Below are 112,382 nucleotides of genomic sequence, written 5' to 3'. Positions count from 1 at the left end.
GCGCTCCATGGCGCCCGACGACGCTCGGCGAGACGCCGGCCGAGACGCACCAGTTCCTCACCGTTACCGATGCCGTCGATGGCGACGACGATGCGCGCCCGTACCGGCCACGGACCCGTGACTCCCTGGCTGCGCATGACCTCACGCACATCCCGGTCGATGCGCTCGGCTACGGTCTGTAAGGCCAGTTCGCGCAGTGCCGCCAGATTCGTCGGACTGAAGAAGCCATCGAGGGCCGCGCGGGCCTGCTCGGGGATGTAGACCTTGCCCTGCTTGAGCCGCTCGATCAGCTCGCGGGGCGTCAGATCCACCAGCACGACGTCGCGCGCCTCACTGAGCACGGTGTCCGGAACCGTCTCGCGCATGCGCACGCCGGTGATGCGTGCGACCACATCATTCAGACTCTCCAGGTGCTGGATATTGACCGTGGTCCAGACATCGATGCCGTGTTCCAGCAGTTCCTCGATATCCTGGTAACGACGCAGGTGGCGGGTACCCGGAATATTGCGATGGGCCAGTTCGTCGATCAGCACCACGGCCGGCGCACGTTTGAGAATGGCATCCAGGTTCAGCTCGCGGAACTGGGCGCCGCGATAGGCCATCTGCATCAGCGGAATGGACTCCAGCCCCTCGCACAGTGCCTCGGTTTCCTGCCGTCCGTGGCTCTCGATGATCCCGATGATGATATCGGCACCCTCGCGCCGTGCCTCGCGCGCCGCCTCCAGCATCTTGTAGGTCTTGCCGACGCCGGGAAAGGCGCCCAGGAAGATCTTGAGCGCCCCGTGCCGCTCGCGCTCGATGGCTGATAGCAGGGCCTGCGGATCCGGCCGGTCGTCCGCCGGCGCGTTCATGGCGTTACGCCGGCCTCTGAGCCGAGGGCGTCGAGTGCCAGATTCAACTGGAGCACATTGACGCGCGGCTGTCCCAGAACGCCCAGCACCGGGCGCTCCACCCGCGCCGCCACCAGGCCTGCGACCTCTGAACGCGGCCGTCCGCGCGCGGCGGCGACCCGATCGATCTGGATCTCGGCGGCAGCCGGGCTGATGTGCGGGTCGATGCCCGACCCGGAGGCGGCGACGAGATCGACAGGGATCGCCGTCGGTGCCACGCCGTTTGCGGCGGAAAAGGCGCTTGAGCTGACCGAGGCCCGTTCGCGCAGCGTCGGATTGCTCGGCGCCAGATTGGAGCCGGAGACGGCGAAGGGATCGTACCCGGCGACCGAGGGGCGGCCGTGGAAATAGCCCGGCGCACTGAACGGCTGCCCCACCAGCGCCGAGCCGATCATCTGGCCGTCGCGTTCGATGAGACTGCCGGTCGACTGAACATGGAACAGGGCGGCACCGATCGCCACGGTAAAGAGCGGGTACAGACCTCCACACAGGACCATCAGCACCAAGGCGCCGCGTAGCGCCTGGAGCCAGTGTGCGACAGGCGTCGCGGTGGATATCCGGGCAACGGATTGGGCGTGATTCATGACGACCTCCTACATCACCAAGCCAAGACCAAGATCGATGAGCTTGATCGCCGGGAACGGCAGCACCAGTCCGCCCAAACCGTAGATCAACAGGTTGCGGCGCAACAGCGCGTCGGCACTGACCGGGCGGAGGTGCACCCCGCGCAGGGCGAAGGGGATCAGCGCCGGGATCACCAGGGCATTGAAGATCACCGCCGCCAGCACCGCCGTGGCCGGACTGTTGAGCTGCATGATGTCGAGCGCCTGCATGGCCGGTACGCCGGCGACGAAAATGGCCGGGAGGATAGCGAAGTATTTGGCTACGTCATTGGCCAGTGAGAAGGTCGTCAGCGCACCGCGGGTGACCAGCAACTGCTTGCCGATCTCCACCACCTCCAGCAGCTTGGTCGGGTCGGAATCCAGGTCGACCATGTTGCCCGCCTCCTTGGCAGCCTGGGTGCCGGAGTTCATCGCCAGCCCCAGATCCGCCTGGGCCAGGGCGGGCGCGTCGTTGGTGCCGTCGCCCATCATGGCCACCAGGCGTCCCTGGGCCTGTTCGCGCCGGATGTACTCCAGCTTATCCTCCGGCGTGGCCTCGGCGATGTAGTCCGCCACGCCGGCCTCGGCGGCGATGGCCGCCGCAGTCAGCGGATTGTCGCCGGTGATCAGCACCGTGCGGATGCCCATGGCGTGCAGGCGCTGGAAGCGTTCCTTGATGCCGGTCTTGATGATATCGGACAGGGGCACGACGCCGAGCACCCGATCGTCCTGCGCGACCACCAGCGGCGTCGCGCCGCCACGCGCCACACGTTCCACCAGCGCAGTGGTCTCATCCGGGTAGGAGCCGCCATTCTCGGTGACGAAGCGGCGTATGGCATCCGGTGCGCCCTTGCGGATACGACGGCCGTCGGGCTGGTCGATGCCGGAGAGGCGGGTCTTGGCGGAAAATGCCAGGACGCGCGCCTCGGGGTCGGCCTCGGCCGTCGCCCCACGGCTCTTCGCCAGCGCAACGATGGATTTGCCCTCAGGCGTGGGATCCGCCAGTGACGAAAGCATAGCGGCCTCGCGCAGCTGCTCAGGAGCGATCCTGGTCAAGGGCAGGAAATCGCTGGCCTGGCGGTCGCCGTGAGTGATGGTGCCGGTCTTGTCCAGCAGCAGGGTGTCGATGTTGCCGGCCACCTCCACCGCCTTGCCCGACTTGGCCACCAGATTGGCCCGCATGGCGCGATCCATGCCGGCGATACCGATGGCCGGCAGCAGGCCGCCGATGGTGGTGGGGATCAGGCAGACCAGGAGCGCGACCAGTACAGGTACCGAGACTTCGGCGCCGACAAAGGCGGCGAAGGGCACTAGGGTCGCCACCACGATCAGGAACACCATGGTCAGTGCGGACAGCAGCACGGTGAGCGCGATCTCGTTGGGCGTCTTCTGCCGCTTGGCGCTCTCCACCAGCGCAATCATGCGATCCAGCAGCGACTGGCCAGACTCCACCGTCACCTCGACCAGGAGGCTGTCGGTCAGCAGCCTGGTGCCGGCGCTGACGCCGCTGTTGTCGGTACCGGCCTCGCGCAGCACCGGCGCCGATTCGCCGGTGACCGCCGACTCGTTGATACTGGCGGCGCCCTCGATGATCTCGCCGTCGGCGGGAATCAGCTCGCCCGCCAGGACGCGCACCCGGTCGCCGCGACGCAGGGCGGTGGCGGGCACCGATTCTTCATCGTCCCCCCGAACGCGCCGGGCCACGAGCTGTTTCCGTGTGGAGCGCAGGCTCTCGGCCTGCGCCCGGCCCTGCGCCTCCGCCAGTGCCTCGGCGGCGTTGGCAAAGAGCAGGGTGAACAGCAGCGTCAGAGTGATGGCGAGATCGAAGCCCCAGGGGCGACCAGCGATGATATCGGTGCCGGTCAGCCACAGGGTCACCAGGGTACCGACCCCGACCACGAACATCACCGGGTTGTGCGCCAGCCGGCGTGGGTGGAGCCGCCGCAGCGACTCACCCGCCAAGCGGGCCAGAGTGTGGGCATCCAGTAACTTCAATGCGTTGCGCTGACGTTTCATGATTCATTCTCCAAGGCATCAGTTCGCCAGTGACAGGAACTCGGCGACCGGGCCGAGGGCCAGAACCGGGAAGAAGCTGAGCAACGCGAACATCAGGATCACGCCCAGGGTCAGCACGGCGAAGGTGGGCGTTTCCACGGCCAGACTGCCCGAGGTCATGGGTGCAACGCGCTTGCCTGCCAGGTGGGCGGCCAGCGCCAGCGGTGCGAGGATCGGAATGAAGCGGCCCAGGATCAGCGCCACGGCACAACTGAGGTTCCACCACACCGTATCGTCACCCAGCCCCTCGAAGCCGGATCCGTTGTTGGCAAAGGCGGAGGTGTACTCATAGAGCACCTGACTCAGACCATGGAAGCCGGGGTTGGAGTTCTGCGCCAGACCCGGAATCGCCACCGCCGTAGCGGTCAGGCCGAGAATGAGCAATGGCTGGATCAGCAGCGCGATGCAGATCAGTTTGATCTCCCTGGCCTCCAGCGCGCGACCGTAGACTTCCGGTGAGCGGCCCACCATCAGGCTGCCGAGAAACACCGCGAGCAGCAGGAACAGCAGGAAGTTGATCAGCCCCACGCCGACCCCGCCGAAGGTGGCGTTGATGAACATATCCATCAGCGTCGTGGCACCGCCCAGTGGGTTGAAGGAGTCATGCATCCCGTTCACCGAGCCGTTGGAGGTCTGGGTGGTGAAGCTGCCCCAGAGCGCCGTGGCCGTGGCGCCGAAGCGCACCTCCTTGCCTTCCAGATTCGGGCCATCGGCCGCGAGGCCGGCAAAAGCGGCGTTGGGTTGGTTCTCCGACCAGATATTGATGCCCGTCAGGAGCGCCGACAGGGACAGCATCACACCCATCACCAGGATCGCCAATCGCCGCCGACCGGTCAGATAACCGGCCATGAACACCAGGGCCATCGGGATCAGCACGATGGCAATGGTCTCGACGAAGTTGGATACCGGCGTCGGGTTCTCCAGCGGCACGGAACTGTTGGGGCCGTACCAGCCACCGCCGTTGGTGCCCAGCTGTTTGATCGCGACCATGGGTGCTACCGGGCCGACCGGGATACGCTGCTCGGCAAGCCCCGTGCCGGTATCGAGCGGGGTGACGGTCCGCGCGCCCATGAAAGTGTTGGGCACCCCCTGCCAGGCGAGCAGCAGCGCGGTGATGAAGGCCACCGGCAGCATCACCCGGACAATGGCGCGGACCAGATCGGCGTGGAAGTTTCCGACCGATACGGCGCCTTCCGGGGTCGATGCGGTTGCATCGCGCTGCGTGAACGCCGTGCGCAGGATGGCGACCAGGGCCGCGATACCGGCCGCCGGTGTGATCACCTGCATACTGACGATGGCGACCAGATGCGCGAAATAGGACAGTTGCGCCTGACCCGAGTAGTGCTGCTGGTTGGTATTGGTGATGAACGACGCCGTGGTATGCAACGCCAGATCCCAAGACATTCCCTCGACGCCATCCGGGTTCGCCGGCAGCCACCCCTGCTGCACCAGGATCACGAGCGCGATCAACGCGATGATCAGGTGCAGCTTGAGCAGCGCCTTGCCGTATGCTTTCCAGCTCATCGGGGCAAGGGGATCGACGCCGATGGCACGGTAGATCACCCACTCGACAGGTCCGAATACCTGATCAAGCACGGTCGGTGTCGCCGAATAGATCGCCGCCAGGTAGCGCCCCAACGGCCAGGCCAGCAGCAATGCAGCGGCGTAGATGAGCAGCACTTCATTCATAGGAGATGCTCCCATTCAATGAACAGGAAACAGAGGCCGAACAGGGCAAGAAGGATGAGAGCGCTGACGATGCTCATGGCTAGAACCGCTCGGGCCGCAACAGGGCGACCGACAGATACACCAGCAACGCCAGCACGATGACGAGCAGGATGGAGTACACGATGACCTCACTCAGCATTGTTGACCAAGGCTGGACAGGTTAGCGAGCGCGGGCGTAACAGGGCTAGGCGCTGAGCGGAGACAGGCGTAACAAAGGCGTATTATTTTTGTGGCATTCAGCGATCGGTTGCTGGGTAGCCGCTACAAACCTCGGACATCCAGGCGCTCAAAGGCCATCGGGTCGACCGCTTCGACGAGTTCGCGCGGCATGATCGAGTAGCCGGGCAGGTGTGGATCGAGTGCCCGCTGGGTTGCGCAGGCTTGTAATACATAGCGCCGAACACCCTTGGTCGCCAGCCTCTGGCTCAGTGTTTGCAGGTAGTCGGGTGTCCAGTCAGGCATCAGGGTGGTGCGGACTTCCAGATTCACCCCAGCTTCCAGCAGCAAGGCCAAACTCGCCCAGGCATGCTCACCCGAATCGGGCAGGCCGGTGAGGGCCGCATAGTCCTCGGGCAGCGTCTTGATATCGAGTCCGACCCAATCGATCAGCGGAAGGAGCGGGCGCAGGCGTTCGGGATAGGCGCCGCTGGTGTGCAGACCGATTTTGTAGCCGAGTGCACGGGTTTCGCTGATGGCTGCACTGAGCGCAGATTGCGCGGTCGGCTCGCCGCCGCTGAAGACCACGGCATCGAGCAGTCCGACCCGCTGACGCAGAAAAGCGCGGATGTCCGCCCAGTCGATCAGCGATTCATTCACGCCTGAGTCCAGCAGATCGCCGTTTTGACAATAGCGACAGCGCCAGGGACAGCCCTGACAGAAGACCACCGCCGACAGCTCGCCGGGATAGTCGATGGTCGTCAGGCGCGTGAAGCCGCCGACCCTCAGCCGCTCGGCGGCTTGAGCATGGTCGGACGCGGCAAAGGGAGCGCTGTCAGGCATGGACGGAGGATTCAGCCGCCGCAAGAGCGGCTAGGAGATAGGCGCGGACTCAGGCCGCGACCCGCTGTTCCTGCCGGCTCAGCGAACCACGAGGCTGCTCGTTGAAATAGCAGCGTTCGGCATGCTCGGCCTGCTTGCCGGCATTGAAGGCCGTAACCGGACGATGGTAGCCCATGACGCGGGTCCAGACTTCGCAGGGGGTCCGTTCTTCGGTCTTGAGTTCGATAGTGTCGTTCATGTGCGCATTCTCCTTAACTTCGATGCGTCGGTGTTATTGCTCTCGCCGCGCGTGCGACGAGGTCGGGTCCGTGGCCGGTTCGACGCTACCGGGGCCGTCGAGTCCAGCCGCTCGGGTTCGGGTGTTCAGTGAATGGATTGACAGTCCGCGCCGGCGCACTGAGCCTTTTGCTTGCGCGCGATCAGCTCCTGGTCGCAGATCGGGCAGAACTGGTGCTCGCCGGCGATATAGCCATGCTTGGGGCAGATGGAGAACACCGGCGTGATCGTGATATAGGGCAGACGGAAGTTCTCCAGCGCACGGCGCACCAGACGCTTGCAGGCTTCGGTCGAGGAAATCTGCTCGCTCATGTACAGATGCAGCACCGTGCCGCCGGTGTACTTGCTTTGCAGCGTTTCCTGCATCGCCAGCGCCTCGAACGGGTCGTCGGTATAGCCGACCGGCAACTGCGAGCTGTTGGTGTAATAGGGCGTCTCCTCGGTGCCGGCCTGGAGGATGTCCGGGAAGCGCTTCTGGTCCTCGCGCGCAAAGCGGTAGGTCGTGCCCTCGGCCGGCGTGGCCTCCAGGTTGTACATATTGCCCGTCGCTTCCTGGAACTCGACCATGCGCGCCCGCACCCGATCGAGCAGCCGACAGGCCAACTCATGACCCTTGGGCGTGGTGATGTCCTCGGCGTCGCGGGTGAAGTTGCGGATCATCTCGTTGACGCCGTTCAGCCCGATGGTCGAGAAATGATTGCGCAGCGTGCCCAGATAGCGCTTGGTATAGGGGAAGAGTCCGGCGTCCATGTGGCGCTGGATGACCTTGCGTTTGATCTCCAGACTGTTGCGCGAGATGTCGAGCAGTTCGTCGAGCCGCGCCATCAGGCCTGCCTCGTCGCCGCGATGCGTATAGCCGAGCCGCGCGCAGTTGATCGTGACCACGCCCAGTGAGCCGGTCTGCTCCGCCGAACCGAACAGCCCGTTGCCGCGCTTGAGCAGCTCGCGCAGATCGAGCTGGAGCCGGCAGCACATGGAACGCACCATGTTGGGCGTCAGCTCTGAGTTGACGAAATTCTGGAAGTAGGGCAGGCCATACTTGGCCGTCATCTCGAACAACTGCTCGGCGTTCTCGCTCTCCCAGGGGAAATCCGGCGTGATGTTGTAGGTCGGGATCGGGAAGGTGAAGATCCGCCCCTTGGCATCGCCCTCGGTCATGACCTCGATATAGGCCCGATTGATCATGTCCATCTCGGCCTGGAGATCGCCATAGGTGAAGGGCTGCTCCACACCGCCGATCACCGGCACCTGCTCGCGCAGATCCTCCGGACAGACCCAGTCGAAGGTGAGATTAGTAAAGGGCGTTTGGGTGCCCCACCTTGACGGCACATTGAGGTTGTAGATCAGTTCCTGGATGTACTGCTTGACCTGCTTGTAGGGCAGGCCGTCGACGCGCACGAAGGGCGCCATGTAGGTATCGAAGCTGGAGAACGCCTGCGCGCCGGCCCACTCGTTCTGGAGCGTGCCGAGGAAGTTGACGATCTGACCGATCGCTGAGGACATGTGCTTGGGCGGTGCGGCCTCGACCTTGCCGGGCACGCCGTTGAGTCCCTCGTGCAGCAGGGTGCGCAACGACCAGCCGGCGCAGTAACCGGAAAGCATGTCCAGGTCATGGATGTGCAGATCGCCTTCGCGATGTGCGGCGCCGATCTCGGGCGGATAGACGTGATTGAGCCAGTAGTTGGCGATCATCTTGCCCGAGGTGTTGAGGATCAGCCCGCCGAGCGAGTAGCCCTGATTGGCATTGGCCGCCACGCGCCAGTCGGAGCGGTCCAGATATTCGTTGATCGAGCTGCCGACATCGACCAGGGTGCGGCTGTCGGTGCGCAGCTTGTTGTGCTGCTCGCGATAGACGATATAGGCACGCGCGGTCTCGAAGTGGTTGGCGGCGATCAGCGTCTGCTCGACGACATCCTGGATGCCCTCGATGTCGGGCAGACGGCCATCGCTGAAGCGGTGCGTCAGCACCTTGATCGCCTGCGCGGTCAGCAGACTGGCCTCGGCGGCGCCGAACTCGCCGCTGGCCTGACCGGCACGCCGGATCGCCGATTCGATCTTGCCGGCATCGAAACGCACCTCCTGCCCATCGCGCTTGACCACGCGGGTCGGGGGAGTGGGGGAGTGCGTTTGGTTGGCCATCGTGATCCTCGGTTCCTGGTACGGTTTGAGCAGAGATGTCGGCGCCTGTGACCGACTGAAATCGCGCTTTTCGTTCCAAATCAGTACCCTTGGCGAGCGGCTGGAACGCAAAGCGCCCGCAGGCGCGGGCACAATATGTAGTAGGCGGAGAGTATACCTCTAACCAGATGCTGTGGCTAGAGACAAATGCGCTTGACAAGAGCCATCGCCGGAAGGGGCGCGCGGAAGGTGCTGTATGGACGTCAGTTTTTGGCGAACGTCGACGGCAAGAAAATGGTTTCAGCGGAGATTCGGTGGCGGAGGCGGGAGGGCATAGGAGCGTGGCGAGGTCGTCGATCGGCCCCGCCACAGGAGAGCGGCGAACGCGGTCAGAACTCGACCGCCAGCTGCGCGGTGAAGGTGTCGCCCGACTTGCCGGTACCGCCGTCGCGCGTGTTGTAGTCACGATCATGCGCCCATTCGAGTCCGAGCGAGGTGCGATCGAAGATTTCGATCGACCAGCCGAGCAGCCAGCGCTCCTTGGGCAGTTCGAGCGCCAGCGCCTCGCGCGTGCCCTGATAGGCCACTGCCGCTACCGATTCGCGCCCCAACAGCGTGAAGCTGTAACCGGCCTCGAAGTTCCAGGCCGAAGGACGCGCTCCCTCGCCCTTGAACTCCAGGCTGATCGGGTCGAAGTCGTCGGCCGCCGACAGATATTCGCCGATGAGGCTGAAGGGGCCGAAGCTCGCGGCCGCGTTGAGAGTCCAGCCGGCGGTACGCTCGGTTGGATCGATGCTCAGGCTCGGATCGAGTTCGGCCGCACCGACCCGGATATCGTTGATGGTTTCATGCAGGCTGTCCGAGTCGCCGAGGTCGTTGATATAACCGGCGCCCACCGACCAGGCCCAGTCATCGCTGTCCTGCGCAAAGCCGAGATTGGCTCCCCAGCTCTCGATCCGATCCTTGCCCTTGACCTTGTTGTCGCCATTGAAGACATAGACGCTACCCGAGAAGCCGCTGTGCTCGAAGCCCAGTTGCAGCGCCGTCTCGCGCGCCTCGCCGATCTCCAGTGTCAGCGGGTCGGAGACCAGATTGGTCTCATAGACGCCGAAGGGCACATAGACCTGACCGGCGGTCAGGAACAGCGGCGAGACATCGGCATTGGCGAACGTCAGATAGGCGGTGTCGACCTCGAGATCGGTCTCGTCCTGCTCGTAGAGGAATGAGATCCCAGCCTCGACCCAGTCGTTGACCTGCGAGCGGATGCCCAGCTCAGCCGTGGCCAGCACGATGTCACTCTCGCTGCCGCCCTCATAGGGCGAGAGATAGCTGGCCTCGACCTCGATCAGACCAGCGATCTCGATGTTGCGATACCAAGCCGGTGCGGCGTCGTCTTTGGTGTGCGTGTCGTTGAGCGAGCCTTCCAGGCGATCGAGACGCTGTTCAAGGCGTTCGAGGCGCTTGGGTTCGCCCGACGGTTGGGTGTTCGATGAGCCGGTGGCCTGGGCGGCGCCGGCGGCGAGCATGAGTGCGATAGAGGCGGAGAGTGGTTGGATTCTCAAGGATCGTTGCTCCTGGTTAAGTCGATTTCAGTCACGCGGGCAAAGCGACGCCTTGACGCGCGAAACGCATCGGTCGTCAAAGCATGAAAATGCGAATTGTTGTTATTTATATAGCGAGCGATCGGGACTGTAAAGTCCGGTCGTCATTGGAGGGCGTCCGGCGCGTGACGTACCAGACGATCGGTGGCGGGCGCCGCCGGCAGGATCAGGGCAGCTGGCGAATAGCTTCGATGGCCGTTTCGTAGCGTTGGCGCAGTTCTTCGGGCCAAGTAGAGTCCTTGGCGCCCTGACAGCCGCCGGCTGCTTGCAGGCGCTCGACGAAGTCGCTTTCGAGTCGCGCCTGGACGCGGCGGTAGCTGCGCTCGGGGAAGAAGTCGTCCTGGACCGTGAGGACGGTCGTGCGCAGCTTGCCGACGATGAGCTTGTTGAGGTTCTCGGTTCGTCGACCCGAGCCGTCGCCCCGACAGCGGCTGTGATAGGCGTCGAGGTCGGCGGCGGCTGTGACGGCCTCGACCAGCAGCGTCTGGGTCTCGGCATCGAGTCCGGAGCGGGCCATGACCGCCGGCAGGACGAGTAGGCTGCCGATCAGCAGCAACCCGACGAAGTTCATCCGCCGGGGAGTGGGGCGAGCGTCCGGGAGGCTCGGCGGTTGGTTCGCCTGGACGATGGGAGAGAGGGTTCCGGATGTCTGGGTGTCGGCTTCGCGTCGCACGATGATCCTCAGCTAGCTGCGTCCGTATACGGGAATGGCCGCCCCGGTGATGCCGCGCGACAGATCCGAGGCCAGAAAAACGATGACGTCGGCCAGGGCGTCGAGTCCGACCCAGTTGGAGTGATCCTGGTCGGGCATGGCCGCGCGGTTCTGGGGCGTGTCCAGCGTGCCTGGCAGGACGCAGTTTACCCGGATTCCGCTCGACTTGAGTTCATCGGCGAGCGTTTCGGTCAGGGTGACGACGGCGGCCTTGGAGATGCAGTAAGGCCCCATGCGCCCGACGCCGTGCAGGGCCGCGCGCGCGGCGACGTTGACGATGACGCCCTGACCGGCCGCCAGCAGCTTCGGCACGACCGCGCGCGCGCCGTGGAAGGCGGTGCGGGCGTTGAGGTCGAGCATGGCGTTCCACTCGGCATCCGTCGTGTCCTGGATCGCCGGTCCCATGCTGAAGCCGCCGGCGATGTTGGCCAGACCATGGATGGCGCCGAAATGGCTCGCGACCTGCTCGACCATGGCCGCGACCTGCTCCGGGTCGAGCAGATCGACGCTCAGAGCCAGCGAGTCGGTACCGGCGGGCAGCATCGCTTGGGTGCGACGCAGCGCCTCCGGATCACGTCCGGTCAGGGCCAGACGTGCGCCCTGAGCCGCGAAGGCGCTTGCCGTGGCGGCCCCCAAGTTGCCCGAGGCGCCGGTGATGAGGATGGTCTTGCCGTTGAGATCGCGCATGTCGTCGAGTCCTGGTTTGAGGTTGCGGGAAATCCGCCGGATGGCCGGTCGGGTCGGCGCGCCGGCAGACGCTTGCCGAGTCATGCGAGTCGGGCCGCTTGTCTGTATGATTGGGAATCTGAGCATGGACGCGCACCCGGACCCAAGGCCATCGGGTCTGGTCATGCCCCCAACCGGGATATCGGGGCTTCTCGTCGCTAGATCCATCCATGGGGGTGAGGCCGTGTCGAACTGGAGGCCCGAAGGGCGGGTTGTCTCGCGGAGGAGCGGATGATCGAACTGTTCTTTCTGCTCCTGCCCGTGGCGGCGGCCTCGGGGTGGTGGCTGGCGCGCCGCGATCTGCGTCGCAAGATCGATGTCCTGCCGGCGGCGCATCCGGACTTTCTGCGCGGCCTGAATTATCTGCTCGAAGAGCAGCCGGACAAGGCCATCGATCTCTTTCTGCGCCTCACCGAGGTCGACAGCGAGACGGCCGAGACGCATCTGGCGCTCGGCAGTCTGTTCCGGCGTCGCGGCGAAGTCGATCGCGCCATTCGCATCCATCAGAATCTGATCGAACGGCGTCATCTCGGTCCGGAATTGCGCGGTTTTGCGCTCTTCGAACTCGGGCAGGACTACATGAGCGCCGGGCTGCTCGATCGGGCCGAGGCGCTGTTCGAGGAACTCGTCGGGCTGGGGTTGCACAGTGAGCGCGCGCTCCAGGCCCTGCGCGAGATCTATCAGCGCGAGCGCGACTGGAGCCGCTGTCTGGAGGTGGCCGCCCAGCTCGAGGCCCTGACCGGCCAGCGCCTCACGATCGAGATCGCGCACTATCATTGCGAGTTGGCCGAGGAGGCGCGGCGGCGACAGGATCCGGCGGGCGCACGCGCGCAGTTGAGTCGGGCGCGGGACATCGAGTCCGACTGTGTCCGCGCGACCATGCTGGAAGGCTTCATGGCGCTGGAGGAGGGCGATGTCGTGGGGGCGGCCGCGCTCTTCAAGCGCGTCGCCGAGCGCGGAGCGACCTACGCGCCCGAGATTCTGCCGGCCCTGATCGAGTCCATGGAGCGGCTGGGCGAGGACGTGATCGCGCAACTCGAGACACTGGCTGCCGGTCGAGCCGGTCCGCATCTGATGCTGGCGCTCGGTGAGCGTGTGGAGCGGGCGCACGGTTCCGAGGCGGCTCTGGATCTGCTGGCCGACTATCTGGCGCGCTGGGCCGATCTGGCGGTACTGGAGCGCTTCCTCGATCTGCGCGCGCGCGAGTCGAGCCCGGATGGACGTGCGCACCGCTATGCGCGGGTCGCGCTCGGCGTGGCGCGTCATCTGTTGCAGCGCCAGTCCGTCTATCAGTGCGAGCAGTGCGGGTTCCAGGCGCGCGCGCTGCACTGGCAGTGTCCGAGCTGCCGCAACTGGGGCACGGTCGTCGCCGTGCTGCCCGACCCCATCCAGGGCGAGGCGACACGTCCGCCGGTCTGAACCCCAACGGCCGGCTCCCGGCCACAACCCATTCACTCTAGAGACCATCGAAGATCCGTGACACACGTTAAACCCATCATCGTCGCCCTCGATTTCGCTGCTGAGGCGCCGGCCCTGGCACTGGCCGAACGGCTCGACCCGGCGCGCTGCCGGCTGAAGGTCGGCAAGGAACTCTTCACCCGGCTCGGACCGGCCTTCGTCGAACGGCTCCAGCGTCTGGGCTTCGAGATCTTTCTCGACCTCAAGTTCCACGACATCCCCAACACGGTCGCGGCCGCCTGCGCGGCGGCAGCGGATCTGGGGGTGTGGATGGTCAATGTCCATGTCTCGGGCGGACGCGCCATGATGGAGGCGGCGCGCGAACGTCTGAGCCGGTACGAGCGTCCACCGCTGCTGATCGGGGTGACGGTGCTGACCAGTCTCGACCGCGCCGATCTGGACGCCATCGGCTGTCCCGGCGAGCCGCGCGAGCGAGTGCTCGCTCTGGCGACCCTGGCGCATGAATCCGGGTTGGACGGCATCGTCTGCTCGCCGCTGGAGGCCTCGCCGGTACGCGCGGCGCTGGGTCGGGACTTCCGGCTGGTGACGCCCGGCGTGCGTCCGGCGGGCGCGGCGAGCGGCGACCAGAAGCGCGTCATGACCCCCGCCGAGGCCCTGGCCGCCGGCGCCGACTATCTGGTGATCGGGCGTCCCATCACACAGGCGCCCGATCCGCTATCCGTGATCGATGAGATCGATCGATCCTGCAAGCACATTTTGGAGAATTGATGCATGGCTAAGGTTCGCAAGGCGGTATTTCCAGTCGCCGGCATGGGCACACGCTTCCTGCCGGCGACCAAGGCCAGTCCCAAGGAAATGCTGCCCATCGTCGACAAACCCCTGATCCAGTACGCCGCCGAGGAGGCCGAGGCCGGCGGCGCGGATCAACTGGTCTTCATCACCGGGCGCAACAAGCGCTCGATCGAGGATCATTTCGACACCGCCTATGAGCTCGAATCCGAGCTGGAGCGTGCCGGCAAGGACAAGCTGCTCGACATCGTGCGCAATGTCCTGCCCGGATCGGCCTCCTGTATCTATGTACGTCAGGCCGTCGCGCTCGGGCTGGGTCATGCGGTGCTCTGCGCCAAGCCGGTGGTCGGTGACGAGCCGTTCGCGGTTCTACTGGCCGACGACCTCATCCGCTCCAGCGGCAAGGGCGTGGTCGAACAGATGGCCGAGGTCCACGCCCGCCACGGTTGCAGCGTGCTGAGCGTCCAGGAGGTGCCGCGCGAGGAGACCAACAAATACGGTATCGTCCAGGTCGAAACGGACGCCGACGGCACCATGCGCGTGGTCTCCATCGTCGAGAAGCCGAATCCGGCCGACGCGCCCTCCAATCTGGCCGTGGTCGGGCGCTATCTGCTCACGCCGCGCATCTTCGACAAGCTCGAACGCACCGGCAAGGGCGCCGGCGGCGAGATCCAGTTGACCGACGGCATCTCGGATCTGCTCCAGGACGAGCCCGTGATCGCCCATCCCTTCGAGGGCAAGCGCTACGACTGCGGCAGCAAGCTCGGCTATCTGGAGGCCACGGTGGAATACGCCCTGGCGCATCCCGAACTCGGCGAGCGCTTCTCGGGCTATCTGCGTGCCCTGAAGGCCGAACTGTCCTGACGCGCGCTCCAGGTCGCCGGGGTTCGGGTTCCATCCTCGCACTCCTGGCGGCCGGTGCAGCTTGGCCTACGATTTTTACTTTTCCGACCTCGGATCATCGCGAAATAGGATCAGGCCCCTCGATGTCGATCGATTCGCCCTGGTGTATTCCTGCCGGCACCGTCGAGCACTATCGGTCCAGCAAGGACGCGATGGCGGTCGCTGTCAGCCGGCGTATCGCCGCGCATCCGCGCCTAGACGAGTTCCTGGGCGGCAATCCGCTGCGACTCCTGGATACCAATCATCGCAACCATGCCGCCTTCATGGTCGAGGTTTTCATCACCAACGACTGCGGCCTGCTGGAGGATGCGCTGCCCTGGGTCTATTCGGCCTATCACAATCAGGGCGTCGCGTTCGACTACTTCGCCGCCGAACTGGAAGCCTGGATCGCGGTTATCGACGAGATGCTGCCGCACGAGGATGCGGCGGCCATCCGGCCGGTCTATCGCTGGATGCTCGATGCTCATCCGCGTTCTGTCCAGCGCGCGCTCCAGTACCAAGCCCGACGTCTGCCGGTGTCTGAGACCTGGCGGCACGATTACGACTTCATCCTGGAGCATCTCTTCCAGGGCGACTATCCGGTGGTCATCCGCCATTGTCGCGGCCTGATGCAACGCGGTCTGTCCTATGCGCAGGTGCTGCGCGAGATCTTCTATCCGGCCATGGTGGAAGTGGGCGCTCGCTGGGAGACCGGCGAGTTCTCGGTGGACATGGAGCACCAGACCACAGCCATGGTCTATGGCATCCTCTCGGCACTCTACTACGATCAACCCTTTCCGGCGCTGAACCGGGGACGCGCCCTGGTCGCGCCCGTCTCCAACGAGTTCCATGAGCTGGGCGCCTGGATGCTGACCACCACGCTCGAACTCGACGGCTGGGAGGTGACGCTGATGGGTTGTGACATCACGCCCGATTCACTGGTGGCCAGGGCGCTCGCCGAGCGCCCGAGGTTCATCGCGCTGTCGGTGACGCTCGTCAGCAACGTGCAGGAGGCCAGACACGCCGTGTCGGCCCTGCGCGCGGCCCTGGGGGCGGAGACGCCGCCGATCCTGGTCGGCGGCCAGGCTTTTCTGGCCGCTCCCTCGCTGGCGAAGACGGTGGGGGCGGATCTCTTTCTCGAAAGCGTCGAGGCGCTGATCGACTGGGCGCGTACACTGGAGATAGGCGGATGACCCTGGTATCCCAAGATCGTTCGTTGCACCCTGAACTGGCGGCAGCCCTGCACGGATATGTCATGGACTCCGGGCGTCTGGTCGTCGTGGAGGTGGGCCGGGATGGTGTGATCCTGGACGCCAACGTGGCCTTCAGGTCGAGGTTCGCCGGGTTCGCCAATGTGCGCGGCGAACCCCTGGCGCGTTTTCTCCGCAGTGGCGGCCAGCGACCGGACATCGAACCCGGTCTGCCCAATCGTCAGCCGGTAGCGCGGGTCTTCAAGACCATCATGGGCGGGGAGAGCTATCTGTTCCATGCCTATCCGCTGGGCGACAACGCGCTGCTCATCGGCGAGCGGGCCGGGGCCGACGACAACGACGTCATCGCGCGCATGGGCAACCTGACGCTGGAGATGTCGCGGCTGGTGCGCGATCTGCGCAAGGCCAATCACGATCTGGAGCAGGCCAATCGCCTGAACGAGCAACTGGCCCGCACCGATGCCCTGACCCAGTTGCCCAATCGGCGCTATTTCATGGAGCGTCTGAGTCAGGGCGTGGCCCAGGCCCAGACGCGCTCGCATCCGCTGTCGGTGCTCATGATGGACCTGGATCACTTCAAGCGCGTCAACGACACCTTCGGTCACGCGGCCGGCGACCGGGTGCTGATCGCCTTCGCCGAGCTGATGCGCGCCCAGGTGCGGGTCGCGGATCTGCCCGGTCGTCTGGGGGGCGAGGAGTTCGGACTCTACATGTTCGATGCCGAACTCGAGGTCGCCCTGGCGGTGGCCGAGCGTCTGCGCGCCCATGTCAATCTGATGCGCCCGCTCGAAGCGGACTACAGGCCAAGCGTCAGTATCGGCGTGGCGGCCCTGACGCCCGGCGAAGACATCGAGCAGTTGCTCAAGCGTGCCGACGATGGTCTCTATCGTGCCAAGGAGGGCGGGCGCAATCGGGTGATGGCGGCGGCCTGAGACCCGATCTCCGGTTCCGTTCGAAGTGAGACGCTCGAACGGGGCGGAACGCGCTCGATGCGCCAGATGGCCGCCGCACGTCGCCAGAACGCGCGCGGCGAGCCGGCGTCATCCAGCGGCTCCTGTCCGAGCAGACGCCAGGCCAGCCGCAGGGCAGGCAGCGGGTCATCATCATCGACGGGCGCGGCGGCCAGCGATTTGCTCAGCTTGCGTCCCCGGTCGTCGAGCGCCAGCGGGACATGGGCGTGACTGGGCGTGGACAGTCCCAGCGCCCGTTGCAGACCGATCTGGCGCGGTGTCGAGAGCAGCAGATCGGCGCCGCGCACCACATGGGTGACGCCCTGCCAGGCGTCATCGACCACCACGGCGAGCTGATAGGCATGGAGTCCGTCGGCGCGGCGCAGCACGAAATCCCCGATCGACTCGGCGACCGAATGACCCTGTCGGCCCTGGATGCGATCCTCGAAGTCGATGGGATCGGCGGCGGTACGCAGACGCAGACTGCGGGTGCGCCGTCCAGTCGGCAGACCGCTGCGGCAGGTGCCGGGATAGATCGGCCCTTCCAGTCCAGTTCGGGCGCGGGCGGCGATCTCGGCGCGACTGCATCCGCAGCCATAGACCAGACCGAGTGCGTCCAGGCGCGCGAGTGCCGCGTCATAGGCGTCGAGACGCGCGCTCTGGAAGACCACAGGCTCGTCCCACTCGAAGCCGAAGGCGTGCAGTGTGCGCCGGATGGCATCGGCGGCCCCGGCAACCTCGCGCGGGCGGTCCAGATCTTCGATACGCAACAGCCAGACGCCGTCGTGGGCGCGCGCGTCGGCATAGCTTGCGACAGCGGCAAGCAGTGAACCGAAATGGAGCGGGCCGGTCGGGGATGGGGCGAAGCGCCCCCGGTAGCCGGACGCGACCGACGGGGCTTCGCCGTTCATGCGGGATGACTCAGCCGCGCTGTTTCTCGCGGATCTCGTCGAGCGTCTTGCAGTCGATGCAGAGCGTGGCCGTGGGGCGGGCCTCCAGACGGCGGATGCCGATCTCCACGCCGCAGGCCTCGCAATAGCCGTAGTCGTGATCGTCGAGCCGGTCGAGTGCTTCGTCGATCTTCTTGATCAGCTTGCGCTCGCGGTCACGGGTGCGCAGTTCCAGGCTGAATTCGGATTCCTGGGTCGCGCGGTCGTTTGGATCGGGGAAGTTGGTTGCCTCGTCCTGCATGTGATGCACGGTGCGGTCGACTTCCTCCATCAGCGAGCGCTTCCAGTCGAGCAGGATCTCGCGGAAATGCGCTTCCTGATCGAGATTCATGTATTCCTCGTCGCTGCCGGCCTTGTACGGCTCGAAGGAATAGCCCTCGGCGTTGTGTTCGCGTGCTTCGGTCATCGTGTGCTCCTCCCATGGACCGCCTCGGCTCTCTGGCCTGGATGCGGCTTGGATTCAGTGGCTCCCAGCGGCTCGTCATCGACCTCCGCCGGCGGTCCGAGCCGAGAAAGCGTGCTTAAGTACCAGATCGCGAACCGGCGGGCAACTGATCTTCGCTGTTTCGCGTGCCGGAAGCGATGCGGGCACGCGCCGATTTGGGTAATCTTGCGCGTTCGGTTCATTCTGAGCGCTCACGACGAGCGGACTGGAGCAGACAGGCATGTATGGGTTCAAGGCTCTCATCTTCGACGTGGACGGGACCGTCGCCGACACCGAACGCGATGGCCATCGTCCCGCCTTCAATGCCGCGTTCGCGGCAGCCGGTCTGGATTGGCACTGGGATCCCGAACTCTATGGCGAGTTGCTGACGGTGGCCGGCGGCAAGGAGCGTATCCGCTATTTCATGCAGCGCGCCGGTATCGAGCCGGCTCCGGGTGTCGATCCGGATGAGTTCGTGGCGCGTCTGCATCGCGACAAGACCGCGCACTATCTGGCGCTGTTGCGTCAGGGGGCGATCCCGCTGCGGCCGGGGGTGTTGCGTCTGTGGCGTGAGGCGCGCGCGGCGGGCGTGCGGCTGGCGATCGCGACCACGACCACGCCCGAGAACGTCGTCGAGCTGCTGGAGAACGTCGGCGAGCCGGGGCTGTCGGGCTGGTTCGAGGTCATTGCCGCCGGCGACGTGGTGCCGAACAAGAAACCGGCGCCGGACATCTTCACCTACGCGCTGGAACGGCTCGATCTGAAGCCCGAGGACTGCGTGGCCGTCGAGGACTCGGACAATGGCGCGCGTGCGGCGTTCGATGCCGGGATTCGCGCCCTGGTGGTCACGGTCAACGCCTATACGGTCGATCAGGACTTCGGCGCGGCGGCGCTGGTGGTCGATCAGCTCGGCGAGCCGGATTCGCCGTCTCGGGTGCTGGCCGGTGATCTGGGCGATCGGTCGCTGGTGGATCTGATCGTGCTCGATCGGCTCCATCGCCGGGTCCACGGAGCCGGTTGATGGCGGGGCGTGCAATCGAAGATCGGTCGATGGCGGAGCGTCCGGCGAGCCGACTGGCCGAGCGTGCGTGTCGGGTCGAGCCCTTCCATGTGATGCGTCTGCTCGGGCGCGCCCGCGAGCTGGAAGCGGCGGGGCGCTCCATCGTGCATCTGGAGGTCGGTGAACCGGACTTTCCGACGCCTGAGCCGATCCTGGCCGCCGGTCGGGCAGCGCTCGATGCCGGTCTGACCCACTACACCCCGGCGGCCGGCTTGCCGGCCCTGCGTCAGGCGATAGCGGCGCACTATGCACAGCGCCATGGGGTCGAAGTCGAGCCGGCGCGCGTGCTGGTCACGCCCGGCGCCTCCGGGGCGCTGCAACTGGTGTTCTCGGTGCTCCTGGAGCCGGGCGACCGGGTCATCCTGGGCGATCCGTCCTATCCCTGTTATCGCCAGATGCTCGGACTCATGGGCGCCGAGCCGGTCGCGGTGCCGCTCGGCCCGGAGACCGGCTATCGGCTCACGCCCGAGCGGCTCGAAGCGGCCTGGATGCCCGGCACGCGCGCGGTGGTGGTGGCCTCGCCGGCCAATCCGACCGGCGCAGTCACGAGCCTGGACGAACTGCGCGCGCTCCAGGCCATCTGCCGGGCGCGCGGAGCGGCGCTCATCGTCGACGAGATCTATCGCGGTCTGACCTACGACGTGCCGGACACCACGGCGCTCGCGCTCGCCGGCGAGGATCTCTATGTCATCGACAGCTTCTCGAAATACTTCGGCATGACCGGCTGGCGGGTCGGCTGGGTGGTCGGGCCTGAAGACGCAGTCGCGGTGATGGACAGGTTGGCGCAGAACCTCTTCATCGCCGCCAACACACCGGCCCAGCACGCCGCGCTCGCCGCCTTCGCACCCGAGACGACCGCCGTCCTCGAACAGCGGCGCGCGATCTTCCAGCAGCGCCGCGATCGGTTGCTACCAGCGCTGCGCGCGCTGGGGTTCGGCCTTCCGGGCGCGCCGGACGGGGCCTTCTATCTCTATGCCCGGCTGCCCGAGTGGCTGGAGATGGACTCGATGGACTTCGCCACGCGCCTGCTGGAGGAGGCTGGCGTCGCCCTGACCCCAGGTCAGGACTTCGGCACGCATGCGTGCGACCGCCATGTCCGTCTGGCCTATACGCGCGACTTCGAGGTGCTCGACGAGGGCGCACGCCGTATCGGTGAATTTTTCGCCGACTCTGGGTCGACGAAGAAAAAGCCGCAGGTCTGATGGTTGCGGTTCTCCGAGGCGATGCGCGGATATTTGCGACAGCTCGGCGGACGCACGCTGTAGACGATACACTGGCTCAGTCCGCTGTCATCGAAGCGCAGGAAGGGGCAGGGATAATCGAGTTTGCAACATTCACCACACCGGTTGCAGGCGCCGCGCCGATTGGCGTCCACCGGTAGCATCGAAGTCAGAAATCGCTTGAGTTTGTCGAACATGCCAGTGTCTCTCCAATCGACGTCGTTTCGACCGCGTGACAGCGCTCAGCTTCAAGCCGCTGAGTTGCTGCTCGATCTGCATCATAGACTGCTCGACGAGACACGGCGCCGTCCACCGGCGGGCTGGCTCGGGCAGTTGCGGGCGGCGCTGTCCAAACCGGCGGTTCCGGTACGCGGACTCTATCTCTGGGGCGGGGTGGGGCGCGGCAAGACCTATCTGATGGACTGGTTCGCCGATGAGCTGGATCTGCCCGGCAAGCGGCGGCTGCACTTCCATCACTTCATGCGCGACATCCATGCCGCGCTCGCCGTGCTGCCCAAGCAGCCCGATCCGCTGGAAGTGGTCGCCGACCGGCTGTGCGCCGAGACGCGCGTGCTCTGTCTCGACGAATTCCTGGTCACGGACATCACCGACGCCATGATCCTGCACGGGTTGCTGCGGGCGCTGTTCGCGCGCGGCCTGACCCTGGTGACGACCGCCAATACCCAGCCGAGCGAACTCTATCGCAACGGACTGCAACGCCAGTCCTTTCTGCCGGCGATCACGCTCATCGAGCAGCACACGCAGGTCTTCGAACTCGACGGTGGAGTGGACTATCGGCTCCGGACCCTGACTCAGGGCGGACTGCTGTTCGAGTCGGGCGCGGCGGGTGAACGTCAGTTGGCGGACTATTTCGCGCGTCTGACCGGCGGGCATGTCGAGCCGGCGACGGCGATCGAGGTCAATGCTCGCTCGATTCCGGTCAAGGGCATCGGCATGGACGTGATCTGGTTCGATTTCGCGAGCCTGTGCGGCACGGCGCGCTCGGCCGCCGATTACATCGAGATCGCCAAGGAGTATCACACCCTGCTGCTCTCGGACGTGCCTCGGCTCGATGCGAGCCGGGAAGCCGCCGCGCGCCGCTTCCTGCACCTGATCGACGAACTCTACGATCAGCGGGTGAAGCTGGTGATGTCGACGGCGGCGCCGATCGATGGACTCTACGCGGGCGGTCTGACCGAGTTCGCCCACGAGCGCCTGATCAGTCGCCTGATCGAGATGCAGTCGCGCGACTATCTGGCGGCGTCGGCCGATCCGGGCTGAGTCGGTTCGAATGGAGCCGCGCGCGATCGCGATCAGCGCGCGCGGTAGACGATACGGCCCTTGGTCAGATCATAGGGCGTCAGCTCGACCGTGACCTTGTCGCCGGTGAGGATGCGGATATAGTGCTTGCGCATCTTGCCCGAGATGTGCGCGGTCACGGTGTGACCATTCTCGAGTTGGACACGGAACACGGTGTTCGGCAGGGTCTCGGTGACCGTGCCCTCCATCTGGATGACGTCGTCTTTTGACATAGTGAACTTGTTGTTTGGATTACGAAGGCGGTCCTTGAAACCGCCGGAGTTTAACACATCCGCCCCGAAAGGCATGAAGGGATGAGCGATCGAATGCCCCTGAGCGTCGAGGTACGATGTCAGACGCGGTCGTCGAACCCCAGGGCCTGCCCACGCTCGAAGCGTCGCCAGCGCTGGCCGTCCCAGGCCTCGATCGGGCGGAAGCGCTCCTTGTAGACCATCTTGCGTGATTCGGCGATCCAGTAGCCGAGATAGAGATAGGGCCGTCCGAGACGCCGGGCGGTCCGGATCTGGGCCAGCACGCCGAAGGTGCCGAGCGCGCGCTCGCCCAGCGCGGGATCGAAGAAGGTATAGACCGCCGACAATCCCTGTTCCAGCACATCGGTGACGGCCACCCCGACCAGTCGCCCGTCGAGCCTGAACTCGATGAAGCGCGTCGTCCCGCCCCAGGACTCGACCAGAAAGCGCCGATAGCTGTCCTCGGTCGCGTCCTCGGCCATGGCGCCGTCGGCGTGACGCGCGGTCAGATAGCGCCGGTAGAGGTCGAACTGTTCCTCGCGGAACGCCGCCGGGCCGTCGCTCAGGGTGATGTCCGGCGCATTGAGCCGCCAGTTGCGCCGCTGCGAGCGATTCGGCACGAACCCGGCGACCGGCAGACGCACCGGAACGCAGGCCGAACAGCCGCGACAGGCCGGACGGTAGACATGCGCGCCGCTGCGCCTGAACCCCTGGTCGATGAGCGTCTGATAGGTCGCCCCATCGATGCGCGCGTTCGGATCGACGAACAGCGTCCGCGCCTGGACGCCGTCGAGATAGGAGCAGTCATGCTCGCCGGTCAGATAGAGCGGCAGCGTGCGTCCGCGTCCGATGCCCAGCCCGTGCATCATCATCCGTCCCCGACGACCGGCACGACCCGGATCGCGCACGCCGGACGCTCCGTGCCGTCGTCCCAGCTCCGATCGTATCCGGGACGCGCGCCATGCCGGTCCAAAAGCGTCAGAAATTCGGCGCGCGGCACCTCGAACGCCCCCAGACTCAGCAGATGCCCGGTCGTCATCTGGCAGTCGATCACCCCGAACTCCCAGTCCCGAAGCTGTTCGCAGAGACGCGCCAGGGCGACCTTGGACGCATCGCTCGCCCGGCTGAACATGGATTCGCCGAAGAAGGTGCGCCCGATGGCTACGCCATAGAGTCCGCCGACCAGCTCGCCCGCGCGCCAGACCTCGACCGAATGGGCCAGACCCAGGTCATGGAGTTGCCGATAAGCCGCGATCATCTCCGGAACCAGCCAGGTGCCGCCATCGGCGTCGCGCGGCTCGGAGCACCCCCGGATGACCCCGGCGAAGTCACGATCCAGCGTGGTGACGAGATCCCCGCGCCGCAGCCGCTTGCGCAGACTGCGCGAGCCGTGGAAGCGCTCGGGGATCAGGATGGCGCGCGGATCGGGCGACCACCAGAGGATGGGGTCGCCCGCGCTGAACCAGGGAAAGATGCCGCGCCGATAGGCCTGGATCAGCCGCTCCGGACTCAGATCCCCGCCGACCGCCAGCAGTCCATTCGGCTCCCGCAGCGCCTGAGCCGGATCGGGAAAGGCCGTGCGATCGCGCGGATCGAGTAGGGCGATCATGGCGGCGCGTCAGGACTGCGCCTCCAGTGCGTCGAGATACTTCTCGGCATCGAGTGCGGCCATGCAGCCGGTGCCCGCCGAGGTGATGGCCTGACGGTAGACCTGATCCATCACATCGCCCGCCGCGAACACGCCGGGGACCGAGGTCGCGGTCGCATTGCCCTGGGTGCCGCTCTGGACCTTGATGTAGCCGTTCTCCATGTCGAGCTGGCCGGCGAAGATGGCGGTGTTGGGCGTGTGACCGATGGCGATGAAGACCCCTTGCAGGTCGATGTCCTGCGTCTCGCCGGTCTGGACGTGCTTGATGCGCATCCCGGTCACGCCGGTGGCGTCGCCCAGGATCTCGTCGAGCACATGATTCCAGGCGATACGGACGTTGCCCTTCTCGGCCTTCTCAAGCAGCTGCTGTTGCAGGATCTTCTCGGCCCGCAGGGCATCACGCCGATGGACCAGCGTCACCTCGGAGGCGATGTTGGACAGATAGAGCGCCTCCTCGACCGCCGTGTTGCCGCCGCCGATCACGGCGACCTTTTGGTTGCGATAGAAGAACCCGTCGCAGGTGGCACAGGCCGAGACCCCGCGCCCGCGGAAGGTCTGCTCCGAGGGCAGGCCCAGATACTGCGCGCTCGCCCCGGTGGCGATGATCAGCGCGTCACAGGTATAGGTCGCCGAGTCGCCGATCAGCCGGAACGGACGGCTGGACAGATCCGTGGTGTGGATGTGATCGAAGATGATCTCGGTCTCGAAGCGCTCGGCATGGCGGCGCATCCGTTCCATCAGCTCCGGACCCTGGACGCCGTCCGGGTCGCCGGCCCAGTTGTCGACCTCGGTGGTCGTCATCAGTTGACCGCCCTGTTCCAGGCCCGTGACCAGCACCGGCTTGAGGTTGGCGCGCGCGGCATAGACGGCGGCCGTGTAGCCGGCCGGTCCGGAACCGAGGATCAGGAGTCGGCAGTGTTTGGTTTCGCTCATCGATTTGATACTCCAGGGCGCCCGATCGGATCGGGGGCAGGGTTGCGCCGTCTATGGCCCGGAATTCGCAGGCCAGCGGGGCGCAACAGTGATGAAGGGCCATGTCGGATGGCGCCAATTTAAGGGTTGACCGACGGAGCGTAAAGCCCGAAGCGGACAGGTGCGCCGATGCCGTCCTCTCGCGTCCTCGGATCGCCCGAGGCGCCGGGCGGCGATTGACAGCCGCCGTCCAAGGGCGATACAACCGACAAAATTCCAGAGATTCCAGTGTTCTGGCACGCTAATCGAGAGTGATCTATGAAGATTCGAACGACCTCCACGCCGCTGTCCCGTTTGACATTCGTCCTCGTCGCGCTACTGGTGCTGACGACCCTGTCCGGCTGTGCGAGCCGTGGCCGCGACGACGGACTCAGCGCACGTCGTGCTGCTCTGGTCGACAAAAGTCTGGCGCAGATCGGAACGCCCTATCTCTACGGTGGCCAATCGCCCGCCGAGGGTTTCGATTGCAGCGGTCTGACGCATTACGCCCATCATCAGGCCGGACTCGCGATCCCGCGCACCGCCGCCGCCCAGCAACGCGCCGCCAAACCCGTACCCCGCAGCCGGCTGCAACCGGGTGACATGGTGTTCTTCAAGACCGGACCCAACGCCTATCACGTCGGCCTGATGATCGACAGGGAGCGCTTCGTCCATGCCTCGACCTCGCGTAGCCGGGTGCGCATCGACCACCTCGACACCCCCTACTGGAACAGACACTACATCGGCGCGGGAACCTATCTGCGTTGAGCGCGTCGAAAGGCGCGTCCATGAAGGCGCTGAACCGCTCCATTGACAAAGATCAGGGCAGATCCGGTACCGGGCGCGGACAATCGCGGCGCTCAAGGACACCGAGCCGCGCCATGGCCTGCAAATCCCTATCGTGGATACGGCTTAAACGGCTCGCCTTTTCGGGCCGCCTGTAGGAAAATGCCGACCGGCTTCCGGTACTGGACCGGGAGTGTCGGAATCACCACACCATATTCTGCTAGGAGTGACATTCATGTCCGATAAGCCAATCAGCAAGAGCCGTCGTGACGCTGTCAAAGTGATGCTGGGCACCGCCGCCGCCATCCCGATGATCAACCTGGTCGGTTTCGGCACCGCCCGTGCCTCCGCTCCCGCCAACGCCGTGGCCGCGGACGATGCGACCGCGATCGCCCTCAAGTACCACGCCAATGCCGCTGAGTCCGAGCGTGTCGCAGCCGCTCGTCCCGGTCTGCCCCCCGAGGAGCAGCACTGCGCCAACTGCCAGTTCATGCAGGCCGACGCCGCCGGTGCGACCGATGAGTGGAAGGGCTGCCAGCTCTTCCCCGGCAAGCTGATCAACGTCAACGGCTGGTGCGCTTCCTGGACCCTGAAGGCCGGCTGATCGCCGCTGCCTGTCCGGTTCGGATGGAACGGGGCCGCTGGCCCCGTTTTTCGTTCATAATCATGCAACGATCGTCGTTTCTCCAGGGTTGTTCGTCATGTCATCCGAAGGCTTCAGCGAGTTCGCCAAGGCCCGCCCCTACAAAGGTTTGATCGAGAGCGCAAGCAAGAGCGAGTCTGCGCCCGCACCTCGGATACGCTGGCGACTCGCGTTTCTGCGCGCCATCATCTGGAGTCTGATCGGGATGATCTATGCTCCCCTGTTCATCGGCTTGCTGTCACTGGCGCGTGGCGCCGAGCTGGGCGTTTTCTCCTATGTCCTGGCGGCTGCGCTGGCCGGCGGGGCTGGCGCGGTGCTCTATGGCGCCCGCGAGCTGGCGCTGATCAGCACCGTCATCGGTGCGGCGACGGGTGTGGCGTTGCTCATCCTGATGCCGGGGCAGGCCACTCTGACCAATGCGGTCGTGATCGCCTCGATCCTAGCGGCCACGATCGGTTTGACACTCTCTTTCCCGCGTCGCTGTACCAGACATGTTCCAGGCAAGCTCCTGGCCGGACTCCTGACCGGAGCCTTGGTCGGCGCCGTGCTGGCCATCGCCGAACCTCTGCATTCGGCGCCGTTTTCGACCTTTTCCACCGTGCTGTTCCTGGCCAGTGTGAACGGCATTCTCTATGCCGGCACCGTGCGCGGCTGGATCCGGCTGTCGCGCCGGATCGGGCTGGAATCGCGTCCCTGCGATCTGATCGAGGCCACGACCATGGCGATCCTGGCCGCCATCGCCGCCGGTAGCGTCTGGATGGTGGTCGCGCCGCTCATGGGGCTCGATCCGGGGTTCTGGCAACTGGCCAGTCTCTCCATGCACGATGCCATGGCGCCGGCCTTCATGGGCGGGCTGCTCGGCGGCGCCATGGCGGGGCTGCTGCTCGAACTCTTCCGCTTTCCCTGGGTCCATGACGTCTGAGATCCGCGTCCGCGAGTGGATCAAGATCGGGCCTCTTGTGGTAGGCTTTGCGGTCAGTCACCCGCCCTGGGCGGCCATCGATCCGTTTTGTTCAGATCCTCGTCAACCGCATGTCACGCAGTAAATCCAGCCGCCGCTGGCTCGATCGGCATCTCAACGACCCCTACGTCAAGCGCGTCCAGATCGACGGCTATCGTTCGCGTGCCGCCTATAAACTGCTGGAGATCCAGGAGAAAGACCCCATTCTCAAGCCTGGGATGCGGGTGGTCGATCTGGGCGCGGCGCCCGGTAGCTGGTCGCAGATCGCGCGCAACCTCGTCGGCCCCGAGGGCTGTGTGGTGGCCCTGGACATTCTGCCGATGGAGCCCCTGCCGGGCGTCGTCGTGCTCCAGGGTGATTTTCGCGAGGACGAGGTGCTGACGCGCTTGCGCGAGACGATCGGCGAGGCGCCGCTCGACGTGGTGCTCTCGGACATGGCCCCGAATATCACCGGAACCATGGTCGTGGATCAGACGCGCGCCATGTATCTGGTCGAACTGGCGCTGGAGCTGGCGCGCACGCATCTGAAGCCGGGCGGCACGCTTGTCACCAAGGTCTTCCAGGGTTCGGGCTTCGACGACTACATGCGCGAGCTGCGCTCGAGCTTCAAACAGGTGGTCACGCGCAAGCCCAATTCCTCGCGCTCGGAGAGTCGCGAGGTGTTTCTGGTCGCTCGGGGCTTTCGGCCCTAGAATCCGGGGATCGAGTCGTTTTTACAGCGTTTTACCTTCAGGGGTCGTGAGTCGTGAGTGACATGGCGAAAAATTTACTGCTCTGGGTGGTCATCGCCATCGTGCTGATGTCCGTGTTCAACAATTTCACCTCGACTCAATCGACGCTCCGGAATCTGGATTACTCGGATTTCATCGAGCAGGTCAAGCAGGGCGGGGTCAAGGAAGTCACCATCCGGGGTCGCCTGATCGAAGGCGTGACCGAGACCGGTCAGCGCTTCAGCACCTACAGTCCGGGTGACGACGGACTGGTCGGCGATCTGCTCAACAACAATGTCATCATCAAGGCCGCGCCGCCCGAGGGCCAATCGGTCCTGATGCAGATCCTCATCAACTGGTTCCCGCTCCTGATCCTGATCGCGCTCTGGATCTTCTTCATGCGCCAGATGCAGGGCGGTGTCGGCGGACGCGGCGCCATGTCGTTCGGCAAGAGCCGGGCGCGCATGCTGTCGGAGGATCAGGTCAAGGTCACGTTCCAGGACGTCGCCGGAGCCGAGGAGGCCAAGGAAGAGGTCGTCGAGATGGTCGATTTCCTCAAGGATCCGACCAAGTTCCAGAAGCTCGGCGGCAAGATCCCCAAGGGCGTACTCATGGTCGGCCCGCCCGGTACGGGCAAGACGCTGCTGGCGCGCGCCATCGCGGGCGAGGCCAAGGTGCCCTTCTTCACCATCTCCGGCTCGGACTTCGTCGAGATGTTCGTCGGCGTCGGCGCCTCGCGCGTGCGCGACATGTTCGAGCAGGCCAAGAAGCATGCGCCCTGCATCATCTTCATCGACGAGATCGACGCCGTTGGGCGTCATCGCGGCGCGGGTCTGGGCGGCGGGCACGACGAGCGTGAGCAGACGCTCAATCAGCTCCTGGTCGAGATGGACGGCTTCGAGGGCAACGAGGGCGTCATCGTCATCGCCGCCACCAACCGTCCCGACGTGCTCGATCCGGCACTGTTGCGTCCCGGCCGCTTCGACCGCCAGGTCGTGGTGCCGCTGCCCGACGTGCGCGGGCGCGAGCAGATTCTGAAAGTCCACATGCGCAAGATCCCGGCGGCCGAGAACGTCAAGGCGTCGATCCTGGCGCGCGGCACGCCCGGTTTTTCGGGCGCGGATCTGGCCAATCTGGTCAACGAAGCAGCGCTGTTCGCCGCGCGCGCCAACAAGAAGCTGGTCGAGATGAGCGACATGGAGAAGGCCAAGGACAAGATCCTGATGGGGGCCGAACGCCGCTCCATGGTCATGACCGAGGACGAGAAGCGCCTGACGGCCTATCACGAGTCCGGGCACGCCATCGTCGGGCGTCTGGTGCCGGATCACGACCCGGTGCACAAGGTCAGTATCATCCCGCGCGGTCGTGCGCTGGGCGTGACCCTGTTCCTGCCCGAGGACGACCGCTTCAGCTACAGCAAACAGCGTCTGGAGAGCAACATCTCCAGTCTGTTCGGCGGGCGCTGTGCCGAGGAGATCATCTTCGGCGAAGACAGCGTGACCACGGGCGCGCAGAACGACATCCATCGCGCCACCGAGATCGCGCGCAACATGGTGACCAAGTGGGGCCTGTCCGATCGTCTGGGTCCGCTGACCTATAGCGAAGAGGAACAGGAAGTCTTCCTCGGCCACTCGGTCACACAGCACAAGAGCGTCTCGGACGAGACCTCGCACCTGATCGACGAGGAAATCCGGCGCGTCATCGATCGCAACTATGAGCGCGCGCGTGATCTGCTCCAGGAACACCTCGACAAGCTGCACGCCATGGCCGCCGCGCTGATGAAATACGAGACCATCGACTCGGCTCAGATCGACGACATCATGGAAGGGCGTGAACCGCGACCGCCGCGCGACTGGGAGGACGACGAGCCGCGTCGTCCGGCCGCTTCGCATGGTCGGCGCCAGGACGACAGCGACGATGGTTTCGAGGCCGGCCAGGTCGGTCGTCCGGCGGGAGAGCACTGACCCATGCGGCGGTATTTCGGCACCGACGGCATCCGCGGCCGGGTCGGCGAAGGACACATCACGCCCGACTTCGTGCTCAAGCTTGGCTGGGCGGCCGGGCGCGTGCTGGGCAATGGCCGTGGCAAGATCCTGATCGGCAAGGACACCCGGATCTCGGGCTATATGTTCGAGTCGGCCCTGGAAGCCGGACTGGTGGCGGCTGGGGTCGACATCCGGCTGCTCGGCCCCATGACCACGCCGGGCGTGGCCTATCTGACGCGCACCTTTCGGGCCAGCGCCGGCATCGTCATCACCGCCTCGCACAATCCGTTCGACGACAACGGCATCAAGTTCTTCTCCGCCGAGGGCGACAAGCTGCCCGACGAGGTGGAGCTGGCCATCGAGGCCGAACTCGATCAGCCGCTCCGCACCGTCGAATCGAGCGCGCTCGGCAAGGTCAAACGCATCGACGACGCCAACGGACGCTATATCGAATTCTGCAAGAGCACCATCCCGGCGAGCATGAACTTCCGGGGGCTGAAGCTCGTGGTCGACTGCGCCAATGGCGCGACCTACAACACGGCGCCCTTCGTGTTCGAGGAACTCGGCGCCAACGTCGTGCGGCTCGGCACCGAACCGGACGGCTTCAACATCAACCACGGCGTCGGCTCGACTCAGCCGGGCGCGCTGCGCGAGGCCGTGGTGCGCGAGGGCGCGGATCTCGGTATCGCCTTCGACGGTGACGGCGACCGGGTGCTCATGGTCGACTCGCGCGGTAACCTGATCGATGGTGATCAGCTACTCTATCTGATCGCCAAATCACGTCTGCTCACCGGCGCCATGCGCGGCGAGGTGGTCGGTACGTTGATGAGCAATCTCGGCTTCGAGCACGCGCTCAAGCGACTCGGCATCGGCTTTGCGCGCACCAAGGTCGGGGACCGCTACATCATGGAGCGACTCAAGGCCAGCGACGGCATCCTCGGCGGCGAGCCGTCGGGGCACATCATCTGCCGCGACCGCACCACCACCGGCGACGGCATCGTCTCGGCACTCCAAGTGCTCGCGGCACTCGATCGGCTCGGCGCCCGGCTCGACGACCTCGGCGCCGAGGTCGATCTCTATCCGCAGGTGCTCATCAACGTGCGTCTCGACCAGCCGCGCGATGTGCTGAGCCTGCCCGAAGTCCAGGACGCCGTCGCCACGGCTGAGAACGAGCTGGCCGGGCGCGGACGGGTGCTGCTGCGTCCCTCGGGCACCGAACCCCTGGTGCGTGTCATGGTCGAGGGCAGCGACCGCTCGCAGGTCGAACAGCTCGCCGAACGGCTCGCCGGGGTCGTGCGCGCTCAACTCATCGCTTGATAGTGTTTCGGAACCATCGTGGCCATCGTCAGAAAAAGCGCTCTGGTGCCTTATTCGGCATCCCGCATGTTCGATCTCGTCTATGACGTCACCTCCTATCCGCAATTCCTGCCCTGGTGCGACAGCGCCAGCGTGATCTCCGAGACCGAAGACAAGATCTGCGGTCAGATCGGGGTGCATCGGATGGGGATTCGACAGACCTTCAGTACCTGCAACCGCTTCGAGCGCGATCGGCTGATGCACATCGATCTGCTCGACGGGCCGTTCCGCAAGCTGGTCGGCGCCTGGCGCTTCACCCCGCTGCGCGAGAATGCCTCCAAGGTCGAGCTGGAACTGGAGTTCGAGTTCTCGGGACGGTTGATCGACAAGGCGTTCGGCAGCGTCTTCAATCAGATCGCCAATACGCTGGTGGATGCCTTCTGCAAGCGCGCCGACGAGGTCTACGACCGTGACTGAGTATCTCCAGATCTCGGTGGCCTATGTCGGCACGGACGGGCAGGCGCTGCGGGCGCTGGAAGTGCGGACCGGGACCAGCGTTCGCGAAGCCATCGAGCAGTGCGGCCTGCTCGATCAGTTCCCGGAGATCGATCTCGACGCCAACAAGGTCGGTATCTTCGGTAAATTGGCGAAGCCGGATCAGGCGGTCGAGGAGGGCGATCGGATCGAAATCTATCGCCCCCTGATCGCCGATCCCAAGACGGCGCGCAAGCGGCGCGCGGCCTGAGCCCCCTCTCCCGCGAGGGGAGAGGGGCTGAAAGCGTGCCGGTCGTCCCAGTGACCTGGTCTTACTCGTCGGCGCTCGTCAGGACTCGGGTGAGGCGGCGGATGGCGCCGATGTAGTCGGCGGCCAAGGTGTCGATGACCTCCACCCGTCCGCCGATCTCCTGAGCGACCTGCTCGGCGGCCTTGGTCGACAGTTGGGGTTGGGCGAGGATGACCCGCACGTCTTCGCGTCGCGCCTGATCGATCAGGGCGGCCAGCCGTCGCGGTCCCGGCTCCTTGCCCTCGGCCTCAATGGGGATCTGGGTCAGGCCATAGGTATCGGCGAAATAGCCCCAGGACGGGTGGTAGACCATGAAGCGGCGGTGCTTCAGCCGGTCGAGCCGGGTACGGGTGTCGGCGTCCAGCGCCTTCAGCTCGGCGATGAAATCCGCCAGCCGCGCTTCATACTCGGCGGCCTGCTCCGGGTCGAGTTCGCTCAGCGTCCCGGCGATGCGTTCCGCCATCCCGATCACGAGCGGCGGGCTGGTCCAGATGTGCGGATCCTGCTCGCCGCCGGATTCATGGTGATGATCAGGCTCCGCTCCGTGCCCATGCTCATGAGCTTCGAGACGGCGCCGTGAGATCCCGTCGCTGAGATCCACCACACGGATCTCCGGATTCACGGCCCTGATCCGCTTCATCCAGGCGGTCTCCATCGGCAGTCCGATCCCGAAGTAGACATCGGCCTCGGCCAGCCGCGCGATCTGTCCAGGGGTGGGCTCATAGGCGTGCGGGTTAGATCCGGTGCCGACGAGCGCCTCGACTTGAACGCCGGCTCCCGCGATCCGCTCGACGAAGGTCTGCTGCGGCAGCACGGTGACGAAGACCTGGATTCGGTCCGCACCCAGCAGGGCGGCAGGCATACAGATGAGGGCGATGAACGATAGGAGGCGCGTTCGCATGGTTTCCTCGGAGCGGCTCAGATCGGGTTGGAGACGGACGCGGTCGCTCTACTTGGTCAGGATCAGCTTGTTGTTGCGCGTCATCCGTAAGACATAGCGACAATCACCGTGCTCGATCATCACGAATGGATCGTTGCCGAGCAGCGATCGGACGTCGATCGTGCGCGGTATCGGGGACAGTGCGCTCTTGTGGAGGTGCTCGGGACGGCGACTGGCGGCTGTTGTGGTCGTAGGCATCGTCAGACTCTCAGCTGGGTTGCGCGGTGATTGATGACGGAACAGTCGGATGGGTGGCAAATAGCAATCATTCGCGTTGAAGAGTAAGCGCTGAGTTCGAGCCTGTCAATTATCAATGCATGTCGTTCTCATCTTGGCTGATGCTCGGTTGCCAGCGACCAGCCATCGCGGCGGCGTGGGCTTCAGTCCTTAGGATCCAGTCCAATGGTTTTGAGGCCCTTGCGGATCACACCCTCGCGTGACTCGTAGTCGGGCACCTCGATCAGGAGCTGCTCGGGCGTGCGCGCGGCGGCGCGGGTCGGATCGGGCCGCAGATCGCCCTCGATACGCACCAGCTGATCGTCCTCGAAGTAGAGCGTCAGATCGCGCTGCTCCATCGGCTGATGGCCGCGCCTGATGGTATAGGTGTAATCCCAGCGATCGGTGTGGAAGAAGCTGACCAGCGGCGGCGTACCCAGCACGAAGTTGACCTGACGCTTGGTCATGCCGAGTTCGAGCGCGTCGACCATCTCCTCGGTGAGGATGTTGCCCTGCTGGACCGTCATCCTGTAGACGAAGGGCAGGTTCTCCAGGACCGAGGTCCGCGTCTCGTTCGGCCTGGTGTCACGCGCGCATCCCGTGATGGCGATCGAGACCATCATGGAGCCCAGTATTGGAAAACTGAAAATCTTTCGCATCTTGTCCTGATCACGACTTTGCGCTAAATCAGAGCATCATACCGTAGCGTCCTTCCCGGATCACAGGGGGCGCTGATCCAAGTGGCCGAGCGCGATCGTCCAGGTCGGTCGTGTCGGCCCGTGACCTGGAGAATTCAGTTGGAAAACGAGCAGATCAAACAGGCCGGACTCAAGGTGACGGCGCCGCGCGTCAAGATCCTGAGCATTCTCGAACGCAGCGGCAAGCGCCACATGAGCGCCGAAGACGTCTACAAGGAACTCCTGAGTCAGGACGAGGAGATCGGTCTGGCCACCGTCTATCGCGTGCTGACCCAGTTCGAAGGGGCAGGTCTCGTCTGTCGCCGTCATTTCGAGAGCGGGCAGTCGGTCTTCGAACTCAACAGCGGCGAGCACCACGATCATCTCGTCTGCATCAAGTGCGGCGCAGTCGTCGAATTCCTCGATCCCACGATCGAGACGCGCCAGAAACGCATCGCCGCCGAGCATCACTTCAAGATCGAAGACCACTCGCTCGTAGTCTACGGTCTCTGCCCGGAGTGTCAGGGTAAGCGCTGAATCTACCGGCTGACGTCCAGGTATTCACGCTCGATGGCCGTCTCCAACGCCTGGGTGCCCTTGACCAGTTCCTCGTAGACCAGACGCAGATCGGTGAGTCGTTCGATGTCGGACTCACTCGGCTGGCCGTCCGGGGCCTGGCGGGCGATGTCGTAGAGAGCCCGCAGGTAGCCGGCGCGGGCCTTGGCCACCATTTCGATCACAGGCGTCAGGTCGGAGAGTCTCAGCTCCTCGAACAAGGGGTTGATGGTCTGGCGGTTGATCTCACGAATCTCGGAGTCGATCGCGATGAGCAGGCGTCTGTTCTCGGTGGCCATCTTTTAAGAGTCCTCGATGATTTGGAAAGGAGTCCCGCTCGACCCTGAAACACCTGTGCCAAGGCGGCGCCATCCTCGTCGGCATACACCGCCTTAAGCATAGACCGAAGAGTTCTCAGTGAAACGTCGCTTGGTTCACGAAACATCCGTATGCCGTCGTCGTGATCGCAGCGGCTCGTCTTGGATAGCCGGTTCCCCTACAACAGTAGCGACGGAGTCACGTCGCTCGCATGGCTTGAGCGTCGGGAATTCGTCGCTCCCTAAGTGTTGCGTGCCGGTTTCACTGTGTCGTTCGCGCCAAATCCGCTTGATATCGATGGGGCCGCTGTTGGCATGGTATTCGCGTTGAGGTCATCAGGACAACGACCTTCAGGGGAACCGCCGTGAAATCCAGCAACCACATCGAAACCACGCCCCATGCCATCACGCACTCAGCGCTGTTGCCCGTCGTCCATGTCGAGTCTCCGGAGCGAGCCGGCTGGTATGAGCCGGGCGTCATGGCGATCCGGTTGCCGGCGCTGCCCCCTGAGCCGGAGACGACGGGTGCGGGACTCTATACCGATCTTCAGACCGCCCAGGCGCTAGCCGAGCAGATGCGTCAGCTCATCACCATCTATCGCTTGCTGTACGGCGAGTTCTATGCACGGCCGCAGCCGTGCAACTGAGAGGCCGATGATCAGGCCAGCAACGGCTCCAGTACGCGCCGAACCTCGCGAATTCGCGCTCCGGGTTCGGCCATGTCACGGAAGAATTTGAGCTTGTCGCCGCCTTCCAGCTTGTACTCCTTGGGCCGGCTCTGGATCAGACCGATGAGCCGGGTCGGATCGATTCTGGGCGACTCGGTGAAGAGCAGACGTCCGCTCGTCGGACCGGCTTCGATCTTGCGGATGCCCCAGGGCTGGACCAGGAGCTTCAATTCGGTGATCTCCAGCAGATTCCTGGCCGGTTCGGGCAGGAGTCCAAAACGGTCGATCATCTCCACCTGCAATTCGCGCAGTTCCTCGCGATCCCGTGCGCCGGCGATGCGTTTGTACAGCACCAGCCGCGCCTGGACATCCGGCAGATAGTCGCTCGGCAACAGCGCCGGAATCCCGAGATCGATCTCGGTGCCGTGGTCGAGCGGGCGATCCAGCTCCGGCGCGCGGCCCGATTTCAGCGCCTCGACCGCGCGTTCCAGCAGCTCCATGTAGAGCGTGAAGCCGACCTCGGTGATCTGGCCCGATTGCTCGTCACCCAGCAGCTCGCCTGCGCCGCGAATCTCCAGGTCATGGGTCGCGAGCGTGAAGCCCGCGCCCAGATCCTCCATCGACTCGATCGCCTCCAGCCGTTTCTTGGCATCCGCCGTCATGGCCTTGGTCGGCGGGGTGATGAGATAGGCGTAGGCGCGATGGTGCGAACGTCCGACCCGACCGCGCAACTGGTGCAGCTGGGCCAGACCCAGTTTGTCGGCGCGGTTGATGAGGATGGTGTTGGCCGAGGGCACGTCGATGCCGCTCTCGATGATCGTCGTGCACACCAGCAGGTTGGAACGCTGGTGATAGAAGTCGCGCATGATGCGCTCCAGCTCGCGTTCGCGCATCTGACCATGAGCGACCGCCACCCGCGCCTCCGGGATCAGGGCTTCGAGCTTCTGGGCTTGGTTTTCGATGGTCTCGACCTCGTTGTGCAGGAAGTAGACCTGACCGCCGCGTTTCAGTTCGCGCAGCACGGCTTCCTGGACCAGGGCATCGTTCCAGGGGCTGACGAAGGTCTTGATCGGATGACGCTCGACCGGCGGGGTGGCGATGATCGACAGATCGCGCAGACCCGACATGGCCATGTTGAGCGTGCGCGGAATCGGCGTGGCGGTGAGCGTCAGGACGTCGACCTCGCTGCGCAGATTCTTCAACTGTTCCTTGTGACGCACGCCGAAGCGGTGCTCCTCGTCGATGATGGCCAGACCCAGGTTTTTGAAGCGGATCGTCGGCTGGAGCAGCTTGTGGGTGCCGACCACGATGTCGACGGTGCCATCGGCCAGTCCGTCCAGGACCGCTTTCTGTTCCTTGGCGGTACGGAAGCGCGACAGGCTCTCGACGCGCACCGGCCAGTCGGCAAAGCGGTCGGAGAAGTTCTCGAAATGCTGTTGCGCCAGCAGGGTCGTCGGCACCAGCACCGCGACCTGCCGCCCGCCATGCACCGCCATGAAGGCCGCGCGCATGGCCACTTCGGTCTTGCCGAAGCCCACGTCGCCGCAGACCACGCGATCCATCGGCTTGGGGTCGGCCATGTCGACCAGCACCGACTCGATGGCGCGCTGCTGGTCCGGCGTCTCCTCGAACGGGAAGGCGGCGGCGAAGGCGGCATAGTCCTCGCCGCCCTCGGGGAAGGCGACACCCTGACGCGCGGCACGCCGGGCATGGATGTCCAGGAGTTCCGCCGCCACGTCGTGCGCCTTCTGCGCCGCCTTGCGCTTGATCCGTTCCCACTGATCGCCGCCGAGTCGGTGCAGCGGCGCGTTCTCGGGCGAGGCGCCGGTATAGCGCGAGATCAACTGCAAAGAACTGACCGGGACATAGATCCTGTCGCCGTTGGCATATTCGAGCGTCAGGAACTCGGTGATCAGACCGCCGACCTCCAGCGTCTGGAGTCCCAGATAGCGCCCGACGCCGTGTTCCTCGTGAACCACGGGCGCGCCCTCGGTCAGCTCGGTGAGGTTGCGGACGATGGCGTCGCTGTCGCGTTCGCGTTCGCGTCGACGCCGTTCCTGACGCACCCGCTCGCCATAGATCTGGCTTTCGGTGATGACGGCGAGCCGTGCGTCTTCCAGCAGCAGCCCCTGCTCGATGGGCGCGACCGTGAGGGCGAGCTTTGCGTCACCGTCGAGGAACGCCCGCCAGCCCGACACCGGACGGGCCTGGATGTCGAAGCCCTTGAGTTGCTCGGCCAGTAGTTCGCGCCGTCCGCTGCTCTCGGCGACGAAGAGCACGCGCCGCTCGCCGCCGGTGAGGAAGGCTTGCAGGGCCTGCGCCGGTTGCGCGGCGCGCGCCTGGATGGTCAGCGGGGGCAGGGGATGGGTGGCGAAGTTGCAGGCATCGGCATAGCCCTTGCGCCGCGCGTCGACCGCATCCGGCTGATGGAGCACGCCCGAGAGCCGGTTGAGCCGCCCGGCCAGTTCCTCGGGAGGCAGATAGAACTGGGAAGGCGGCAGCAGCGGACGTTCAGCGTCATGCCGTCGTTGTTCATAGCGCTGCTCGACGCCCTCGAAGAAGGTACGCGCCGTCTCGCGACACTCGATCGACTCGACGACCAACGTATCCTCGGGCAGATAATCGAAGAGCGTGGCCGTCTGCTCGAAGAACAGCGGCAGATAGTATTCCAGCCCGCCCGGCGCTTGGCCCTTGGAGACCTCGCGATAGATGAGACTGCGCTGCGGATCGCCGGCGATGGCGGCTCGATAACGCTGACGGAAACCGGCGATGGCCTCCTCGTCGAGCGGCAGTTCGCGCGCCGGCAGCAGCCGGATGTGGTCGAGCTTGTCCCTGGAGCGTTGTGTCTCGGGATCGAAAACGCGGATACTCTCGACTTCTTCATCGAACAGATCGATCCGCAAGGGAACCTGACTGCCCATCGGGAAGACATCCAGCAGCGAGCCGCGCACCGCATATTCGCCATGCCCGATGACCTGCGAGACGCACGAATAGCCGGCCCGCTCCAGCCGCCGGCGCGTGGCGTCGAGATCGAGCCGGTCGCCGACGGCGAGCACCAGCGAATGCCCGTCGACATAGTCGCGCGGCGGCAGACGCTGCATCAGGGTCGCGCCCGGGACGATCAGCACGCCGCGCTTCAGCGTCGGCAGGCGGTGCAGGGTCAGCAGCCGCTCCGAGATCAGCTCGGGCAGCGGCGAGAAGACGTCGTAGGGCAGGGTCTCCCAGTCGGGGAAATCGAGGATCGGCCGCTCACGCCCGTCCAGGAAGAATCCCAGTTCGGCGCGTCGGGTCGCGGCAGTCTGGACGGCATCGACCACCACCAGCACCAGTCCGGGATGCCGCTCGGCAGCCCCAGCGATGGCCAGGGCCGTGCCGGCGCCATGGAGCCCGCCCCAGAGCCGGCGCTCGCCCGGACGGCGCGGCAGCGGTGGGTCGAGCGGAGAATGCGATTCGGATGGAGATGGGGACGGCGGCGACATCGTGCGGCAAACGACCTCGGGTTATCAGAGTGGCAACAGGCCCGGCGAGCCGATTTTCCTGCCGGATTTTCGCACATGGACTGGCATTCGTCCGAGTCGCCGGTATATAAGGGCGAACCCTGACGGGCGTGAGTCTCCGTGATCGACGGTCGACAACCGTGGCGCAAATCTTCAGTATTACCCCTTTGACCGAGCGGCCGGCTCCGTCGAGCCGTCGGCGATCGGGCTACTCGCAATTTTCAAGGATCCAACGACATGGCTAAGACGATTCTAACCGTGGACGATTCGGCGTCCATTCGACAGATGGTCTCCTTCACGCTGAAGGAGGCGGGCTATACGGTCACTGAGGCGGTCGACGGACAGGACGGTCTGGACAAGGCACGCTCCGGCAAGTTCGATCTCATCTTCACCGACCAGAACATGCCGCGCATGGATGGACTGAGCCTCATCAAGCAGTTGCGCGCCCTGCCGACCTACAAGTCGGTGCCCATCCTGATGCTGACCACCGAGTCGAGCGACGCCATGAAGAGCCAGGGCCGAGCGGTTGGCGCGACCGGCTGGCTCGTCAAGCCCTTCGACCCGGCCAAGCTGCTGGAAGTCGTCCGCAAAGTGATCGGTTGAACGCGCCGCGCCAGAGCTGAGGGGGAAGGGCCATGAGCATCGACATGAGTCAGTTCTATCAGGTGTTCTTCGAGGAGGCCGGCGAGAACCTGACGGCGATGGAGAGCCTGTTGCTGGAGTTGGACGTTCAGGCGCCCGATCTGGAAACCCTCAACGCCATCTTCCGGGCCGCGCATTCGATCAAGGGCGGGGCCGGTACCTTCGGCTTTAGCGACATGGCCGAAGTGACCCATGTGCTGGAGACCCTGCTCGACCGGCTGCGCAAGCAGGAGCTGGACCCGACGGTCGAGATGGTCGATGCCTTTCTCCAGGCCGGCGATGTTCTCAAGTCCCAGCTCCAGGCCCATCAGGAGGGCGAGGAATACGAAGACGCGCGCGTGGCCGAGGTCTGCGAACATCTGGAACGACTGGCGCGTTCGGACGAAGGCGGCGGGGAGGCTCCGGTATCCTCGGCGGACCAAACTGAGTCTGAGACCAAGGACACGGCTACGCACTGGCGTCTCGCGTTCGCCCCGGCCGGTATCGGCCAGGGCACGCCGGGCGAGCGTCAGGCGCTGTTCGAGGCGCTGGGCGAGCTGGGGCGTATTCAGGATCTCGGCGATGGTGAGAGCGAGCGCTGTCTATGGCAGTTGACCTCCACGGCCGGACGCGGCGCGATCGAAGAGATCCTGGCCTTCGTCTGCGAGCCGGGGCAGGTCCAGATCGATACGGTCGAGACGCCTGAAGCGTCGGCTGAAACCGAGACGGAGACCGAAACCGCCTACGGTTTTTTCACCGATGCGCCCGGTCTGCAAGGCGAAGCCTCGCCTGATTCGGCCGCGTCCGCTCCCGAGCCGGATCAGGACGCACTGGGCTACGGCTTCTTCGAGGGCGCGCCCGGAACCGAACAAGGCACCGAAGAACGAGCGGAGGCTCCGGACGCGACCTCGACTCCGGATCAGCCCCAGGAAGCCGATTTCCAGGCCGAGGCCGAGATCCAGGAATCCGACGGCTACGGCTTCTTCCGCAACGCTCCCGGCAGCGAGGCGGCGCTCGACCAGGAACACAGGGGCTATGGACTCTTCGGCGGCAGTCCCGGCATGGAGCGGGTGGCCGCTGTGGCCCAGCAGGATCGACTCGACGACGAACTCGGGTTCGGACTCTTCAACCCCGCGCCCGGCTCGCCCGAGTCGCGAGCGGATGATGAAGCTTCAGCCGCGACCGGAGCCGCCGCCTCGACCAAGTCGGCCCCGACACGCGACGGTCGCGCCGCATCGGGCAATGCCCCCAAACGCCCAGCCACGACCGATTCGTCCATCCGCGTCAGCGTCGAGAAGGTCGACCAACTGATCAATCTGGTCGGCGAACTCGTCATCACCCATGCCATGCTCGCCGACTCGGCCGCTGGACTCGACCCGGTCGTCCATGAGCGCATCATGGGCGGGCTGTCGAACCTGGAGCGCAATTCGCGCGACCTGCAGGAAGCGGTGATGTCGATCCGCATGATGCCGATCAGCTTCGTCTTCAACCGCTTCCCGCGCGTGGTGCGCGACACGGCGGCCAGTCTCGGCAAGAAGGTCACGCTCAAGCTCGTCGGCGAGGACACCGAGCTCGACAAGGGTCTGATCGAGCGCATGGCCGATCCGCTCAACCATCTGGTGCGCAACAGCATCGATCATGGCATCGAACGCCCCGAGGCACGTCTGGCCGCCGGCAAGCCCGAGACCGGCGAGATCGTGCTACGCGCCAGCCATCGCGGCGGCAGCGTGGTGGTCGAGGTCAGCGACGACGGCGGCGGACTCAATCGCGAAAAGCTGCTGGCCAAGGCCGCCAAGCAGGGCATCCCGATGCCGGACAATCCGCCCGACAAGGACGTCTGGCAGCTCATCTTCCACGCCGGCTTCTCGACCGCCGAGCGCGTCACCGACATCTCGGGGCGCGGTGTCGGCATGGACGTGGTGCGCCGCAACATCGAGGACATGAACGGCCGGGTCGAGGTCGACTCGACCGCCGGACGCGGCACGCACATCACCATCCGCCTGCCGCTGACGCTCGCCATCCTCGACGGACTCTCGGTGCGCATGGGCGAGGAGATGTTCATCCTGCCGCTGACCGTGATCCAGGAATCGATCCAGCCGCGCGCCGAGCAATTCAAGACCGTCGTCGGCAAGGGGCGCGTGGCCCAGATCAACGACGAATACCTGCCGATGGTCAGCCTGCACGACGTCTTCAACAGCGGCCAGCCCGAGCCCGATCCGCTCGACGGCATCCTGGTCATCGTCGAGACCAACGAGGGACGCGCCGCCGTGCTGGTCGACGAGCTGGTCGCCCAGCACCAGGTCGTCATCAAGAGCCTGGAGACCAACTATCGCAAGGTGGAGGGCGTCTCGGGCGCCACCATCATGGGCGACGGGCGCGTGGCTCTGATCCTGGACGTCGATGCCCTGGTGCGGCTCAGCCGCCGGGGCGGCTAGCCAAGACCGAACACTCAAACGAGACAAGGGGAGACCGAGATCATGAACGACGAGCGCCGGGAGGGCAGCGCGGTCGCGACCGACAGCGCGCGCGAGTATCTGACCTTCACCCTGGGCGAGGAGGAGTACGGCATCGATATCCTCAAGGTCCAGGAGATCCGCGGCTATGACGCCGTGACCAAGATCGCCAACTCGCCCGACTTCATCAAGGGCGTGATCAACATGCGCGGCATCATCGTGCCCATCATCGACATGCGTCTGAAGTTCCACCTCGGGCAGGTCGAGTACAACGAGTTCACGGTGGTCATCATCCTCAACATCAGCGGGCGCATCATGGGCGTGGTCGTCGACGGCGTCTCGGACGTCATCGCCCTGCGCGGCGATCAGGTCCGGCCCGCACCCGAGTTCGGCTCGGTGCTGGATACGGCCTATATCGACGGTCTGGCCACGCTCGACGAGCGCATGATCATCATGGTCGACATCGAGAAGCTCATGACCAGCCAGGAGATGGGGCTGGTCGACCAGACCCATCTGGCCGTGGCCTGAGCGCGACGACATGGCAGAGAGCGCGGCGGTGAGCCGTGAGCGTGAGTTCCATTTCACGTCACGCGACTTCGAGCAGATCCGGCGTCTGATCTATGAGCACGCCGGGATCTCGCTCAGTCCGGCCAAGATGGACATGGTCTACAGCCGCATCGCCCGGCGTCTGCGCGCCACCGGCCTGACCACCTTCGAGGAGTATCTGGACTTCCTGGATTCCAATCCGGACGAATGGCCGCACTTCACCAACTCGCTCACCACCAACCTGACCTCGTTCTTCCGTGAGTCGCATCATTTCCCCGTGCTGGCCGAACTCGCGCTGGAGGCCAAACGCCAGGGCCGCCGCCCGATCCGGCTCTGGTCCTCGGCCTGCTCGACCGGCGAGGAGCCCTATTCGATGGCCATGACCCTGATCGAGGCGTTCGATTCCTGGACGCCGCCCGTCAAGATCCTGGCGACCGATCTGGACACCAACGTGGTGCGTCAGGCCGCTGAGGGCATCTATGCGATGGACCGGGTCGAGAAACTGCCCGAGGCTCAGCTCAAGCGCTTCTTCCTGCGCGGCAAGGGGGCGCGGGCCGGTCAGGCACGGGTCCGGCCCGAGGTACGCGCCCTGATCGAGTTCCAGCCGCTCAATCTGCTCAGCGAGCACTGGCCGATGCGCGATCCTTTCGACGCCATCTTCTGCCGCAATGTCATGATCTACTTCGATAAGCCGACCCAGGCCAAGATCCTGTCACGCTTCCACCCGCTGTTGCGTCCCGACGGACTGCTCTTCGTCGGACACTCCGAGAGTCTGGCCCATGTCGCCAATCTCTTTCGCCTGCGGGGCAAGACGGTCTACGCGCCTGTGCACACACATTGAAATGGGACCGCTATGCAGCATGGATTCGAGGAAGTCCTGGCGCCGAATCTCTACTACGACCGCCATTTCGAGATGGATGCGGTCAAGATCCTGCCGGGCGAGTACTATGTCTCGACACGCGAGATCCTGATGGTCACGGTGCTGGGTTCCTGTGTCGGGGCCTGTATCCGTGACCGGATCCGGGGCATCGGTGGCATCAATCATTTCATGCTGCCGGACGACAAGCGCGAGGACAACGAGCGCTTCAGCCGTTCGATGCGCTATGGCGACTATGCGATGGAGATCCTGATCAACCAGTTGATCAAGCTCGGGGCGCGGCGCTCGAATCTTGAGGCCAAGGTCTTCGGCGGCGGCAATGTGCTGCCGGGCTTCAAGAACCATGTCGTCGGCGAGCGCAATGCCGAGTTCGTGATCGAGTATCTGACCACCGAGGGCATCCCGGTGGTCGCCAGGGATCTGCTGGGCAATTACCCGCGCAAGGTCTATTTCTTCCCGACCAGCGGCCGGGTGCTGGTCAAGAAACTGCGTAGCATGCACAACGACACCATCATCGAGCGCGAACTCAGTTACAGTGAGACGCTGCGTCGGGCGAAGGTCGAGGGCGAGGTGGAGCTGTTTTCATGAATGTGGCACGGATTCGAGTCGGGACCATCCTGGAGACCCTCAAACCCCATTGGCCGCCGCTGCTCTTCGGTCTGGCGGCCTTGCTCCAGGTTCTGCTGCTGCCGGGGCTGGTTCCGGCCTGGGTCGGGGCGTCGCTGCTGGTCGTGGTCTGGCCGCTGTGGCTCGTCCTGGGGGCGGGAGGCGGTGCGGCCCAGACATCCGCGTGGGACGACGGCCACCGTCAGGAGAGTCCGGACGAGCGTGCCTTCTGGGATCTGGTGGTCGAGACCGATCAGCTCTTCGCGCCCCTGATGGACGAGCTACGCGATTCGGTCCGGCAGGCCAGGGATCTGATCGGCCACGCTGCCGGCGATCTCCACGCCAGTTTCAACGGCCTCTCCGACGAGTCCAAGGCGCAGCAGCGTCTGGTGATGAACCTGATCTCCAGGACCGATCAGACGGGGCAGACCCATGGCGAGCTGATCGATGTCAACGACTTCCTCGAAGCCAACAGTCGGCTGCTCGCGCAGAACGTCGAGCGACTGATCGACATGGGCAAGCACAGCGTCCATGTCGCTCACCAGATCGATGACCTCTCGGCACAGATGGCCCACATCTTCGAGCAGCTCGATGGGGCCAAGCGCATCGCCCGCCAGACCAACCTGCTCGCGCTCAATGCCGCCATCGAGGCGGCGCGCGCGGGCGAGGCCGGACGCGGCTTCGCGGTGGTGGCCCAGGAGGTGCGCAAGCTCTCCCAGGACGCCGCCGAGTTCAACGATCATATCCGCCGGCAGGTCGAGCAGGCCCAACTGGTCTTCGCCGAGACCCGTGAGATCGTCGGCCGCATGGCCTCGCAGGACATGAACGCCTCCATCAGCGCCAAGGGCTCGATGGACGACATGATCGAACAGGTCCAGGAACTCAACGCCCAGATGTCGGTGGGCCTGGATGAATTGAACCGGATCGTCGACCGGCTCCAGGGCAATGTCGGCGCGGCGGTGCGCTTGCTGCAATTCGAGGACATCGCCCGCCAGGTGCTGGAACGCGCCGAGATTCGCATCGAACTCATGGATCGCTTCGTCGCCGAGTTGCGGCGCATCCCGCTCGGTCAGGTCCGTTCGGCCCATGACATCGAACAAGCCCGGGTTCGGCTGGATGCACTGCACGCCGATCTGGTGGCCACCGCCCATCGTGCCGTGAGTCAGAACTCGATGGACGAAGGCGGCATCGAGCTGTTTTGAGGGATCGCAGATGATACGTGTTCTTGTCGTCGACGACTCGGCCCTGATGCGTCAGCTGCTGACCGAGATCCTGGCAGCCGCCCCCGACATCGAGGTCGTCGGCAGCGCCCAGGATCCCTATGTGGCGCGCGATCGCATCAAGGAGCTGAATCCGGACGTGCTTACGCTCGATGTCGAGATGCCGCGCATGGACGGGCTGACCTTTTTGCGCAACCTCATGCGGCTGCGACCGATGCCGGTGGTGATGGTATCCTCGCTCACCGAGCGCGGGGCCGAGGTGACGCTGCACGCACTCGAACTGGGCGCGGTGGATTTCGTGCGCAAGCCCGACGGACCGATCGCCGCCGGAATGCGCGAGTATGCCGACGAATTGATCGAAAAGATCCGGACGGCCGCGACCATCAAGGTCAGACCCTTGCAGGTCGCACCGGCGATGACGGCCGAATCACAGCCTGCACGCGCCATCTCGTCGTTTCGCACCACCGACCGAGTCCTGGCCATCGGCGCCTCGACCGGCGGCACCGAGGCGATCAAGGAGGTGCTGATGCGCCTGCCGCCCGACACGCCGGGCGTGGTCATCGCCCAGCACATCCCGGCCGGCTTCAGCGCCGCCTTCGCCGAGCGCATGAACCGTCAGACCGGGCTGGTGGTGAAGGAAGCCGCCGACGGCGATCGCATCATGCTGGGACATGCCTATATCGCGCCCGGCGATTACCATCTGCAACTCGCCCGCGACGGCGCGCGCTATGTCTGCCGGCTCGATCGCGGCGAGCCGGTCAACCGTCATCGGCCCAGTGTCGATGTGCTCTTTCGCTCGGTGGCCAGGGCTGCCGGCGCCAATGCCGCCGCCGCGCTCCTGACCGGCATGGGCGCCGATGGGGCTCAGGGGCTCAAGGAACTGTATGATCTCGGGGTGCACACCATCGCCCAGGACGAGGCGACCAGTGTGGTCTGGGGGATGCCTGGCGAGGCGGTCAAGCGGGGCGGCGCCGTCGAGGTGCTGCCCCTGCCGGACATCGCCGCCGCCCTGCTCAAGGGGCTGGCGGCCAAGCGCAAACATTGAACAGAAGTGTTATTGACCAGGAGTGTATGAATGAGCGTCACATCACGTATCGATCGAGAGAAGGGCGTGGTGACCATCTCCATCGACGGGCGTTTCGATTTTGCGCAGCACAAGGACTTCAGGAATGCGTATCAGAACATCGCCCCCGGATCCATGCGGTTCGTCGTGGATCTCACCCGGGCGTCCTATCTCGATAGTTCGGCCCTGGGGATGCTGCTCCTGCTACGCGAGCACGTGGGCGGCCATCCGGGCAGCGTGCGCATCGCGGGCAGCAGCGAGGAGGTGCGCCGGGTGCTCAAGATCGCCAACTTCGACAAACTCTTCCAACTCGATTGAGCGTCGGCTCGCGATCGAGCACCCACGGGCGTTCACTGGGCGATGAAGTCGGTGAAGTAGACGGCGCTGACCGCCGGCCGCCCGGTCTGTTCCATCATGGTCTTGCGCAGGCTGTCGAGCAGTTCGATCCGCAATTGCTCGCGTGCCTCCGTGGTCATGATCTGCGCCCCATCCCGGCCGCCGAGCAGACTGATCATGCGGTCGCGCAGACGCGGCATGTGCAGCGTGATCAGGTCGGCGTCGGTCTGGGTTTCGATGAAGAACTGCATGCTCAGTTTCAGATAACTGCGCGGCTTGGCCAGATTGACGATCAGCGGCGGTTCCAGCGCCATGTATCCGGGATAGGGCGACACCGCTTCCTCGCTCGCCTGCGCGGTCAGGGCGACCAGCGGCGCGAGTCCGAGGAACAGGGCGAAGAGATAGGCTGTCTTGCGCTGGGCGACTGTCATCGTGTGACCTCTATGAGTGATGTACGGGCGTCGAGCTTGAAGATGGAGACGGCGTGCGCCAGTTCGCGCGCCTGATCCTCCAGGCTCTCGGTGGTGGCGGCCGCCTGTTCGACCAGGGCGGCGTTCTGCTGAGTCATGGAATCGATCTGGGTGATCGAGCGCGTCACCTGATCGATGCCGGTCGACTGTTCGAGACTGGCGTCGGCGATCTCGGAGATCAGGGCGGCGACCTGATGGAAGCTCTCGACCACCTCGTCCATCTCGGCGCCGGCCTGGCGGGCCAGTCTGGCGCCGCCGTCGACCTTGCCCATCGAGTCCAGGATCAGGGTCTTGATCTCCTTGGCGGCCTGGGCGCTGCGCTGGGCCAGTTGACGCACTTCCAGCGCCACCACGGCGAACCCCTTGCCCTGCTCACCGGCACGCGCGGCCTCCACGGCGGCGTTGAGCGCCAGGATGTTGGTCTGGAAGGCAATCGAGTCGATGACGCTGATGATGTCGGCGATGCGCCGGCTCGATTCCTGGATGCCGTCCATGGTACCCACCACCGAGCGCACCGTCTCGCCGCCGCGCTGGATGCGCTGGTTGGCCGTCGACGCCAGTTCGTTGGCCTGCTGGGCGTTCCGGGCGTTGCGCTGGACGCTGGTGTTGAAGCGTTCCATCGAACTCGCGGTCTGTTCCAGCGAGCCGGCCTGCGACTCGGTGCGTGCCGAGAGATCCAGGTTGCCGGACGAGATCTCCTGCGCGGCGCTGTTGATCGCGGTACTCGACTCCAGGATACGACCCACGACCTCGCGTAACTGTTCCAGGGTGGCGTTGGTGTCGGATTTCAGCCGACCGAAGGTGCCCTCGTACTCCGCCGTGATGTCCTGACTCAGATCGCCCTTGGCAATGGCGTTCATGACGCGCGCCAGATCCCCGAGTCCGGACGAGACGATGCCGAGCAGTTGGTTGAGTCCCTCGCTCATGCGTCGGAAGAAGCCGCTCTTGCCGCTGAGGTCGAGACGACCGCTGAAGTCGCCATGTACCGCCGCTTCGACCACGGCCGAGAGTTCGCGTTCGATGGCGACTTCGTTCGTGCGGTCGGTCCATTCGACCACGGAACCGAGCCGTTTGCCCTGTTCATCGAGTACGGGATTGGCCACGCGCCGGAACAGCCGCCCGCCGAGCTGGATTTCCTCGATCCGCTCTTCGGTCAGTGCGGAGAGGGATGTGTCGTGCCCGTCGGTCGCCGACTGGGGCTGGAGCGAGGCGAAGGGGCTGCCGAGCAGGGCGTCGGCGCGGAAGCCGGGCAGAGCGCGGCGGATGTCGGACTCGGCGTCGTGCATGAGCCGGGTCACGGCGGCGTTCATGTAGATGATGCGTTCGGCATCGTCGATGACCATGACGTTGGTCGAGGCCTTGTCGAGTGCGCTCTGGATGCGCCGGCTTTCGGCGGCGAGCCGGCGCTCGCTCTCGATGCGTTCGCGCAGTTCCTGCTGCATGTGCTTCATGGCCGCGAGCAGGCTGGCGCCGTCGCCGGAGCGCAGCGGGATGTCCTTGTCGAGCGCGCCGTCGGCGATGGAGCGGGCGACCGCGACCGCGAAGGCCGGTTCGCCGCCCATCTGGCGCAGGATGCCGCGCACGATCAGCACGCCGAGCCAGAGCGTGGCGAGCAGCGTCAGTCCGGTCAGGAGCAGGAAGGCGGCCAGGGTGGTTCCGGCCCGGCGTGCCTGTTCGCTCACGGCGTCGGCGATGTCGCGTGAGAAGCTTTCCTCGACCGTGCGCAAGCGGTCGATCTTGGCGGTGATCTGGTCGAACCAGAGTTCGGGCGGATAGAACAGTTCAGCGCCGACGCCCAGATCGCGCACCATCATCTCGACCTGTTCGACCTCCTTGACGCTGGCGTGATCGAGCGCGGATTCGAGCGCCGTGCGCTGTGCGGGGGTGGCGAAGGCCAGGGTCAGACGCTGGAAGCTCGCCTGATCGCTGATGAGCGTCAGCAGGATCTCGTAGTTGGGGGCGGTGATCCGTCCGGCGCTGAAGGCGCCCGAGAGGATCGCCCGTTCCTGACCATTGCGTTCCTTGAGGTAGAGTAGGGCGCTCTTGGCATTGGCCAGACGCGCGATCCCGGCGTTGGGCAGTTCGTTGCCGGAGCGGGTGGCGACCTCCAGCAGATCGGCGATGGTGTCGCTGTAGATCTTGAACGACTCGGTCGGCGGTACGGCGAGCGAGTCGATGCGCGTGCGCAGTTCGGCGACCCGATCCAGGCCGGTGATCGCGGCTTGCAGCAGTCGGCTGTATTCCGGCGGCGTTCGCGCCAGATCGACGGCGGCGAATGCGGCGCTCAGGCCGGTGATCTCGCTGTCCGAGGCGGCGCGTTGTCCCGGCAGGCGATCGGCGAACTTGGCGCCCCGGCTGGCGAGGAAGCCGGCCGACATACCGCGTTCCTTCTGTAGCTCATGGGCCACCTCGCCCAGAGCCGTCACCAGCGCGGCGATGTCCTGGGCATGCCGGACCTCGCTGATTTCGGTCGTCAGGCGCGTGACGCCGATCAGCGTCAGGATCACGAGCGCCAGGGCGGGAACACCGGCGAGCAGCAACAGCTTGGTTTTGATCTTGAGACGATTGAGCATCTTGAATGGGTGGAGCGGTTCGGCCCTTTACGGCTTGATTAAAGAGCGAAATGATGACACAGATCGGCACGGTGGATGGGGGATCTTCGGCGCGGAAACCGGATGTCGCGACCGCGATGCGGGATCTGATCCGGCGCGTGCGCGCCGATCTGCCGTTCGAGGCACCCGAGGCTCAGGTCTGCACAGGCGTCTGTCAGGGCTGCTCGCGCAAGCTGCTCGATTTCCTGGAGAGCGAACTCGACGACTGGGAGCAGCGGCTGGGTGCCGGTGAGCGGCCTGGGCTGAGCGATCTGTCGCGGCTGATTCAGGCAAGCCGCAAGGTGCGGCGCGTGCTGATCCGCAATGGGCTGGTCGAGGATGGTGGCACCGTGTCGTTAGGTGTGACGGAGCGCTAGCTGTTTGCTGGGCAGTCGGCGCTCATACAGGATTGAAGGCGTTCGGCCTGAGTCTCGACACTGGCAAAGACCTCGATGCAGCGTGTGCCGTCACCAACCCGCGCAGCCCGCTCCAGCGCTTCGATGGCCGCATCCAGCGCCGGCACGCCGCAATAGCGGGTCGCGCCCCGCACTTGATGGGCATACTCGGCCAACCCCAGCCAGTCGGACTCGGCCAAACAGGCACGCAGCGCCTCGAGTTCATCCGGCAGTCCCTCCAGTAGCGCCGCCATCAGATCGGCAGCGAGTTCGGCATCGCCACCGGCGAGTTGGAGGGCGAGATGCGAATCCTGGATGAGATCGTTTTCCTTCGCCGGCGTGGGGTCGATCATGTCGGTCATGGGTTTCTCTCCGTTCCAACCAGATCCAGACCAAGACTCTAGCGAAACACGTATCGTCGGTCCAGATCGAATCCGCTCATCCGGCCAGTACGATATGGAATGGATTGAGTGCCGGTTGTCCGGTTGGGGACGATTCGAGACTGTGCCATCATCGAACCTATCAGCAACCGATCCGTTTTACAGCGAGACACCCATGTCCCATTCAACCATCGAAGACTATGTGGGCCGCACCCCGCTCGTTCGACTCCAGCGCCTGCCCGGCGACACCGACAACCTGATCCTGGTCAAGCTCGAAGGCAACAACCCGGCCGGTTCGGTCAAGGACCGCCCGGCGCTCAACATGATCCGCCGCGCCGAGGAGCGCGGTGCCATTCGCACCGGCGACACCCTGATCGAGGCCACCAGCGGCAACACCGGCATCGCCTTGGCGATGGCCGCCGCCATCAAGGGCTATCGGATGCGGCTCATCATGCCCGAGCACATGAGCGAGGAACGCCGGGGCGTCATGCGCGCCTTCGGCGCCGAGATCGTGCTCACGCCCAAGGATGGCGGCATGGAGGCGGCCATCGATCTGGCTATCGAGATGGAGGCGCGAGGGGAGGGCATCCGGCTCGATCAGTTCTCCAACCCCGACAACCCAGCCGCCCATTACGAGACCACAGGCCCCGAGATCTGGCACGACACCCAGGGCCGAATCACCCATTTCGTCAGTTCCATGGGCACCACGGGCACCATCATGGGCACGGGCCGCTATCTCAAGGAGCAGAATCCGGAGATCCAGATCGTCGGCGTGCAGCCGGACGAAGGCTCCAGCATCCCCGGAATCCGGCGCTGGCCCGAGGCTTACCTGCCGAAGATCTACGACCCAGCGGGCGTCGACCGGATCATCGATGTCTCGCAGGGCGTGGCCGAACAGACCGCACGCGATCTGGCCGCGCGCGAGGGAATCTTCGCCGGCGTCTCCTCGGGCGGAGCGGTCGCGGCAGCGCTCAGGCTCTCGCAGGAAGTCAGCGGGGCGGTGGTCGTTGCCATCGTCTGCGATCGCGGTGATCGCTATCTCTCGACTGGGGTGTTCCCGGCCTGATCGACTTCTGATGCCGAATAGAAAGACATGACCATGCTGATCGACTCGCACTGCCACCTCGACCGGGTGGATCTCAAGACCCATGACCAGGATTTCGGACACCTGATGCGCGCCTGCGCCGAGTCCGGCGTCTCGCGGATGCTCTGTGTCGGCATCGACCTCGAAGCCTATCCGGCGATGCGCCGTCTGGTCGATCCCTATCCCGAGGTCGATGTCTCGGTCGGCACGCATCCGAACGAGAAGGGCGGGCAAGAGCCGAGCGTCGAGCGCCTGCTCGAACTGGCGGCCGATTCGCGCGTGGTCGCCATCGGCGAGACTGGACTCGACTACTATCGACTCGAAGGCGACGATGCGTCCGGCCAGCAGGCGCGCTTTCGCACCCATATCGCCGCCGCACGCGCTTGCGGCAAGCCCTTGATCATCCACACCCGCGAGGCGCGCGCCGATACCATCCGTCTGTTGCGCGAGGAAGACGCGGCAGCGGTCGGCGGCGTGCTGCATTGCTTCACCGAGGACTGGGAGACGGCGCGCGCCGGGCTGGATCTCGGCTTCTACGTCTCCTTCTCAGGCATCATCACCTTCAAGAGCGCCGAGGCGTTGCGCGAGGTGGCGCGCCAGGTGCCGCTCGATCGCCTGCTCATCGAGACCGACTCGCCCTATCTGGCCCCCGTACCCTATCGCGGCAAGCCCAATGCACCGACCTATCTGAAACACGTTGCCGAGTGCATTGCCGAGTTGCGCGGTCTGGAGGTCGAGCGTCTGGCCGAGGCGACGGCGGACAATTACCGGCGTCTGTTCGATCGTTGATACACCTGTGTCGGACTCGACGAGATGAGCACCTCGACGATGGTCTATCCGACCTCAGGCGACGGACGCGATCTGCGCATCGATCTGCTGCGCGGACTCATCATGGTCTATCTGATCATCGTGCATTTCGAGCTGGCCTCGGCTTTGAGCCTCTTTGCCTGGGACAGGCTGGCGTTCGTCTCGAGCGCGGAAGGCTTCGTATTTCTGTCTGGCATCGTCGTCGGGATGGTCTATCGGCGCCGGATGGAGCGCGACGGGCTGGCGGAGGCGACACGCCTGCTGTGGCGTCGCGCCTGGCAACTCTACAGGGTGAACCTGTTCGTGATCGCGAGTCTGGCCGTGCTCAGGCTGGTTCCCGGCGTCAACGTGTTCGAGCTGACGCACTGGATCAATCCTTGGTCCGGCGAGTCGTTTCCGCTCTACCCGCCCGCCGGGACCGTCTGGTGGGAGTACGTGGAGCAGATCCTGCTGCTGCGTATCGGTCCGCATCAGTTCCAGGTCATTGGGCTGTACGTGGTCCTGCTGGCCGGCGCCCCGCTGGCGCTCTACCTGCTCGGCCGGCGCCTGACCTGGGTCGTGCTGCTGCTGAGCTGGGGCGCCTATGCCCTGAATCACTTTCTGCTGCTCAAGCTGACCGGTGCGCGCTACGAATACGCCTTTCCGACACTGACCTGGCAACTGCTGTTCTTCAATGGTCTGCTGATCGGGTACCATCGCGACCTTACCCTGGAGTTTCTCGCCGGGCCGGCCAGCCGTTGGCTGGTCTATCTGTGCGTTGCGCTGCTGGCGGGATTTCTGTTCCTCGCCAACAACAATCCGCATCCGCTGTTCTGGCCCTGGGGGCAGATGGATTTCATCGATCCGCGTACTTTCGGTGAGATGTATCAGCGCTGGTTCCTGAAGACCCCGCTGGGTCTGGGTCGGCTGCTGAACGATGCGGCGGCGTTCATCGTCGCCTATCATTTGCTGAGCCGCTACTGGAGCCCGGTCGAACGGGTTGTCGGCCGGCTTTTGATCCCGCTGGGCCAGAACTCTCTGTACGTGTTCATCCTGCACATCTATGTGCTGTTGCTTCTGTACAATACGCCGCTGCCGGCCCTGGATCTTTTTTGGCTCAATACAGTGCTCCACATCGGCGTGATCGCGTCTATCTGGCTGATGGCCGAACGGCGTTTCCTGTTCTCCATCGTGCCGCGTTGAGGGGAGCCGGACGCACGGTTCGATCAGGCATCCGACTTCCGTCGTCGGCGCAGGAGATAGATGTCCAGCAGCCAGCCCTTGTCCTCGCGGACGCGCGCCTTGGTGCTCAACAGCTCGTCGAGCACCGTATCGACCGGCCCGGATGCCAGCACTTCGTCCGGGCACCCCAGATAGCCGCCCCAGTAGACGTCCATGTCCTGCCCTGTGAAGCGCTGGAAGGAGGCGTTGTAGTCGAGCATGACCACGGCGTTGTCGATCTCGGCCGGGTCGCAGTGCTCGACATGGCGGCCGGTGGTGATGGTGATCGATTCGCCGACGCGGTTGAGCGGGATCCTGTGCTTGGCGGTCAACACCTGGATCGAGGTGATGCCGGGGATGATCTCGAAGTCGAGCGCGCCGCCGGACGCTTCGGCCAGCTCGGCGATGATGGTGACGGTCTGGTCGTAGAGCGATGGATCACCCCAGAGGAGCAGGGCGCCGCTTTGTCCGTCCTCCAGTTCCTCGTCGATCAGGCGTGCGAAGAGCCGGCGTTTGGTGTCATGCCAAGCGCGCACCGTCTCCCGGTAGCCATCGGGGAGCGTGCGCCGCTCCGGGCTGGTCGCCGTGACGACCCGATAGTCCGTCTCGCCCAGATAGCGTTCCAGGATGTCGTGGCGCATCCGCAGCAACTCGTCCTTGCCGCGCCCCTCCTTCTCCAGCATGAAGAAGACGTCGACCCTCTTCATCGTCTCGATGGCCTGGATCGTGAGATATTCGGGGCCGCCCGGACCCATGCCGATCAAATACAAGCGTTTCATTCGGTGCCAAATTGTGATGGGCACGCCGCCGGAGTCTCTGATGGATCAAGAGCCTCGGGCAGGTGCGTTGATGGACAGGTCGGTTCGCGCCACCGATAGCGTGGCGATCCAGGCGAGTCGTTGGTAACATTGCCCGCTTGAGTCCCATTCGGTCCGCGCGCTGGCGCCAGGGTCTCGATACCCCGCGTCGCTCCAGGGTTGCCTGGACGGGCGCGACCGACGCATTCTCCTTATCTGTGGCCGAGCCGCCGCCGTCCTTAGAGGCGTCCGTGACCGACCCTTCATGAGACAACCCGGAGCTGACGATGCGAATCCTCTTTATCCACCCCAACTATAGCGCCGGCGCCGCCGACATCGCCGGCAACTGGTCGCCGGCCTGGGTCGCCTATATCGCGGGCTATCTGAAGTCGGGTGGCTATCAAGATTACCATTTCATCGATGGTCTGGTGGACAAGCTCGACGACGACCAGATGCGCGAGGCGATCCGTGCCGCCCAGCCCGACATCATCGCCACCACCGCGATGACGCCGATGATCTATGCCGCCCAGCGCGTGCTGCAGATCGCCAAGGAAGAGCATCCGAACGCCATCACCGTGCTCGGCGGCATCCACGGCACCTTCATGTACGAGCAGGTGCTCGGCGAGGCGCCCTGGATCGATGTCATCGTGCGCGGCGAGGGTGAGGCTGTTACCCTGAACTTGGTGCGCTGCATCGATGAGGGCCGCTGGCCGAACGAACGCGAGTCCGTGCGCGGCATCGCCTTCCTTGGCGAGAGCGGCAAGGTCATCGCCACCGAGGCCGAACCGTCGATCAAGGACGTGGATTCGATCTGGCCGGACTGGGGCATCCTGGAGTGGAAGAAATACATCTACATCCCGCTCGGCGTGCCGGTCGCCACCCCGAACATGGCGCGCGGCTGTCCCTTCACCTGTAGCTTCTGCTCGCAGTGGAAGTTCTGGCGCGACTATCGCGTGCGCAATCCCAAGCGCATGGTCGACGAGATCGAGGAACTGGTCAAAGTCCACGGTGTGGGCTTCTTCATCCTCGCCGACGAAGAACCTCAGATCAACAAGAAGATGTTCATCGAGTTCTGCCAGGAACTCATCGACCGCGACCTGGGCATCCACTGGGGCATCAACACCCGCGTGACCGACGTCATGCGTGACGAGGATCTGCTGCCCTTCTACCGCAAGGCCGGTCTGGTGCACATCTCGCTCGGCACCGAGGCGGCGGCTCAGCTCAATCTCGATCGCTTCGTCAAGGAGACCACGATCGAGCAGAACAAGCGCGCCATCCAGCTCCTGCAGAAGAACGGCATCGTCACCGAGGCGCAGTTCATCGTCGGTCTGGAGAACGAGACCCGCGAGACCCTGGAAGAGACCTACCAGATGGTCATGGACTGGGGCGCGGACATGGCCAACTGGTCGATGTACACCCCCTGGCCGTTCTCGGACATGTTCGCCGAGATGGGCGACAAGGTCGAGGTGTTCGACTATTCGAAGTACAACTTCGTCTCGCCGATCATGAAGCCCGACAACATCGACCGCGCCGAGCTGCTCGACGGCGTCATGGCCAACTACCGGCGCTTCTACATGCGGCGGATGTTCTTCCAGTATCCCTGGGTGCGCGATCCCTTCCGCCGCAAGTATCTGATCGGCTGTATCAAGGCGTTCCTCAAGAGCGCGATGGAGCGTCGCTTCTATCAGCTCGGCAAACAGAACTACTGGGGGCCGCTGTTCAAGAAGTTCATCAAGTTCGAGTACGACAAGAACCGCTCCAAGATCGTCGAGCCGGATCACAACGCCTGGAAGAAGGCGCCGCCGGCCAAGCGTCCGGCGGTCGTCAGCGCGGTCGGCGCGGCGCCCCAGGCCTGCGCCGGCGGCAGCCCCAAGGCATGCGGCGGCGGCGACGAGCAGATGACCGAGGAGCAGATGGAAGCGGTCGCGCGCGCCAGCGCCGGCCAGTCCAAGCAGGCCGAGGTCGCCTGATCCGGTGTAGGGTGCGCCATGCGCACCCTACCGCTTGTCCAATGTGACCCGCATTCGTTTTGGCGACGAATGCGGGTCGCTTCGTTTTGAGAGAGACCGCATGACCGATTCAGCCCCCACCATCCGTCTCGAACTCCCCCCGCTCGGCACCTACGGCCCGCGCCGTGCGCGCGCCCTGATGATCCAGGGCACGGCCTCAGACGTCGGCAAGAGCCTGCTGGTCGCCGGACTCTGCCGCGCCTACACCCGGCGCGGGTTGGTGGTGCGCCCGTTCAAGGCGCAGAACATGAGCAACAACGCCGCCGTCACCGCCGACACCGACGTGCCGCCCGGCCCCGACGGCGAACAGCCGCGCGGCGAGATCGGGCGCGCTCAGGCGCTCCAGGCGCGCGCCTGCGGCGTGCCGCCCTCGATCCACATGAACCCGGTGCTCCTGAAGCCCCAGACCAACATCGGCTCTCAAGTCGTGCTGCGCGGGCGTGCGCTCGGCAACTGTCCGGCGCGGGTCTATCACGAGATGCGCCAGGGACTGATGCCGGCGGTGCTGGATTCCTTCGAGCGCCTCTGCGCCGAGGCCGATCTGGTGCTGGTCGAGGGCGCGGGCAGCGGCGCCGAGATCTATCTGCGTCACTGCGACATCACCAACATGCACTTCGCCGAGCGCGCTGATGTGCCTGTGGTGGTGGTCGGCGATCTGGACAAAGGCGGAACCATGGCCTCGCTGGTCGGCACCTGGCTCCTGCTCGATCAGGCCGACCGCGACCGGGTCGTGGGCTATCTGGTCAACAAATTCCGGGGCGACTTCTCGTTGTTCGAACCGGCCTGCAACACCATCACCGAGATCACGGGCTGGCCGTTCCGTGGCATGGTGCGCTGGTTCGAGGGGGCCTCGCGTCTGCCGGCCGAGGACTCACTGGCGCTCGAACGCCCGGCCGAGACCACGGGCGGCACGCTCAACGTCGTCATCCCGCGTCTGTCGCGCGTGGCCAACTTCGACGACATGGACCCGCTGGCCGCCGAGCCGAGTGTGAATCTGCGCTGGATCGAGCCTGGGCATCCGATCCCGGCCGAGACCGATGTGGTCATCCTGCCCGGCTCCAAGGCCACGCGCGCCGATCTGGACGTGCTGCGCCGCGAGGGCTGGGACATCGACATCCTGGCCCATGTGCGGCGCGGCGGTCGGGTCGTCGGACTCTGTGCCGGCTACCAGATGCTCGGGCGCGTGGTGCGCGATCCGCGTGGCATCGAAGGCGAACCGGGCGAGACCCCCGGCTTGGGCCTGCTCGACATCGAGACCGAGATCGGCGCCGACAAGCGCCTGATCGAGATCGCCGGACGCGAGCAGCAGAGCGGCTGCCGGATCAGCGGTTACGAGATGCACATGGGCCGCACCACCGGACCCGGACTGGAGCGTCCCTGGCTGCAACTGGAAGACGACGCCGGCAACGTCCACCCCGAAGGCGCGATCACCGCCGACGGGCGCGTCATGGGCGGTTATCTGCACGGGATCTTCGGCGCCGATGAGTTCCGCGCCCACTGGCTCGAACAGGTCGGCGCCCAGGCCGCGCGCATCGATTTCGAGGCCCGCATCGAGGCCGCCCTCGACGAACTCGCCGATCACATCGAGCGCTGTCTGGATCTGGACGCACTGTTGGCGCTGTCGAGGTAAATGGCAAACCGTTCCTTGGGCCACACACAGCACCCCGACAAAACGCTAAACTCGGGCGGCCATTCCGCCACGCGCCATCGTCTCCCGTTGAGGAATGCCCAAGGAATGCGAGTCGTGCCTCATCGCGTCCTGTATTAAAGTTGTCGATCCGAGGCGCTTCCACATTCACCACACAGAGGTCCGAATCGACGCCCATGTTCAAAATCCAGACGCTCAACAACATCTCGGTGGTCGGCCTGGAGCGCCTGCCGCGCGAGCGCTACGAGATCGCCTCCGAGATCGCTCATCCCGACGCCATCCTGGTGCGCTCGGCCAAGATGCACGACCTGCCGATCCCCGAATCGGTCCAGGCCATCGGGCGCGCGGGCGCCGGCACCAACAATGTGCCCGTGGCCGAGATGACCAAGCGCGGCGTGGCCGTGTTCAACGCGCCGGGCGCCAATGCCAATGCGGTCAAGGAACTGGTACTCGCCGGGATGCTGATGTCGGCGCGCAACATCGCTCAGGCCTGGCAGTTCGCCCGTGAACTCCAGGGTGACGATGCGGCCATCAACGAGGCGGTCGAAGCCGGCAAGAAACGCTTCGCCGGCTTCGAACTTCCGGGTCGCACCCTGGGCGTCGTCGGTCTGGGCGCGATCGGCGTCAAGGTAGCCAACGCCGCGCGCGCGCTCGGGATGCACGTCATCGGCTATGACCCGACCATCACCGTGCAGCGCGCCTGGCAGTTGGCCAGCGACGTCAAGCAGGCCCTGAGCATCGACGACCTGCTCGCGCGCTCGGACTTCGTGACCTTCCATGTGCCGCTCACCGATCAGACGCGCCACATGATCAATGCCGAGCGGATCCGTATCCTGCCCAAGGGCGCGGTGCTGCTGAATTTCTCGCGTCAGGGCATCCTCGACGACGAGGCCGTGATCGCGGCGCTCGACTCAGGGCACCTCTACGCCTATTGCTGCGACTTCCCGAGCAACCGGCTCAAGGATCATCCGCGCGTCGTCACTCTGCCGCACCTGGGCGCCTCGACCCGCGAGGCCGAGGACAACTGCGCCATCATGGTCGCCGATCAGATCCGCGACTATCTGGAGGACGGCAACGTCACCAACTCGGTCAACTTCCCCGATATCGTGCTGCCGCGTACCGAGGGGCAGCGTCTGGCCATCGTCAACAGCAACGTGCCCAACATGCTCGGTCAGATCTCGACCGATCTGGCCGCCGCCGGGCTGAACATCATCGACATGCTCAACCGTTCGCGCGGCGACGTGGCCGTGACCCTGGTCGATGTCGACAAGCCCTGTCCGGAGGCGACGGTCGAGCTGATCCGGGCCATCGACGGCGTGCTTTCCGTGCGCTGTCTCGGCGGTTGAGCGGGGGAGAGCAGACGCCATGAGCGAAAGCGCCAACCAGGAACAGCAGGCACTGGCGGCGGTGCGTGACCGCATCGACGCCATCGACCTGGAGATCCTGCAACTGATCAGCGAGCGCGCCCGCTGCGCCCAGCAGGTCGCGCACATCAAGACCGGATCGCAGAGCGAGTCGGTGCAGTTCTACCGTCCCGAGCGCGAGGTCGCCGTCCTGCGCCGGATCAAGGACGCCAATCCGGGGCCGCTCGACGGCGAGGAGGTCGCGCGCCTGTTCCGCGAGATCATGTCGGCCTGTCTGGCCCTGGAGCGTCCGCTCAATGCCGCCTTCCTGGGGCCGGAGGGCACCTTCACCCAGGCGGCGGCGATCAAGCATTTCGGCCATTCGGTCGTCACGCAGGCCATGCCCACCATCGACGAGATCTTTCGCGAGGTCGAGTCCGGGGCCTGCGACTTCGGCGTGGTGCCGGTCGAGAACTCGACCGAGGGCGTGGTCAGCCATACGCTCGATCTGTTCATGACCTCGCCGCTGATGATCACCGGCGAGGTCAGTCTGCGCGTCCATCAGCATCTGTTGACCAAGGCGGCTGATCTGGCGAGTATCCGGCGGGTCTATTCGCACCAGCAGTCGCTGGCCCAGTGTCGCGAGTGGCTCGATCGCCATCTGCCGACCGCCGAGCGTCTGCCCGTCGGCAGCAATGCCGAGGCGGCGCGTCTGGTGGCCTCCGATCCGGAAGCCGCCGCCGTCGCCGGTCTCCAGGCCGCCGAGATCTATGGACTCAGCGTGCTTGCCGAGCGTATCGAGGACGAGCCGAGCAACACCACGCGCTTCCTGGTCATCGGCAAGCAGGACTCGCCGCCGAGCGGTCAGGACAAGACCAGTCTGCTGCTCTCGTGCAAGAATCAATCGGGCGGTCTGCACAGTCTGCTCGCGCCGCTGGCCGTGCACGGCATCAGCATGACCCGCATCGAGTCGCGCCCCTCGCGTCGCGGCATCTGGGACTATGTATTCTTCGTCGACATCCTCGGCCATCGACAAGACCCCAAGGTCGCCTATGCCTTGCAGAATCTCGAACAGGATGCCCTGCTGTTCAAGGTGCTGGGTTCCTATCCGGTCGCCGTGCTCTGAGGGCCGCGCGCGTCGTCATCGCTATTGAACGTATTGTTGGATACATCCGTCATGAGTCAAACCGAAAACCCTTTCCTGTCACTGGCCGCTCCCTGGATCGCCGGACTCACGCCCTATGTGCCCGGTAAGCCGGTCTCCGAGCTGGAACGCGAGCTGGGCATCAGCGATTCGGTCAAGCTGGCCTCGAACGAAAATCCCTTGGGGCCGGGGTCGCGCGCGCGAGAGGCCATGGCCGCCCTGCTCGCCGAGCTGGGTCGCTATCCCGATGGCGGCGGATTCGAGCTGCGTCGTGCACTGGCCGAGTATCATGGCCTCTCGCCCACGGCGGTGACGATCGGCAATGGCTCCAACGATGTGCTGGATCTGATCGCGCGCGTCTTTCTGCACCCTGGGGCCGAGTCGGTGTTCTCCGAACACGCCTTCGCCGTCTATCCGATCGCCATCCAGTCGGTCGGCGCCACGGCGCGCGTGGCCAAGGCCCGTGATTACGGCCACGACCTGGAGGCCATGGCACGGCTGGTCAACGACAAGACCCGCGTGGTCTGGATCGCCAATCCCAACAATCCGACCGGCACCTGGCTGGCCGCCGAACCGCTCAAGTCGTTCATCGGCTCGCTGCCCAAGACCTGCATCGTGGTGGTCGACGAAGCCTATACCGAATACGTCGCCGAGCCGGACTTCCCGGATGCGACCCACTGGGTCGAGACCTTTCCCAACCTGATCGTCACCCGGACCTTCTCCAAGGCCCATGGTCTGGCGGCGCTGCGTGTGGGCTATGCGCTCAGTGATCCCCGTGTCGCCGATCTGCTCAACCGGGTGCGCCAGCCGTTCAATGTCAATGCCCTGGCCCAGGCGGCGGCGATCGCGGCGATCAACGACCGCGAGCATGTGCGCGCTTCGGTCGAGCTGAACCGTGCCGGGATGAAACAACTGACCGGCGCCTTCGAGCGGCTCGGACTCACCTACATCCCCTCGGTGGGCAACTTCGTCACCGTCGACTGCGGACGCCCGGCCGCACCCATCAACGAGGCCCTGCTGCGCCGTGGCGTCATCGTGCGCCCGGTCGGCAACTACGGGATGCCGAACCATCTGCGCATCAGCGTCGGGCTTGAGTCCGAGAACGCGCGCTTCATCGCCGCCTTCGAGGACGTGCTGGCGTCATGATCGAACGGCTCGCGATCATCGGGGTTGGGCTGATCGGCGGTTCGCTGGCGCGTGCGCTACGGGCGGCCGGCGCCGTCGGCGAGATCGTCGGTTGCGGGCGTTCGCTGGGCAATCTGGAACGCGCGCTCGAACTGGGCGTGGTCGACCGTATCACCCAGAACCCGGCCGAGGCGGTGCGCGAGGCCGACATGGTGTTCCTGGCCGTGCCGCTCGGGGCCATGCGCGGCGCGCTCGCCGCCATGCGTGACAGTTTGCGGCCCGAGGCCATCGTCACCGATGGGGGCAGCGTCAAATGCAGCGTGGTCGAGGATGCGCGCGCGGTCTTCGGCCGCGTGCCGCCGCGACTGGTGCCGGGACACCCGATTGCCGGTACCGAGCACAGCGGGGTGGAGGCATCCTTCGCCGAACTCTACCGGGATCGCCGCGTGATCCTGACCCCCTTGGCCGAGACCGACCCCGAGGCCGTGGCGCGGGTCACGGCCATGTGGCAGACATGCGGGGCCGAGGTCACGGCGATGTCTGTCGCCCACCACGACGAGGTGCTCGCGGCAACGAGCCACCTGCCGCACATGCTCGCCTTCGGGCTGGTCGATTCGCTGGCGCGGATGCGCGAGAACGATGAGATCTTCCGCTATGCCGCCGGGGGCTTTCGCGACTTCACCCGCATCGCCTCCAGCAATCCGGTCATGTGGCGCGACATCTGTCTGGCCAACCGCGAGGCCCTGAGTGCGATGCTCGCGCGCTTCGGCGTCGAGATGACGGATCTGGCCGAGAGCATCCGCCGCTCCGACGGCGAGCATCTGCTCGAAATCTTCGCCCGCGCCAAGGCCGCGCGCGACCGCTATGTCGATCAGGCGCGTCCGGTCCATGAAGACGCGGATCGTTCATCCAGCCAAACATGACTGCCTCCCCGACCTCGCCCGATCTTCCGGTATTCGGCTTCGTCGCGCCCAGCGGCAGCGGCAAGACGACACTGCTGCGGCATCTGGTCGCGGCGCTCCAGGCACGGGGTCTGCGTATCGGCTATCTCAAGCACGCCCACCACAGCTTCGACCTGGATCGTCCCGGCAAGGACAGCTATGAGATTCGCGCCGCCGGAGCCGCCCAGACCCTGCTGGCTTCACGCGAGCGCTGGGCCTTGCAGGTGGAGAACGACCGCAAAGGCGAAGATCCCGATCTGGACTCCATGCTGGCGCGTTTCGAACACGACCGGCTCGATCTGGTGCTGGTCGAGGGTTTCAAGCACGCCCGCTATCCCAAGATCGAGGTCTATCGCGCCGCACTGGGTCAGCCGCCGCTCTATCCGGACGATTCCGAGATCATCGCGCTCGCGACCGATGATCCGCCGCCCGTCTTTCCCCATCCGCCCGTGTTGCCATTGACCGAGATCGCGGAACTGGTCGAGTTCGTGATCAACGCTGCCAGAACGCCGGTGACAGCAGCACCAGCAGGGTGAAGATCTCCAGTCGCCCGAGCAGCATGGCGAAGCAGAGGATCCATTTGGCGGTATCGTTGAGATCGGCGTAGTGCGGGCCGACCGTGGCCAGTCCGGGGCCGAGATTGTTGATGCAGGCCGCGACCGCTGAAAAGGCCGTCACCAGATCCAGCCCGGTCGCAGCGAGCATCAGATACATGAGGATGAAGCTCGCCACATAGAGCGAGAAGAACCCCCAGACCGCGTCGACTACGCGATGATTGACCGTCTTGCCGCCGATGCGCACCGGAATCTGCGCGTTGGGATGGATCAGGCGGTCGATCTCGCGCACGCCCTGCTTGATGAGCAGCAGGAAGCGGATGACCTTGATCCCGCCGCCCGTCGAACCCGCACAGCCGCCGACGAAGCTCGCCAGCAACAGCAGGATCTGGAGAAAGGGCGGCCAGGCATGGAACTCAGCGGTCGCAAAGCCGGTGGTGGTGCTGATCGAGACGGCCTGGAAGATCCCCTTGGTGAACGCCTCCCACCAGCTCGCGTAGGTCCGGCTCTCATGGAGCGCCAGGGTCGTGATGACGATGACCGTCACCAGTACCAGCAGATAGAGCCGGAATTCACTGTCCTGGAAATAGATACGCGGATCCTGACGCCGCACGACCATGAAGTGCAGCGTGAAGCTCATGCCGGCCAGCACCATGAAGGTCACGGCGATCAGCTCGATCGCGGTGCTGTCGAAATACCCGATGCTCTGATCATGAGTCGAGAAACCGCCGATGGCCACGGTCGAGAAGGCGTGACCGACGGCATCGAACACCGTCATCCCCGCCCACCAGTAGGCGAGCGCACAGGCGATGGTCATCCACAGATAGATGTACCACAGCGCCTTGGCCGTCTCGGTAATGCGCGGCGTGAGCTTGGAGTCCTTCATCGGGCCGGGCATCTCAGCGCGAAAGAGCTGCATGCCGCCGACCCCGAGCATCGGCAGCACCGCCACCGCCAGCACGATGATGCCCATGCCGCCGAGCCACTGGAGCTGCTGGCGGTAGAACAGGATCGACTTGGGCAGATGGTCCAGACCGATGATGACCGTCGCCCCGGTGGTCGTCAGCCCCGAGATCGACTCGAACACCGCATCCGTGATCGAGACACTCGGATTGGGCGCCAGCCAGAAGGGCAGGGCGCCGGCCAGTCCGAGCACGGTCCAGAACAGCACCACGACCAGAAAGCCGTCGCGCACCCGCAGTACCTCGCGCGAGCGCGACACCGGCAGGAAGATCAGCAACCCCAGGCCGAAGATCAGCGTGAAGGCCGCCAGAAAGGGGCCGGCGCCGCCCTCGTCGTAGATGACCGAGACGACCACCGGGGTCAGCATGCTGAAGCTGAAGATGGTCAGCAACAGCCCCAGCACCTTTTGGACCGCGTCGAACTTCATAGGAAGGTGACGCCGACCTGGAACAGTCGCTCGACCTCCTGGATGCGGCGCTTGTCCTGCAGGAAGAGGATGACGTGATCCTCGGACTCGATGAGTGTCTCGCCATGCGCGATCAGCACATCATCGCCGCGCACCAGGGCGCCGATGACGGCCCCCTTGGGCAGCTTCAGTTCCGAGATCCGCCGACCGACCACCTTGCTCGACGTCGGATCACCGTGGGCGATGGCCTCGATGGCCTCGGCCGCGCCGCGTCGCAGCGAGTGCACCATGACCACGTCGCCGCGCCGCACATGCTTGAGCAGACTGCCGATGGTGGCCTGCTGGGGCGAGATGGCGATATCGATGGCGCCCGACTGCACCAGATCCACATAGGACGGGCGGTTGATGAGCGCCATGACCTTGCGCGCCCCGAGCCGCTTGGCCAGCATCGCCGAGATGATGTTGGCCTCGTCGTCGTTGGTGACGGCACAGAAGACGTCCGTGTTCTCGATGTTCTCCTCCAGCAGCAGTTCCTGATCGGCCGCGTCGCCGTGGAGCACGATGGTGCGCTCCAGATCCTCGGCGATGCGTTTGCAGCGCCTGAGGTTGTGCTCGATGAGCTTGACGCGGTAGTTCGGCTCCAGCGCCTTGGCCAACCGCGTACCGATGTTGCCGCCGCCGGCGATGATCAGCCGCTTGTAGGACGGATCGAGCCGTCTCAGCTCGCCCATCACGGTGCGGATGTGCGCCGGCGCAGCGACGAAGAACACCTCGTCGTCGACCTCGATGCGGGTGTCGCCCTCGGGCTGGATGGCGTGATCCTGCCGATAGATGGCGGCCACGCGCGCCTTGACGTGCGGCATGTGCTCCTGGAGCGTGCGCAGCTCCTGACCGACCAGCGGCCCGCCATGGAAGGCGCGCACCGCCACCATCCGGATGCGCCCGCCGGCGAAGTCGAGCACCTGGAGCGTGCCCGGATTCTCGATCAGACGCAGGATGTAATCCGTGACCAGCGCCTCGGGGCTGATGGCCACATCGATCGGCAGCGCCTCGGTGCCGAAGAGTTTGGGCTGATCGAGAAAGCTCTGAGCACGCACGCGTGCGATCTTGGTCGGGGTATGGAAGAGCGTATAGGCCACCTGGCAGGCGACCATGTTGGTCTCATCGCTGTTGGTGACGGCAATGATCATATCCGCGTCCTCGGCGCCTGCGCGGACCAGGACATCCGGATGCGCGCCATGCCCCTGCACCGTGCGCAGATCGAAGCGGTCCTGCAGGTCGCGCAGCAGGTCGGCATCCTGATCGACCACGGTGATGTCGTTGGCCTCGCTGACCAGATTGGCGGCCACCGAGGAACCGACCTGACCGGCGCCGAGGATGATGATCTTCATCCGTTACCGCCCCTCAGCGCCGTTCCTTGATCTCGATCCCGAGCGAACGCAGCTTGCGATAGAGATGGGTGCGCTCCATCCCGGCCTCCTTGGCCATCTTGCTGACGTTGCCCTGGTGCTTTTCGAGCTGATAGTCGAGATAGGCCTTCTCGAACTGCTCACGCGCCTGACGCAGCGGCTGATCGAAGGAGACCAGCCCGTCGAGCGTCTGGACCTGGACCGGCGGCGGGGCGCCGAGCGCGCTCTCGACCTCCTTCTGGCTGATCTCGTCGCCGGCCCCGAGGATCAGCACCCGCTGGACCAGGTTCTTCAGCTCACGCACATTGCCCGGCCAGCCGTAGTTGCGCAGAAAGTTCTGGGCGCCGACGCTGAAGCGCCGATAGGGCAGCTTTTCGTGGGTGGCGAAATAGTCGAGATAGAAATTGAGCAGGTCGGGCACGTCCTCGGCGTGTTCATCGAGCGGCGGGATGTTCAGCGGCACCACGTTGAGGTGGTAGAACAGATCCTCGCGGAAACGTCCGGCGCGCACCTCTTCCTCCAGATTGCGCTGGGTGATGGCGACGATGCGCACGTCGATGCGCACCGGCTCGCTGCCCCCGACGCGCAGGAACGACCCGCTGTCGAGCGCCCCGAGCAGCTTGGATTGCGCCTCCCATTCCATGTCGGCCACCTCGTCGAGCAAGAGGGTGCCGCCGGAGGCTTTCTCCAGACTCCCATAATGGGTGTGTTCGCCTTCCTCGACGCCGAACAGCTCGCGCGAGGCGTTGCCGCCGGCGAGCGTCGAGACGCTCAGATCCACGAATGGGCGCTCGCGGCGTGCGCTCTGCGAATGGAGATAGCGCGCGAAGGTCTCGCGTCCGCTGCCGGCCTCGCCGGTGATCAGCACCCAGGTGTCGTGCTGGGCGATGCGCTTGACCTGCTCGCGCAGTCGCTGCATGACCGCGCTGCGTCCGACCGGCTCATGGACCTGGGGCGCACGGCGCTTGAGACCGATGTTCTCCTGCTGGAGCTTGTCGGCTTCTAGGGCGCGCTCCAGGGTCAGCAGCAGCTTGGCCATGGACAGCGGCTTTTCGAGGAAATCGTAGGCGCCGAGCCGGGTGGCCTCGACCGCCGTCTCGACCGTGCCGTGTCCCGACATCATGATCACCGGGCAGGGCAGCTCGTCGTCCTCGGCCCACTCCTTGAGCAGTGAGATGCCGTCGATGTCGGGCATCCAGATGTCGAGCAGGATCAGATCGGGGCGGCGGTCACGCAGGGCGTGCCGCGCCGCTTCGCCGTTTTCGGCCACGGCCACGGCATAGCCCTCGTCTTCGAGGATCTCCTTGACCAGGCCGCGGATGTCGGGTTCGTCGTCGACGACCAGGATATGGGTTGCGCTCATGATGCTTCGTGTTGCTCCCGACCGTGGACCACCGGGACGGCGGTCGCTTGCCAGACTGGGATTCGGACCCGGATCAGGGCGCCCGAATCGCGATTCTCGACCCCGATCATACCGCCATGTTCCTCGATTATCTTCTTGACGATGGCCAGACCCAGGCCCGTGCCCTTGGCTTTGGTGGTGACATAGGGTTCGAACAGCCGGTCCAGGAGCTGCGGCTCGAACCCCGGACCATTGTCGGCGACCCGGAACTGCACATAGGACTTGTCGTCGACCTGGACGAGTTCGGTGCCGACCTCGATGCGCGCCTCGGTGCGGCCCTCCAGGGCTTCCTGGGCGTTCTTGATCAGATTATGGATGACCTGCCGCAGTCGCAAGGGGTCGCCCCGCACCTGGGCCTCGGGCGCCCCCAGGGTGATCCTGAGCGCCGGCACGCCCGCGCTGCGATAGAGATCCAGCACCTCGCGCGCGAGCCGGTCGAAGACGAAGGGCTCGGCCTGGAGTCTGGGGCTCTTGGCGTAGTCCGAGAAGTCGTTGACCATCGCTTTCATGGCCTCGACCTGCTGGATGATGGTGCCGGTGGCGCGCTCGATGATCCGCGCGTCGGTCTCATCGGCCTTGGCCAGCAGCTTGTGACGCAGACGCTCGGCCGAGAGCTGGATCGGCGTGAGCGGATTCTTGATCTCGTGGGCGAGCCGGCGCGCGACCTCGGCCCAGGCGGCGTTGCGCTGGGCGACGATCAGCGAGGTGATGTCGTCGAAGACCACCACATGACCGCGCAGGTTCGAATCCGGCAGGGGCAACGGACTGCCGCGACACATCAGCGTCTGGCTGGTCTCGTCGCGTTGCAGCGTCACCTCCACGCGCCAGGGTTGGGCTTCGGCGATATGACGGCGTACCGTCTCGGTCCAGGGCGTGAGCCAGGGGCTGGCGCGCTCCAGACATTCGAGCGTGACGGGTTCCCTGTTTTCGTCGACACCGAGCGCCAGGATCTGGAGCGCAGCCGGATTGGCCGTGCGCAGTCGCTGCACCTCGTCGAAGGCCACCACACCCGAGGACAGCCGCCCGAGGATGGTCTCCAGATAGTTGCGTTGGGTCTCGACGGCCTGTTTGCTGTGCGCGGCGGCGTCGCGCGCCTGGGCGATACGGCGCGACATGGCGTTGAAGGAGGCGACCAGGAAGGTCAGCTCGTCGTCGTGACGAGGCAGGGTGATCTGCTGCTCGTAGTCGCCGTCCGAGATCGAGCGCGTGGCGCGGGCGATGTCGGCGATGGGCGCCACCAGCCGGCGCGCCGTGTGGAAGGCGGCGATGAGCGCGGCCATGAGTCCGAACACGAGCACCAGCGAGAGCGTGAGCGAGAAACTCAGCTTGAGCGACTGGCGCAGATAGGCCAGCTCCGTATAGCGGTTGTAGGCGTCCTCCAGCCGGTTGGACAGCTCGCTGATGCGCGCCGAGGTCGGGAAGACGCCCTGCATCAGCATCGGACGCCCGCGCGGATCCTGGACCAGGGTCCGGACGACCAGCTCATTGCCCGGCCCGCTCTCGAGTCCGACATAGTTGGTGCCGGCGCGCACGCTGTGGTGGATCTCGCGTTCGGCCTGACTGGGGACCAGCTGGGTCGGATCTTCGTTGGCCGTGCCCAGCACCTGCCCGCCGGCCCCATAGACGGTCAGCTCGATGGCCCCGGCGCGGCGGCGCAGATCGTTGAGACTGAGCGCGATGGCGGTCGACGAGCGATCCTCGATCCCGGCCAGCAATTGTTCGCTGATCTTGACCAGCAGGCGCTGGTTCAGGTCGAGCGAGGCCTGATTGAGCACCAGAGCGTCCTGCATGGCGCGTCCGATCTCGACATCGAACCAGCTGTCGATGCCGCGCAGCAGGAAGCCGAGCGAGAAGTAATAAACCGCGCCCACCGGCAGCAGCGAGATCAGCGAGAACAGCACCACGATGCGCGCCGTCAGGCGCGAGCCGGCCGCCTGACGGCGATAGCGGCGCACCAGCTTGACGATGTTGACGACCACCAGCACCGCCAGCGCCAGCAGTCCGGCCAGCACCACCGACAGCAGCGGCAGGAAGGCGCGACTGAGCGTCTCGGAGTTCTCCACGGCGTCGCGCATCAGCACCAGTACGACGAAGAGTCCGAGGATCAGGAGTGCGGCCGGCAGGGTGCCGAGTCCGCGATGCCAGTTCAGTGGTTTAGAGGCCACGTCGTCCAACCGCTCGAGAGTTTCCAGGAGGGCTTGAGATAGGCCATGGGACGCAGCGGCAGCGGCAACTCCTCGATGTCCAGAAAGACCTTGATCTGGAGTTCGTAGTCTTCGTCCGGGTCGAGCCGGTCGAGTCCGATGAGCGCCTGATCGGTGAGATCGCCGAGGGCGCGGATGGCTGCGTCGCGCGTGACGAAGTCGCGTCCGTCGCTGCTCGGCAGACGATGGACCTCGTAGCGCTCGGAGAGCGGGCGGTAGCGGATGGTATAGCGCCACTGTTCGTCGACCAGACTGTCCTCCCACATCCAGGCTTCGGTGCGGCGTACCTGGATATGGAAGACGAGCGTCAGAGGCACGCCATGATCGAGCGCTTCCAGCACGGGGTTGCTGAACGCGAAGTCGACGCCGGCGTTCAGGACCAGTTGCCCGGCCTCGGGTCTGACCTGGGCCTGCTTGACGCTGAAGCCCGAGCGTGCAAATGCCTCGGCCGTGAGCGCCAGCAGGAGGCTCAGGGCGAGTATCAGGGTGACACGGGAGACCTTACCTGGGGTCATGACGCATCCTTGACGAGCAGGGCGTAGAAGAAGCCGTCATGTCCCTGAGCGGTCGGGAGGAGTTGGCGTCCCGGCGAACGCGGGCGGCCCCAGTCGGTCGGCAGCTCCAGGGCGCGCGCGTCGGCGCGGCGGGCGAGGAAGGCGTCGACCTGACGTTCGTTCTCCTCGGCGAGCAGCGAGCAGGTGGCATAGAGCAGGCGGCCGCCTGGGCGCAGCAACGGCCAGATGGCGTCCAGGATGCGCGACTGGGTGGCGGCGAGCGCCGCGATGTCTTCCGGGCGGCGCAGCCATTTGATGTCGGGATGACGCCGGATGACGCCGGTCGCCGAGCAGGGCACGTCGAGCAGGATGCGATCGAAGGGACGGGCGGTCCAGTCGCCGTGCGGATCGGCCGCGTCGCCGACCCGTACCTGAGCCTTGAGTCCGAGCCGGTCGAGCGTCGTGCCGACCGTGGCCAGACGCGCGGCATCGCTGTCGATGGCGACCAGATCGAGCGCGTTGCCGGCGCGCTCCAGGATGGCCGCCGTCTTGCCGCCGGGCGCGGCACAGGCGTCGAGCACCCGCTCGCCGGGCTGAGCGTCGAGCAGATGCGCGGCCAGTTGCGCCCCGCTGTCCTGGATCGAGACCCGGCCCTCGATGAAACCCGGCAGATCGCGCGTGGCGCGCGGCTGATCAAGCAGGACGCCAGTGTCGAGTCCGTCGATGGCATGCGCGCCGATCCCGGCTGACTCCAGTTCGGCCAGAGTGTCCGCGCGCGTCCCCTGGAGCGGATTGACGCGCAGCGCCATGGGCGCCCGTTCATTGCTGGCCAGGACGATCGACTCCCAGTCGTCCGGCCAGTCCGCGCGCAGCCGTTCGAGCAGCCAGTCGGGAAAGAGCCAGCGCGATTCGGGCCGGGTGTCGACCCAGGCCAGCAAGGCTTCGTGCTCGCGCTGGAAGCGCCGCAGGAGCGCGTTGGCCAGACCCGCCATCCGGGGCTTGCCGAGCAGGCGCGTGGCCTCGACCGTGGCTGAGACGGCGGCGTGCGACGGCGTCTTCATGAAGCCGAGCTGATAGAGTCCGACCAGGATCAGCGCCTGGAGGTCGCCATCGCGCGGCTTGAGCGGGCGTTCGAGCAGGCGGCCGGCGATGAGGCGCAGACGCGGCAGCAGACGCAGCGTGCCATAGACCATCTCCTGCACCAGCGCCTGATCGGCCGGCGCGCGCCGTGTCGTGTCGGCTTGCAGCACGCGCGTGAGCGACTGACCGCGATCGAGCACCGCATGCAGGGCGCGCGCGGCGGCGGCGCGCGACTCGGCACCCGGCGAGGCGGCGGTTGGGGTGTGGTGACGTCTGCGCTCAGTCAAAACGCGCGCCGTCCAGGTGTCGCGCGTTCAGGTAGTCCGCCGCGCTCATGGGTTTCTTGCCCGCCGGTTGCAGGCGCGTGACGCACAGCCGACCCGCGCCGGTGGCGACCCGGATGCCGGTGCGATCGGCCCCGACGACGGTTCCGGGCGCGGCCGAATCCCCGGCCGCGTCCTCGGATTCCGCCTCGGCCGACCAGATCCGCAGTGTCGCACCCTCCAGCGAGGTCTGAGCGACCGGCCAGGGATCGAAGGCGCGCACCTGACGTTCGATGGCATCAGCGGGCGCATTCCAGTCGATCGTCGCTTCGTCCTTGCTGAGCTTGTGGGCATAGGTGGCCAGCGCATCGTCCTGCGCTTCCGGCGCGCGCGAACCTTCGGCGATACCAGGCAGCGCCTCCACGAGCGCACGCGCACCGAGTTCCGAAAGCCGATCGTGCAGGGTGCCGCCGGTCTCGCGCGGATCGATCGGCGTGGCGACCCGATGATAGACCGGTCCGGTGTCGAGTCCGGCCTCCATGCGCATGATGCAGACACCGGTCTCCGCGTCACCGGCGAGGATGGCACGCTGGATCGGCGCCGCGCCGCGCCAGCGCGGCAGCAGCGAGGCATGGACATTGACACAGCCGAGCCGGGGCGCTTCCAGGACGCTCGTCGGCAGCAGCAGACCATAGGCGACCACCACCATCAGATCGGCCCCGAGCGCGCGTAGTTGCTCGACGGCCTCGGGATCGCGCTTGAGGCTCTCGGGCTGATATACCAGGATGCCGCGATCGAGCGCCAGCGCCTTCACCGGACTCATCTGGAGCTTGCGTCCGCGTCCGGCCGGGCGGTCGGGCTGGGTGTAGACGCCGATCACCTCATGCCCGGCGTCGAGCAGGGCGGCGAGACAGGGAACGGCGAAATCGGGCGTGCCGGCGAACAGGAGGCGAAGCGGTTTCATCAGTGGATCGGCTGTCGATGGATGGCTCGGTTCGGGGTGTGAGGCGGCTCAGACGGCGCTGCGGCGCGGCTCGGCGGCCTCGCGAGCGCGCGCCGCCTCGGCGTGCTGGCGCTCCTTGCGCTGCTTCTCGAGCTTGTGGCGGATGCGCTGGCGCTTGAGGATGGAGATGTGATCGACGAAGAGCTTGCCGTCGAGATGATCCATCTCATGCTGGATGCAGACGGCGAGCAGACCATCGGCGTTGAGCTTGAAGGGGTTGCCATCACGATCGAGCGCCTCGACCGTGACGCGCTCGGCACGGGTCACGGTCTCGAAGAAACCGGGGACGGACAGACAACCCTCGTCCATCTGCTCCGTGCCCTCGCGTGCGACGAGGCGCGGATTGATGAAGCACAGCGGCGTGTCGTGTCCCTCGGACACGTCGATGACGATGATCTGGCGCTGGACATCGACCTGGGTCGCGGCCAGTCCGATGCCGGGAGCGGCATACATGGTTTCGAGCATGTCGTCGACCAGTCGGCGGATCTGGTCGTCGACCTGCTCGACGGGCTGCGCCTTCTTACGCAGTCGCGGGTCGGGAAAGGTGAGGATATCGAGTATGGCCATGCGAATTCTTGATCCGGCTTGAGTCAACAGGTGGTCGAGACGAAGCGGTGTGCGCTACTATCTCCAGGATACTACATCCCATCGTGGGGACGGGAGCATCCCGTTTCGACCATCGCGGAGGGTCCATGCGCGCCATGCAACGCCGTTTCGCCGTCATTTCAATCCTCATCGGCTCCCTGGCACTCCTGGCGCCGGGGGTGTTCGCGGTCGAGTTGGCGCCGGGAGCGCCCCAGGCCTATACAGTGCGTCCGGGCGACACGCTCTGGGACATCGCCGGGCGCTTCCTGCGCGATCCCTGGCGCTGGTCGGAGGTCTGGCGCGCCAATCCGGGCGTCGAGAACCCCAATCTCATCTATCCGGGCGACGTGCTCGAGCTGACCATGATCGCCGGCAAGCCGGTGATCGGGCGCGCCGACGGGCGCGGCGGGCCGCGTCTGGTCAGGCTCAGTCCCCAGGTGCGTTCCGAGGCCATCAGCGCGCCTGTGCCGACCATTCGCATCGGCTCGATCGCCCCCTTCCTCACGCAACCCTACGTGGCCGATTCAAACGATATCAAGCGTGCCTCCTATGTGGTCGGCTTCCCGGACGAGCACATCGTCGCCGGAGTCCATGATTCGATCTATGTGCGCAAGATCCGTTCGGGCGAAGTCACACAGTTCCAGATACTACGTCCGGGCGACGCCCTGCGCGACCCGGATAGCGGTGATCTGCTCGGCTATGAGTCGACCTTCGTCGCGAGCGCGACGCTGGAGCGGACGGGCGACCCGGCCAAATTGCGCGTGACCCGGATGGAACGCGAGGTGTCGATCGGTGATCGTGTCATTCCGGCCGACGCCGAGCGCCCGCTGGTCGACTTCCAGCCGCAGCCGGCGCCTCAGGAGACGCGCGGGCGTATCCTCTCGGTCATGAATGGCGTCTCCCAGATCGGCCAGTACGACGTGGTCATCATCAACCGCGGAGCGCGCGACCACATAAAACAGGGCCATGTGTTTGAGGTCTTCGTCGGCGGTGAGAAGGAACGCGATCAGGTCCGGGCCGGGATCGCCGACACCGACTGGCTGATGGAGAGTCCCTTTTCGAGCGATTTCTGGCTCGGGCGCGACTACGAATTCAAGGGCTGGCGTGCCAACGAACCCTCGCGTGACGCGAGCTTCCCGCTGCACCCGAGCTATCGGCGCAACAAGGCCGAATACGTCAAGCCCTTCGAGCGCTCGGGTGTGCTGATGGTGTTCCGGGTCTTCGATCGGGTCAGCTTCGGCCTCATTCTCAACGCCACGCGCGCGCTTCGGGTGGGCGACTGGGTTGCTCCGCCTCCCGCCTGATCCCGTGCTGTCCCGAGCAGGCGACTGGGCGAGCGCGCCCATCGGCGACTGGCTCGCGCTCATCCTGGCGCCGCGCGTCGGACCGCGCACCTTCGCGCGGCTGGTGGAGGGCTTCGGTTCGCCGAGCGCGGTGCTGGCGGCCGGTGAGGCGCGTCTCGATCAGCTCGGTCTCAAGCCCGAGACCATCGCCGCGTTGCGTCAGCCCGATCGCGCGCTCATCGACGCCATCCTCACCTGGGCCGAGCATCCGGACGCCCATCTGATCACACTCGCCGATCCGCGCTATCCGCCGCGACTGGCCGAGATCGCCGACCCGCCGCCGGTGCTCTACGCACGCGGCGACGCCGATCTGCTGAGCGAGCCGCAGATCGCCATCGTCGGCACCCGCAATCCCACGCCAGGAGGCGGCGAGATCACGGCGTCCTTCGCGCGCTGGCTGGCCGGTCAGGGCCTGATCGTCACCAGCGGTCTGGCCGTCGGCATCGATGGCGCGGCCCACGCCGCCGCCCTGGAGACCGGACACAGCATCGCGGTGCTCGGCACCGGGCCGGATCGGGTCTATCCGGCCGTGCATCGCGATCTGGCACGACGGCTCGTCGAGCGCGGCGTCATGGTCAGCGAGCTGCCGCCGGGGCAGGGGCCGCTGGCGAGCAGCTTTCCGCGCCGCAACCGGCTCATCAGCGGCCTGAGCCTGGGCGTGCTGGTGACGGAGGCGGCGCTCAAGAGCGGCTCGCTGATCACGGCGCGCATGGCGCTGGAGCAGGGGCGCGAAGTCTTCGCCATACCGGGCTCGATTCGCAATCCGCTGTCGCGCGGCTGTCATGCGCTGATCCGCGAAGGGGCGAAGCTCGTCGAGGAACCCGAGGAGATCCTGGCCGAACTGGCCCCTCAGTTGCGCGCTGAGCTGGCCGCCGCCGACCGCTCGGCGCCCGGCGCCCGCCGCGCCGCCGCACCGCCTCCAGAGCTGCCGCCCGAGCAGGCGCGCCTGCTGCAATCCCTGGGGCACGACCCGGTGAACCTGGACGAGTTGACCGAACGCACGGGGTTGGCGGTCGAGCAGATTTCGTCCATGCTGTTGCTCATGGAACTCGAGGGTCATGTATCATGCCTTCCAGGCGGTCGCTATATCCGCGCACCCTGATCCGTCAGCCCGCGGTTGACACCATCCATCGAGATTGCCGATGAACGAAAACATGGTCGATGTACTGATCTATCTGTACGAGAATTACATGGATGGCGAGCAGCAACCGCCGGTCGAGCAGAGCGATCTCGAGGACGAGTTGAGTCAGGCCGGTTTCTCCCAGGGCGAGATCGACAAGGCGCTGCGCTGGCTCGATGAGCTGGCGCTCGGGGTCGAGGCGGCCCACGAGCATGGTCCCGTCAGCGGTTCGATCCGCGTCTACAGCGAACTGGAATGCGAAAAGCTCGATCTGGAGGCGCGCGGCATGCTCATGTCGCTGGAGCACAGCGGCATCCTCGATCCGGTCAGCCGCGAGCTGGTGATCGACCGGCTGCTGGCGATCGACCATCCGCAGGTGCTGGTCGAGGAGGTCAAGTGGGTCGCGCTCCTGGTGCTCATGAACCGGCCAGGTCGCGAGGAGGCCTTCGACCAGCTCGAAGAGATGCTCTACGCCGACGAGCCGGTCTATCTGCATTGAACGTCCGAACATTCACCACCTGACTACAGGCTATCCGTCCGTCCCGCATGAATCTCGTCATCGTCGAATCTCCCGCCAAGGCCAAGACCATCAAGAAATACCTCGGACCCAGTTTCGAGGTCGTCGCCTCCTATGGCCATGTGCGCGATCTGGTGCCCAAGGAGGGCGCGGTCGATCCGGATCACGGCTTCGCGATGAAGTATCAGATCATCGAGCGCAACGAGAAGCACGTCCAGTCGATCGCCAAGAAGCTCAAAGACTGCGAGGCGCTCTATCTGGCCACCGACCCGGATCGCGAGGGCGAGGCCATCTCCTGGCATCTCCACGAGCTGCTCAAGAGCCGTCGCCAGCTCGGCGACAAGCCGGTGCATCGCGTGGTCTTCAACGAGATCACCAAGCGCGCGGTCCAGGACGCCATCGCCAGTCCGCGTGGGATCTCGTATGACTTGGTCAACGCCCAGCAGGCGCGCCGGGCGCTCGACTATCTGGTCGGCTTCAATCTCTCGCCGTTGCTGTGGAAGAAGATCCGGCGCGGACTCTCGGCCGGACGGGTGCAGAGTCCGGCGCTGCGTCTGATCTGCGAGCGCGAGGCTGAGATCGAAGCCTTCGTTCAGCGCGAGTACTGGACCATCGAGGCTGATACGGCCAAGGATGAACGCGCCTTCGTCGCCCGGCTGACCACTTTGGGCGGCGAGAAGGTCGAGCAGTTCACGATCACCGACGAGGCGCGCGCCACTGAAGTCAAAACCGCGCTGGAGAGCGCCGCCGGTGGAAAGCTCAGGGTCGAGCAGGTCGAGCGCAAGCAGCGCAAGCGCCAGCCGGCCCCGCCCTTCATCACCTCCACGCTCCAGCAGGAGGCGGCGCGCAAGCTCGGCTTCACCGCCCAGCGCACCATGCGCGTGGCCCAGCAGCTCTACGAGGGCGTCGATGTCGGCTCGGGCGCGGTCGGTCTCATCACCTATATGCGTACCGACTCGGTGAATCTGGCCCAGGAAGCCATCGCCGAGATCCGCGCCTATGTCACCGAACGCTATGGCGAGTCGGATCTGCCGGACGCGCCGCGCCTGTTCAAGACCAAGGCCAAGAATGCCCAGGAGGCCCACGAGGCCATCCGTCCGACCTCGATCCGGCGCGAGCCGTCCGCCGTCAAGGCACATCTCACGGTCGAGCAATTCAAGCTCTACGAGCTGATCTGGAAGCGCACGCTCGCCTGTCAGATGGCCCATGCGCTCATCAACCAGGTCGCGGTCGATCTGAGCGCCGGCGCGGGGAACCTGCTGCGTGCCACCGGCTCGATGGTGGTCGATCCCGGCTTCATGCGCGTCTATCTGGAAGGGCGTGACGATGCCAAGGGCGCCGACGACGACGAGGACCGGATGCTGCCCGAAATGAAGGTCGGCGAGTTGGTCGACCTGATCGCGATCCGTCCTGAGCAGCATTTCACCGAGCCGCCGCCGCGTTACAGCGAGGCCACGCTCGTCAAGGCGTTGGAGGAGTTCGGCATCGGCCGACCCTCGACCTATGCCTCGATCATCTCCACGCTCCAGGATCGCGAATATGTGATCTTGGACAAGAAGCGCTTCGTGCCGACCGACGTCGGGCGCGTGGTCAACCGCTTCCTGACCGACTATTTCACCTCCTATGTCGACTACGACTTCACCGCGCGTCTGGAGGACGATCTGGATGCCGTCTCGCGCGGGGAGGGCGACTGGATTCCGCTCCTGGAGCGTTTCTGGCGCCCGTTCAAGGATCTGGTCGACCACACTCAGGAGCACGTCAAGCGCAGCGACGTGACCCAGGAGCGCATCGAGGAGACCTGTCCCAAGTGCGGCGGTCAGCTCGCCATCCGGCTCGGGCGCAACGGGCGCTTCATCGGTTGCACCCACTATCCCGACTGCGACTACACCCGCGATCTCGACCCGAACAAGGCCGAGCGCGAGGCGCCCGAGGTCATCGAGGGGCGAAGCTGCCCGCTGTGCGGCTCGGCGCTGGAGATCAAGCGCGGACGCTACGGCAAGTTCATCGGTTGCAGCGCCTACCCGACCTGCAAGCACATCGAGCCGCTCGACAAGCCCGAGGACACGGGCGTGACCTGTCCGAAGTGCAACAAGGGCACGCTCCAGAAGAAGAAATCGCGGCGCGGCAAGGTGTTCTATTCCTGCTCGACCTATCCCAAGTGCGACTATGCGCTCTGGGACGAGCCGCTCGCCGAGCCCTGTCCGAGCTGCGGCTGGCCGGTGCTGACGCTCAAGATCACCAAGACCCAGGGCGCGGCCAAGATCTGTCCGCAGAAGGAATGCGGCTACCGTGCGCCGGTCGAGGATCAGGAGACCGATTCAAGCGCGCAGAACTGAGCCGTCGGCACGTCGCCCGCCCGACGGCGGGCGGTGAACTCAGCGGCGCTGGCGACTCTGGGCCAGGGTCAGTCCCAGGTTCGCTTGCTGGACGAAATGCTTGAATTCCTCGAAGCTCTCCGGGTCGAGCGGACGTTGGCTCAGACCACGATCGGCCAGGAAGAGCCCGATACTCTTCTGGCTGATGATGATGGGTGCAATCATGAAGGGCACGATGCCCATGATGGCCAACAGCCCCTCGGGAACCAGATGCGGATCGCGCTCGCGCTCGGCGAGCGTCACCAGACGCGGTCGCTGGCGGTCCAGGGTCTCGAACAGAATGTTCGTCCCGATTGCTGGACGCGCGAACTGGAAGGCCGCGATCGTCGTCTCGTTCGCCATGCCGAGCGCGTGCTTGGCCTTGAGACCGCGCCTGTCCGGTGTCATCAGGGCGAAGATCACGCGATCCATGCCCACGCCGCGATAGAGTCCCTCCAGGACCAGTTCCATGATGACATTGAAGTCGCAGCGCGCACTCTCGATGGCCGAGTTGAGTTCGCGCAGGATGCTCAGTTGCAGTCTGGAATCCGGGATCGGATGGGCTGGAGGCGGCGGTGTCTCGCCGGCCGGCGGCTCGGCGTCCGGCTCAGTGGGTAGCGCATCGAGCAGGCTGCGGTACTCCTCGGGCAGCGGGATCAGTCTGGCCGAGGCCGTGGCGCCACAGTCGTTGGCCATGCCGAAGGCGACGGCGGCCTTGTCCTGGAGCAGCGTGCGGGCGTCGGCCTCGGAGACGTCGACCAGTCGCGCGGCACGGCGCTCCAGGCGCCCCATCTCCTCGGAGCGCCAGCCGTGCTCCTCGGCACAGCGAGCGATCTGATGGCCCAGCATGACGGTCTGGATGCGCGGATCCTGGCGCGCCGGGGAATCGATCGCCTCCTTCAGGAGATCGGTCAGACGCCATTCGTGGACCAGGCGGCGACTGAGCTGACTCAGACGAAATCCCAGCACCCGTTCCTGTGCGGTCTCCATGGTGATGCCCGGCTGATTGGCCAGCTGCTCGACGCGCTCACAGTGCTCGTTGCCGAAGCACCAGAAGGCCAGCTCGCCGACCCGGTACAGCAGGGTGGCGATGAAGACCTCCTCGGGCGACTTGTCGCCCCGCACGATGGCCAGGGCGCGCGCCTGGGTCGCGGCATGCATGGCATGGGCCAGTTCGCGTTCCAGACGCGCCTTCGCCGGTCCCTGGAGCAGGGTGTCGACCAGGGTCAGGGTCAGACACATGTCCCGCACGGCATCGAAGCCGAGCACGATCACGGCGCGCGTGACGGTGCTGATGGCCGTGGTGCTCGGGTTGTAGGCGATCGAGTTGGCCAGCTTCAGCAGGCGAGTGGTCAGCGAGGCATCCTGCAGGACGACGCTCGCCAGCGCCGAGGCCGGCGCCAGATCGTCTTCGGCGATCGAGAGGATGTGATGCACGGTCTGCTCGAAGATTGGCATCTTCTGGTCACGAATGACCTCGAGCCAGGCTTCCAAACCGCTTTTTTGGGATGGGTTGATACTCAAGTGTGTACTAGCTCGATGAGGTCGTTGGTACGCGCGTGGGGAACTCATTCTAGACCAAGTCGAACCGAGCGGTAGACGACCCGCTCGGGATCGAGACAACCATCGACCGGAGCGCTCAGCCGTGAATCCGCACCATCCAGCCGGCCTCGAACATAAGCCCACTGAAACGTCGGTTCCGACCGACGCGACTCCATGGCGACCCGCACACCGTCTGCGTCTGGCCGTCCGTTGCCTGAGACGCGGCGGCGTGATCGCCTATCCGACCGAGGCGGTCTACGGACTCGGCTGTGACCCCTGGAACGCGCAAGCCGTCGCGCGTCTGCTCGCCATCAAGCGTCGCTCGGTCAGCAAGGGGTTGATCCTGATCGCGGCCGATCCCGATCAACTTTGGCCCTTCGTCGAACCGCTGGAACCGGAGCGGCTGCGCGACATCCTCGCCACCTGGCCCGGACCCAACACCTGGCTGTTGCCGGCGCGTCCGACGACACCGCGCTGGCTGACCGGACGCTTCGACACGCTCGCCGTGCGCGTGAGCGCCCATCCGCTGGTCGCCGCGCTCTGTCGTGCTTACGGTGGAGCCATCGTCTCGACCAGCGCCAACCAGGCCGCGCGTCCGGCGGCCCGAACCAGTCTCGACGTGCGGCTCGCGCTCGACGAGTTGCCGGACTACATCCTCGCCGGACACTGCGCCGGGTCCGATCGCCCATCCGTGATCCGCGATGGACGCACCGGGCGCCTAATCAGGGCATGATCTGGATCGGCGTGCCGTCCTTCACCAGGCTCCAGATCTCGTCCATCTCGTGGTTCTGCACCGCGATGCAGCCCTGAGTCCAGTCACGATTGGCGTACTGCCGGCGCATGCTCTCGGACTGGATGTAGTTGGGCAGGCCGTGGATCATGATCATGCCGCCTGGGTTACTGTAGCCGAGCTGGCGGCTGGCGGCGCGATCCTTGGAACTGGGGTAGGAGATGTGGATCGCTTTGTAGAAGTTGCTGTTGGGGTTGCGCCAGTTGAGTTTGTAGCTGCCCTCGGGGGTGCGTTGATCTCCCTCGCGATACTTGTGGCCGACCGGGGCGCCGCCGAGGGCGACGCGATATTGACGCACCACACGGCCGCCGCTGAGCAGTTCGAGCTGGCGCTGTGACTTCCTGACCACCACCTTGTCGATCGGACCGCTGAACTGTGTCGTCGGCGGTGGTGCGGTGGTGCAGCCATTCAGTGCCAGGAGTCCGGCCAGGGTCAAGGCCAGAGCGAGACCCGAGGCGGCAAGGCGGCGGATCCGGGCCGCTGCTGCCTGGGACTCGACCCGGACGGTCATGAGCATGGATTCGGGATGGGCGTTGATTGGGTTGAGCGACCTGTCGACGTGCATGGTCTTGAATCTCTTGAAAAAAATCGGCGTTGGTGATGACGGGCCTGATGGGCGGGTTCAGCGCGGTGAAGTGTATGCAAGCCCTCCGGCAAAATCCATCCGCCCAAGATGCATAAGCACAGGCCGTGCCGGTACGCTCCATGCCGCCGGGACACCCGACGCCGATCACTCAATGCGAGGGTAGGGCGCGCACGAACAGCGTCTTGAGATAGGCCGTCTCCTGGATCGCCGGATGGACCGGATGGTCCGGGCCCTGCTGGCCGGTCTCCAGCAGTTGCAGCCGCCGGCCGGCACGCTGACCGGCCTGTTGCACCACGCGCTGGAAGCCATCGCGTCCCATGTGGAAGGAGCAGGACGAAGTGACGAGCAGCCCGCCCGGCTCCAGTAGCTCGAGACCGAGACGGTTGAGCCGCTGATAGGCCGCCGTGCCGTCTTTCTCGTCCTTGCGGCGCTTGATGAAGGCCGGCGGGTCGAGCAGCACGGTGTCGAAACGTCGGCCCTGATCGCGGAGTTCGCGCAGCACCTCGAAGGCATCGCCCTGGAGCGGGTGCACGCGCGACGACAGGCCATTGCGCTCGGCATTGGCCTGGAGGCGCGCCAGCGCGTCGGCCGAGGCATCGACGGAGGTCACGTCCGAAGCCCCAAGCGCGGCGGCACGCAGACTCCAGGCGCCGACATAGCTACAGACATCCAGTACCCGCTCGCCGACGCCATAGCGGGCCAGACGCGCGCGGTTCTCGGCCTGATCGAAGAACCAGCCGGTCTTCTGGCCCTGCATCGGATCGACGGCGAACTCCAGTCCCTGTTCGGTCAGCACCCAGTCGCCGGACGGATCGCCCAGCACGCGCTCGACGCTCTGTTCCAATCCCTCCAATTCGCGTACCGAGGTGTCGTTGCGCAGCACGATCTCGGTGGGGCGCAGCACCTGCTCCAGCGCTGCCAGGATCTCGGCGCGCGCGCGTTCCATCCCGGCGGTGGTGATCTGGACCGCCAGCCGGTCGCCATAGCGATCGACGATCAGTCCCGGCAGTCCGTCGCTCTCGCCGAAGACGAGCCGGTAGAAGGGCGATGTGTAAAGCCGTTCGCGCAGAGCCAGCGCCTCGTGCAGACGCGCGAGCCACAGTGCAGGACTCAGAGGATGCGCCCGCTCACGGCTGACGATCCGGGCGCAGATCAGCGAGTGCGGATTGGCATAGCCGTGGCCGATCCAGCGCTCGCTCCGGCTCAGGATCTCGACCGGCTGGCCGGGTTCGAGCGTCTTCAGCGGAGTGGCCTGGGTATCGATCTCGTTGCTGTAGATCCAGCAATGACCGGCGAGCAGGCGGCGTTCCTGGTCTTTGCGCAGGATGAGTGGTAGAGCGTGCATGATGGGCGTCTCGATCCGATAGCGGGTGTTCGTCGTTGGCCGCCAAGACTAGCACCGAATGTCGGCGGCCCGAAGACCTTCGGATGCCTCAGCCGCTGCCGCCGCCATTCTTCACCGTCTTGCCGCCGGCCGGCTCGACGCGTTTGTCGCCACAGGGCAGGTAGCCCGCTGTCGGAGCCGGCGGTCCCTTGAGCGCCTCGTTGAGCGCGTCGCAAACGGTGCGCAACACCTTGATGCGCGCATAGGGCTTGTCGTTGCCCTCGACCAGGGTCCAGCCGGCATGGCGGGTGCTGGTGCGCACGATCATCTCGTTGACGGCCTCCTTGTACTGCGGCCACTTCTCGCGATTGCGCCAGTCATCCTCAGTGATCTTGTAGCGCTTGTAGGGCACCTCCTCGCGATCCTTGAAGCGCTTGAGCTGCTCGTCCTGACTGATCTGGATCCAGAACTTGACCAGCACGATGCCGCTGTCGACGAGCTGCTCCTCGAAGCGGTTGATCTCGGAATAGGCGCGGCGCCACTCGGACGCGCCGGCGAAGCCCTCGACGCGCTCGACCAGGACGCGCCCGTACCAGGAACGATCGTAGATGGTCATGAGTCCGGCGCGCGGGATGTGACGCCAGAAGCGCCACAGATAGTGATGCGCCTTCTCCTCGTCGGTCGGCGCCGCGACCGGGATGGAGCGATAGAGTCGGGCGTCGACCGCCTGGGTGATGCGGCGGATGGCGCCGCCCTTGCCGCCGGCATCCATGCCCTCGAACACCAGCACGGTCGAGCGCTGCTTGTTGTAGGCGTTCCAGGCCAGCTCGTTGAGTTCCGCTTGCAGCCGCTTGAGCTCGCTCTTGTAGTCCTCGTGCGGCAGAGCCAGATCGAGGTCGAGTTGATCGAGCAGGGTGATCTGGGCGCTGTCGCTCTCGGGCAGTTCGGGACTGGTCGGGGTGCCGTTGGCCTCGGTCGCTTCGTGCTCGGCCAGACGCGAGCGGATGGCGTGCAGCAGCGTCTTGCCGACGGTCAGGTCGCGGTAGCGCCGGTCGCCGGCCTCGATCAGATACCAGGGCGCGCTGCCGCGGTCGGTATGCAGGATGACGCGCTCGGCGACCTGCTCGAAGGCGGCATAGTGCTCGGAGAACTTGCTCTTCTCGGGCAGCATCTTCCAGCGGCTGCGATCGTCGCGCGAGAGTTCCTTGAGCCGCGCCTTCTGGTCGGACTCGGACATGTGGAACCAGAACTTGACGATCAGCGCACCGTCCTGGACCAGCATGCGTTCGAAGTCGACGATGCGGTTGAGTTCGCCGTCGAGTTCGGCGTCACTGCACTGGCCGCGAAAGCGATGCTCGATCGGGGTCTGATACCAGCCGCCGAACAGGATCGAGATCTCGCCGCGCGGCGGCATGGCACGCCAGAAGCGCCAGTAGCGCGGACGCTCGCGTTCCTCGTCGGACTCGTTCCAGAAGGCGAAGGTCTGCACGCCGCGCGTGTCGAGCCACTCGTTGAGCCGGTTGATCACCTCGCCCTTGCCGGCGGCCTCCACCCCGGAGACCAGCACGATCACCGGGATGCTGGTGTGCCTGAGCGCGCGCTGCACCTCCAGGAGCTGGGTGCGCAGTTCCTCCTGCTGCTCCTTGTAGTCCTGCTTGCTGACCGAGCGGCCGACCTTCGTTGCCTCGAACATCTGTGGTGTCCTCTATGTACTACTCGCGGCGATGACGGGGCGAGCTTGCCATATCGATCGGGTTTTTGTCTGCACGCTTGGGCCGGATTCAGAGGCTCAAGGACTCGAATCGCTCGGCGGCGGACCGAACAATCCATCGAAATCCCCGCTGTCGAGCAGACTGGAGCCGCCGGTCTCGGGCAGGACGATCTCGGTCGGATCGCTCAGGGTCGTGGCGCCGTCCAGCCCCCAGCTCACCAGTTCGGGGAAGGCGATGATGAGAAACACCATGAACAACTGAATCCCCAGGAAGGGTACTGCGCCCCAGTAGAGGTCGGTCGTGCGCACGCTCGGCGGCGCGACCGAGCGCAGATAGAAGAGCGCGAAGCCGAACGGCGGATGCATGAAGCTGGTTTGCAGATTGACCCCGATCAGCACCCCGAACCACACCAGATCGATCCCGAGCTTCGCGGCCACGGGCGCCAGTAGCGGCAGGATGATGAAGGCGATCTCGAAGAAGTCGAGAAAGAACGCCAGCAGGAACACCAGCAGATTGACGAAGATCAGAAAACCCAGCACGCCGCCCGGCAGCGAGGTCAGCAGATGCTCGACCCAGAGATCCCCGTCGACGGCGCGGAAGGTGAGACTGAAGACGCTCGCACCGATCAGGATGAAGATGACGAAGCTGGTGATGCGCGCGGTCGAGGCCATGGACTCGGTGAGCATGTCGCGCTTGAGCCGCCCCTTGAGACCGGCCAGGATCAGGGCGCCGACCGCGCCCATGGCCCCGCCCTCGGTCGGGGTCGCCCAGCCGATGAAGATCGTGCCGAGCACCAGGAAGATCAGCGCCAGCGGCGGGATGAGTGCCAGGACGATCCGTTTGGCCAGAGCGCGACCGTGCAGGGTGCGCGCCTCGGGCGGCAGGGCCGGCGCGCGTTCCGGCCAGATCTGCGTATTGGCGAAGACATAGAGCGCATAGAGTCCGGTCAGGATCAGTCCCGGCAGGAGCGCGCCCTTGTACATGTCGCCCACCGAGCGCCCGAGCACATCGGCCATCACGATCAGCACCAGCGAGGGCGGGATGATCTGGGCCAGGGTACCGCTGGCGGCGATGACGCCGGTCGCCAGACGCGGATGATAGCCGTAGCGCAGCATGATCGGCAGCGAGATCAGCCCCATGGCGATCACGGTTGCGGCGACGACGCCCGTGGTCGCCGCCAGCAGCGCGCCGACGAAGATCACCGCATAGGCCAGCCCGCCGCGCACACTGCCGAAGATCTGGCCCACGGTGTCGAGCAGTTCCTCGGCCAGCCCGCTACGCTCCAGGATCAGCCCCATGAAGGTGAAGAAGGGCACCGCGAGCAGGATCTCGTTGCGCATGATGCCGAACACCCGGTCCGGCAGAGCTTGCAGCAGCGCTGGGGTGAGCATCCCGAGTTCGATCCCGATCCAGCCGAACAGCATCCCGACGGCGGCGAGCGAGAAGGCGACTGGATAGCCGATCAGCAGAAACAGCACCAGTGCCGTGAACATCACCGGCGCCATGTTGGCGGCGAGCCAGGCCGTCATCTCAGTGTCCTCCCGTCGTGGGTTCGGGCAGCGGGCGGCGGCCGGTCAGGGCGGCGAGACCCTTGACGATCTCGGACACGCCTTGCAGGGTCAGCAGCGCGAAGCCGATCGGGATGGCCAGCTTCATCGGCCACCAGATCAGCCCGCCCGGATTGACCGAAGACTCGTTCTGCTCGAAGGCGATGAGGAAATAGCCCCAGGCATCGATCACGATCAGCAGACAGACCGGCAGCAGGAACAGCAGTCCGCCCAGGATCTCGACCAGCACCCGACCGCGCGGCGGCAGCCGGTTGTAGAGGATGTCGACCCGTACATGACCGCGTTCCTGGAGCGTCAGGGGCGCGTAGAACAGAAAGATCAGACCGAACATGAACCACTGGCCCTCGATCATGGCGTTCGAGCCCCAATCGAGGGTGTAGCGCAGGGTGGCGGTCAGGGCGCTGAGCAGCACGCTCAGCAGCACAAGCCAGAGGGTGAGCCGACCGACACGGCGATTGAGCCGGTCGATGAACCCCGAGAAACCGAGCAGGAGATCCATGATTCGGTACGACTCCGGTGTCAGGAACGATCAGACGCAGACACGATTGCGCCCCTCGGACTTGGCCCGATAGAGCGCTTCGTCAGCGCGCGCCAGGAGCAGGCTCGCACCATCGCTCGGCGGCTGGGTGGCGGCCACGCCGATGCTGAGCGTCACATGGTCGGCAGCGGCCGAATAGTCGTGCGGGATGCACAGGGCACTGACGGCGGCACGGCAGGATTCGGCCAGGGCCAGGGCGCCCGCCGCGTCCGTGTCGGGCAGGAGCAGCACGAACTCCTCGCCGCCATAGCGAGCCGCCAGATCGGCCGGACGTTGCAGACGCGCGCTGAGCGCGTCGGCGACCCGTCGCAGACACTCGTCGCCGCGGCCATGCCCATAGTGATCGTTGTAGGGTTTGAAATAGTCGACGTCGAGCATGGCCACGGCCAGCGATGTCCCCTCGCGGGCGGCACGCGCCCATTCCAGCTTCAGCGCCTCGTCGAAACGGCGACGATTGGGGATATGGGTCAGGCCGTCGAGCGAGGCGAGACTGTCGAGCAGGTCGGTCTTGCGCTTGAGGTTGACATGGGTGCGCACGCGCGCGCGCACGATCGGCAGGTGGAAGGGCTTGGCGATGTAGTCGACCGCACCCAGGCCCAGCCCGTGCGCCTCTTCTTCGGCCTCGTCCTTGGCGGTGACGAAGATGATCGGGATGGTACTGGTGCGCGGATCGTCCTTCAGGCGTCGGCAGACCTCGTAGCCGTCCATCTCGGGCATCATGACGTCGAGCAGGATCAGGTCCGGCGGCGGGCTGCCGGCGGCGATCTCGAGCGCCTTGGCGCCGCTGGTCGCGACCCGAACCCGATAGTCGGACTTGAGCGTGTCGGCCAGGACACGGATGTTGGCCGGCATGTCGTCGACGATCAGGATCGATGGCAACAGGTCTTCGGGGTCGGGACTGGACATCAGGACTCCGGCTCGCTCAACAGGCGTGACAGACGGTCGATCTCGACCAGGGCCGTATCATAGTCGAAAGATTCGATCGCCACCCCGAGCCGGGACAGCGGATCGGCGACATAGGGCGTGTCACGGAGTGACTCGCCGAGTCCATCCAGCCCTGTCGAATCGACCAAGTCGTTGCGCTCGATCAGCCGTCGCAGACGTTCGAGCCGCTCCAGGATCGCTTGGAGCGACTCCGGCGACAGCCGGCCCGCCACGCCCGGAGCGCTCGTCTCGGCGTGTGCGGGAACCACCCAGCGCCGCAGCACCTCGATCAGCGACTCGAGGACGATCGGCTTGCTCAGATGATCGTTCATCCCGGCTGCCAGACAGCGTTCGCGATCCTCGGACAGGGCGGCGGCCGTCAGGGCGATGATGGGCAGTCGCGGATGCCGGCCACGGATCGCACGGGTGGCGCTCAGACCGTCCATGACCGGCATCTGCACGTCCATCAGCACGGCGTCGAAGGTCAGCCGTTCCACGCGCTCGAGCGCCTGTCGACCGTCGCCGGCGGTCGTCACCAGACATCCGATCCGCTCCAGCAGATCGCGCGCCACCTGCTGATTGGTGGCATTGTCCTCGACCAGCAGCAGACGCGCGCCCCGCAAGGGGGCGGCCTCGGCCGCGAGATCGCGTACCGAAGGCGCCGTGGGCAACGTAGGCAGCGTGTAATCGCCCACGAGATCGACGATGGCATCGAAGAGCGCCGAGGGCGTGACGGGCTTGGCGAGCAGACGCATCCCGGCGTTCGCCCCGGATTCGGCGAGCAGCCGCTCGCGCTCAGTGACCGTCACCATCCAGATGGCCGGACAGGGCGGATCGCCGAAGGTCGGGGATGGCGGCTCGACAGCGCGTTCGGGAGGCCGGTCGAGCACCACCCAGTCGAAGGGCTCGCGCCGTCCCCCGGCCGTCGCCGACAGGATCGCGCGCGCCTGGGCCGGGGAACGCGCCTCGGCGATCTCCATGCCCCAGGCCTCCAGGATCGCGCGCGGTGCGCGGCGCGCGAGACAGTCGTCGGCGACGATGAGTACGCGGCGGCGACCCAGCACGCGGGGCGGCGAACCGATGCGCCTCGGCGGGGATTCGGCGATCTGGAAATCGGCCTTGAACCGAAAGATGCTCCCGATCCCGAGTCGGCTCCTGACACGGATGTCGCCCCCCATGAGTCGTGCCAGTTGACGCGAGATGGACAATCCGAGTCCAGTGCCGCCATAGCGGCGCGTGATCGAGCAATCGGCCTGGGTGAAGGACTGGAAGAGCCGTTCGATACTGGCCTGGTCCATGCCGATGCCGGTGTCGCGGACACTGAAGGCCAACTGGATGCGCCCACGCTCTTCGCGCAGAGCGCGAATCCGCAACTCGACGAACCCGCGCTCGGTGAACTTCACGGCATTGCCGACCAGATTGTTTAGCACCTGCCCCAGACGCATGGGATCGCCGCGCAGAACCTGCGGGGTGCGCGGATCGAGATGATAGTAGAGCGCCAGCCCCTTGGACTCGGCGGCCAGCGAGAACAGTGCCGTGAGCTGATCGAGCACCGCCTCGATCCTGAAATCGACCGTATCGAGCTGGATCTGACCGGCCTCGATCTTGGAGTAGTCGAGCACGTCGTTGAGGATGCGCAGCAGGGCGTCGGAGCCCTGGCGGATCTTGTTCATGTAGTCGCGCTGGCGCGAGTCGAGCCCGGAGTCGAGCAGCAGTTGGCCCAGGCCGATGATGGCGTTGAGCGGGGTGCGGATCTCGTGGCTCATGTTGGCCAGGAACTCGCTCTTGGCGCGATTGGCGACCTCGGCGGTCTCCATGGCGCGGCGCATGGCCTCTTCCGTGGCCTTGCGCTCGGTCAGGTCGAGGATGTGGACGACCATGTGGGAGATCGCCCCCTGTTCATCCCGCACGACCGAGGCGCTCAGCATGACTGGAATGGGGTGTCCCTGACGATGCAGATAGCGCTTCTCGAACTGCACTCGGTCGACGGCCCCCGAGACGAGTTGATCCAGATAGAACAGATCGGCGGTCAGGTCGTCGGGATGCGAGATCGACTGGAAGTCCAGCGCCAGCAGCTCGGACTCCGAGTAACCCAGGATGCGGCACAGCACCTGGTTGACTTGCAGCCAGCGGCCATCGGGGGCGACCAGCGCCATCCCGTGCGGGGCGATCTCGAAGGCGGCGCGAAACTTGGCCTCGCTACGCCTGAGACGTTCATCGGCCAGCCGCGACTCGGTGATGTCGCGGTAGATGGCGTAGAACGTCTTGCGTCCGTCGACGGGGAGCACCTGCACCACGACATTCATGTGGCGAATGCTGCCATCCCGGCAGCGATGACGGGTTTCGAAGTCGTCATAGCCCTGGGTCAGCAACGTCTGGATATGACGCTGCACATCCTCCAGATCCTCGTTCGCCTCATAGTCGGCGATGCGCAGCCGCGCGAACTCCTCGGCGCTGTAGCCGAGCTGTTCGTGCGCGGCGCGATTGAACTCCAGCGGCAGCATGGTCTCGGGATCGAGGATGATGATCCCCAGGGGCGCCAGCTCGAAGAGGGCGCGCAGACGCGCTTCCGAGCTGGGTGTGTCGCTGTTGCCGCTCGAATAGTCTTTCACGGTCGGCCGGCCTGCCCAATCATCGCGGCGTGCTCGTTAGGAATCCGTCAGCACGGCCCGGCAGGCGAAGGGCATCTCAGGCTCGGCGCGCTTGGCCGATCCCTTGCCACGGGCCTTGCCGCTCAGCACCTCGTCGCTCAGCCACCAAGCCAGATCCTCGCCGCAGCCATCGCCGGGCGGGACGGGCGACTGAGCCTCGCAGTTCGGGCTGTCGGCGGGACAGGCCAGACGCACATGGAAGTGGGCATCGTGTTTCCACCAGGGCCGGACCTTGCGCAGCCAGGCGCGATCCCCGCGCGCGCCCCGGCAGAGTTCCTGCTTGATCGCCGCGTTGACGAAGATGCGATCGACGCGCGGATGCCGTGCCGCCGACTCGATCAGGGCGAATTGACTCGGCCCCCAATGCTCGCTGACCGTGCGTCCGCCCGGCGCGACCATACTGCGCGGGTCGGAGCGGTTGTCCATCAACTGCCGGGCGGCCGTCGGCGAATTGGCCAGGGTGAACCAGATATCCACGTCCAGGCCGTTCTGATGACTGCGATGCGAGGAGGACATGAGTCCGCCGCGCGGCTGGCTGAGATCGCCGATCATGACGAGCTGACCGCCGCGCTGTTGCTGGGCGCGGCCCAGATCACTGACGAAACGGATCAGATCCGGATGACCGTAATAGCGGTTGCGATAGCGGCGGATGCTGACATAGCCGGGTCCGGTCTCGGGCAGAGCGTCGGCGCCGCCGATACAGCCGTTGGCCGCGCCGCCGATGACTTCGGTCATACCGGACGAGGGGCGCTGGACTTCACCCCAGGGCGTGGCGAGGACGGGCGCGGTCAGCAGACACAGCCCCAGAATCAGGCCGAGCCGTATTGCGAATGGCGTCTGTGATCGAGCGCGATGGCGAATCGAAACCGACATCTCGGTGTCCTCCCACATCACATCGGAAAACCGCCGCCCGGCGGCATCCCGCCGGGAGGAAAGCCGCCGCCCGGAGGGAATCCACCCGGCGGCAGCATCCCCGGCGGCAGTCGCCCTTGGAGCGAGCGCATCATCTTGGCCATGCCGCCGCCCTTCATCTTCTTCATCATCTTCTGCATCTGCATGAACTGCTTGAGCAACTGATTGACGTCCTGCACCTGGGTGCCCGAGCCGGCGGCGATACGACGCTTGCGCGAGCCCTTGATGACGGCCGGAAACTGGCGCTCGTGCGGCGTCATCGAGTTGATGATGGCCACCAGCTTGCCCATTTCCTTGTCGCTGGCCTTGTTCTTGACGTGGTCCGGGATCTGGTTCATGCCGGGGAGCTTCTCCATCAGGCTCATCATGCCCCCCATCCTGTTCATCTGCTCCAGTTGCTCCTTGAAGTCGGCCAGATCGAAGTCCTTGCCCTTCTTGAGCTTCTTGACCAGCTTCTCGGCCTGATCCTTGTCGACCTTGGCCTGGACCTCCTCGACCAGCGAGACCACGTCGCCCATGCCGAGGATACGTGAGGCCACGCGGTCAGGATGGAAGGGCTCGAGCGCGGTGGTTCGCTCGCCGGTGCCGAGGAATTTGATCGGCTTGCCGGTGATCTGGCGGATCGAGAGGGCCGCGCCGCCGCGCGCGTCACCGTCGGTCTTGGTGAGGATGACGCCGGTCAGCGGCAGGGCTTCGTCGAACGCCTTGGCGGTGTTGGCCGCGTCCTGGCCGGTCATGGAGTCGACCACGAACAGGGTCTCGACCGGCTTGATCGCTTTATGGATGAGCTTGATCTCATCCATCATCTCGGCATCGACGTGCAACCGGCCGGCGGTATCGACGATCAGCACGTCCTTGAAACGCTTGCGGGCGCTCTCGAGCGCGCGCTGGGCGATGTGGACCGGGTCTTCGTCGCCCTGGCTGGGGCAGAACTCGGCCCCGACCTCGCCGGCGACGGTGCGCAGTTGTTCGATGGCCGCCGGACGATAGACGTCGCAGCTGACCACCATCACGGATTTCTTCTGCTTCTCCTGCAACCAGCGCGCGAGCTTGGCGACACTGGTGGTCTTGCCCGAGCCCTGCAGACCGGCCATGAGGATGACCGCCGGCGGCTGGGCGGCCAGATCCAGGCGCTCGTTGGCCGCGCCCATGATCTTGACCAGTTCGTCGTTGACGATCTTGATCAGCACCTGTCCGGGCGTCAGGCTCTTGGTCACCGCCTCGCCGAGCGCCTGCTCGCGGATGTCCTCGATGAACTGGCGCACCACCGGCAGCGCGACATCGGCCTCCAGGAGGGCCATGCGCACTTCGCGCAGGGTGTCCTTGATGTTGTCCTCGGTCAGACGACCCTGACCGCGCAGATTGGTCAGGACCGTTTCGAAGCGATCCTGGAGATTTTCGAACATGATCGAACCTCGATCCGGGCGTCCCGCGCGAGACGCCCTGGTCTGGTGTGGATTTGGAAGACGGACGTGAATGTTGCCATCGGTTTACGGCAGGACTTTGTGAGTATAATGCAGGGCCATCATCGCCCGATACGACTAGGGACGACTTCCAGCCACCGTCATTCGAGCTTCAAGAACGCACCCATGATCCATATCCTCCTTGCCTACGTCGCCACGCTCTGCTATCTGGCCTCGGCCGCCTTCATCGGCATCCGTCTGTTCCGCAAGGAGGGATGGATTCCGCCCCGCGCGCTTGCGATCGCCGTCGGGTTCGGCGGTCTGGTCTTGCACAGCTGGATACTCTGGCACAGCATCTTCAGCAGTGCCGGGATCAATCTTGGCTTCTATCACGCGCTGGCGCTCACTTCCTGGACCATCGTCGCGCTGCTGCTGGTCTCCAGCCTGACCAAGCCGGTCGACAATCTGGGGCTGATCCTGCTGCCGGCGGCGGCGCTGAGTCTGCTGCTGGAGGCGCACATGGCCGATGTCGGCTTCATGCGCGAATCGGCCAGCATGGCGCTCAAGGTCCATGTGCTGCTGTCGATGCTGGCCTACAGTCTGCTGACGCTTGCGGCGGTGCAGGCGATCCTGCTGGCGGTGCAGGACCATCACCTGCGCAATCGGCATCCGACCGGCTTCGTGCGTACCCTGCCGCCGCTCCAGACCATGGAGAGCCTGTTGTTCGAGATGATTTCGGCCGGCTTCGTGCTGCTGACGCTGGCGCTGCTGAGCGGCTTTGCGTTCCTGGAGAATATGTTTGCGCAGCATCTGGTGCACAAGACCGTGCTCTCGGTGCTCGCCTGGCTGGTGTTCGGCGGGTTGCTGATCGGGCGTTTCCGCAAGGGGTGGCGCGGGCGCACGGCCATCGTCTGGACGCTCGGCGGCTTCGCGATCCTGATCCTGGCCTACTTCGGCAGTAAGGCCGTACTGCAATTCGCCTTGCAGAATGCGGGCTGAGATTATTATAATGCTCGGCTTTAAGCGCCCTTAGCTCAGTTGGTAGAGCATCTGACTTTTAATCAGGTGGTCGCGCGTTCGAGTCGCGCAGGGCGCACCATATAAAACAACGGCTTAGACGAGCAATCGCCTAAGCCGTTTTTCGTTGAGTCACCATAGAGTCACCACGCGGCGGAATTTCCGCCCAAAAAGGCGAAAAAGACCCTGCTCGCCAGTCAGACAAAACCCGCCATCGCGGCGGGTCTCTCGGTGCGGTTGCAATACCCCAGCGCATAAGTTGGTTGCTTGGTCTTTCACGCTCGGTCGATCAGGGGTAGAATTCGGGTCAACCCCTTGCAGGTGATCGACCGCCTTTCGCGCTGGAATGCGGCACGACCTGGACATCGGGCGGCCCCGCCACTGTGCGGGGCTTTTCATGTCGGGGTCATGGACACCGCAGCCAAGCGTTGCTCCCGCCGCTCTCGGTACGCCCTCACGCGATCCTCGAACCCGGCGGGCAAGTGCCGGTCATCCCTCGTCGCGATGAACCTCCCAAGCCCCTCATCTTCGCCGTCGATCTCAGCGAGCGCGGCAGTCAGTCGCTCCCGCGCGGTTCCCGAGTCGGTTTCTTCCAGCTGCCGGACGATCCGCTTGCGCTCTCGCTCCAGCTCGATCTGCCGACTGATTGCCACATCGATGGCGTCCTTGAGCCGGTTCCGCTCGCCAGCGCAGGCCAACTCCGTGCCCGATACCACCATCATCACGTCGCGGTGCAACCGCTCCAAACGATCCTGAGTTCGATCGTAAGCGGCGGGCAGGTTCGGCGCGTCCGGGGCCAGGGCTTCGACCAGGGCGAATACCGCCGCTGGGTCCGTCGAGATCCGCTGCCAGAACCCGCGTAGAAGCTTCATCATCTTGCGATGACGCACGGCCAGCGGGCCTTTGTGGAGCTGGTCGCCCAAGGCTGTGCGCTCGACGAGGGTGAAGTGTTTTCGCGGCATAGGGTGCTCCGTGGTGGCATGGCGGGCCTCGACCCGCCACTGATCGATGGTGGCTAACCGATTGAATAGAATGTCGGCGTGACGAGTGTTTTCAAGGACGCCTTGAACTCAAGCCGTGCCTTGACCTTTTCATCAAACCCGGCCGGAAGGTGGCTGGGGTCCGCTGACCCCAGAAACAGCGCAAGCGCCCGGTCCTCTTCGTCGATCGCGGCCAGGGCGGCGCGTAGTTCCTCGGAACCAGTCAGCGGGACGAGATTATCGACCACATCGGCAGGTGCCCCAGCGAGCCGCAGCCGGTCGCGGGCCTGGATCACCTCGTCCGGCGCGCCACGCGCTTCGAGGCGCTTTCGCTCTTCGATGATCGCGATCCGTCGATCAATGGCTGTGTCGCGGCGGTCTTTGAGGCTGGCCGATTCCTCCCGGCACACCCGGTTTGTCTCGGCAATCTCGTTCGAGATGCCTTGCTCCAGCCGCCTCAGGCGTTCCGTCGCAGCGCAATAGGCGTCGGGCAAGCTCTCGGCCTCCGGTGCGAGGATTTGGGCCAGGGCGGCGACGGCCTCGGGGTCGGCCTGAAGCCGAGACCAAAGGCTGCTCATGGCGCTGGATAACCGCCGATGATGCTCCGCGCCGCCGTGGCGCAGGTCGTCGTGGAATGCCATCCGCTGTTGCAGGTTCATCATGGATTGTCTCCGGTGGTGATGTGGGATTCGATGGTGTCGAGCCGCTGCTCGACGCGCTCGACGTGGGTCTCCAGCCGCTCAAGCATGTCGGCCAGGGTGATGAGCGCGTGAAAAGTGGTCTCATGCTGGCGGCTCGCCAGTTCGATCAAGCGCATACCAACATGCGCGACGACTTCATTCGTGGCTGTCATGTTTAACCTCGCAGCCCGGCCATTCGTTCGGCCTCGATCCGCGCTTGATCGGCGTCGGATGCCTGCATCGCCTTGTTGTACAGCTCGTCCAATCGGTCGAAGTCGATCGGCGTGATCGACGTGTCCGGTGGCTGTGCGCTGCCGACCAGGGCGAGCAATTCGGATGCGGTCTCGGTCGAGAGTTCGCCAGCACTCACGGCCTGCAACAGCCGATCAGCGACGGCTTGACGGTCTCCGGTGACATCGATGCCCACTGGCTCGCTCATGGGCCGCAAGCGCGCTACAACGCGATCCAGCAACGCCACAGCGGCGACCGTATCGCCTTGCTTTGCCTGCCCGATGAGTGCCTGGACCAACTCGTCGCCATGCTGGGCAATGAGGCGACGGAGCCGGACTCCGGGCGATGATCCGCTTCCAGTTGGGCGGCCTTTCGGATTGCCAGACTTGCCGGGGACAAACTTGCCGCTGGCGTCGCGCGGGTGTTGGTTGGTGGGGGGTTCGGGCATGGATGATGTCTCCTGTTGTCGCCTGCATCATCAGGCTTGAGTCATCATCCGGCATTGGAATAGGGCTATCTGGCGCTGTTTTCCTGATTCGCGCGTGTTCCAACCCTGATCGGCAGTGAAGATCAGGCGGAATCGGGCGGGGGGTTTCTTTAGTCCATAAAAAAGGCGCTACCCCTGAAAGGCATGTTGCAGCGGAACATGGGCTGAAACCAGTGCACGTCCGCGTGCACTGGCCTCAACCTGCCCTTCCGCGCGCGCGTAGGCGACCCTACGGACAGGTGCGCAACAGGTGCTCCAGGATCTCCGCACGCCGCTCGGCCTCGTCCACCACGCCCTTGAGTCCATCGGCGATATGGATAGCCTCGGCTCGATCGACGGGCGCCAGCTCGGTCAGTAGCCCCTCGACGAACCAGCGCCGGGCGCTGATCCGCTCATCGTCGTCACCCTGGAACTCGCCGGGGTGTTCGGTCTGGCTCATCCGCCAACGGATGTTGCTGAGCCATTGCCAGTAGTGCAGTTCGGCGAGGCATTCGCTCAGGGTCGCCGGGTTGATCGACCCGGCAAACAGCACGTCCAGGCGATCGGGCGCGGCTCGCCACAGTTCCTCGCCGTCCAGCACGGCACCCACGGTCTCAAAGACCATGCGCTCGGCCGGTGTGGCGCTCATGGCGGCGGCGTAACTGCCGAACGCGGCCATGCCCTCGGCGTGCTTGGCGATGCGTTCGCGCGCGGTCTCGGCATGGCGTTCGATGTCGGCTATACCGATCGACGCGAAGGCGATCTGCAGGGGGTGCAGATCCGGTTGCAATCGAAGCCAAGCGGTATATCGATCCTCGATCGCCTTGGCGGGCGTCTGGATCTTCGCGGCGGCTTCGAGTGCCTTGTCCACGATGGCGACATCACGCGCGGTCTGGCACACCTCCTTGAGCCAGAGCATGGCGTCAACCTCACGATCTCCGGTGATGGTGCGCGCCTCGGGCAGTTGGGGCACGGCCAGGGCGGTCGAGCCGGAAATGTCCCCAGACGGGACAATAAACAACCGCCGGTGTTCGGGGTTGCCTTTTTCGTCAGTGACTCGAATACCAGCGCGGACGGTATTTCCGTCAGTGACGCCAGCTTTGAGCCGGGCCATGTATCGGCGTTGCCGCTCGGCTCCAGAGAGCGCCGCCCCGCTCGATGGGCGTCCGCGTCGTTTGATGGGCGTCTGGTGCATGGTGAGTTATTCCGTGGGTGTCGGACAGGGCCGGATCTCGAATCCGGCCCTCGGGCGGTCAATGGCGCGTGCTGTCCATTGGCATGGTGGCCAAATCGACGAGATCTGAGATCGTGTTCCAGATTTGAGTCATGTAGTCGAGCCGGTTGAACCACTGCTGCTGGCCGTCCTCGCCAACCTCATCGGCGAACAGCTCGCCGAACTCGGCATCGTCGCAGGATAGCGCCACCAGGGCGCGCCTCACGTTCTCCGGTAGATCCCTCATGCGCCCACCTCCCGCTTGCCCGCCGGCGTCCAACAGGTGGCCTTGATGGTGATGCGGCGATCGGTCATGGGCGTGCCTCCTGAAACCGAGTGCAGTGGATGACGCCCTCGCTCGGCCAGAGCGCGCCAATGCGCTTGGATGCCGGAGCCTCGATAGTGCAGCGACCAATGCCACCAGCCGGATTGATGCGGTCGGGCGTCCAGTGAGTGCAGCGCGAACAGATCGCCTTGGCTGTGCCTTCGATGCCGGTGTCCGTGGCCGTGGCCTGATCGTCCGGCCAGTCGGCCAGACCCAGCCGAACCACGTCCTCGAAGCAGGCGCGCAGTTGCTCCGGGTCGCGCGCCAGCCCGTCAATGAACTCCGTGCCGGCCTGTAGATCCGTCTCGCCGATATGCCTCAACCAGCAGTAGACGACTTCGAGCGCATCCGGCGAGAGCGGCGGTGCCGGTGCCGGGTCCGGCTCGCGCTCGACCAGGGCGTTGGGATGGCGGGCCTGGACCTCGGCGAGCGACAGCGGCGGGCAGAACATCGAACTGAAACGCTCGCCGGTCGGCAGGGTGACGAGCCATGAGTGATGGCGGTCGGGTGCGTCGTTGGCGGCAGTGGTGGCTGCTAATTCTGCGAATCTGCTAATCGTGAGCGCGCCATCGGCGGCAGACTCCCCTGCTAATCCTGCAAATCTGCTAATTGCGGGCGCTGTAATCGTGTTTGCGATTACGGGTTGCGGTGCCGGATTAGCAGGATTCGCAGAATTAGCAGAGGGCAGCAAGGCGGCCGGATCAAAGAACATGGGGATGGACCCTCCACGCCAGCTTGGCCTTGACGCCCTCGACCTCGGTTCCGGGCGGTGCCTCGACCAGATAGCCGTTGCCGACCAGCTCGGCGACAGCCGCCGTGAACCGAGCCTTGTTTCGCAGTTGGGCCGGGCCACGGGTCAACACAGGCGCCGACCGGAACAGACTGATCCTTCGTTCCCTGATCCACGCCAACAGCGCCTCGGCGTCCGTCACGGCCTGGGGGATGGCAGCCGCGCCGCGAATGCGCAGAGCTTCCGCCAAGTACCACTGAATAAGCGTCAAGGCGCGGGCGAAGTGGTCGGCTGAGATTTCGCGCGCGGCCAATCCCTGCTCGATGACGGTCAGCACGCCAGCGATGCGGATGGCGTTGTCCATCGCCTTCGACCCACGGTCGCGGATCTCACACAGCGGCGCTCCGGGCGCCATCAGCGACTCGAACTGATTACCCGCTTGAACGGCCATCGCCTTGGCGTCCGGTGACAGCGGCAACGGTTGCGGGTCGAGAACCTGCCCGCGCTGGTCCTTGGCGCGCGGGGGCGTCTCGAACAGCGTCTTGAGCTTGCCGAACAGACGCCGGATCTCGGGTCGATCCCCAGCCCATTCGTACTGCTCGATATGCCGGGTGCCGATCGTCGATTGCGGCCAGGCGACCAGACAGCGCGCCAGGAACCCCTGTCCGTTGGCGGTCGGGTCGCTCAGAAGCGTGCTCATGATGTCCGGTTGGGCCAGTTGGTGCAGAGCCATGCGCCGCCCGTAGAGGATGCCGGACCCATCGCCAGCCCGAACGCGATCGAAGGGCGAGCCATCCCACAGCTTGCACCAGCGCGCCAGCGTCTTGAGTGCGTTGTCGGAGTTGAGCGCATGACCGCCGATCAGCAATCCGCCCTCATCGGAGAACAGTGCAACGCTCGGTTGCCCGATCGCCAGCAGCTTGTACAGCCCCTCGACCGTTGGGTCGGTGACAAAGCGCAGAGGCAGGACAGGCGCGACGGGCGGCGGGCCGATCTCGGCAGCTTCGCGGCGGAAATCTTCGAGCCGGCCGCGATCTTTGCCGGATGCGCGTTTCTTGGCCTGCTCTGATGCGGCTTTCCATGCAGCCATTTCAGACTCGAAGCTCTCCATGTCGGCTTCATAGGTGGCCATCTCCGCGCGCTCTTGGGCCTTGGCTGCTCCGAGAACCAAGTCATCGACACCAGACTTGCGTTCTCCGGACTCGCCCACGGTCAGCATCGCCAGTGAGAGCGGCTTGATTTCGCCCCAAGGCATATGGGCGTCGAAATGCCCTTGTGCCGCGAACGAGGCAGCCGCCAAAACGCTTTGAGCGCACAGCGCCAGCGGTGCCTTGACGCTCTCATGTAAGGCGATTGCCGCCGTTCCAAGCACGTCGCCCAGCGCATTGACCGGGTACGGCTCGGCTTCGGCCATTGGTGCGCGCAGCGGTTCCGGCTCCGGCCAATCCGGTGTGACGCGCTCCAGCAGCTCGCGCCCGACTTCATCACTGACCGCCAAGGCTTCAATGCGGCGCATCCAGGCTTGAGCATCCGCGCGCAGCACGTCGCGCGACACATCATTGGGTGCCTTGCCGGTGCGCGCGGCTTCATCCAGAACATGCTGTTCGCGCACGGGCAGGTAGGCATCCACAGCGCCCATGAATCCTTCGCGACCGTGCTTCCAGGCCATCGCGGGCCACGGGCCTGAGAAGGTCTCGAACCCGCCGATCGGCGAGCGCATCGAATACCGCTCCTTGGGTCGGCCTTTGCTGTCGCGCGTGTGGTGATAGGTGAATACGCCCTCGGGATCGGACGGTAACGCGGTCTTGGTCCTCCAGGCCCACGCCACAAGCTGCTCGATCTCTTGGAGCGAGAGCGGGCTTTCGTCGTCCGGCTCGGCTGTGTTTGCGCGCTCCCGATTCGCAGAATTAGCAGGATTAGCAGACCCCCCCCACTCGATCGGGCGGCGGGTGTCGGTAAATCTCGCGCACTCTGCGAACCGCTCGGGAGTCCATCCGTCAGCGAGCGCGTCGGCCGCGTCCCATCCCTCGGGCAGTCCATCGCCCAAACTCGACAGGTCCAGCACCTCGACCGACTGCGCGCCAGCGTCCAGGATCAGCTTGGCGGCGGTCTGAGCGAAGTCGGCGCCGGGTTGGTCGTTGTCTGGCCAGATCCGAACGCGACGACCAGCCAGCGGTGTCCAGTCCGATTTCTTCGGAGACTTGGCGCCATTCATCGACGCGATACTCACGCAGTCCAACAGCAGGGCGGCGGCGGCATTGGATGCCTTCTCGCCTTCGCAGAGGATGACGGGTGCCTCGGGGTGCGCGCTGAGCCGATCCAGACCGTACAGCGGGCGCGGTGCCTCGGGAGCCTTCCAGCGCCAACCATCGGCGGTACGGGTGGCGGGCCGGAACTCTTTCGTACCTGGGCCGGTGTCGAACCGCATCTGAATGCAGATCAAGGAACCGTCAGCATCACGATATTCCCACTGCGCAGACGGACGCCCAAGTGTCGGGTGCGCGGTCGGACAGGCCGGCATCGCCCTGGGCGTCTTCTTTGCTGGCTTGGGCGTCTGGGTCGGTTCCGGCAGGGGTGCCGTACCCAGAAACTCAGCGACCTTGCGCGCGGCTTCGCCCTGGGTTGGTAGACCGTCCAGATACTTGATGGTCGATACGATGTCGTGACACTGATCGCCGGTCGCGTGGTCGATGCACCCGCCGGTCAACAGCGACACGGAGAACGACCCTGCATTTTGATCGTCGCGCGTAGGGTTGCGAGCAACCCAATCATGCCCCTGACGTTTTCCATCCGGCAGCCAGTGCGAACAGATGGCCTCCAGGTGCGGAATCGCGGACGCGGCCACTTGCTTGATGTCAACTCGCGGCTCCGGGGCCGGTTCGTCGCTCTTCAGACGAATACCGCGACGCTGGCGCTTGGCGGCATTCTCAGCTTCGACCTTGGCCACGACCGGCGCGGCCAGCTCGTCTGTCAGTTCCACCAGCTCGACGCCGGGCGCCTGGGCCTCGATCGAAGCGCGGACCTCGGGCGGCAGCCGATCGGGATTGACAGCGGGAGCCGTCGCCCCCTTGGGAATTGGGGCGTTCATCAACGGACCTCCCGGACGAGCTCAAGATGGATGCGGTAGACAGCCGTCCGACCATCGTCGAACCGGACGCGGAACTCGCCAGAGCGCGTGCGGCCTGGAATGGTCCCGGTCTGGACGTGGGTCTTGCGGACGGCTTGAGCGGCAGCAGACGCCAGCCGGGCGGCGAGATCATCAGGGGCGGCGGGAACCGCCCCCGCTGTGGTGCGGGGACGTGTGGCCATTATTGGCGTCCTCCCTGGATGACACTCAAGCGACGCGGCGGCTTGTTGTCACCCTCTTCCTTGTTCATACGATCGTGATTGATCGGGCATACCTGCCCCGTGTCGCAGACGATCGCGTAGGCGTAGATGAAGTCGCCCATGAACTGGCCTGGAGGGCATAACTCCAGACTGAGGATGATGGCCGTATCACGAAAACCGAGCCGCCAGTTTTCGACGTGCGCAGGGTTGTCACCCAGCGCAGCGACAACCGCCCGAACAAGACTGCGGTTCGCTGCATACTCTGCGTCACGATCGGCTGAATCTACGCGCTGTTCATGGTCGCTGGTGATAGTCAAGCGACGGCATTCAGCGACCAACGCCGGGTCGATCATCTTGGTTGGCTCGCTCATCGCGCGGCCTCCTGCTTCTCAGCCTGCTTCAGCCGGCGTTCCAAGATCGGACGAACGGCACGCTCGACGGCGGCGCGGAGTTCGTCGTCCAGCTCCAGATCGCCATAGCTCGACGCGAGCGAATGGGCCGATGACAGCTGCTTGCAGATCGCGTAGCTCCAACGGAAGCTTTCGGGCAGTTGGTCGCTCATGGCCGGGCCTCCTGCTCAGCGCCAGCGCGGTCCAGCTTGGCCAGCTCATCAGCCGCCATCTTGGCCATATCGCGCCAGACTTGGCGCATGGTCTCGGGATCTTCGGGCTTGGCTTCGGGCGCTGGTGCCGGTGCGGCTTGCTTCTCCAGACGCTCGATCGTGTCGCACGCGACCTGATCGGCATCACTCCAGGTGTCAGCGGTGCCGTACTCGGCGACGCAATCGTTGGCGTGGTTCACCACAAACCATTGGAAGGGGCCGGGCGCTGTGTTGTCGGACGGGGCGATGTAGTAGCCGAACCCGTCAGCGGGCGCGGATGGCTCCCGATCCTCAAGCGCGGCCTGGATCGATCCGAGCAGTCCGTGAGCCATGTCCAGCGAATAGACCGCGCTCCAAAGCAGGTGCGCACCATCATCGATGCTGATCGAACAGGCGACACGCCGGACAGTCCCGAGCGCCGCGTCCACGATGCAACCGGCCTCTTCAGCAGCGGTCGCCAACGGGATTCCAGCGCGGACGGCGAACAGATCGGCATCAAGGCTGGGGATGTAGGAGAAGCGGGTCTCAGGGGTTTTCATTGGCCGTCCTCCCCGAGCACATACGTCAAAGTGCCATGCAGGTCCATCGATGCCATGCGGATGACTTCGAGCAGGGCGTGAAGCGCGCCCGTGCTCGCCCACTGGACGCGGTTCTCTTCATCGTCCTCAAGCTCCAGGGCGATGTTCGCGGCCAGCTCGGTCGTCTTGGCGATGTTGTAGGCGCCCCAGCGCAGCCGCTCGTGATAGACACGAACGCGGATGCCGGTCTCGGCATGGGCGGTGTTGGTGGTGGCGAGCTGTTCGCCGGGGGTGAAGGTTTCGGGCTTCATGATCGATCTCCAAAGGGTTGGGAGACCGACCGGCCAAGACAGGAGGAGGACGCGAGCAATCGGGCAGGCGCGCACGGGCGTGCAGACGCACTACGGCCTAGGGTACAATCTTCTCGCGTCGGTGGTCCTGAGTCTTTACCGGGTCGGACCTTAACTCAGGGAGCTGCTAACTCCCTGGGACGACGCCCCCTCTGCTAAAGGCGGGTCGTCCTTTTTACAGCCTACGCCGATTCTCGAATCCTTTGCAAGCTCGCCGTGGACCCTACTCCCGGCGAGCTTCTTCGTATCTGGCCAGCGCATGGCCATTTTCTCGCGCCGTTCGGCGCGGATCTTTCGCGAACGTGTGGACATCTCGATCGCTCCCGATTAAGCCGCCAGCGGGCCGGGGTCGGAAGTCGAGCGGCGAATTTGCTCGTCGATCCAAGCGTCAAGATCGCCCTCGACATAACGAACAGCCGCGCCAAGTTTCACAAAGCGCGGGCCTTCGCCAAAGCGACGCCAGTTCTGGAGAGTGCGGGGAGAGACAGCCAGCTTGTCGGAGGCTTGGCGCTCGGTCAGAAGACGCCGGATGCTGGCGGTAGCTTGAGGGAGTGCGGGCATTGGACGGCTCCGTGTAGTGAATGTGCCGTCACCTTAAGCCGCCCCCCTGGGTGATAAGCAAGGGGTGATACCGTATCACTATCACGGGTGATAACCTTGTCACCCCTCGTCCCTAGCAGGTTCAGGGTTATTGAATTTTGAACTCTCGCTGCATCTTCCAGAACTGGCGATAAAACGTCCCAAAGGTGATGGGATCACCAGTTCCTGAAAGGCTTCTAAATTCGCGCTTCTGAGTCATAGCGGTGTAAATTTCCTTGACGCTCAAATCATGATTTCCGAGAGACCTCCAGTCTTTAGGCGGAATTGATCGCGCTTTGAGCCATTTGGCTAGGCACGCTTTTCGCTCTTCGAGAAGACTGGAATCACGATCAGCCGGTAATGATTCGTTGCTCTCATCCGCTGGAGCGATACTTTCGCTGGCTTCATCCTGCTCGCCGGTAACAATCGGCTCGGCATCCATCCAATCAGGACGAATCCCGAGATCCGTCATGACCTGGATGAAATCGGTAGGTGCTCCAGCTTCTCCGACCAAACGCGACAGGCGGCGGGCCAGATCCTCAGCGATGGCCGTCAAGCTCGCCTTCCAGTCGCGATCCAAGCGCCAAGGGTCCGTGAGGTTCGGGTCGATCCCGAGCGCCAGCCATGCGGCTTCCAGGTTGCTCCAGCTTCGGCATTTGATCCAGGTCGGATCAATAGCGCATTGATGCTGTGCCATGATCTTTCTGGCACTGGCGACAAGATCGCTTGCCTTCGGTGGCGCGAATACGCGCGGTGGTGCCTTCTTCTTTTCTTCCTCTCGCAGAAGACCGCAGATCATCTCTCGCATATAATTGTCAGCGGTCATTGCCAGACCTCCTTCCGCATAAACTGGTATTGGCCAGAAGCCCCGACGATTCACACTCGCCGGGGCTTCGTCGTTTTGGTCAGTGCTCGCGGTAGACCTCGCGCCGATGGCCGACCTTGACGACCACGACGATCAGGCACTCGTCCTGGATCTCATAGATGACGCGATAGTCGCCGACACGCAGCCGGTACAGAGACTCGCTCCCGGCCAGCTTGCGCGTTCCCGATCGGCGTGGATCGCTGGCCAGTGCCTCGATGGCCTCAGCGATCCGCGACCGATAGGCTTGCGGGAGCGCCAGCAGCACCTTGCGCGCCGGGCGCTTGATTTCGATTCGATAGGTCATCACAGGCCCATCTCGGCCTTGACCGTTTCCCAAGGGATCGTCGGCTCATCCCTCGCTTGGCGGGCGTCCGCGATGTCCTCCATATCCTCCAGGTACTCAATCAGCGCCTCGTATTCGGCGAAGGGCAGCAGAACCGACATCGGCTTGCCGTCCGAGTCGGTCAGAAATTGCGGGTGTAGCTCGGGCATGGGGGCATCCTCGTCTGTGGGGTGTTTCAAGCCGTGCGGCGGGTCTTGATCTCGGTCACGTCCGCCGATGGGGTCAGGCCAGCCGCGCCGATGATGCGGGCGCCGTGCTGTTCCAGGGCCGCGCGTACCGAGTCCTCGCCGAAGCGCGCATAGATGGCTGTCGTCGATTGGTTGGAGTGATTCAGGACGCGCCCGATCAGGTGCAGCGAGTTCCCGGCCTGGGCCAGCCAGGAGCCGACCGTTCGACGCAGGTCATGGATGCGCACGTCCTCGACACCGGCTGCTTGCCGGACGCGGTTCCAAGGCTTATTGATGTTGACCAGATGCGCGCCGTCCAGCTTGCCGGGCAGGATGTGGGGGTTGCCCTCTTCGCGCGGGATCTCGCGCAACAGCGCCAGGGCGGCGGCACTCAAGGGGATGTAGTGGACGCGCCCGGCCTTGGTGTCTGGAATGCGCAGTTCCGCGCGCGTCCAGTCAACATCTTCCCAGCGTGCCCGCAACAGCTCGGACTTGCGCGCGCCGGTCAGCAGGTACAGCCACAGACCGAACCGAGCCGATTGGTTGGGTTCCTCATTGATGGCCTGGGCCAGACGCGGCAATTCCTCGGGCTTCACCCAGCGATCCCGCTTGGCCTCCTTGAAGCGGTCGATGTCGCGGGCCGGGTTGGAATGATCCTCGGGCACGAAGCCCCAGCGCCGCGCCAGATCGAACATCTTCGACAACAGGGCCAGGACTCGATTGGCCTCATAGGGATGGGCCTTGCCGATCTTGGAGTGCAGCGCCGCCACGTCCGCGCGGGTGATAGCCGGAACCTTGAGCGATCCCCACAGGGGCAACAGGTGGCGATCGATGCGCCGCTGATCGTCGGGGCCGCTCTTCTTGGCTTGCCCGTGGCGCTCCATGTAGGTCTGGCAGAGATCGCGGAAGGTCTCGCCCTGGGCCTGTCGCTGTCGCACAGCGAGCGGGTCAGCGCCCTGGGTCTCGACTTTGGCCAGTTCGGCGCGGGCCTGGATGCGGGCCTGCTCCAGGGTCAGCACGCCATAGGTGCCGACGGTCATCAGGCGTTTGCGGCCTTGGGAACGGTAAGAGAGTACGAACGCCTTACGTCCGCTCGGGTAGATCCGCAATCCGAATCCAGGCGGGTCATCATCCCAGACGACAAACCGCTCATTCCCGGCTCCCTGATAACTCAGGGCGTCGATGGTCTTTTTTGTCAATCGCATGAATTGGCCCTCGCTGGTGGTGACTCACCCTGAATTGCTGGCGTTCCAGTCACTTGAGCCGATCCAGCCGACCGACAGGCGTCCAATATCAGGATGCCGGATGATGGTTTTGAGTCACTGGATCGGTCAGTGGTCAGGCGGTCGGCTTGAGTCACCATAGAGTCACCACGAGAGCGGGTATCAGGTGGCATCGAAAGGCAACGGAGCGTAAACCGAGCGCGCCTAAGTCACTAATCTAGCGCACTCTATCGTAACCCATCGCAAGGCAGCGTAACAGGGACTCTGTGACTTTTAATCAGGTGGTCGCGCGTTCGAGTCGCGCAGGGCGCACCATAAAAACAACGGCTTAGACGGTCTCCCGTCTAAGCCGTTTTTCTTGTGCCCCAGTTCAGTTGGTAGCTGGATGTCTCGACTCCAGTCCTGCCCAACTTAGCACAATGTCGCCAGGGCCGGGCGGTGTGGTCGGCTCCAGTCGGAATCCCGCCCTCGAACATCTAGGTGTAGTAGATGCGACTCACGAACAGCGCAAGATATAGTTGCACGTGCATCATGCCGCGCGCCGGAAAGGCGTGATGCGGTCCAGCGCGTCGCCCATGCTTGCCCGCGCCTTTGCCATGTCGTAATCGGCTTGGAGCCCAATCCAAAAGCCGTCACTCGTGCCGAAGAACCGCGACAAACGAAGCCCGGTATCCGCCGTGACGGATCTCCTGCCGGCCAGGATCTCGCCCAACCGCTGCTGCGGCACCCCAATCGACTTGGCGAGCCGGTAAGGCGTGATCGCCAGCGGCTCCAAGAATTCATGGGCCAGGATCTCGCCCGGCGGAACAGGCGACAGATCGCCCTCGGCAACGTCGGAGAAGTCGCATTCATGCAAGGATTCAACGGTAAGGCTCATGGCAGCTTGTCCCTCAGTGATAATCGACAATCTCAACACTCCAGGCGTGTCCGTCGCGCCATTCAAAACAGACTCGCCATTGGTCATTGATGCGGACGCTGTGTTGTCCTTCCCGATCCCCGGTCAAGGCTTCCAGCCGGTTTCCCGGTGGAACCTTGAGATCCTCCAGGGCAGCCGCGCGATTGAGCATCGCCAGCTTCCGTTGAGCCTGTCGGGTCAGGTCTGGCCCCCACACGCGAACCCGCTTCCCGGCGAACAGGGCGGCAGTGGCTTTGTCGGCAAAGGTCTTAATCATGGCAGCATGCTAACGACGCGCGTTAGTATCGTCAAGCGTTAGCTTTTCGCACCGCATCCGCACCACGTTCGACCCGGTTTTGCCCGCCTGGATCGTGCCTAGCTCGCGCTCCCAGGCTTCGAGCGCGCGGGCCTTCTCGTCCATGTACCCGTGCCGGTCATAGTGCTGAACCGGGACGCCGGACAAGCCATGACTGAGCAACTGCGCCCGCACGTCCTTGGAGACCCCCATCCGCGCCGGCAGGGTCTCGACCGTCCGCCGAACGTCGCGCACAGTGAACGGCTCCCCGCCCATCGCCGTTGAAATCTCCGTCACGCGCTTCGAGCAGGTGGTGTAGTTCACGACGGCAGCCTGCCCTGCCCGGTCTCGTGAGAGAAACAGGCTCGGGTTTACAGGAGGGCTGGGGCACCAGGGTTTCCTGCTCCGGGCCGAGTCCCTTCCAGGTGCGATAGCGGATCCAGAGGTCCGCCGGCGTCGGGAACTGGTCGAGGCTGAGCGTGGTTTCCAGCTGGGCGCCCTGGCCGGTGCGGTCGTGGAAGACGAAGCCGTCACCATTGGTGGCGAAGACGAAGGGCACGTCGAGGATCTGGGCGTATTCCAAACCCTGCTGCATCCCCGCGCCCAGGGTGTGGCGGTTGTCCTTGATCTCGATGATCGCGATCGGGATCCCGGCGTAATAGAGGATGATGTCCGCCCGCTTGGCGCGCCCGCGTGTCACCAGACGTCCGCGCACGATGAGGCGCCCCTTGGTGAACGTGACCTGACGGCGGATCTGGGTCAGCTCATCCCAGCCGGCCCGGACGATCGCGGGTGTGACGAACTTGACGCTGATGTCGTCTTCGCTGAGGGTCTGCTTGACCATCTCCATACGTCTCCCAGACGGACGGCGCGGACACGACGCCCGCCGCTGCACAGGGGCCGTACAGTAACCCAGGCGACACAGTTGGACAACCGACCGCATCGTTGGCTGTGTCGACGTGTTCGCTCCATCACAGGCACTGTTCTTCGCCGGATCCTACCCAGATTCCAGTAGGAGCCAGCGACGCTCCGCCCAACGTCTCGTTCAGCATCCTCCAGGATGACCCGGTTCGCGCGTGGGCGCCCAGGCCGGTTTATACTGCACCGCTTTGCGACTTCTCACGCCATCCAACCATGCACCGTACCGACGACCTCCGTATCCGTGAAACGACCCCCGTGCGTTCGCCGCGCGAACTGCACGAGGAATATCCGCTCTCCGAGACCGCCGCCAACACCGTCTACGACACCCGCCACGCGATCCAGCGCATCCTGCACGGCCGTGACGAGCGGCTGCTGGTGGTGGTCGGCCCCTGCTCGGTCCACGATCCCGAGGCCGCGCTCGAATACGCCGGGCGTCTCAAGCCGCTGCGCGAGGCGCTCGCCGAGCAGCTGCTGATCGTCATGCGCGTCTATTTCGAGAAACCGCGCACCACCGTCGGCTGGAAGGGACTGATCAACGATCCCAATCTCGACGGCAGCTTCGAGATCAACAAGGGGCTGGGCATCGCGCGCAAACTGCTGCTCGATCTCAACGACATGGGGATGCCGGCCGGGACCGAGTTCCTGGATCTCATCAGCCCGCAGTACATCGCCGATCAGGTGAGCTGGGGCGCGATCGGCGCGCGGACCACTGAGAGCCAGGGCCATCGCGAGCTGGCCTCGGGGCTGTCCTGTCCGATCGGGTTCAAGAACGCGACCAATGGCGACGTGAAGGTCGCCATCGATGCCATCCATGCCGCCGCGCGTCCGCATGTGTTCATGTCCGTGACCAAGGAAGGGCAGTCGGCCATCTTCAGCACCACCGGCAACGTGGACACTCACATCATCCTGCGCGGCGGTCAACGGCCGAACTACGACACCGAGAGCGTCAACATCGCCGCCGAACAGATCTCGGCCTCGGGACTGACGCCGAAGATCATGATCGACTTCAGCCACGCCAACAGCGGCAAGCGCCCCGAGAAGCAGATCCGTATCTGTCAGGACGTCTCCGGCCAGATCGCGCGCGGTGACCGGCGCCTCATCGGCGTGATGATCGAGAGCCATCTGGTCGCCGGCAACCAGAATCCCTCGGCCTGCGACGACCTCATCTTCGGCCAGAGCATCACCGATGCCTGCGTCGGCTGGGACGACACCGAACCCATGCTGCACGAGCTGGCCGAGGCGGTCGCCAAGCGGCGCGACTGTTGCTGAGTGTGCCGCGTCGATGATCCACGATTGAGCACTTTTCGTTTTTGATATAGGGTCTATCTCGACGTCTTCCGAAGCCGCTTGGCCTTATGTTCTGGGTCAGGCGGTCATGGCTTGGACACATAAAGGAGATAGATCATGACGGCGACCTCGACCCGCCCGGTGCCTCCATCACGGCTCATCGGCGTCCTGCTCGCGCTGACGGCTGGTCCGGCCTGGGCCGAACTCTACAAATGCCGCCAGCCCGACGGGAGCCTCAGCTATCAGCAAACCGCCTGTGCCGCGCAGGCCGAGGGCGACCGGCTCCAGGTCGACATCCGGGGACCGAACGGGCGCGAGAGCGCCTCGTCCGGCGCGGACTATTCGGTTGCGGCCCAGGCCGAGCGTCTGCGCACCGAGCGCGAGGCCCGCGAGCGCGCGCATCTCCAGGCGCGGCGCGAGGCCGAGGTACGGGCCAGGGCGCTCAAGGCCGCCGCCAAGCCGGATCGCAACACCGACTTCGACTCGGCCAAATGCGCCCGCCATCGGGGCGAGGTCGCCAAGTGGCGCCAGAAGACCAAGGGCGGCTATCGCACTCGCGACGAGAAGGACTACAACGACAGCAAACTCGCCCATCACGAGGCGCTGGTCGAACGTTATTGCGAGTGACGAAGCTCCAGCGGCGTCATCCGCGACCCTGACCGAACGCTAGAGCCGGCGCAGATAGGATTCGCCGCCGAGCCGCCGGCTCTGATCCAGGATCCACTCGGCGCGGCGCTGGAGCCGTTCGGATGGACGGTCGAGCCGATAGGCGCCGGGCGCGGGCAGCACGCCGATCAGGAGCGCGGCCTGTCGGTGCGTCAGCTCGCCGGCAGAGTGTCCGAAATAGCGCCGGCTGCTGGCCTCGATGCCATAGGTGCCGGGGCTGAACTGGGCGATGTTGAGATAGACCTCGAGGATGCGCTCCTTCGGCCACAGGATCTCGATCAGGAGCGTGAACCAGCTCTCGACCAGCTTGCGCTCCCAGCCCGAGCCGGGCCAGAGAAAGAGGTTTTTGGCCGTCTGCTGGCTGATGGTGCTGGCCCCGCGCAGTCGTCCGCCCTCGCGATAGGCGCGGATGGCGTGCCGAATCTCGATCAGGTCGAACCCGAGGTGACGCGGAAAGCGCTGATCCTCACCGGCGATGGCCGCGAGCTTGATGCTGGCCGGGATGTGCTCCCAGTCGATCCAGTCATGCTGATAGTAGGGCGGGGTCTGATCCAGGCGCCACACATTGAGCGCATGGCGCAGCATGAAGGCCGAGGCCGGCGGATCGATCCAGCGCAGGCCAAGCACCAGCACCAGGCTCGTCAGGACGCAGAACGTCACCAGACGTCGGCTCCAGCGCCAGAGTGATCGCCCGAGACGTCTGAGTCCGGTCGCTGTGGGCGACGGTCGTCGGTGCAGGGTGTCTCTCGCCGGCTCAGTGGCGACCGAGGCTGGATCAGGCGTGTCTACCGTCGGGTCGAGAGGCTGTGCAGCGGTTGGTTCTCGATCGTTCTCAAGGCTCGAAGTCGCCGGGTCAGGCACAGAACTCGGCGGCAAGGAATACGGTCGATCCACGAGACGCTCAGGCAGGACGTGGATTCAACGCCGGCAAGCCGGCCCAGCGGATGCGCCCGGACGCACCAATACGCCGCCCGACCCCTGACCCACGACGCACCTGACGCAGAAACTCGTGCTTCCAGCGCGGGAAGTCGAGCGGCACGCCGCCATAGATGGCCGCATCCAGTCGACTCAAGAGCCGCGCGAGTTCCGCCGGATCGACGCTCGGTCGATGCGCGCGGATGTGGGCGATGACCGCCGGTTGGTTGCTTTCGCCCCTGAGCACAGACCCGCCGCGCGGCGCCGATGCAAAGCGCGGATACCAGTCGTCTGGCCGGTCGGCGCGATTGGCATGGCGCACCCGAGCGATGACATGCCGACTGGCCGGCAGCACCCGCCACAGTGTCTCGCGCCCCCGTTCGAGCAGAGCCGAGGGCGCCAGCGGATGCAGACGCGGTCCGATCCAGGTCGCCGTCAGTCGATAGCCGGTACTCAGACCACGCCCGGTCAACCGCAGCAGATCGCGCCCGAGATCCAGCACCCGTCCGCGATAGAAGACGCCCACCCAATAGCCGCCGATCAGCAGCAGTACGCCTGTGATCGGAATCCAGAGTCTGGCCCAGGGCGAGGCCGCCAGGGTCGCCGCCGAGAAGCCGAAGGGGCCGCCTCCGCGCACGTCGAGCGTCTTGAGCGGCAGCCGCGCGACCTCGCGCACGCCGAGATCGACGTTCCACCAAGCGAGGCTCATCTCGGGCAGTGTGACGCGGCCGCCGCTCTGCGGGACCAGGGTGTAGTACTCGGTGCGGTTGGCGAGCAGTTGGCGTCCATCTGGGGACAGCTCGGTCGTGGTGAGCGTCTGTTCGCGATAGACCCGCAGATCCGGGCCGGTCAACTGATTCTCCAGGCTCGGGAGTTGGACGGCGGTGCCGCCGACGGCCGTGATTTCCAGCGCCAGAGTCACGGGCTGTCCCGGCTCCAGCGCGCCTTCGCGATCGAGACTGGACTTGAGCGTCAGCGACTTGAGCGGCAGCCAGGGGCGCACCGAGGTCATGGGCGGGCGCACCTGAAGGTGGATGGGGCGCTCGGTGCTCGCCTCGTAGCGCTGGCCGAGGCCCAGTCCGGCCAGGGCGCCCGTGACCTTGATCGGCGGCAGTTCCAGATCGCCCGTGCGCAACGGAACCACCGTGAGCACGAAGCGGTTGACGATCTCCTGTTGACCCTGACTGGAACGGGTCTCGGTGCTTGGACCCTTGAGGGTCTTCATCAGCACGTCGCTGGTGCTCGGCAGTTCCAGGTTGACGCTGCTCAGGTTGTCACGGCTGACGACATCAAGCTTGAGGATGGTCGGTTGTTGCAGATAGGGATCGGCGAATTCCAGCGACCATTCGAGCGTCGGGGCGCGGGCGGCGGTCGGTTGAATCGAACTGGGGGCGTAACCCGAGGGATAGCCGGAAGCGTAGCCAGGTTGCCAGTTGGGTGCATAGCCGGGATAGCCCTGGGGAGCCAGAGCCGGCCTTTGCCCCTGAGCAGGAGCAGGTGCGGGTGACGGTGGCTGATAGCGCGGCGGTACGCCCTGGGCATGGCTCGGCGCAATGGGGCGGTATTGAGATGCAGCGGGCTGAGACGATAGCGGCGGTTGCGCCGACTGGTGTGGTGCAGGCTGAACCGCCCAGGGCTGAGTCTGAGCCGGTTGCGGCTGAACGGGCGTCGGCCAGGTCTGGGGCTGTG

111 protein-coding genes, 1 tRNA gene and 1 pseudogene (2 of these 113 only partly in view) are annotated in these 112,382 nt (G+C 65.2%); 46 read left to right on the top strand and 67 right to left on the bottom strand.

The window, feature by feature from the left end; all coding sequences use genetic code 11:
- From HW932_RS06575 to HW932_RS06525, 11 genes are all read right to left on the bottom strand, one after another.
- On the bottom strand, positions 1–851 hold the start of the coding sequence (locus tag HW932_RS06575) for a sensor histidine kinase (protein WP_176975678.1). The gene continues 1,819 nt to the left of window position 1, outside the view; 851 of the gene's 2,670 nt are visible here — the first part of the coding sequence; it begins with the start codon at positions 849–851; its stop codon lies beyond the left edge, outside the window.
- On the bottom strand, positions 848–1,474 hold the full coding sequence (gene kdpC, locus HW932_RS06570) for a potassium-transporting ATPase subunit KdpC (protein WP_176975677.1): 627 nt from the start codon (positions 1,472–1,474) through the stop codon (positions 848–850). The genes HW932_RS06575 and kdpC overlap by 4 nt, the downstream gene beginning before the upstream one ends.
- Before the next feature lie 9 nt (positions 1,475–1,483).
- Positions 1,484–3,508, bottom strand: a complete 2,025-nt coding sequence (gene kdpB / locus HW932_RS06565) for a potassium-transporting ATPase subunit KdpB (RefSeq protein WP_176975676.1) — start codon at positions 3,506–3,508, stop codon at positions 1,484–1,486.
- An 18-nt stretch (positions 3,509–3,526) separates the two neighbouring features.
- On the bottom strand, positions 3,527–5,236 hold the full coding sequence (kdpA, locus tag HW932_RS06560; RefSeq protein ID WP_176975675.1) for a potassium-transporting ATPase subunit KdpA: 1,710 nt from the start codon (positions 5,234–5,236) through the stop codon (positions 3,527–3,529).
- A gap of 79 nt (positions 5,237–5,315) precedes the next feature.
- Positions 5,316–5,414: a K(+)-transporting ATPase subunit F gene (gene kdpF / locus HW932_RS06555; RefSeq protein ID WP_012970371.1), complete on the bottom strand. Its 99-nt coding sequence runs from the start codon at positions 5,412–5,414 to the stop codon at positions 5,316–5,318.
- 122 nt (positions 5,415–5,536) lie between these two features.
- Positions 5,537–6,274, bottom strand: a complete 738-nt coding sequence (locus HW932_RS06550; RefSeq protein ID WP_176975674.1) for an anaerobic ribonucleoside-triphosphate reductase activating protein — start codon at positions 6,272–6,274, stop codon at positions 5,537–5,539.
- Between the two features lie 49 nt (positions 6,275–6,323).
- Positions 6,324–6,512, bottom strand: coding sequence for an anaerobic ribonucleoside-triphosphate reductase (nrdD, locus tag HW932_RS06545; RefSeq protein ID WP_176975673.1), 189 nt, complete (start codon positions 6,510–6,512; stop codon positions 6,324–6,326).
- 125 nt (positions 6,513–6,637) lie between these two features.
- Positions 6,638–8,689, bottom strand: a complete 2,052-nt coding sequence (locus HW932_RS06540) for a ribonucleoside triphosphate reductase (RefSeq protein ID WP_176975672.1) — start codon at positions 8,687–8,689, stop codon at positions 6,638–6,640.
- A 368-nt stretch (positions 8,690–9,057) separates the two neighbouring features.
- Positions 9,058–10,230: an LbtU family siderophore porin gene (locus tag HW932_RS06535; RefSeq protein WP_176975671.1), complete on the bottom strand. Its 1,173-nt coding sequence runs from the start codon at positions 10,228–10,230 to the stop codon at positions 9,058–9,060.
- A gap of 205 nt (positions 10,231–10,435) precedes the next feature.
- Positions 10,436–10,942 (bottom strand): hypothetical protein, encoded by a 507-nt coding sequence (locus tag HW932_RS06530; protein WP_343046965.1) that lies wholly within the window; start codon positions 10,940–10,942, stop codon positions 10,436–10,438.
- 12 nt (positions 10,943–10,954) lie between these two features.
- Complete coding sequence (locus HW932_RS06525; protein WP_176975670.1) at positions 10,955–11,668, bottom strand: SDR family NAD(P)-dependent oxidoreductase; 714 nt, start codon at positions 11,666–11,668, stop codon at positions 10,955–10,957.
- 270 nt (positions 11,669–11,938) lie between these two features.
- Between HW932_RS06525 and lapB the strand changes: the two genes are divergently transcribed.
- The 5 genes from lapB (at position 11,939) to HW932_RS06500 (ending at position 16,940) form a co-directional block, all read left to right on the top strand.
- Positions 11,939–13,126 carry a lipopolysaccharide assembly protein LapB gene (lapB, locus tag HW932_RS06520; protein WP_176975669.1) on the top strand — a complete coding sequence of 396 codons (1,188 nt, stop codon included), beginning with the start codon at positions 11,939–11,941 and terminating at the stop codon, positions 13,124–13,126.
- Positions 13,127–13,183: 57 nt separating this feature from the next.
- Complete coding sequence (pyrF, locus tag HW932_RS06515) at positions 13,184–13,894, top strand: orotidine-5'-phosphate decarboxylase (RefSeq protein WP_176975668.1); 711 nt, start codon at positions 13,184–13,186, stop codon at positions 13,892–13,894.
- 3 nt (positions 13,895–13,897) lie between these two features.
- Entirely contained in the window at positions 13,898–14,779 is an 882-nt protein-coding gene (gene galU, locus HW932_RS06510) for a UTP--glucose-1-phosphate uridylyltransferase GalU (protein WP_176975667.1), read from the top strand.
- A 122-nt stretch (positions 14,780–14,901) separates the two neighbouring features.
- Positions 14,902–15,990: a cobalamin B12-binding domain-containing protein gene (locus tag HW932_RS06505; RefSeq protein ID WP_176975666.1), complete on the top strand. Its 1,089-nt coding sequence runs from the start codon at positions 14,902–14,904 to the stop codon at positions 15,988–15,990.
- Positions 15,987–16,940, top strand: a complete 954-nt coding sequence (locus HW932_RS06500) for a GGDEF domain-containing protein (RefSeq protein WP_176975665.1) — start codon at positions 15,987–15,989, stop codon at positions 16,938–16,940. Before HW932_RS06505 ends, HW932_RS06500 begins: the two co-directional genes overlap by 4 nt.
- On the opposite strand, the gene gluQRS is transcribed toward HW932_RS06500, so the two are convergent.
- Both gluQRS and dksA read right to left on the bottom strand, forming a co-directional pair.
- Positions 16,892–17,869: a tRNA glutamyl-Q(34) synthetase GluQRS gene (gene gluQRS / locus HW932_RS06495; RefSeq protein WP_176975664.1), complete on the bottom strand. Its 978-nt coding sequence runs from the start codon at positions 17,867–17,869 to the stop codon at positions 16,892–16,894. The two genes, HW932_RS06500 and gluQRS, sit on opposite strands and share 49 nt — an antisense overlap.
- A 10-nt stretch (positions 17,870–17,879) precedes the next feature.
- Positions 17,880–18,314: an RNA polymerase-binding protein DksA gene (dksA, locus tag HW932_RS06490; protein WP_176975663.1), complete on the bottom strand. Its 435-nt coding sequence runs from the start codon at positions 18,312–18,314 to the stop codon at positions 17,880–17,882.
- A 259-nt stretch (positions 18,315–18,573) separates the two neighbouring features.
- Here dksA and HW932_RS06485 point away from each other — a divergent pair, with 259 nt between their 5' ends.
- The 3 genes from HW932_RS06485 (at position 18,574) to zapE (ending at position 21,893) form a co-directional block, all read left to right on the top strand.
- The gene (locus HW932_RS06485; RefSeq protein WP_176975662.1) at positions 18,574–19,353 is read left to right on the top strand and encodes an HAD-IA family hydrolase; all 780 of its coding nucleotides are present in this window, start codon (positions 18,574–18,576) and stop codon (positions 19,351–19,353) included.
- 29 nt (positions 19,354–19,382) lie between these two features.
- Positions 19,383–20,594, top strand: a complete 1,212-nt coding sequence (locus tag HW932_RS06480; protein WP_246296686.1) for an aminotransferase class I/II-fold pyridoxal phosphate-dependent enzyme — start codon at positions 19,383–19,385, stop codon at positions 20,592–20,594.
- Between the two features lie 213 nt (positions 20,595–20,807).
- Positions 20,808–21,893: a cell division protein ZapE gene (gene zapE / locus HW932_RS06475; protein ID WP_176975660.1), complete on the top strand. Its 1,086-nt coding sequence runs from the start codon at positions 20,808–20,810 to the stop codon at positions 21,891–21,893.
- 32 nt (positions 21,894–21,925) lie between these two features.
- Here zapE and infA read toward each other — a convergent pair whose 3' ends face one another.
- The 4 genes from infA to trxB form a co-directional block, all read right to left on the bottom strand.
- Complete coding sequence (gene infA / locus HW932_RS06470) at positions 21,926–22,144, bottom strand: translation initiation factor IF-1 (protein ID WP_012971469.1); 219 nt, start codon at positions 22,142–22,144, stop codon at positions 21,926–21,928.
- A 119-nt stretch (positions 22,145–22,263) separates the two neighbouring features.
- Positions 22,264–23,031: an arginyltransferase gene (locus HW932_RS06465; RefSeq protein WP_176975728.1), complete on the bottom strand. Its 768-nt coding sequence runs from the start codon at positions 23,029–23,031 to the stop codon at positions 22,264–22,266.
- Complete coding sequence (aat, locus tag HW932_RS06460; RefSeq protein WP_176975659.1) at positions 23,031–23,771, bottom strand: leucyl/phenylalanyl-tRNA--protein transferase; 741 nt, start codon at positions 23,769–23,771, stop codon at positions 23,031–23,033. The genes HW932_RS06465 and aat overlap by 1 nt, the downstream gene beginning before the upstream one ends.
- 9 nt (positions 23,772–23,780) lie before the next feature.
- A complete protein-coding gene (gene trxB / locus HW932_RS06455; protein WP_176975658.1) occupies positions 23,781–24,743 on the bottom strand; it encodes a thioredoxin-disulfide reductase in 963 nt (320 codons plus the stop codon).
- A gap of 297 nt (positions 24,744–25,040) precedes the next feature.
- Here trxB and HW932_RS06450 point away from each other — a divergent pair, with 297 nt between their 5' ends.
- The 8 genes from HW932_RS06450 to HW932_RS06415 all read left to right on the top strand — a co-directional run bounded on the left by HW932_RS06450 (position 25,041) and on the right by HW932_RS06415 (position 31,887).
- Complete coding sequence (locus HW932_RS06450) at positions 25,041–25,529, top strand: C40 family peptidase (RefSeq protein ID WP_176975657.1); 489 nt, start codon at positions 25,041–25,043, stop codon at positions 25,527–25,529.
- Between the two features lie 253 nt (positions 25,530–25,782).
- Complete coding sequence (locus HW932_RS06445) at positions 25,783–26,151, top strand: high-potential iron-sulfur protein (RefSeq protein WP_176975656.1); 369 nt, start codon at positions 25,783–25,785, stop codon at positions 26,149–26,151.
- A gap of 97 nt (positions 26,152–26,248) precedes the next feature.
- Entirely contained in the window at positions 26,249–27,112 is an 864-nt protein-coding gene (locus tag HW932_RS06440) for a hypothetical protein (protein ID WP_176975655.1), read from the top strand.
- A 110-nt stretch (positions 27,113–27,222) separates the two neighbouring features.
- The gene (gene rlmE / locus HW932_RS06435; protein ID WP_176975654.1) at positions 27,223–27,843 is read left to right on the top strand and encodes a 23S rRNA (uridine(2552)-2'-O)-methyltransferase RlmE; all 621 of its coding nucleotides are present in this window, start codon (positions 27,223–27,225) and stop codon (positions 27,841–27,843) included.
- A gap of 62 nt (positions 27,844–27,905) precedes the next feature.
- Positions 27,906–29,825 (top strand): ATP-dependent zinc metalloprotease FtsH, encoded by a 1,920-nt coding sequence (gene ftsH / locus HW932_RS06430; RefSeq protein WP_176975653.1) that lies wholly within the window; start codon positions 27,906–27,908, stop codon positions 29,823–29,825.
- 3 nt (positions 29,826–29,828) lie between these two features.
- Positions 29,829–31,163 (top strand): phosphoglucosamine mutase, encoded by a 1,335-nt coding sequence (gene glmM / locus HW932_RS06425; RefSeq protein ID WP_176975652.1) that lies wholly within the window; start codon positions 29,829–29,831, stop codon positions 31,161–31,163.
- Between the two features lie 18 nt (positions 31,164–31,181).
- On the top strand, positions 31,182–31,619 hold the full coding sequence (locus tag HW932_RS06420; RefSeq protein WP_176975651.1) for an SRPBCC family protein: 438 nt from the start codon (positions 31,182–31,184) through the stop codon (positions 31,617–31,619).
- Positions 31,612–31,887 carry an RnfH family protein gene (locus HW932_RS06415; RefSeq protein ID WP_176975650.1) on the top strand — a complete coding sequence of 92 codons (276 nt, stop codon included), beginning with the start codon at positions 31,612–31,614 and terminating at the stop codon, positions 31,885–31,887. The genes HW932_RS06420 and HW932_RS06415 overlap by 8 nt, the downstream gene beginning before the upstream one ends.
- Positions 31,888–31,948: 61 nt before the next feature.
- On the opposite strand, the gene HW932_RS06410 is transcribed toward HW932_RS06415, so the two are convergent.
- The 3 genes from HW932_RS06410 to HW932_RS06400 form a co-directional block, all read right to left on the bottom strand.
- Positions 31,949–32,827 carry a metal ABC transporter solute-binding protein, Zn/Mn family gene (locus HW932_RS06410; RefSeq protein ID WP_176975649.1) on the bottom strand — a complete coding sequence of 293 codons (879 nt, stop codon included), beginning with the start codon at positions 32,825–32,827 and terminating at the stop codon, positions 31,949–31,951.
- 48 nt (positions 32,828–32,875) lie between these two features.
- The gene (gene hemP / locus HW932_RS06405) at positions 32,876–33,064 is read right to left on the bottom strand and encodes a hemin uptake protein HemP (protein ID WP_176975648.1); all 189 of its coding nucleotides are present in this window, start codon (positions 33,062–33,064) and stop codon (positions 32,876–32,878) included.
- Between the two features lie 182 nt (positions 33,065–33,246).
- Positions 33,247–33,741 (bottom strand): outer membrane protein assembly factor BamE, encoded by a 495-nt coding sequence (locus HW932_RS06400; RefSeq protein ID WP_176975647.1) that lies wholly within the window; start codon positions 33,739–33,741, stop codon positions 33,247–33,249.
- Between the two features lie 138 nt (positions 33,742–33,879).
- Between HW932_RS06400 and fur the strand changes: the two genes are divergently transcribed.
- Complete coding sequence (fur, locus tag HW932_RS06395) at positions 33,880–34,296, top strand: ferric iron uptake transcriptional regulator (protein ID WP_176975646.1); 417 nt, start codon at positions 33,880–33,882, stop codon at positions 34,294–34,296.
- A gap of 2 nt (positions 34,297–34,298) precedes the next feature.
- On the opposite strand, the gene HW932_RS06390 is transcribed toward fur, so the two are convergent.
- Positions 34,299–34,613: a hypothetical protein gene (locus tag HW932_RS06390; RefSeq protein WP_176975645.1), complete on the bottom strand. Its 315-nt coding sequence runs from the start codon at positions 34,611–34,613 to the stop codon at positions 34,299–34,301.
- A 383-nt stretch (positions 34,614–34,996) separates the two neighbouring features.
- Here HW932_RS06390 and HW932_RS06385 point away from each other — a divergent pair, with 383 nt between their 5' ends.
- On the top strand, positions 34,997–35,278 hold the full coding sequence (locus HW932_RS06385; protein ID WP_176975644.1) for a hypothetical protein: 282 nt from the start codon (positions 34,997–34,999) through the stop codon (positions 35,276–35,278).
- A gap of 11 nt (positions 35,279–35,289) precedes the next feature.
- Here the strand turns inward: HW932_RS06385 and mfd are convergent, their stop codons facing one another.
- Positions 35,290–38,778 carry a transcription-repair coupling factor gene (gene mfd / locus HW932_RS06380; protein WP_176975643.1) on the bottom strand — a complete coding sequence of 1,163 codons (3,489 nt, stop codon included), beginning with the start codon at positions 38,776–38,778 and terminating at the stop codon, positions 35,290–35,292.
- Positions 38,779–39,033: 255 nt separating this feature from the next.
- On the opposite strand from mfd, the gene HW932_RS06375 reads away from it, so the two are divergent.
- The 8 genes from HW932_RS06375 to HW932_RS06340 are packed head-to-tail and all read left to right on the top strand — an operon-like array spanning position 39,034 to position 46,500.
- Positions 39,034–39,399 carry a response regulator gene (locus HW932_RS06375; RefSeq protein ID WP_176975642.1) on the top strand — a complete coding sequence of 122 codons (366 nt, stop codon included), beginning with the start codon at positions 39,034–39,036 and terminating at the stop codon, positions 39,397–39,399.
- A gap of 32 nt (positions 39,400–39,431) precedes the next feature.
- Positions 39,432–41,852 carry a chemotaxis protein CheW gene (locus tag HW932_RS06370; protein ID WP_176975641.1) on the top strand — a complete coding sequence of 807 codons (2,421 nt, stop codon included), beginning with the start codon at positions 39,432–39,434 and terminating at the stop codon, positions 41,850–41,852.
- Between the two features lie 42 nt (positions 41,853–41,894).
- Positions 41,895–42,398, top strand: a complete 504-nt coding sequence (locus HW932_RS06365) for a chemotaxis protein CheW (RefSeq protein ID WP_176975640.1) — start codon at positions 41,895–41,897, stop codon at positions 42,396–42,398.
- A 10-nt stretch (positions 42,399–42,408) separates the two neighbouring features.
- Positions 42,409–43,257 carry a CheR family methyltransferase gene (locus tag HW932_RS06360; protein WP_176975639.1) on the top strand — a complete coding sequence of 283 codons (849 nt, stop codon included), beginning with the start codon at positions 42,409–42,411 and terminating at the stop codon, positions 43,255–43,257.
- A gap of 12 nt (positions 43,258–43,269) precedes the next feature.
- The gene (cheD, locus tag HW932_RS06355) at positions 43,270–43,881 is read left to right on the top strand and encodes a chemoreceptor glutamine deamidase CheD (protein ID WP_176975638.1); all 612 of its coding nucleotides are present in this window, start codon (positions 43,270–43,272) and stop codon (positions 43,879–43,881) included.
- On the top strand, positions 43,878–45,101 hold the full coding sequence (locus HW932_RS22000; protein WP_176975637.1) for a methyl-accepting chemotaxis protein: 1,224 nt from the start codon (positions 43,878–43,880) through the stop codon (positions 45,099–45,101). The genes cheD and HW932_RS22000 overlap by 4 nt, the downstream gene beginning before the upstream one ends.
- Before the next feature lie 10 nt (positions 45,102–45,111).
- On the top strand, positions 45,112–46,164 hold the full coding sequence (locus HW932_RS06345; protein ID WP_176975636.1) for a protein-glutamate methylesterase/protein-glutamine glutaminase: 1,053 nt from the start codon (positions 45,112–45,114) through the stop codon (positions 46,162–46,164).
- Positions 46,165–46,194: 30 nt separating this feature from the next.
- Entirely contained in the window at positions 46,195–46,500 is a 306-nt protein-coding gene (locus tag HW932_RS06340; RefSeq protein ID WP_176975635.1) for an STAS domain-containing protein, read from the top strand.
- A gap of 32 nt (positions 46,501–46,532) precedes the next feature.
- Here HW932_RS06340 and HW932_RS06335 read toward each other — a convergent pair whose 3' ends face one another.
- Complete coding sequence (locus HW932_RS06335; protein ID WP_176975634.1) at positions 46,533–46,949, bottom strand: flagellar basal body-associated FliL family protein; 417 nt, start codon at positions 46,947–46,949, stop codon at positions 46,533–46,535.
- Positions 46,946–49,561 (bottom strand): methyl-accepting chemotaxis protein, encoded by a 2,616-nt coding sequence (locus tag HW932_RS06330; protein ID WP_176975633.1) that lies wholly within the window; start codon positions 49,559–49,561, stop codon positions 46,946–46,948. The genes HW932_RS06335 and HW932_RS06330 overlap by 4 nt, the downstream gene beginning before the upstream one ends.
- Positions 49,562–49,614: 53 nt before the next feature.
- Between HW932_RS06330 and HW932_RS06325 the strand changes: the two genes are divergently transcribed.
- Entirely contained in the window at positions 49,615–49,956 is a 342-nt protein-coding gene (locus tag HW932_RS06325) for a hypothetical protein (protein ID WP_176975632.1), read from the top strand.
- Here HW932_RS06325 and HW932_RS06320 read toward each other — a convergent pair.
- Positions 49,953–50,336, bottom strand: a complete 384-nt coding sequence (locus tag HW932_RS06320; protein WP_246296685.1) for an Hpt domain-containing protein — start codon at positions 50,334–50,336, stop codon at positions 49,953–49,955. The two genes, HW932_RS06325 and HW932_RS06320, sit on opposite strands and share 4 nt — an antisense overlap.
- A gap of 193 nt (positions 50,337–50,529) precedes the next feature.
- Here HW932_RS06320 and cysM point away from each other — a divergent pair, with 193 nt between their 5' ends.
- From cysM to opgC, 3 genes are read left to right on the top strand one after another with little or no spacing between them, the layout of a single operon-like run.
- The gene (gene cysM, locus HW932_RS06315) at positions 50,530–51,420 is read left to right on the top strand and encodes a cysteine synthase CysM (RefSeq protein WP_176975631.1); all 891 of its coding nucleotides are present in this window, start codon (positions 50,530–50,532) and stop codon (positions 51,418–51,420) included.
- 33 nt (positions 51,421–51,453) lie between these two features.
- Positions 51,454–52,227: a TatD family hydrolase gene (locus HW932_RS06310; RefSeq protein ID WP_176975726.1), complete on the top strand. Its 774-nt coding sequence runs from the start codon at positions 51,454–51,456 to the stop codon at positions 52,225–52,227.
- A 24-nt stretch (positions 52,228–52,251) separates the two neighbouring features.
- Entirely contained in the window at positions 52,252–53,427 is a 1,176-nt protein-coding gene (gene opgC, locus HW932_RS06305; RefSeq protein WP_176975630.1) for an OpgC domain-containing protein, read from the top strand.
- Positions 53,428–53,450: 23 nt separating this feature from the next.
- Here the strand turns inward: opgC and cobF are convergent, their stop codons facing one another.
- Positions 53,451–54,224: a precorrin-6A synthase (deacetylating) gene (gene cobF / locus HW932_RS06300; RefSeq protein ID WP_176975629.1), complete on the bottom strand. Its 774-nt coding sequence runs from the start codon at positions 54,222–54,224 to the stop codon at positions 53,451–53,453.
- Between the two features lie 305 nt (positions 54,225–54,529).
- Here cobF and bchE point away from each other — a divergent pair, with 305 nt between their 5' ends.
- From bchE to mobB, 7 genes are all read left to right on the top strand, one after another.
- The gene (gene bchE, locus HW932_RS06295; RefSeq protein ID WP_176975628.1) at positions 54,530–56,212 is read left to right on the top strand and encodes a magnesium-protoporphyrin IX monomethyl ester anaerobic oxidative cyclase; all 1,683 of its coding nucleotides are present in this window, start codon (positions 54,530–54,532) and stop codon (positions 56,210–56,212) included.
- Between the two features lie 100 nt (positions 56,213–56,312).
- Positions 56,313–57,881 carry a cobyric acid synthase gene (locus tag HW932_RS06290; RefSeq protein WP_176975627.1) on the top strand — a complete coding sequence of 523 codons (1,569 nt, stop codon included), beginning with the start codon at positions 56,313–56,315 and terminating at the stop codon, positions 57,879–57,881.
- A gap of 194 nt (positions 57,882–58,075) precedes the next feature.
- Positions 58,076–59,245, top strand: a complete 1,170-nt coding sequence (locus HW932_RS06285) for a phosphoglycerate dehydrogenase (protein WP_176975626.1) — start codon at positions 58,076–58,078, stop codon at positions 59,243–59,245.
- 19 nt (positions 59,246–59,264) lie between these two features.
- Entirely contained in the window at positions 59,265–60,368 is a 1,104-nt protein-coding gene (gene pheA, locus HW932_RS06280; RefSeq protein ID WP_176975625.1) for a prephenate dehydratase, read from the top strand.
- Positions 60,369–60,419: 51 nt separating this feature from the next.
- On the top strand, positions 60,420–61,532 hold the full coding sequence (gene hisC / locus HW932_RS06275) for a histidinol-phosphate transaminase (RefSeq protein ID WP_176975624.1): 1,113 nt from the start codon (positions 60,420–60,422) through the stop codon (positions 61,530–61,532).
- Positions 61,529–62,434 carry a prephenate dehydrogenase gene (locus tag HW932_RS06270; RefSeq protein ID WP_176975623.1) on the top strand — a complete coding sequence of 302 codons (906 nt, stop codon included), beginning with the start codon at positions 61,529–61,531 and terminating at the stop codon, positions 62,432–62,434. The genes hisC and HW932_RS06270 overlap by 4 nt, the downstream gene beginning before the upstream one ends.
- Positions 62,431–62,988 (top strand): molybdopterin-guanine dinucleotide biosynthesis protein B, encoded by a 558-nt coding sequence (gene mobB, locus HW932_RS06265; RefSeq protein ID WP_176975622.1) that lies wholly within the window; start codon positions 62,431–62,433, stop codon positions 62,986–62,988. The genes HW932_RS06270 and mobB overlap by 4 nt, the downstream gene beginning before the upstream one ends.
- Here the strand turns inward: mobB and HW932_RS06260 are convergent.
- Genes HW932_RS06260 through def form a run of 8 tightly spaced genes read right to left on the bottom strand, consistent with a single transcriptional unit; the run spans position 62,945 to position 72,797 of the window.
- Entirely contained in the window at positions 62,945–64,396 is a 1,452-nt protein-coding gene (locus HW932_RS06260) for a TrkH family potassium uptake protein (RefSeq protein WP_176975621.1), read from the bottom strand. The two genes, mobB and HW932_RS06260, sit on opposite strands and share 44 nt — an antisense overlap.
- Complete coding sequence (trkA, locus tag HW932_RS06255) at positions 64,393–65,766, bottom strand: Trk system potassium transporter TrkA (RefSeq protein WP_176975620.1); 1,374 nt, start codon at positions 65,764–65,766, stop codon at positions 64,393–64,395. The genes HW932_RS06260 and trkA overlap by 4 nt, the downstream gene beginning before the upstream one ends.
- 13 nt (positions 65,767–65,779) lie before the next feature.
- Positions 65,780–67,147, bottom strand: a complete 1,368-nt coding sequence (locus HW932_RS06250) for a sigma-54-dependent transcriptional regulator (protein ID WP_176975619.1) — start codon at positions 67,145–67,147, stop codon at positions 65,780–65,782.
- Positions 67,144–69,351, bottom strand: coding sequence for an ATP-binding protein (locus tag HW932_RS06245; protein WP_176975618.1), 2,208 nt, complete (start codon positions 69,349–69,351; stop codon positions 67,144–67,146). The genes HW932_RS06250 and HW932_RS06245 overlap by 4 nt, the downstream gene beginning before the upstream one ends.
- Positions 69,333–69,905 (bottom strand): DUF4390 domain-containing protein, encoded by a 573-nt coding sequence (locus tag HW932_RS06240; protein ID WP_176975617.1) that lies wholly within the window; start codon positions 69,903–69,905, stop codon positions 69,333–69,335. Before HW932_RS06240 ends, HW932_RS06245 begins: the two co-directional genes overlap by 19 nt.
- Positions 69,902–71,251: a 16S rRNA (cytosine(967)-C(5))-methyltransferase RsmB gene (gene rsmB / locus HW932_RS06235; RefSeq protein ID WP_176975616.1), complete on the bottom strand. Its 1,350-nt coding sequence runs from the start codon at positions 71,249–71,251 to the stop codon at positions 69,902–69,904. The genes HW932_RS06240 and rsmB overlap by 4 nt, the downstream gene beginning before the upstream one ends.
- Entirely contained in the window at positions 71,244–72,191 is a 948-nt protein-coding gene (fmt, locus tag HW932_RS06230; RefSeq protein WP_176975615.1) for a methionyl-tRNA formyltransferase, read from the bottom strand. Before fmt ends, rsmB begins: the two co-directional genes overlap by 8 nt.
- A 48-nt stretch (positions 72,192–72,239) precedes the next feature.
- A complete protein-coding gene (gene def, locus HW932_RS06225) occupies positions 72,240–72,797 on the bottom strand; it encodes a peptide deformylase (RefSeq protein WP_176975614.1) in 558 nt (185 codons plus the stop codon).
- Positions 72,798–72,922: 125 nt separating this feature from the next.
- Here def and HW932_RS06220 point away from each other — a divergent pair, with 125 nt between their 5' ends.
- The 4 genes from HW932_RS06220 to topA are packed head-to-tail and all read left to right on the top strand — an operon-like array spanning position 72,923 to position 78,131.
- A complete protein-coding gene (locus HW932_RS06220; protein ID WP_176975613.1) occupies positions 72,923–74,119 on the top strand; it encodes a LysM peptidoglycan-binding domain-containing protein in 1,197 nt (398 codons plus the stop codon).
- 7 nt (positions 74,120–74,126) lie between these two features.
- Complete coding sequence (gene dprA / locus HW932_RS06215; RefSeq protein WP_176975725.1) at positions 74,127–75,260, top strand: DNA-processing protein DprA; 1,134 nt, start codon at positions 74,127–74,129, stop codon at positions 75,258–75,260.
- Positions 75,261–75,300: 40 nt separating this feature from the next.
- Positions 75,301–75,777, top strand: coding sequence for a Smg family protein (locus HW932_RS06210; RefSeq protein ID WP_012971264.1), 477 nt, complete (start codon positions 75,301–75,303; stop codon positions 75,775–75,777).
- 47 nt (positions 75,778–75,824) lie between these two features.
- Positions 75,825–78,131, top strand: a complete 2,307-nt coding sequence (topA, locus tag HW932_RS06205) for a type I DNA topoisomerase (RefSeq protein WP_176975612.1) — start codon at positions 75,825–75,827, stop codon at positions 78,129–78,131.
- Between the two features lie 39 nt (positions 78,132–78,170).
- Here topA and HW932_RS06200 read toward each other — a convergent pair whose 3' ends face one another.
- Positions 78,171–79,607 (bottom strand): HDOD domain-containing protein, encoded by a 1,437-nt coding sequence (locus tag HW932_RS06200; protein ID WP_246296684.1) that lies wholly within the window; start codon positions 79,605–79,607, stop codon positions 78,171–78,173.
- A gap of 277 nt (positions 79,608–79,884) precedes the next feature.
- Here HW932_RS06200 and tsaC point away from each other — a divergent pair, with 277 nt between their 5' ends.
- Positions 79,885–80,424, top strand: a complete 540-nt coding sequence (gene tsaC / locus HW932_RS06195) for an L-threonylcarbamoyladenylate synthase type 1 TsaC (protein ID WP_176975723.1) — start codon at positions 79,885–79,887, stop codon at positions 80,422–80,424.
- On the opposite strand, the gene HW932_RS06190 is transcribed toward tsaC, so the two are convergent.
- The 9 genes from HW932_RS06190 to ffh form a co-directional block, all read right to left on the bottom strand.
- The gene (locus HW932_RS06190; protein ID WP_246296683.1) at positions 80,414–81,046 is read right to left on the bottom strand and encodes a L,D-transpeptidase family protein; all 633 of its coding nucleotides are present in this window, start codon (positions 81,044–81,046) and stop codon (positions 80,414–80,416) included. The genes tsaC and HW932_RS06190 overlap by 11 nt on opposite strands.
- A 169-nt stretch (positions 81,047–81,215) precedes the next feature.
- A complete protein-coding gene (locus HW932_RS06185; protein WP_176975611.1) occupies positions 81,216–82,412 on the bottom strand; it encodes a class I SAM-dependent rRNA methyltransferase in 1,197 nt (398 codons plus the stop codon).
- 88 nt (positions 82,413–82,500) lie between these two features.
- Positions 82,501–84,084, bottom strand: coding sequence for a polyphosphate:AMP phosphotransferase (gene pap, locus HW932_RS06180; RefSeq protein WP_176975610.1), 1,584 nt, complete (start codon positions 84,082–84,084; stop codon positions 82,501–82,503).
- Positions 84,085–84,180: 96 nt separating this feature from the next.
- Positions 84,181–85,632: a TRAP transporter large permease gene (locus HW932_RS06175; protein ID WP_176975609.1), complete on the bottom strand. Its 1,452-nt coding sequence runs from the start codon at positions 85,630–85,632 to the stop codon at positions 84,181–84,183.
- A gap of 1 nt (position 85,633) precedes the next feature.
- Complete coding sequence (locus HW932_RS06170; protein ID WP_176975608.1) at positions 85,634–86,170, bottom strand: TRAP transporter small permease subunit; 537 nt, start codon at positions 86,168–86,170, stop codon at positions 85,634–85,636.
- Between the two features lie 30 nt (positions 86,171–86,200).
- The gene (locus HW932_RS06165; protein WP_176975607.1) at positions 86,201–87,115 is read right to left on the bottom strand and encodes a diguanylate cyclase domain-containing protein; all 915 of its coding nucleotides are present in this window, start codon (positions 87,113–87,115) and stop codon (positions 86,201–86,203) included.
- Positions 87,115–89,745 (bottom strand): PAS domain S-box protein, encoded by a 2,631-nt coding sequence (locus tag HW932_RS22095; protein WP_176975606.1) that lies wholly within the window; start codon positions 89,743–89,745, stop codon positions 87,115–87,117. The genes HW932_RS06165 and HW932_RS22095 overlap by 1 nt, the downstream gene beginning before the upstream one ends.
- Before the next feature lie 36 nt (positions 89,746–89,781).
- Entirely contained in the window at positions 89,782–90,657 is an 876-nt protein-coding gene (gene mepA / locus HW932_RS06155; RefSeq protein WP_176975605.1) for a penicillin-insensitive murein endopeptidase, read from the bottom strand.
- 17 nt (positions 90,658–90,674) lie between these two features.
- Positions 90,675–92,102, bottom strand: coding sequence for a signal recognition particle protein (ffh, locus tag HW932_RS06150; RefSeq protein WP_176975604.1), 1,428 nt, complete (start codon positions 92,100–92,102; stop codon positions 90,675–90,677).
- A 183-nt stretch (positions 92,103–92,285) separates the two neighbouring features.
- Between ffh and HW932_RS06145 the strand changes: the two genes are divergently transcribed.
- A complete protein-coding gene (locus HW932_RS06145; protein WP_176975603.1) occupies positions 92,286–93,098 on the top strand; it encodes a cytochrome C assembly family protein in 813 nt (270 codons plus the stop codon).
- A gap of 24 nt (positions 93,099–93,122) precedes the next feature.
- Positions 93,123–93,198: transfer RNA gene (locus HW932_RS06140), tRNA-Lys, on the top strand.
- A 313-nt stretch (positions 93,199–93,511) separates the two neighbouring features.
- On the opposite strand, the gene HW932_RS06135 is transcribed toward HW932_RS06140, so the two are convergent.
- The 21 genes and pseudogenes from HW932_RS06135 to HW932_RS21780 form a co-directional block, all read right to left on the bottom strand.
- Positions 93,512–94,078 (bottom strand): hypothetical protein, encoded by a 567-nt coding sequence (locus HW932_RS06135; RefSeq protein WP_176975602.1) that lies wholly within the window; start codon positions 94,076–94,078, stop codon positions 93,512–93,514.
- A gap of 53 nt (positions 94,079–94,131) precedes the next feature.
- Entirely contained in the window at positions 94,132–94,758 is a 627-nt protein-coding gene (locus tag HW932_RS06130) for a hypothetical protein (RefSeq protein ID WP_176975601.1), read from the bottom strand.
- Positions 94,755–94,949: a hypothetical protein gene (locus HW932_RS06125; RefSeq protein WP_176975600.1), complete on the bottom strand. Its 195-nt coding sequence runs from the start codon at positions 94,947–94,949 to the stop codon at positions 94,755–94,757. Before HW932_RS06125 ends, HW932_RS06130 begins: the two co-directional genes overlap by 4 nt.
- A 2-nt stretch (positions 94,950–94,951) precedes the next feature.
- Entirely contained in the window at positions 94,952–95,455 is a 504-nt protein-coding gene (locus tag HW932_RS06120; protein WP_176975599.1) for a DUF5681 domain-containing protein, read from the bottom strand.
- A 268-nt stretch (positions 95,456–95,723) separates the two neighbouring features.
- Positions 95,724–96,668 carry a hypothetical protein gene (locus tag HW932_RS06115; protein WP_176975598.1) on the bottom strand — a complete coding sequence of 315 codons (945 nt, stop codon included), beginning with the start codon at positions 96,666–96,668 and terminating at the stop codon, positions 95,724–95,726.
- Positions 96,669–96,726: 58 nt separating this feature from the next.
- Positions 96,727–96,933 (bottom strand): hypothetical protein, encoded by a 207-nt coding sequence (locus tag HW932_RS06110; RefSeq protein ID WP_176975597.1) that lies wholly within the window; start codon positions 96,931–96,933, stop codon positions 96,727–96,729.
- 64 nt (positions 96,934–96,997) lie between these two features.
- Positions 96,998–97,462 (bottom strand): hypothetical protein, encoded by a 465-nt coding sequence (locus HW932_RS06105; protein ID WP_176975596.1) that lies wholly within the window; start codon positions 97,460–97,462, stop codon positions 96,998–97,000.
- Between the two features lie 250 nt (positions 97,463–97,712).
- Positions 97,713–100,829 carry a DUF3987 domain-containing protein gene (locus HW932_RS06100; RefSeq protein ID WP_176975595.1) on the bottom strand — a complete coding sequence of 1,039 codons (3,117 nt, stop codon included), beginning with the start codon at positions 100,827–100,829 and terminating at the stop codon, positions 97,713–97,715.
- Complete coding sequence (locus HW932_RS06095; RefSeq protein ID WP_176975594.1) at positions 100,829–101,050, bottom strand: hypothetical protein; 222 nt, start codon at positions 101,048–101,050, stop codon at positions 100,829–100,831. Before HW932_RS06095 ends, HW932_RS06100 begins: the two co-directional genes overlap by 1 nt.
- Positions 101,050–101,439, bottom strand: a complete 390-nt coding sequence (locus tag HW932_RS06090) for a hypothetical protein (RefSeq protein ID WP_176975593.1) — start codon at positions 101,437–101,439, stop codon at positions 101,050–101,052. The genes HW932_RS06095 and HW932_RS06090 overlap by 1 nt, the downstream gene beginning before the upstream one ends.
- Positions 101,436–101,630, bottom strand: coding sequence for a hypothetical protein (locus tag HW932_RS06085; protein ID WP_222932171.1), 195 nt, complete (start codon positions 101,628–101,630; stop codon positions 101,436–101,438). The genes HW932_RS06090 and HW932_RS06085 overlap by 4 nt, the downstream gene beginning before the upstream one ends.
- Entirely contained in the window at positions 101,627–102,208 is a 582-nt protein-coding gene (locus HW932_RS06080) for a DUF3077 domain-containing protein (protein WP_176975592.1), read from the bottom strand. The genes HW932_RS06085 and HW932_RS06080 overlap by 4 nt, the downstream gene beginning before the upstream one ends.
- Complete coding sequence (locus HW932_RS06075) at positions 102,205–102,498, bottom strand: hypothetical protein (RefSeq protein WP_176975591.1); 294 nt, start codon at positions 102,496–102,498, stop codon at positions 102,205–102,207. Before HW932_RS06075 ends, HW932_RS06080 begins: the two co-directional genes overlap by 4 nt.
- A gap of 366 nt (positions 102,499–102,864) precedes the next feature.
- Positions 102,865–103,098 carry a helix-turn-helix transcriptional regulator gene (locus tag HW932_RS06070; RefSeq protein WP_176975590.1) on the bottom strand — a complete coding sequence of 78 codons (234 nt, stop codon included), beginning with the start codon at positions 103,096–103,098 and terminating at the stop codon, positions 102,865–102,867.
- A gap of 127 nt (positions 103,099–103,225) precedes the next feature.
- Positions 103,226–103,942, bottom strand: a complete 717-nt coding sequence (locus HW932_RS06065) for a hypothetical protein (RefSeq protein ID WP_176975589.1) — start codon at positions 103,940–103,942, stop codon at positions 103,226–103,228.
- Positions 103,943–104,021: 79 nt separating this feature from the next.
- Entirely contained in the window at positions 104,022–104,285 is a 264-nt protein-coding gene (locus tag HW932_RS06060; RefSeq protein WP_176975588.1) for a type II toxin-antitoxin system RelE family toxin, read from the bottom strand.
- Positions 104,285–104,473, bottom strand: coding sequence for a type II toxin-antitoxin system Phd/YefM family antitoxin (locus tag HW932_RS06055; protein ID WP_176975587.1), 189 nt, complete (start codon positions 104,471–104,473; stop codon positions 104,285–104,287). The genes HW932_RS06060 and HW932_RS06055 overlap by 1 nt, the downstream gene beginning before the upstream one ends.
- Before the next feature lie 26 nt (positions 104,474–104,499).
- Positions 104,500–105,696 carry a tyrosine-type recombinase/integrase gene (locus HW932_RS06050; protein ID WP_176975586.1) on the bottom strand — a complete coding sequence of 399 codons (1,197 nt, stop codon included), beginning with the start codon at positions 105,694–105,696 and terminating at the stop codon, positions 104,500–104,502.
- A 547-nt stretch (positions 105,697–106,243) separates the two neighbouring features.
- Positions 106,244–106,591 (bottom strand): HigA family addiction module antitoxin, encoded by a 348-nt coding sequence (locus HW932_RS06045; RefSeq protein ID WP_176975585.1) that lies wholly within the window; start codon positions 106,589–106,591, stop codon positions 106,244–106,246.
- A 13-nt stretch (positions 106,592–106,604) separates the two neighbouring features.
- A complete protein-coding gene (locus tag HW932_RS06040; protein WP_176975584.1) occupies positions 106,605–106,886 on the bottom strand; it encodes a type II toxin-antitoxin system RelE/ParE family toxin in 282 nt (93 codons plus the stop codon).
- 397 nt (positions 106,887–107,283) lie between these two features.
- Positions 107,284–107,748: pseudogene (locus HW932_RS21780) on the bottom strand (type I restriction endonuclease); the annotation flags it as partial.
- A gap of 290 nt (positions 107,749–108,038) precedes the next feature.
- Here HW932_RS21780 and HW932_RS06030 point away from each other — a divergent pair.
- Together HW932_RS06030 and HW932_RS06025 are read left to right on the top strand one after the other, a co-directional pair.
- A complete protein-coding gene (locus HW932_RS06030) occupies positions 108,039–109,094 on the top strand; it encodes a 3-deoxy-7-phosphoheptulonate synthase (RefSeq protein WP_176975583.1) in 1,056 nt (351 codons plus the stop codon).
- Between the two features lie 135 nt (positions 109,095–109,229).
- Positions 109,230–109,739 carry a DUF4124 domain-containing protein gene (locus tag HW932_RS06025; RefSeq protein ID WP_176975582.1) on the top strand — a complete coding sequence of 170 codons (510 nt, stop codon included), beginning with the start codon at positions 109,230–109,232 and terminating at the stop codon, positions 109,737–109,739.
- A gap of 39 nt (positions 109,740–109,778) precedes the next feature.
- Here HW932_RS06025 and mtgA read toward each other — a convergent pair whose 3' ends face one another.
- Together mtgA and HW932_RS06015 are read right to left on the bottom strand one after the other, a co-directional pair.
- Positions 109,779–110,438, bottom strand: a complete 660-nt coding sequence (mtgA, locus tag HW932_RS06020) for a monofunctional biosynthetic peptidoglycan transglycosylase (RefSeq protein WP_343046964.1) — start codon at positions 110,436–110,438, stop codon at positions 109,779–109,781.
- A 241-nt stretch (positions 110,439–110,679) separates the two neighbouring features.
- Positions 110,680–112,382, bottom strand: the 3' portion of a protein-coding gene (locus tag HW932_RS06015; protein ID WP_176975581.1) for a BatD family protein. The gene runs 187 nt beyond the window's last position; 1,703 of the gene's 1,890 nt are visible here — the last part of the coding sequence; its start codon lies beyond the right edge, outside the window; its stop codon occupies positions 110,680–110,682.

The organism is Allochromatium humboldtianum (assembly GCF_013385175.1).
Lineage (GTDB): Bacteria > Pseudomonadota > Gammaproteobacteria > Chromatiales > Chromatiaceae > Thermochromatium > Thermochromatium humboldtianum.
Note: the sequence above shows the minus strand (reverse complement) of the source record. Positions and strands in the feature narration are given on the sequence as shown.

Bases quoted from the DNA above. Each gene is read 5' to 3' on its own strand.
- HW932_RS06115 (WP_176975598.1), bottom strand. From the start codon at position 96,668: ATGCACCAGACGCCCATCAAACGACGCGGACGCCCATCGAGCGGGGCG.
- HW932_RS06450 (WP_176975657.1), top strand. From the start codon at position 25,041: ATGAAGATTCGAACGACCTCCACGCCGCTGTCCCGTTTGACATTCGTC.
- pap (WP_176975610.1), bottom strand. From the start codon at position 84,084: ATGTTCGAGGCAACGAAGGTCGGCCGCTCGGTCAGCAAGCAGGACTAC.
- def (WP_176975614.1), bottom strand. From the start codon at position 72,797: ATGGCCATACTCGATATCCTCACCTTTCCCGACCCGCGACTGCGTAAG.
- HW932_RS06070 (WP_176975590.1), bottom strand. From the start codon at position 103,098: ATGCCCGCACTCCCTCAAGCTACCGCCAGCATCCGGCGTCTTCTGACC.
- HW932_RS06030 (WP_176975583.1), top strand. From the start codon at position 108,039: ATGCACCGTACCGACGACCTCCGTATCCGTGAAACGACCCCCGTGCGT.
- mepA (WP_176975605.1), bottom strand. From the start codon at position 90,657: ATGTCGGTTTCGATTCGCCATCGCGCTCGATCACAGACGCCATTCGCA.
- mfd (WP_176975643.1), bottom strand. From the start codon at position 38,778: ATGTCGCCGCCGTCCCCATCTCCATCCGAATCGCATTCTCCGCTCGAC.
- HW932_RS06170 (WP_176975608.1), bottom strand. From the start codon at position 86,170: ATGGATCTCCTGCTCGGTTTCTCGGGGTTCATCGACCGGCTCAATCGC.
- kdpB (WP_176975676.1), bottom strand. From the start codon at position 3,508: ATGAAACGTCAGCGCAACGCATTGAAGTTACTGGATGCCCACACTCTG.
- HW932_RS06285 (WP_176975626.1), top strand. From the start codon at position 58,076: ATGTTCAAAATCCAGACGCTCAACAACATCTCGGTGGTCGGCCTGGAG.
- HW932_RS06145 (WP_176975603.1), top strand. From the start codon at position 92,286: ATGATCCATATCCTCCTTGCCTACGTCGCCACGCTCTGCTATCTGGCC.
- HW932_RS06105 (WP_176975596.1), bottom strand. From the start codon at position 97,462: ATGTTCTGCCCGCCGCTGTCGCTCGCCGAGGTCCAGGCCCGCCATCCC.
- HW932_RS06525 (WP_176975670.1), bottom strand. From the start codon at position 11,668: ATGCGCGATCTCAACGGCAAGACCATCCTCATCACCGGCGCCTCGGGC.
- opgC (WP_176975630.1), top strand. From the start codon at position 52,252: ATGAGCACCTCGACGATGGTCTATCCGACCTCAGGCGACGGACGCGAT.
- cheD (WP_176975638.1), top strand. From the start codon at position 43,270: ATGCAGCATGGATTCGAGGAAGTCCTGGCGCCGAATCTCTACTACGAC.
- HW932_RS06290 (WP_176975627.1), top strand. From the start codon at position 56,313: ATGACCGATTCAGCCCCCACCATCCGTCTCGAACTCCCCCCGCTCGGC.
- HW932_RS06125 (WP_176975600.1), bottom strand. From the start codon at position 94,949: ATGACAGCCACGAATGAAGTCGTCGCGCATGTTGGTATGCGCTTGATC.
- HW932_RS06200 (WP_246296684.1), bottom strand. From the start codon at position 79,607: ATGCCAATCTTCGAGCAGACCGTGCATCACATCCTCTCGATCGCCGAA.
- HW932_RS06540 (WP_176975672.1), bottom strand. From the start codon at position 8,689: ATGGCCAACCAAACGCACTCCCCCACTCCCCCGACCCGCGTGGTCAAG.
- ftsH (WP_176975653.1), top strand. From the start codon at position 27,906: ATGGCGAAAAATTTACTGCTCTGGGTGGTCATCGCCATCGTGCTGATG.
- aat (WP_176975659.1), bottom strand. From the start codon at position 23,771: ATGATCGCCCTACTCGATCCGCGCGATCGCACGGCCTTTCCCGATCCG.
- mobB (WP_176975622.1), top strand. From the start codon at position 62,431: ATGACTGCCTCCCCGACCTCGCCCGATCTTCCGGTATTCGGCTTCGTC.
- HW932_RS06120 (WP_176975599.1), bottom strand. From the start codon at position 95,455: ATGCCCGAACCCCCCACCAACCAACACCCGCGCGACGCCAGCGGCAAG.
- HW932_RS06360 (WP_176975639.1), top strand. From the start codon at position 42,409: ATGGCAGAGAGCGCGGCGGTGAGCCGTGAGCGTGAGTTCCATTTCACG.
- HW932_RS06500 (WP_176975665.1), top strand. From the start codon at position 15,987: ATGACCCTGGTATCCCAAGATCGTTCGTTGCACCCTGAACTGGCGGCA.
- hisC (WP_176975624.1), top strand. From the start codon at position 60,420: ATGAGTCAAACCGAAAACCCTTTCCTGTCACTGGCCGCTCCCTGGATC.
- HW932_RS06270 (WP_176975623.1), top strand. From the start codon at position 61,529: ATGATCGAACGGCTCGCGATCATCGGGGTTGGGCTGATCGGCGGTTCG.
- hemP (WP_176975648.1), bottom strand. From the start codon at position 33,064: ATGCCTACGACCACAACAGCCGCCAGTCGCCGTCCCGAGCACCTCCAC.
- HW932_RS06390 (WP_176975645.1), bottom strand. From the start codon at position 34,613: ATGGCCACCGAGAACAGACGCCTGCTCATCGCGATCGACTCCGAGATT.
- HW932_RS06505 (WP_176975666.1), top strand. From the start codon at position 14,902: ATGTCGATCGATTCGCCCTGGTGTATTCCTGCCGGCACCGTCGAGCAC.
- HW932_RS06065 (WP_176975589.1), bottom strand. From the start codon at position 103,942: ATGACCGCTGACAATTATATGCGAGAGATGATCTGCGGTCTTCTGCGA.
- HW932_RS06110 (WP_176975597.1), bottom strand. From the start codon at position 96,933: ATGAGGGATCTACCGGAGAACGTGAGGCGCGCCCTGGTGGCGCTATCC.
- HW932_RS06375 (WP_176975642.1), top strand. From the start codon at position 39,034: ATGGCTAAGACGATTCTAACCGTGGACGATTCGGCGTCCATTCGACAG.
- galU (WP_176975667.1), top strand. From the start codon at position 13,898: ATGGCTAAGGTTCGCAAGGCGGTATTTCCAGTCGCCGGCATGGGCACA.
- dksA (WP_176975663.1), bottom strand. From the start codon at position 18,314: ATGACCGAAGCACGCGAACACAACGCCGAGGGCTATTCCTTCGAGCCG.
- HW932_RS06320 (WP_246296685.1), bottom strand. From the start codon at position 50,336: ATGACCGACATGATCGACCCCACGCCGGCGAAGGAAAACGATCTCATC.
- kdpA (WP_176975675.1), bottom strand. From the start codon at position 5,236: ATGAATGAAGTGCTGCTCATCTACGCCGCTGCATTGCTGCTGGCCTGG.
- HW932_RS06075 (WP_176975591.1), bottom strand. From the start codon at position 102,498: ATGAAGCCCGAAACCTTCACCCCCGGCGAACAGCTCGCCACCACCAAC.
- kdpF (WP_012970371.1), bottom strand. From the start codon at position 5,414: ATGCTGAGTGAGGTCATCGTGTACTCCATCCTGCTCGTCATCGTGCTG.
- topA (WP_176975612.1), top strand. From the start codon at position 75,825: ATGAATCTCGTCATCGTCGAATCTCCCGCCAAGGCCAAGACCATCAAG.
- HW932_RS06055 (WP_176975587.1), bottom strand. From the start codon at position 104,473: ATGCCCGAGCTACACCCGCAATTTCTGACCGACTCGGACGGCAAGCCG.
- HW932_RS06185 (WP_176975611.1), bottom strand. From the start codon at position 82,412: ATGCACGCTCTACCACTCATCCTGCGCAAAGACCAGGAACGCCGCCTG.
- HW932_RS06550 (WP_176975674.1), bottom strand. From the start codon at position 6,274: ATGCCTGACAGCGCTCCCTTTGCCGCGTCCGACCATGCTCAAGCCGCC.
- gluQRS (WP_176975664.1), bottom strand. From the start codon at position 17,869: ATGAACGGCGAAGCCCCGTCGGTCGCGTCCGGCTACCGGGGGCGCTTC.
- HW932_RS06345 (WP_176975636.1), top strand. From the start codon at position 45,112: ATGATACGTGTTCTTGTCGTCGACGACTCGGCCCTGATGCGTCAGCTG.
- HW932_RS06440 (WP_176975655.1), top strand. From the start codon at position 26,249: ATGTCATCCGAAGGCTTCAGCGAGTTCGCCAAGGCCCGCCCCTACAAA.
- HW932_RS06310 (WP_176975726.1), top strand. From the start codon at position 51,454: ATGCTGATCGACTCGCACTGCCACCTCGACCGGGTGGATCTCAAGACC.
- bchE (WP_176975628.1), top strand. From the start codon at position 54,530: ATGCGAATCCTCTTTATCCACCCCAACTATAGCGCCGGCGCCGCCGAC.
- HW932_RS06260 (WP_176975621.1), bottom strand. From the start codon at position 64,396: ATGAAGTTCGACGCGGTCCAAAAGGTGCTGGGGCTGTTGCTGACCATC.
- HW932_RS06050 (WP_176975586.1), bottom strand. From the start codon at position 105,696: ATGCGATTGACAAAAAAGACCATCGACGCCCTGAGTTATCAGGGAGCC.
- HW932_RS06340 (WP_176975635.1), top strand. From the start codon at position 46,195: ATGAGCGTCACATCACGTATCGATCGAGAGAAGGGCGTGGTGACCATC.
- zapE (WP_176975660.1), top strand. From the start codon at position 20,808: ATGCCAGTGTCTCTCCAATCGACGTCGTTTCGACCGCGTGACAGCGCT.
- HW932_RS06080 (WP_176975592.1), bottom strand. From the start codon at position 102,208: ATGAAAACCCCTGAGACCCGCTTCTCCTACATCCCCAGCCTTGATGCC.
- HW932_RS06045 (WP_176975585.1), bottom strand. From the start codon at position 106,591: ATGAGCCTTACCGTTGAATCCTTGCATGAATGCGACTTCTCCGACGTT.
- HW932_RS06025 (WP_176975582.1), top strand. From the start codon at position 109,230: ATGACGGCGACCTCGACCCGCCCGGTGCCTCCATCACGGCTCATCGGC.
- infA (WP_012971469.1), bottom strand. From the start codon at position 22,144: ATGTCAAAAGACGACGTCATCCAGATGGAGGGCACGGTCACCGAGACC.
- nrdD (WP_176975673.1), bottom strand. From the start codon at position 6,512: ATGAACGACACTATCGAACTCAAGACCGAAGAACGGACCCCCTGCGAA.
- HW932_RS06135 (WP_176975602.1), bottom strand. From the start codon at position 94,078: ATGCCGCGAAAACACTTCACCCTCGTCGAGCGCACAGCCTTGGGCGAC.
- HW932_RS06060 (WP_176975588.1), bottom strand. From the start codon at position 104,285: ATGACCTATCGAATCGAAATCAAGCGCCCGGCGCGCAAGGTGCTGCTG.
- HW932_RS06325 (WP_176975632.1), top strand. From the start codon at position 49,615: ATGACACAGATCGGCACGGTGGATGGGGGATCTTCGGCGCGGAAACCG.
- HW932_RS06410 (WP_176975649.1), bottom strand. From the start codon at position 32,827: ATGCGAACGCGCCTCCTATCGTTCATCGCCCTCATCTGTATGCCTGCC.
- trxB (WP_176975658.1), bottom strand. From the start codon at position 24,743: ATGAGCGAAACCAAACACTGCCGACTCCTGATCCTCGGTTCCGGACCG.
- HW932_RS06485 (WP_176975662.1), top strand. From the start codon at position 18,574: ATGTATGGGTTCAAGGCTCTCATCTTCGACGTGGACGGGACCGTCGCC.
- HW932_RS06480 (WP_246296686.1), top strand. From the start codon at position 19,383: ATGGCGGAGCGTCCGGCGAGCCGACTGGCCGAGCGTGCGTGTCGGGTC.
- HW932_RS06370 (WP_176975641.1), top strand. From the start codon at position 39,432: ATGAGCATCGACATGAGTCAGTTCTATCAGGTGTTCTTCGAGGAGGCC.
- HW932_RS06040 (WP_176975584.1), bottom strand. From the start codon at position 106,886: ATGATTAAGACCTTTGCCGACAAAGCCACTGCCGCCCTGTTCGCCGGG.
- HW932_RS06165 (WP_176975607.1), bottom strand. From the start codon at position 87,115: ATGTCCAGTCCCGACCCCGAAGACCTGTTGCCATCGATCCTGATCGTC.
- HW932_RS06445 (WP_176975656.1), top strand. From the start codon at position 25,783: ATGTCCGATAAGCCAATCAGCAAGAGCCGTCGTGACGCTGTCAAAGTG.
- HW932_RS06250 (WP_176975619.1), bottom strand. From the start codon at position 67,147: ATGAGCGCAACCCATATCCTGGTCGTCGACGACGAACCCGACATCCGC.
- cysM (WP_176975631.1), top strand. From the start codon at position 50,530: ATGTCCCATTCAACCATCGAAGACTATGTGGGCCGCACCCCGCTCGTT.
- lapB (WP_176975669.1), top strand. From the start codon at position 11,939: ATGATCGAACTGTTCTTTCTGCTCCTGCCCGTGGCGGCGGCCTCGGGG.
- pheA (WP_176975625.1), top strand. From the start codon at position 59,265: ATGAGCGAAAGCGCCAACCAGGAACAGCAGGCACTGGCGGCGGTGCGT.
- cobF (WP_176975629.1), bottom strand. From the start codon at position 54,224: ATGAAACGCTTGTATTTGATCGGCATGGGTCCGGGCGGCCCCGAATAT.
- glmM (WP_176975652.1), top strand. From the start codon at position 29,829: ATGCGGCGGTATTTCGGCACCGACGGCATCCGCGGCCGGGTCGGCGAA.
- ffh (WP_176975604.1), bottom strand. From the start codon at position 92,102: ATGTTCGAAAATCTCCAGGATCGCTTCGAAACGGTCCTGACCAATCTG.
- HW932_RS06210 (WP_012971264.1), top strand. From the start codon at position 75,301: ATGAACGAAAACATGGTCGATGTACTGATCTATCTGTACGAGAATTAC.
- HW932_RS06400 (WP_176975647.1), bottom strand. From the start codon at position 33,741: ATGCGAAAGATTTTCAGTTTTCCAATACTGGGCTCCATGATGGTCTCG.
- kdpC (WP_176975677.1), bottom strand. From the start codon at position 1,474: ATGAATCACGCCCAATCCGTTGCCCGGATATCCACCGCGACGCCTGTC.
- HW932_RS06465 (WP_176975728.1), bottom strand. From the start codon at position 23,031: ATGATGCACGGGCTGGGCATCGGACGCGGACGCACGCTGCCGCTCTAT.
- HW932_RS06220 (WP_176975613.1), top strand. From the start codon at position 72,923: ATGCGCGCCATGCAACGCCGTTTCGCCGTCATTTCAATCCTCATCGGC.
- fmt (WP_176975615.1), bottom strand. From the start codon at position 72,191: ATGAAACCGCTTCGCCTCCTGTTCGCCGGCACGCCCGATTTCGCCGTT.
- HW932_RS06330 (WP_176975633.1), bottom strand. From the start codon at position 49,561: ATGCTCAATCGTCTCAAGATCAAAACCAAGCTGTTGCTGCTCGCCGGT.
- HW932_RS06090 (WP_176975593.1), bottom strand. From the start codon at position 101,439: ATGAGCGAGCCAACCAAGATGATCGACCCGGCGTTGGTCGCTGAATGC.
- rlmE (WP_176975654.1), top strand. From the start codon at position 27,223: ATGTCACGCAGTAAATCCAGCCGCCGCTGGCTCGATCGGCATCTCAAC.
- HW932_RS06240 (WP_176975617.1), bottom strand. From the start codon at position 69,905: ATGACCCCAGGTAAGGTCTCCCGTGTCACCCTGATACTCGCCCTGAGC.
- HW932_RS06095 (WP_176975594.1), bottom strand. From the start codon at position 101,050: ATGGCCACACGTCCCCGCACCACAGCGGGGGCGGTTCCCGCCGCCCCT.
- HW932_RS06365 (WP_176975640.1), top strand. From the start codon at position 41,895: ATGAACGACGAGCGCCGGGAGGGCAGCGCGGTCGCGACCGACAGCGCG.
- HW932_RS06130 (WP_176975601.1), bottom strand. From the start codon at position 94,758: ATGATGAACCTGCAACAGCGGATGGCATTCCACGACGACCTGCGCCAC.
- trkA (WP_176975620.1), bottom strand. From the start codon at position 65,766: ATGAAGATCATCATCCTCGGCGCCGGTCAGGTCGGTTCCTCGGTGGCC.
- HW932_RS06190 (WP_246296683.1), bottom strand. From the start codon at position 81,046: ATGCACGTCGACAGGTCGCTCAACCCAATCAACGCCCATCCCGAATCC.
- HW932_RS06100 (WP_176975595.1), bottom strand. From the start codon at position 100,829: ATGAACGCCCCAATTCCCAAGGGGGCGACGGCTCCCGCTGTCAATCCC.
- HW932_RS06085 (WP_222932171.1), bottom strand. From the start codon at position 101,630: ATGAGCGACCAACTGCCCGAAAGCTTCCGTTGGAGCTACGCGATCTGC.
- HW932_RS06335 (WP_176975634.1), bottom strand. From the start codon at position 46,949: ATGACAGTCGCCCAGCGCAAGACAGCCTATCTCTTCGCCCTGTTCCTC.
- HW932_RS06175 (WP_176975609.1), bottom strand. From the start codon at position 85,632: ATGACGGCCTGGCTCGCCGCCAACATGGCGCCGGTGATGTTCACGGCA.
- HW932_RS22000 (WP_176975637.1), top strand. From the start codon at position 43,878: ATGAATGTGGCACGGATTCGAGTCGGGACCATCCTGGAGACCCTCAAA.